Here is a 107,663-nt window from a genome sequence, read left to right as displayed (position 1 = left end):
ATTGGCGCAGCACGGCCGGCGACAGAAAACCATGGGCATCGAACTTGAGAGCGCCGTTGTTCGGCACGCTCAGCGTGAACCCAGGTGGCAAGGCATCGTGTGCACGCAACACCTCCCCACTATCAACCACCCCGTTGGCATTTAAATCGACCCAGACAGACCAACCCGCGCCCCATTCGTTACCTACCACTCCAGACGCGCCTGACAAAACCACGCTCACTGGAATGCCGCGTTTAGCGGCCTCGCTTCGCGCCAAAGCGAGCGAGGACATGACCTCAGTTTGCACAGCAAAAACACGATTGCTACGCAGCATCGGTGCGAAAGAAGGGATCGCGACCACCAAGAGAATGGCGAGAATCGCCAAGACCACCATTAGCTCGGTCAGCGTGAAGCCGCGAGTTGCCAATAATGTCGTGACAATAGGCGAGCCGCCCGATTGGCCTTGTAGTGCGCGCGAATAGCGCAGTCGCGCCGATACCAAGCTCGGGTGAGCCTGAACGACTTTGCGAAACCAAAGGGCGAAAAGAGAACCGCGAACCAATGCGCGCATCTCAACTCTCAGCCGGAATGCCGTTGCCTGATCGCGCACCCACATCGCCCAATGGGCGAGATCCCGTTAAGCATGACTCGAACCCCCGACTATTGTTTTATGCGGCAGTCACGACGCAACCGAGTTCGCGCGCTGCCGATTTGGAACTGATTTGAGTTCTTCTAGGATGGCTCACGTCCGACCCCCGTGAACGTGATCATCTGCGCGACAAAAAAGCCCAGGCAGATGCATCCCCGGAATAGTGGGGAATTAGTCAAAAAGTGTCAACAACCCCCTCCTTCAACCGCGAGATTCGGGAAGGCTAGTGTTGGTGAAAAACCAACGATCCGTCGCTGCATGGGACGCCGTGCCCCCGACTCCCGGAGAGGGTATTGACCAGATATGACAGTTATACGGCCAAATTCACACTAACTTGAGCGACTTTCCAAGTGTCCGTCGACTCATGCCTGCCTGCCATCACGTCAAGCGCCAACACGGCGCCATCCTGCTCGAATCCCTTGTCGCACTCGCCGTATTGTCTCTGTGTGCAGCGGGCACCTTGACCGCACTTGAACGGATGGAGACCACCAGCCAAAGCCTGCGACAGCTATCGACCGACGTCCGAACGCAAAACAACCGGGCCGAATCCGCAAACGTGCACTGACATGTGCCGGCTCTCTCATGCTCGGCGGGGCGCGACGCTTGTGGAGTTGCTGATCGGCACGCTGGTCGGGCTGATCGTGCTTGGCATCGCGCTGCAACTGACACTCCTGGCCCGTGCAAGCTATCAGCGCGTTGCCGACGATGCCCTGATCGAAAGCCGCGGCACGCAGGCGCTGGAACTGCTGACAATGGCACTGCAGCATGCAGGGTGGGCAACCGATACGCCAGCAGCATCGCCAGAGCGCCGATGGCCAGACGCGAAGGCGACGCTATCGATTCAAGGTGCGGACAGTTGCACCCCTCCCGAAGCGGAAGTCCTTGGCTGCAACGGCAGTGGCATCCGAAACAGCGATGCCGTGCTGGTCCGCTTTGCAGGCCGTAGCATGCATACCAACTCGCAGCGACCTGACGACAGCATCATCGATTGCTCCGGCTACGGGGTCGCTGAGCCCGTTCAAAACGGCAGCGACGACCAGCGCGCGGGATACATGCTGCTCTATCTCGCCCGAGCGACGGATCAAGAACCGCAACTCATGTGCCGGTCGCGAAGGCATCAAGCCGGTCAGACTGTGGCGGGCCGTTGGACATCCAATGGCATGGTCCGCGGCGTCGAAACAATGCAGCTTCTGTATGAGGTTCGCACCGCTGGCGGCACCTCAAGCACGACACTGTCCGCGCGCTCGCTGACCACCGAGCAATGGCGCCAGGTTCAAGCCGTGCACATCGCGCTGGTCGTTCGCGGCGACTACCACACGCCCAGGTCAGCCAACAAGGCCACGTCCACACTCGCGCTATTTCCCGACCTCGAGCGAGTTGAAGGCGCCCACGCACAGGACTTGCACTTCACGCCCACCGAAACCCAACGCCGTCGTGCCGTTTTCACTGCAACGGTACGCTTGCGCAATCCGCTCGCCTGCGACGTGGACGTATGTTGAGCGATAGCGCCAAAGCGCGTGGTTTCTCGATGATGGTCGTGATGCCTGCGGTGGTGTTGCTCGGCCTACTGATCATGGCGACCTTCCATCTGGTGTTGGATCAACGGCACCGCACGTCTCTCACGGCCGATCGTGCCTTGGCCAAATACGGCGCGGAAATGGCGCTGAATGCGGCGGAGTGCGAACTGTCCGTCGCCACCGAAACGCCCACGAACCTCCAATGTATGGCGGCCTTGCCACGGGAACGTATCGCCGCACTGGATCCGGTTTTGAGACGCGGCTTCCTGGTGGGAACGTGCGGCAACGACGGCTCGCTTGGGTTATGTCAGCCGCAACCCGACCAATCGCTCTGGACGTTGGCGCGACTGCTTGATGCGACCACCCACGCCGTAGAGATCGACGCACGCCTCCCAGGCACCCAGCGCATTGCCGGCCGCACTGCGCGGTACGTCATTGAGCCGATTCCCGATCGATGGCCCGGCCAAACTCAGCATAGCGATGACACGCCACCGCCATGGTTGTATCGCATCACGGCAGCAGGATTTGGCGCCGACCCCGCGGTCAGTGTCGTGCTGCAAACAGTCTTCCGCCCCCGAGTGCCGCGCCATACATCCACGCCTCAGACCACCACCGAAGCTGCACTGCCCACCATTCGACCCAGTGGCACGGTGACACAACGCGTCTACACCACAAGCGACCAGCACGACGCAACCACCCCCCATTCGCAAACCTTCATGCTCGGCCGCCTGAACTGGCGTGAGCTGATCGAGGAGGGCTTACGATGAAGTATCGCCATGCCGCATTCACGCTTGTCGAGCTTACGATCGCATTGGCCATCGCTGCGTTATTGACCGGCGCCGCCATACAAACCTGGTCGAGACACCATGAGCGCGCGCGGCGGACTGCGGCGCATGCGGCGCTGGTCTCAACCATGGTGGAATTGGAACGCCAGTATGCGCACACAGGCAATAGCTCCTCACCGGCCAACATTCCGGAATACATCTCCGGCTATCACTTGCTTGCTGGCCCGTGCGATGGGCGTGCTGCCGCACATTGCATTGAAGTCGTCGCCCAGCCGGTGCACGCGGGCACCGACTGCGGCGCGCTTATCCTGCGCAACACCGGCGAACGGTTCATGCAGATCGGCAATGCGCGCCAACCGGCATCGCCCGCATGCTGGCCATGAACGCCTCTCGTCTGCGGGCCGGGTTCACGCTGGCTGAGCTCGTCGTCGTCCTGAGCGTGATATCGATCCTTGCGATGTTCGCCGCGCCCGCCGCGTTGAATTGGTGGCAACGCGAGACTGTCGTCGTTCTGGCCGACCGCTTTGTCAGCGCGATCTCGCTGGCGCAGACCATGTCGCGCAATCAGCGTGCGTGGGTTCACCTCGGCCCGTGCAACGCTGAGCAGGGTTGGTCGTCGGGATGGGCGTTGTATATGACGCCCTCGCCGCAAACCCAGGCGACGCCGCTTGAACCCGGCACCGAAGATATCTTGATGCGCGTGTCGCCGCATGTGGTGCCGCCCGTCGAATTTGCGTTCACGGCGTCACAGCGGGATGTCGACACCCTCTCTTTTGCACCTGTGGGATACTCGCGACAGCGCAACGGCAGCCAGCTCTACGGCACGCTGACAATCCGATCTGGAGCACATGAGCGGCGGGTCCGCATCAGCTCCGCAGGCCGCGCCCGCATCTGCGATCCGGCCAAGGACACCAAAACGTGCGGCGCCAGCGCCTCGGCTAACGACGATTAACCCAAACTCCCGCATTTTTTGCTCATGTTCTCCGACTTCGACCACGCCATGATGCAGCGCGCCCTGGCGCTGGCCGAGAAGGGCTTGTTCACCACCACGCCCAACCCGCGCGTCGGATGCGTGATCGTGCGAGACGACACCGTCATCGGCGAGGGCTACACGCAACCCGCCGGACAGGACCACGCTGAAATCCAAGCCATCAAGGATGCTCAGTCGCGCGGCCAGGACGTGCGCGGCGCCACCGCCTATGTGACGCTGGAGCCCTGCAGCCACTTTGGCCGCACCCCGCCCTGCGCGGATCGTCTCGTCGAAGCGGGGATCACCCGCGTGGTGGCGGCCATGGAAGATCCAAACCCCGCTGTCTCCGGACGCGGCTTGCAGAAGCTGCGCGATGCCGGGGTCGACGTGCGCTGCGGGCTGCTGGAGCGGGAGGCGCGTGAGCTGAACATCGGTTTCGTTTCGCGCATGACGCGCGGCACGCCCTGGGTGCGTGTGAAGGTCGGCGCTTCGCTGGACGGCCGCACCGCGCTGGACAACGGCATCAGCCAGTGGATTACCGAAACCGAGGCGCGCAACGACGGCCACCGCTGGCGCGCGCGCGCCTGTGCCATCCTCACCGGTATCGGCACGGTGCGCGAAGACAATCCGCGACTGACCGTGCGCGCCATCAACACGCCGCGCCAGCCTCGCCGCGTGCTGATCGACTCGGCGCTGGACGTGCCACTCGACGCCCACATCCTCACCGCAGATGGGCACCACGAGCCGACGCTCATTTTTGCCGCTCAACCCGAAGCTGGCCGCATGCGTGCGTTGAGCGAGCGCGGCGCGGAGGTCATCCTGCTGCCGAACGCCGCAGGAAAAGTCGATCTGGCCGCAGTCCTGCGCGAACTGGGTCGCCGCGAAATCAACGAGCTGCACGTCGAAGCCGGCTTCAAACTCAACGGCTCGCTGCTGCGCGAAGGGCTGGTTGACGAGATCCTCGTCCATCTGGCACCCAAGGTGCTCGGCTCGGGCCAGGGCATGTTCAATATGGGGCCGCTGCAGACGCTGGAAGGCGCGGCCGAATTCTTCTTTCACGATATCTCGCGCATCGGGGGCGATCTCCGCATCCTGGCGCGCCGCAACCCGACGGATTGATTGCTTATGTTCACCGGAATCGTCGCCGCAGTTGGCCGTATTGAAACCGTCTCGCCGCTTGGCGACAACGCCGATGCCGGCGTGCGCTTGTCCATCGACGCCGGCGGCCTGCCGCTAGCCGACGTGGCCTTGGGCGATTCGATTGCCATCCAGGGCGCATGCATGACGGTCGTCGCCAAAACCGAGACCCGCTTCGACGTGGATGTATCGCGCGAATCGCTGTCCAAGACCGTCGGGCTGGAACGCCCCGGCGAGGTCAATCTGGAGAAGGCTCTGCGCCTGGCTGACCACATCGGCGGGCACCTCGTATCCGGCCATGTGGACGGCCTGGGCACGGTCACATACTTCGCGCCGGTCAACGAATCGCACGAACTGCGCGTGCGGGCTCCGGTAGAGCTGGGCAAGTATCTGGCCTACAAGGGCTCCGTGGTGGTGAACGGCGTGTCGCTTACGGTCAATTCCGTCCGGGACGATGCCGACGGCTGCGAGTTCTCGATCAATCTGATCCCGCACACCGTGGCAGTCACCACGCTCAAGCACCTGAAGGCCGGCAGCCAGGTCAACCTGGAGATCGACCTGATCGCCCGCTACGTGGAGCGCATGCTCACCCACGCCGCTATTGGCCTGCCCGTGGGCACACAACCCCTGGCAGCCGTTTGAACCATAGGCCCCACTGGCTTGGGGCCGCCTTGGCGTACAATAACGGGCTTGCCATCTACGCAGTCGCACGGCCCCCGAAATCACCGATTGACGGGAGTTGACCGGCGGCGCGCACCCCTGCTACGCCATGTCGATCGCCACAGTCGAAGAAATCATTGCCGAAATCCGCGCCGGCCGCATGGTCATCCTGGTCGACGAGGAAGACCGTGAGAACGAAGGCGACCTGATCCTGGCGAGCGACTTTGTCACGCCGGAAGCCATCAACTTCATGGTCACGCACGCGCGTGGCCTGGTGTGCCTGACGCTCACCGAAGAGCACTGCGACCAGCTCGACCTGCCGATGATGGCAAGCCGCAACGGTACGCAGTTCGGCACCAATTTCACCGTATCGATCGAAGCGGCCGAAGGCGTGACCACCGGTATTTCCGCGGCCGACCGCGCACGCACCATTCAGGTGGCGGCAGCCAAGAACGCCAAACCGTCTGACCTGGTGAACCCGGGCCACATCTTCCCGCTGCGGGCCCAGAAGGGCGGCGTGCTGATGCGCGCCGGCCACACCGAAGCCGGTTGCGACCTGACCGCCATGGCGGGCCTGACACCCGCCGCCGTAATCTGCGAGATCCTGAAGGACGACGGCACCATGGCGCGCTTGCCGGACCTCGTGGAATTCGCCAAGAAACACGGCCTGAAGATCGGCACGATTGCCGACATGATCCAATACCGCAGCCGCACCGAGAGCATCGTCGAGCGCGTCGGCGAGCGCACGATGGAGACGCAGTTCGGCACGTTCCACGCCGTCGCCTTCCGCGATCGGGCGGCCGGCCGCGCCCATCTGGCGCTGGTCAAGGGCACGCCGACGCCGGACACCGAAACGCTGGTGCGCGTACATGAACCCCTCTCGGTGCTGGACCTGCTCGAGTGCCAGCGCACGACGCACTCGTGGAGCGTGCCCGCTGCCCTGCGTGCCATCCAGGCTGCCCCGACCGGCGTGGTCGTGCTGCTCAATTGCGGCGATTCGGCGGACCGGCTGTTCACGCAGTTCTCCGCGCTGGACGCGCCGCATGAGCGCCCGCGTACGAAACCCGATCCGCGCATCTACGGCATCGGCGCGCAAATCCTCAAGGACGTGGGTGTGGGCAAAATGCGTGTGCTGGCCTCGCCGCTCAAACTGCCGAGCATGGTCGGCTACGATCTGGAGGTGACGGCGTACCAGTCGATGGCAGATGCACCCGACGTCACTTCCTCTGCATCCACCGCGACACACTGATTTTCCCGCGGCAGCCGAGACTGCCGCGCCGGCTTTCTTCTTCTGACGTTGCCCGACCGGCAACCTTAACTGGAATACACCATGGACCACGGCTTCTACCCGACCAATCTCAACGGCGAAGGCCTGCGCATCGGCATCGTCCAGGCGCGTTTCAACGAGCCCGTGTGCGAAGCACTGCGAGAAGCTTGCGTCGCTGAACTCGAACAACTCGGCGTGGCCGGCGAAGACGTGCTGCTCGTGACTGTGCCGGGTGCGCTGGAAGTCCCACTGGCGCTGCAGAAGATGGCCGAGTCGGGCCAGTTCGACGCGCTGATCGCGCTGGGCGCAGTCATCCGCGGCGAGACGTACCACTTCGAACTGGTGTCCAACGAATCGGGCGCCGGCATCACGCGCGTGGGCCTGGACTTCAACATCGCCATCGCCAACGGCATCCTGACCACCGACACAGACGCACAGGCCCACGCCCGCACCCGCGAAAAAGGTCGCGACTGCGCCCGCACCGCCGTCGAAATGGCCAACCTGACCAACGACCTCGACGGTCTGCAGGATCACGGCCAGGACGACGACGGCGAGAATGAATAAGCGCTTCCTCGCGCAAAGGCTTTTCCCATGACGCAAGACAATTCCCAAGCCAAGGCCAAAGCGCCCGCCAAGAGCGCGCGCCGCCGTGCGCGCGAACTGGCGCTGCAGGGTCTGTATCAATGGCTGCTCAATCGCAACGACCCGGGCGTGGTCGAGGCGCATCTGCAGGACGCGCAAGGCTTCAACAAGGCCGACCGCGCGCACTTCGACGCGCTGCTGCACGGTGCGATCCGCGAAGAAACCACGCTGACCGAGGCGTTCACGCCGTACCTGGATCGCCCGGTTGCCGAGCTGTCGCCGGTCGAGCGTGCCGCCCTGCTGGTCGGCGCGTACGAGTTGGTGCACTGCGTGGACATCCCGTACAAGGTCGTGATCAACGAAGCGGTTGAACTGACCAAGACCTTCGGCGGCGTGGAAGGCTACAAGTACGTCAACGGCGTGCTGGACAAGCTGGCTACGCAAGTGCGCGCTGTCGAGGTCGCTGCCCGCCGGTAATTCGGCGTCTGCTGTTCGCTTTACCTTTTTCGCTTCGCTTCAAGATGGACGCCCACCGCCTGCACACAGCCGCCCGGCTGGCCAATATCCGCGCCTTTCACGTGATGGAACTGGCCAAGCAGGCCCGCGAGCTGGAACTGGCGGGGCGCAGTATCATCCACATGGGCATCGGCGAGCCGGACTTCACCGCCGCCGAGCCCGTCGTGCAAGCGGCCGCCGACGCCATGCGGCGCGGCGTCACGCAGTACACCGGGGCCCTGGGCATCCGCTCGCTGCGCCAGGCCATCGCCCGCTACTACCACACCGTCTACGGCCTAGACATCGCGCCCGAGCGCATCATCGTGACGGCGGGCGCGTCGGCAGCGTTGCTGCTGGCGTGTGCGGTGCTGGTGGAGATTGGCGGCGAAGTCCTGATGCCCGATCCAAGCTATCCGTGCAACCGTCACTTCGTGGCCGCCTTCAATGGCGAGGCGAAGCTGGTGCCGTCGGGGCCGGAAGAACGCTTTCAGTTGACTGCCGCGCAGGTCGAAACCCACTGGGGCGAGCGCACGCAGGGTGTGCTGCTGGCCTCCCCTTCCAACCCGACGGGCACGTCGATCCTGCCGGATGAGCTGCAGCGTATTGTGCAGGCGGTACGTGCACGAGGCGGATTCTCGATCGTCGATGAGATCTACCAAGGTTTGTCATACGATCAGGCCCCGGTCTCCGCACTGTCGTTCGGCGACGATGTCGTCACGATCAACAGCTTTTCCAAGTATTTCAACATGACCGGCTGGCGGCTCGGCTGGCTGGTGGCACCCGCCGAACTGGTGCCGGAGTTCGAGAAGGTCGCGCAGAACCTGTTCATCTGCGCGTCGGCGGTGGCGCAATATGCGGCGCTCGCCTGCTTTGCGCCGGAAGCGTTGGCGATCTACGAAGAGCGCAAGGCCGAATTCCGCCGCCGACGTGATTTCATCGTGCCAGCGCTGGAGTCGCTCGGCTTCAAGGTACCGGTCAAGCCGGACGGGGCGTTCTATGTCTACGCCGATTGCCGCGGCGTAAACCACCCGCACGCCGCCAATGCCGACGCCCTCACCCAGTCGATGCTGCATGACGCTGGCGTGGTGCTGGTGCCGGGGCTCGATTTTGGTCCACACACGGCGCAGCACTACATCCGGCTGTCGTACGCCACGTCGATGGCGCATCTGGAAGAAGCGGTCGCTAGGCTCGGCAAGCTATTCAGCCGGTAAAACACTCTACGCGTCGCCCAAACAGAAAAGGCCGTCCCGAAGGACGGCCTTTCCTATATAGCGCAGCGAATCGGGCCAATCAGGCTTGGCCCTGCGACTTATTGTCCAGACGTGCCTCTTCCTGTTGACCAGCCGCCGGTTGCTTGTCGGACGGCTTGGTGGCTTGCGTCTTCGCATCGGCTTGCGTCACAGGCGTTGCCGTCGCGACCGGCTTCACCGGTTCGCGCTCAGACGCCACCGTCATGGGCGAACGATGCCCAGTGGCCACCATGCGCAGGCGCGACCGCTCTTGCAGCACCTTGCCGCCGTAGCCGCCGTCGCCTTGCGTGACCGCCCCGACATACAGCTTCAGGCCGCCTTCGATCGAACCTGCACGCGCGATGCAATCCTTCAGCACCAGCGCACCGACCTTGATGTTGGCATACGGATTGAGCGCAGCACCAACGCCGCCCATCACTTCGTACTTGTCCTGGTGGACCTTGGTCATGACCTGCATCAGACCCTGCGCACCCATACCGCTTTCGGCGAACGGGTTGAAACTGGACTCGATGGCCATCACGCCCAGGATGAGCAGCGGATCCAGGCCGACTTCCTTGCCGGTCTGATAGGCCGCTTTCACCAACTGGCCAGTGGCAGTGGCCGCCACGCGGTACTTGCGGGCGATGTACTCGGCCACGGCAGCCTGCTCTCGCGGGGTACCGGCGGTTGCCGACTCACGCGCGTCACGGACGACTTGCGTGTTCGGAATCTGCGCAGCCAACTCGGCCACGGACGGCACCTTCGAAAGCGTGTCCCAACCTGCGGCCGCGACCGTGCCACCCTGCGCCGCAGCAGGCGCTACAGCTTGAGCGGCACCCGTACCGGCGGACGGCGCCGTCGGTGCAAAAGCAACCGGCTGCACGCCAGCCGCAATCGCGGGCGACGGATTGGCCGAGGCGACACTGGTGTCGACACCCGGCGTGAAATGCAGCACGCGTTGAGCGACCGTGGCGCGCCACTCGCTGTTGAGCGAGAGGGCAACTGCGGCGGCCACCGCCAGCAAGCCGATGCTATTAAGCACGACATGCCCGCTGCGGAACACCAGCAGTACGCCAGGATGCAACTCATTGCGGGACGCGGCGGCGCCCCCTGCGTTCAACTCCATGCGCAGCTTACGAGGCAGCGCAACTTGACCAGCACGCGCGAGGCGGCGGCCAACCGGGGCTACGAGCCGGCGTTGCAGCGCCGATCCGATCCCGGAAGAATGAAGGGTTTTCCAACCGTTCATACTTACCTCCGTCCGCTGCGCAGATCCGGTAGACGCCTTTCTTTTGCCTGGCGCCGTGCGTTTCGAATCGCAACGGTTTTTAGTAAGGATGCCGCGCTGTTGCAGTCAGCCGGCATCTGTTGGGGGCACTCCCCTAGTGCCCAGAGAAATGCGGGCCGTGTCCTTGGGGAGGTCACGTCCCGCAGCGATGCTGATGTGCTCTGGTGTCGCCCCTCATACGTTTGAGAACGGGGCGTAGGCATTAGCCGAAAACATGTTGCGTTGCAACAATTGCCAGATCGGATTGGATTGTAGGAAGCGCGTTATGCCAAGTCAATCATAAAGAAGTAAGTTTTCATATCCAAAAGTTATGATAAGGCTCCCGTTGTTGGGACTGGCTGACCTGCGATGCGTTCTGTCATCAGGGGGTCATGGGGTTTTGGCCGTACAATCGCGGCCACCCTGCCTACACCAAAAAAATGTCGCCCGGACGACTATTCGGGGGACAGCCCCTCCGCGTGATAGGCGATCTACCTTACCTTTGGTTACAAAATCTCCATGCAATACAGGGACTTACGTGACTTTCTCGCCCAACTCGAACGCACGGGCGAACTGCGCCGCGTGCACCAGCCGGTATCGCCGCGCCTGGAAATGACCGAAGTCTGTGACCGCCTGCTGCGCTCCGAAGGCCCGGCGGTAGTCTTCGAGCAGCCGGTGGACGGCGCACAGAAGTACGACATGCCGGTGCTGGCTAACCTGTTTGGCACCACACGTCGCGTGGCGCTGGGCATGGGCGCGGAGTCGCTCGATGAACTGCGGGACATCGGTCACCTGCTCTCGGCGTTGAAAGAGCCTGAACCGCCGCGCGGCCTGCGTGAAGCCGGCAAGCTGTGGACGATGGCCAAGGCCGTGTGGGATATGGCGCCACGCAAGGTGTCGTCGCCGGCGTGCCAGGAGATCGTGTGGGAAGGGAATGACGTCGACCTCTCGCGCATTCCCGTACAGACGTGCTGGCCCGGCGATGCGGCTCCGCTCGTCACCTGGGGGCTGGTCATCACGCGCGGGCCGCATAAGAAACGGCAGAATCTGGGCATCTACCGGCAGCAGGTCATCAATCGCAACCAGGTCATCATGCGCTGGCTGGCGCACCGCGGCGGCGCGCTGGATTTCCGCGAGCACGCCATCGCCAATCCCGGCCAGCCGTTTCCGATTGCGGTGGCACTGGGCGCGGATCCGGCCACCATTCTCGGCGCGGTGACGCCGGTGCCGGATACGTTATCTGAGTACCAGTTTGCGGGGCTGCTGCGCGGCAGCCGGACTGAGCTTGCGACATGCCTGACGCCTTCGCTGGCGCAGGCGCAACTGCAAGTGCCGGCCGGCGCCGAAATCATCCTCGAAGGCCATATCCAGCCGGATCCGACGCACCCGAGCGGCTATCAACACGCGCTGGAAGGCCCCTTCGGCGATCACACAGGCTATTACAACGAGCAGGACTGGTTTCCCGTGTTCACGGTCGAGCGCATCACGATGCGCCGCGACCCGATCTATCACTCTACGTACACAGGCAAGCCGCCCGATGAGCCGGCCGTGCTCGGCGTGGCGCTCAATGAAGTGTTCGTGCCGCTGCTGCAGAAGCAGTTTCCGGAGATTGCCGATTTCTATCTGCCGCCCGAGGGCTGCAGCTATCGCATGGCGCTGGTCAGCATGAAGAAGCAATACGCCGGCCACGCCAAGCGCGTGATGTTCGGCGTGTGGAGCTTCCTGCGGCAGTTCATGTATACGAAGTTCATCGTCGTGGTGGACGACGACGTGAACCTGCGCGACTGGAAGGAAGTGATCTGGGCGATCACCACGCGCGTGGATCCGGCGCGCGACACGGTCATGGTCGAAAACACGCCGATCGATTACCTCGATTTTGCGTCCCCGGTGTCGGGCCTGGGCTCCAAGATGGGCATCGATGCCACCAACAAATGGCCCGGCGAAACCACGCGCGAATGGGGCCAGCCCATCGTCATGGATACCGCTGTCAAGGCCAAGGTCGACGCCATGTGGGACACGCTCTTCCAATAACCACAAGGCTCGGCGGCCTGGCCTGCGAGCGAACGATCGTTCGGTTATTCTTAGCGAGTTAAGCGACTGCTGCATCTAAAAGGCGGGCCCTCTTTGTCTACTGGGCCCGCCTTCCTTATGGAGAACGCCATGGCCGAAGCACTCGACTCATCCCGCACCGCCGCCAACGCGCTGGAGCGCATCACAGACCGCACCCTTGTCAAAACGCAGTCCTACGTCGACGGCGCCTGGGTGGGCGCGGCAGACGGCGCGACCTTTCCCGTCTACGACCCTGCCACCAACGCACACCTGACTGACGTCGCCAATCTCGGCCACGCAGAAACGCTGCGCGCCATCGACGCCGCCAATGCGGCTTGGCCCGCATGGCGCGAGCTGACCGGCAAAGAGCGCGCCGGCCTGATGCGACGCTGGTTCGACCTGCTGATCGCCAATGCCGACGACCTCGCCACGCTGATGACCGCCGAACAGGGCAAGCCGCTGGCCGAAGCCAAGGGCGAAATCGTCTACGGCGCGTCGTTCATCGAATGGTTTGCCGAAGAGGCCAAGCGCGTCTCCGGCGACGTGATGGCCAGCACCTGGCGCGACAAACGCATGGTCGTGTTGAAGCAGCCGGTGGGCGTGTGCGCCTCCATCACGCCGTGGAACTTCCCGCTGGCGATGATCACTCGGAAGGTTGCGCCGGCCATGGCGGCAGGCTGCACCATCGTCATCAAGCCGGCCGAGCAAACGCCGCTGTCCGCGCTGGCGATGGCCGAACTGGCGCACCGGGCGGGCATTCCCAAGGGCGTGGTCAACGTGGTGACGGGCGATGCGGACCGCTCGATCGCCATCGGCAAAGCCCTGTGCGAATCGCCGATCGTGCGCCATCTGTCGTTCACGGGCTCGACGCCGGTGGGCCGCATCCTGATGCAGCAATGCTCGCCGACGGTGAAGAAGGTGGCGCTTGAACTGGGCGGCCATGCGCCGTTCATCGTGTTCGACGACGCCGACATCGATGCTGCCGTGGAGGGCGCGGTGCAGTCGAAGTACCGCAACGCGGGTCAGACGTGCGTGTGTACGAACCGTTTCTATGTGCATGCGTCGGTGTACGACGCGTTTGTCGAAAAGCTCTCGGCCAAGGTGCGCGGCATCAAGGTCGGCAACGGCTTCGAGTCGGGCGTTGTCCAAGGCCCGCTGATCGACGACCAGGCCGTGGAGAAAGTGCAGCGCCACATCGACGATGCGACGCAGAAAGGCGCACGCCTGACCGCTGGCGGCAAGCTGATGCAGGGCTTTGGCTCGCAGCGTTTTGTCGAGCCCACGGTGCTGGCCGATGCCACGCCCGACATGCTGATCGCGCGCGAAGAAACCTTCGGGCCCGTCTCGGCCATCTTCAAGTTCCAGGACGAAGCGGAAGTCGTGCGCCTGGCCAACGACACGGAATTTGGCCTGGCCTCGTACTTCTACAGCCGCGACATCGGCCGTATCTGGCGGGTGGCCGAGCAGCTCGAATACGGCATGGTCGGCATCAACACCGGGCTGATCTCGAACGAGGTCGCGCCGTTTGGCGGCATCAAGCAGTCGGGCCTCGGCCGTGAAGGTTCGGTCTACGGCATCGACGAGTATCTCGAACTCAAGTATCTGTGCATGGGCGGCATCTGAACCGTCGCCCCCTCTCGGCCGACCTGCCACAACGATAGAGCGGGCGGCCTTTCCCCTTGCCTGACCGGCGGAGGAGACACATGAGCACCATCCAGGAAGGCGCCCTGCTATGGACGCCATCGGCTGACTTCATCGCGCGCTCGCGTTTGACGCATTACCTCGACTGGCTGGCGCGCGAACGCGGGCTGCGCTTTTCGGCGACCACGCCCGAGGGCTACGCACGACTCTGGGAATGGTCGACCACTGAACTCGAGGCGTTCTGGACGTCCGTCTGGGACTACCTTGACCTGCGCGCCTCGACACCCTTCACGCAGATGCTGGGCGACCGCACCATGCCCGGCGCGCAATGGCTGGTCGGCGCGAAGCTCAATTACGTCGATCAGGTCATGCGCCATGTGGAAGAAGGCGGCAGCCCCGACCGCACCGCCATCCGATACGCCAGCGAGACCAAGCCGCTCGCCGACTTGTCATGGCGCGAACTGCGCCAACGCGTTGCCTCGCTGGCGGATGCGCTGCGCAAGATGGGCGTGGTGCCGGGCGACCGCGTCGCCGCATATCTGTCGAACACGCCGGACGCGATCGTGGCGTTTCTCGCCACGGCCAGCGTCGGGGCCATCTGGTCTGTCTGTGCGCCCGACATGGGCCAGGTGGCCGTGACCGACCGCTTCCGGCAGATCGAGCCCAAAGTGCTGATCGCGGTGGACGGCTATCACTACGGCGGCCGCGCGTTCGACCGCACCGACATCGTCGCAGAGATGGTCGCCGCGCTGCCAACTATCGAACACCTCGTGCTCGTGCCGCAGTTGCTTGGCGAGGTCAACCGCGCGCGCTTCCCGGAGGCCCGCGACTGGCGCGACCTGACTGCGAACGACGTACCACTCGTCGTCACACCCGTCGCCGCCGACCACCCGCTGTGGATTCTCTATTCGTCCGGCACCACCGGCATGCCCAAGCCGATCGTGCACGGCCATGGCGGCCTGCTGCTGGTGCAGACGATGATGGGCGCGCTGCATCTCGACCTTGGCCCCGACGACGTCTACCACTGGTACAGCAGCACCGGCTGGGTCATGTGGAATTCGCAAGCGAGCGGCTTACTCGGCGGCGTCACGCTCGCCATCTACGACGGCAACCCCGGCACGCCCGATCTCAATACGCTGTGGCGCTTCGCACAGGATGCGGGCGTGACCTTCTTTGGCGCCGGCGCGGCGTTCTTCGCCAATTGCCTGAAGGCCGGCATCGAGCCCGGGCGCGATTTCGACCTGTCGAGACTGCGTGCGGTCGGCTCGACCGGCTCGCCGCTCTCGGCCGAGGCGTACGACTGGATCTACCGCCACGTCAAAGCCGACGTCTGGCTCAACCCCATTTCCGGCGGCACCGACTTCGCTGGCTGCTTCGTGGGCGGCGTCGCAACACTGCCCGTCTATGCGGGTGAGATGCAATGCCGCAACCTCGGCTCGCGTGTGGAAGCACTGGACGAGGCTGGCCGACCGCTCATCGACGCGGTAGGCGAGCTGGTCTGCACCGCGCCCATTCCGTCGATGCCGCTCTTCTTCTGGGGCGACAGCGACGGCAGCCGCTACCGCGACAGCTACTTCGACATGTACCCCGGCCAATGGCGCCACGGCGACTGGATCAAGATCACGCCACGCGGCGGCGCCATCATCTACGGCCGGTCGGATGCCACGATCAACCGCCACGGTATCCGCATGGGCACAGCCGAGCTGTACCGCGTAGTGGAAGATCTGCCGGAAGTGCTCGACAGCCTTGTCGTCGATCTGGAATTCCTCGGCCGCGAATCGTTCATGCCACTGTTCGTCGTGCTGCGCGAAGGCGCGACGCTCGACGACACGCTGCGCAGCACGATCAATGCACGCATCAAGGCAGGGCTGTCGGCCCGGCATGTGCCCAACGTGGTCGTACAGGCACCCGGCGTGCCGCGCACGCTGTCGGGCAAGAAGATGGAAGTGCCCATCAAGAAACTGCTGCTTGGCGCACCAATCGAGCGCGTCGCCAACCCCGATGCAATGGCAAACCCGGAGGTGCTTGCGTGGTACGCGACCTACGCCGGGTCGCTGGCCCGGCAAAGCAGCGCGCACGGCGAGCCCGCGCCCGCATTGGAATCGTGGCGGAGCTAGACCGATCGTTGGTCTCTGGTTTCACAATCTCCGCCAATCGAACGATGGCAGGGACCGGGTGTGATGACTAACGTACAGCTTGCACCGGCACATCAAGATGCCGGGCGAGTTGCTTAACGGGGAGTCACCATGCTTGCAACGACGAACGTCCTGATCAAGACGGAGGACGGCCGCGAAGCCTTGGCCCAGCGCCGCCACGACATGCAGATGCGCCAGCGCCATCTGCTCATCCTCATCGACGGTGCCCGCACGGTGGGGCAACTGCATCAACTGCTGAGCGACTGGCCGGACTTCGACGAACTGCTGCTAGGGTTGCAACGGGCCGGCATGGTCGACGTGCTGCCTGGTATCTCGCATGACAACGCACCGGCTGCAGAACCGTTCGACCCCATCACGCACTTCAACCGTCCCTTGCTGGACGATGACGGGCACGGCGCACCTGCCGCCCTGTCGCTCATCTACGACAAACTGCCGCCGTTGACCGGCATGACGCTCGGCCTGCAAGCGGTGGCGGCGCCCATCGACGAGCCTGCGGCCAATGACGCAAACAGGCCGCGGGCGGCGCCCGTCCGGGCTTCTTCTACGCCGCAGCCAGCCGTCCCGCCGGAGTTGGCCGACGTGTTGCCCAACGTGGTCAAGGTCGAGTTGATGCGTTTGGCGGTGCAGCACTTCGGCTCGGCCGCGGGCGCCGCCATGCCGCTGCTGCGTGCCTGCAAGGAAGACCCGCAGTCGCTGTGCGACGTGGTTGCCGCGTGCGCCAAGGCTGCCGCCCCGACGGCTGGCGAGCAGGCCGCGGCAAAGTTCGTGGATGCGGCAATGCAGGCGATGGCGCTGCGGCGCTGAAGCCGCCACAGGCGCTGTTTGCGAAGCTCAGGCAAAGCCGGGTAAAATAGCAGTCTACGCGGGCGTCGTATAATGGTAATACCCTAGCTTCCCAAGCTAGAGCCGTGGGTTCGATTCCCATCGCCCGCTCCACTTCGACTTTCCAGGGACTTCCAGAAAAGACCGGGGAACGTCGCAAGTGATTGTCACCATTCAGCTTTTTCGCCATCGCTGAATCCAGTGACTTCCAGCGAAAACCACTGACTGCCGGTACAAAACGGTACATCAAGTGGTACATCGGAAAGCGGGGCTTCCCGCTTCCGCATAGTTGCTGGCGCGGCGCGGGGTCGGACAGGACCATGGCAGCCAACTCGATTTCTAGGAGTTGGGCTCATGCTCTCAGACCTCATGGTTCGCCAGGCCAAAGCCACCGGCAAGACCTACACGCTGGCCGATTCGGACGGCCTCTCCCTCTTCGTTTCCGCCAACGGCACCAAGGCCTGGCACTTCCGCTTCAGTTGGGGCGGCAAGCGCGATCGCGTGTCCTTCGGCAGCTACCCGGCACTTTCTCTGAAGGAGGCGCGCGAACTTCGCGATGAAGCCCGCAACCTGCTCGCCAAGGGCGTCAACCCGCACACCGAACGCAAGCGCAAGCGCCACGCGATCGTGCTGGCGGGCGAGCACACGTTCCAGGCGGTCTATGACCAATGGCTGAAACACCGCAAGCTGTCACTGGAGGAAGGACGGCAGACGAGCCTGGAGCAGATCGCGCGCGTCTTCAAGAAAGACGTGTTCCCGGTGCTGCGTCACCTGACCATCTACGACATCACGCGCGCGCACCTGCTGGACATCATCGGCAAGGTGGAAAAGCGCGGCTCGCTGTCGGTCGCCGAGAAGCTCCGGACGTGGTTCACGCAACTGTTCACCTACGCCACCGTGGCGATCCCGAACATGCACGACAACCCGTCCAAGGACTTGGAGGTTGTCGCGCTGCCGCTGCCACCGGTCGAACACAACCCGTTCCTGCGCATGCCCGAGCTGCCGGTCATGCTGCAGACGTTGCGCAAGTACCGTGGCCGGCTGAACACGCAGTTGGGCATTCGGCTGTTGATGCTCACCGGCGTGCGCACCGGCGAGCTGCGTTTCGCCACGCCCGACCAGTTCGACCTCGAACAAGGCCTGTGGATCATCCCGGTGGCCAGGCTCAAGCAGCGCGCGCTGCTCACCAAGAAGAAGCGCAAGCGCCTGGTGGACATTCCGCCCTACATCGTGCCGCTGTCGGTGCAGGCCCGGGAACTCATTCGCCACCTGCTGGACCAGTGCAAGCCGGCCCAGGTCTACATCATTCCGGGCGACTGGTGCCTGAAGCATCCCGTCAGCGAAAACACGTTCAACGCCGCGCTCAAGCGCATGGGCTACGAAGACCAGCTCACGGGCCACGGCATCCGCGCGACGATCTCGACCGCGCTCAACGAACTCGGCTACCCCAAGAAATGGGTGGACGCCCAGCTCTCGCACGCCGACCCGGACAAGATCAGCGCGACCTACAACCATGCCGAGTACGTCGAGCAGCGCCGGGTGATGATGCAGGATTGGGCCGACCGCCTGGATCTGTTCGAGCAGAACCAGGTCGAGGTCGCCAGCCGCCACCTGACCATCACGTTGCAAGGCCTGCCGACCATCGCCGGGCAAGCGGTCGTGCAGCCGCCGGTGGTCGGCCTCGCCGCACCGAAGTTGATCGTGACGGCGCCGACGCCGGACTTGCCCGAGGCGCCAGCATCGGTGCAGCGGCTGTCAGCCGTGCGCATGCCCGAGTACGCGCGGCCGCGACTGTCGGAGGTGCAGCGCGAACGCCTGCAGGTGCTGGAAACCTACGAGGCGCCCCACAACCTCTCGGTGGCGGACTACGCCAAGCTCGCGGGCAAGTCGCGGCGCTGGATCACCTACGAGATCCAGGCCGGCAACCTGCTGTCGATCCACATGGGCAACCGTGGGCAGCGGGTGCCCGACTGGCAGCTCGACCCGCTCAAGCGCAGGCTCGTGCAGTCAGTGCTGAAACAGGTGCCGCGGGGTCTCGATACTTGGGCAATCTACCACGCGCTCCTGCATCCCTATGACGCGCTGGGTGGACGCGCCGCCATCGAGGCTGTCAGCCCGAAGAACCTGCACCTGGCCGCGCGCCTGGTCGCGGCGCAGAGCATCGCGGCCGACGATCCCGAGGAGGAGATCCCGGTTCAAGTGCGGCGCAGCGTGCAACGGCTGGTGCAGGACACCATCACGGCCGATGCGGCAAAAGACCTGATGGAGCCTTGATGCAGCCTGCCTTCAGGACACGGAGCGGACGCGACGCACAAACCGCTCCTGCGGTTCGGTCAAGGCCGCACAGGTGTGCAGCAGATAGGCCATCACGATCGACGGTGCGCCCGCCAGCGGACGCACCGCGATCCCTCGACACTGGTAGCCCGCCAGCCTCGCGGCGGGCGCAATGGCGATGCCATACCCGGCGGCGACCAGCGTCATCGCCATGTCGAAGGTGCTCACCGTTTGCTCGCGAGCCGTCGGTTCACCCTCGATCAGCCGATTCACGATCGCCGGCCACGGTTCGCCGGCAGAAGACCTTGCATAGATGATCTGCTGCCTCAGCAATTCATGGCAGGGGACTTCGCGATAGACCAAAAGGTGGGAACGCTTGGCGACGGCAACTGCGAGCGTGTCATGCCAGAGCGGCTCACATACCCAGCCTGGCCACTTCAAGTCCGCGGTTGACACGGCGAAGTCGAAGCCATCGCGCACCGGATCGTTCGTTGATTCAGCGGTGTCCGATTCAACCAATGTAGCGGCAATCTCGGGTTCTTCGGCGCGCTGCAGCGCCAGCACGTCGGCAAGCTGTGAAGGCACCCACTCGCCAAGCACGGCGACCCGGATTGCGGCGGAGGCATCGTTTGATGTCACGTCCAGCTCCTTCCCAGGGCAGAAAACGCATGGCGAAGGCGAAAGCATCAAGTGCGCAATCGCATTCGTGAGTTAAGTTTAACGTGGTTTATATCAAGTCCATCGTCGACGCTTTTGCTAATGCAAAAACGTCCGATTCAAAAAGGCCGACCCACCGGAGCCACCACCTACGAAGCCGAACCCGCTATCGCGTTTGGAGCCGCCGTTCGAGAAGTGAGAACCGATCAGGGCATCGCCCAGGAAACGCTGGCTCACATCGCGGGCATTGAGCGTTCGCACATGGGCAAGATCGAGCGTGGCGAGCACACGCCTACGCTCCCCATGATCCTCAGGATTGCCCGCGCTCTGAAATGCAGTTCCGCCCACTTGATGGCCCTGACCGAGGCCAAGCTGGCCGAGTCGGCTCCTCCCAAGCTTGAGGGCTGAAGCCGGCCTGGGCGTGGCCACCTACCTATCCCTGCTCGTCACTATCGTTTTCGCTTTGAACTGCAGAATTTTCGCGCTTTGGGGCTTCATTGGCGAGACGCAGATAAGGATTGTCGGGCGGCACTTCCCCGAATAGCGCATCGGACCGCGCCAGCAGATAACCGTGAAGCCGCCGTGATTTACGCGGCCCGGTGACATCGCAGGTCCAGATATTCAAGCCGCTGGCCTGCTTGCGGTGCACGGCCAGTTTCTCGAAGCGCTTCTGTACCCACTGCCACGCTTCCAGTTTCTCCTGCCGGGCGATCGTCGCGAGCTGAGGGTGCTCCTGTGCGTATCGCTGAAAGACACCGGGACTCACCAGGTAGGCGGTGCCTGCGACGGTATGCACCAGGGCCTTGGCGTCATTGACGCAGAGCTTGCGTGTCCGCACGCTCTGCGTCAGCCAAGCCATGAAATCTTCGCCGGAGGGCTCGGCTTGGGGCTTGGGCGCTGGGACTGGCGGTGTCGGCGGCGTGGGGGCCATCGTTTCGGTGCGAGGATCATCCTCGGCATCGGTGACGGGCGCAGGCGATATCGCGTGTGCCACCGAGGCTGCGGGGGCCATGTCCAGCAGATCGAGCAGCGCGCCGACGCCGTTGTCCGTAGCCTCGGCGGCAATTGGCGACGCACCGCTCAAGGCAGGCTCTGGCGCCGCGCGTGCCGCACCAGGGGCAACCGAAACCTGCTGCGCCAAGTCGTCTGGCTCCTGCTCGACCTGCACCCGGCCGGCAAACGGTGCGGGTCGATCGGCCGCCTCCCAGATCAGCGCGGGCGACAGCTTCAGGAACGTGAAGCTGTGCGACCAACCGGCGTCGCTTGCGACGGTGGCCTTCCAAATTGCCTTGCCATCCGGCGTGGGCAAGGCGATGCCGTGGTCCTGCAGCACGTTGAAGACCGCCGTATTGCTGGCCGGGATGCCGTCGATGCCTTGCTGCAACAGATGAGCGCGCAGCTTGTCCGAGACGGTCTTGCTCACCAGCCACAAGGCATCCTGAGTCAGCCAGCCATCCGAGGCCTGGGGTTGGTTCAGCTTGAATTCCTCGCGCAGCAGGAAGCGCAGGCCATCGAGCAGCTTGCGCTGGAGAGCGTGCTTGGGTGCCGCCAACGCCTTGCTGGGATCGCCGCCGAGTTCCTGGACCACCGAGGCCTGGTCGGCCTGCACCACCAACTCGCCGAGCGTGCCGGCGTGCTCGTACTGGCCGGCCAGCACGTACAGGAGCGCGGCCCAGAGGTCGGGGTAGCCGGCGAGCCAGTCGAAGATGCCCGCATCGAGCAGGCGGCCATAGAGCAGCCCGGTGGCGGCGCTGTGCAGTCGGTACTCCCGCTCCTTCCTGTAGCGGAAGCGATACGGCCGCTGCAACGGCCCATGCCAGGGATGCCAGACGATGCCGTCCGCGTACTCCACGTGAAGGTCGACGGCCACCTTGCCGATGTCGTGCAACAGCGCCGCATAGGCGGTGCCGGCGGTCCAGGCTTCGGCCTGGGCGGCTTGCGCCTCCGGTGTCGCGCCGGCGGGCAGCAGGTGTGACTGCCGCAGCTTCAGCGCGTAGGCGACGATCTCCAGGCCGTGGTCCAGCATGCCACCCGGATAGGCGTGGTGGTGGCTTTCCGAGGCGGGGAACTGCTGGACCAGCTCGGCGTACCGTTCCAGAGGCGCCAGGTACAGCGTGGCGAACTGGCGGCGCGACAGCGAGGTGCGCTGCCAGATGTGTTCCAGCAGCTTCTGCCGGCGCGGCGTCTCCAGCAGCGATGCGGCCGTCTCCGGCTGCATCAGTCCTTTGCCGGGATCGACTAGCGGTGTGGGTGTCGGTGTCGTGCCGGAGGTGGGCGGCGGCCGTTTGCGTTGGAACAGTGAGAGCATGACAAACCCCTGACGGTGAGCCGGTCGGGGGAGCCTTTTGGCCTTTTCGGGTAGGGCCTTTCCCCTTGGCCCCCATTCCCTTGCCCCTTCCCCAACCCTTTGGCCTTTAGGAGCTTTTGGATATAGGGCAACCACGGCGTTCCGGCCACAACCAATGCGGGCCTGGCCCAGGGCGGATTCACGCTGGAAGGCAGGCTGTGCCGTACCTACGATGGAGTCGATTTGATCTGCCCCGACAGGAGCCGTATGCACCCCCATATTGACAAAGTAAGGAAAATTCCTTACCATGCAGGCATCACCATCAGGAGTGCCGCCATGTCCGAAATCCACGAAGTTGCGACGCTGACCTCCAAAGGTCAGATCACGCTGCCCAGGTCCATCCGGCAGGTGCTGGGCGTCGACACCGGCGGCAAGGTGGCGTTCGACCTGCGCGGTGGCGAAGTCGTCGTGACCCGCGCCGATGCCGAGCATGAAGACCCGGCCATTGCCGCATTTTTGACCCTGCTGGCCAGCGACATCGAGGCTGGCCGGAACATCCGCGGTCTGCCGGAGGATCTGGCTCGCACGATGCTGGAGCACGCAGGCCACAAGGTTGTCCTGGGTGATGACTTCGATGAGGACGTGGAAATCTGATGCAGCAGCATGGCTGGACGCTGCTGTTTCACGACAACCTGATCGAGCAGTTGATGAAGCTGCGCGCGGCGGTGGAGCGTGCGCAAGAGAACGACCCGGAGGGCTTCGCGTCCAACGCCAACGTCAAGTTCTTCCGGGCCTTGGTCCAGTTGATACAGGACGTGGTGCCAAGCGATCCGGCACGCGACGAATACTGTCAGGGCAACACCCTGGGGCCAGAGTACCGCCACTGGCGGCGTGCCAAGCTCGGACGACGATATCGGCTGTTCTTCCGGTACGACTCGAAGGCGAAGATCATCGTGTACGCCTGGATCAACGATGAGCAAACCTTGCGGTCGGCGGGCAGCAAGTCCGACCCTTATGCCGTGTTCGAGAAGATGCTGGGACGCGGCAACCCGCCGGACTATTGGGCCGCGCTGGTGGCTGCGAGCAAAGCCGATTGGCAGGACGAGCGCACCGACTGATGCGTGGCATGCCTTCCAGTTCGGCGTGATTAGCTGTGGCACAGAAATTTCACCCTGAGTTGAAAACTCATGCAGGATTCAATCAAACGAGCAGAGCACGGGACGAACATGAGGTAACCGCCATGAAGACCACCGCACACACCACCTTCGCAGAACGTCTCGGCCGAGTGCTGGGTCGAGCGTGGCGCGGTTGTACGCGGCTGGACCAGCGGGCACAGGGTTGGCTGCGTGCGCAGGGTCTGGCGCCTGGCCTCGCCCAAGCGGTGTCATGGGGTGCCAAGCTCACTGCTCTGGGTGTACTGCTTTACAGCGCGTTCTGGCTGGCGCTGCTACTTGTGCTTGCGCTGGCAGGTGCCTGGCTACTCCGCAACGATGATGGTAGCTACGACGAAGAGCAAAAGACTGAGTGGCGCGAAGGCCACGGGGGCTTCGGCCTCTATGACAAGAATGAGTGTCGCCACGATATGGGCGACCCCGACGAGTGAAGGCTACTTCGCCGCTCCCTTGGCAGCCGAGATCGCCGTGCGCGATCCACTTCCACCCGCTGACTTGGCATCGCCGGTTGCGACCGTGAGCGCATTCATGATGTTGCCCGCACGGACTCCAACCCAACCCAATGCAGCGATCCAAAAGCCGGGTAGCACGATGAACATCATCGCCAACACGAAGTTCAGCAGCATGTCCCCAAACGTATTGTTCAGGCCGATCAGCGGATCGAAATTGCTGTGTGGCCGGTTGGCGCCGAATCCCCAGCCATAGAGCGCATCCAGAATCGTGCTGTCCAGCCAGCGTCCGAGCTGGAACCAGAAGTCCACGAAGAACAGTGCGAACTCCACGCAGCTCACCGCGATCACCGCCTTCAACTCGTAGGTGCCAAAGATCAGCACGAGCGGAATGCAGATGACCAGTGCCATCTTGAGCAGCGAGAGCACCATCGGCAGCGCCTGGCGTACCACGTCCATGGCTGGGAAGAAACCCAACGAGCCAACCGTCAAGCCCAAATCACTCGCGCCGCGCGTCACCACGTTGGGCAGTGACTTCTCGATCTGCCCGCCGTAGTCGGTGTAGACGGCTCCCTGGTTCATCTTCTGCTGCTGCGGTGAGACCACCGCACGGATCACCGAATCGTTGACCTCGTTCTGCGACAGAAAACCTGCCCAATGGCCGATGCGCGACAACAGATCGGGATCGACCTGAGCCAGCAGTCGCGCGCGCAGGCCATTGCTGCCATCCGACCACCACTGCCCGCAGGTTGGATAGCCGCCGCCGCTGTCCACCTGAGCCAGCCCCGCATCGCGGGTTGCGTCATAAGGCCAAGCCGTGCGTGGCGTGCTGGAGTGGTAAGCGTCATAGAAGCCGGACGTGCTCTGGAAGTAGCTCGACCCGATCCAGGTCACGTCGTTCATCTGGTCATCGGAAAGCGTCGGCCGGTCCATAAACAGCTTGGCGCGCGACGGGCCGTAGCAATCGTGGACGAAGTCCGCCACCTCCTGGGCGAGTACCGGATCGTTGATGCGCGTCGCATCCACGTCCATTCTGATCTGCCGCAGGTCCGTGCCGCACGGAATCGCCGCCACCGCGGCGCCGGTGATGGCCTTCGAGATCGAGTGCATGAAATACCACCACACCGGCACCAGTGCACTCTGGTTGTTGAGCGTGGTGTAGACGTTGGACCAGCCGGTATCGGCCGGCTGCGGAACGCTGACCTGGCACTGCGCAGAGCGCGTGGTGTCGAACTTGATCGTGGCGAGGTCGACCGGGATGAAAGGAATGCCTGCGAACAGGATGACCACGATCGCCACCCACACCCGGTTCTCGATGCGCATCGAGGACAGCACGCCCTTGTTGCCTTCGTCCGCGCCTTCGGCGCGAGCGCGCAGCCACTCGTGGACCACAATGGCCACAAAGGGCAGCGCAAACATGCCGCTCGCCACCAGGATGTTCCAGATGCCGTTGTTGACGATCCACCCGACCAGCGTCAGGTAATACTCCAGATAGTCGGTTGTGTAGAGTGTCATGGCGTCCTCCGAGCTTTAGCCACGTCAACGGGCTTGCAGCCAATGGCTGCCTTCGAGCAGCACCAGGGTGATCAGTGCCGCGACCTCGACACGCAGGAGGCGCTGCCTCGCTTCGACAGAGGGTTCGCGCTCACGCAGGCGCCGGCGCATCCACCACCAGCCGTAACCGGTGGCCGCATACAACAACAACCGCCAGACGAAGAAGTAGCCACGGTGCGCAGCAAGCCAGTGCTGCCATCCGTCGATGCTGCCGATGATGTGGATGCCGGCGACATTGGCGCCAACGGCGACGCCGATCACCAGCACCACCCACAGCAGGCCGACACCCACGCGGCGGTTGAACAGCCAGGCGGGCAGCAGCCACGTCCAGGCACGCGTGGTCATCAGTTGCTCCTCGGCTTCTGCACTTCCTTGAGCCGGTCGCGCGTGGTGTCCCCCTCGAAGATGCCGCGCGAGCCGCCGGCACGAGCGTTGTGCCGCTGCACGATCGCCATGGCTGAGTTGCTGCCCAGCGTGCGCCGCAGATCCAGCTCGGTCTTGAGGTTGTTGATCTCTTGTTCCAGCGTGCCGTTCTCCTGATCGACCGCCTTCACGGCCAGATCGTTGGCGGCAACGTTGGGCTCCTTCTTGCCGGTCAGCAACGTGCGCTGCAGCAACAGGGCCTTCTCCAGCACGCTTGACAGCGCGGCCTCGGACGCCAGGCGCTTGCCCAGCAGGTCTTGATCGGGTTCGTCGCGCAGCGCCTCGATCACGCCGCGGGTGATCGGCAACGAATTGCTGCCCGCCGCTTCCAGGTTCGCCACCGTCGTCGGCTTGGTGCGCGTCACCAGGTCTTGCAGCGCCTGCAGCTTGGTCTCGTATTCCTCCTGGATCACCGGCGTCAGGCCGACGCCGGGCGTGGTCTGCGTCTTGGTGCAGCTCTCGCAGGTGCGCTGCTCACGCTCGCCCAGCACGCGCGTTGCCCACGTCGCGGCCGCGTCAGGCGAGGACCAGGTTTGGCAGGTCAGCCGGTTGCCGCAGGTGGCTGCGTCGATCGACGAGGTATCGCTGACGCTGCGGCCGTTCAGCAGGTTGTAGCCGGCGCGTGTCACATCACTCACGATCTTGACCGAACCCTGGTTCGCGCCGCCCGCATTGCTGCCGCCGACCCAAGGCACACCGTTGTTACCGCGATTGGACTCGGCCTGTTCGACGGCCGACACTGCATCGTTGCTGCTGACGGCATCACGCAGCGCGAAGCCTTCGGCGAGCTGGTCCCACCCGGCCTGACCACCCGCCATGTCCGCCATCCGGGTGGCCATCGCCTTGCAGGTCATCTTGCTGCGGTCGAAATCGAGCCGCGCCTGCAGCACGCCATTGGTGAGCAGGTTGTAGAGGCCCGGATCGGCACGCTGGATGATCAAGGCCGGCAGCGATGCCACGGCGGCCGTGGCGTTCTGGATCACCGACGACATGATCGACTGGAAGCCATTGGTGAGGCCGTTCAACTGGTTCTGCAGCGTTGTCGTGATGCTCATGTTTCCGCAGATCAGGTTGCTGTTCCAGCCAACCCCGACGCCGAGGCTCTGCATGTTCCCGGCGCCGCCCATGGACACGGCACGGCCACCGCCAACGCTGTAGAGCACGTCGTCCCCGATCACGCTGCCGGTCACGTTGACGCCGGTCGGGTCGATGCGCGTCTGCGCCCAGGCCACGCCCGCCACGGCAACAGCGCAAACGACCGCCATGGGCAGCGTGTAGGGCTTGGCGCGTTGCGCGAGGCGGGACAAGCGAGAAAAAGACGCTTTCATGAGAAACCCCTTATTGGAAATCGGTGCTGCCGAGAAAGACCTGTCCCCGGCGCTGGCAGCACGCATAGGGCCGCCACAACGCCCAGGCGTAGTCGCCCTGCGGGGCCTGCACGCGGGTGTTGCTATGCGGGAAGACGGCGCAGGTCGTGGAAAGGGTCGGTGTCAGCTCTTGCCACTTGCCGGTGGATGCATCGCTTTCCACCAGCGCACCGGCCGGCCAGTAGCCGTCTCGTGCCGTCGCGAGCAGCGGTTGATACACGTGGATTTGGCCGCGCCGCGTCACGACGTCGCCGGCGCGTTGCGCGACAACGGCACCGCTCATGTAGTCGTCGGTCTGATGCAAAAAGCCACCGCGCGGATAGACGTTGCCCCACAGGTTCAGCGTCGAGCGAGCACCGATCTCGCGCATGCCGGGAACCAGCGCTTCGGGATAGACCGCTTCGGGGACGTTATAGCGCCAGGCCAGCGTGTCGAGCGTGCTCAGCAGGTAAGGCATGAAGGCCGTACCCGCGCCTTGGCAGGTGTAGCCGGACGCGCTTGCGAACTGGCTGAACACGGCCCCGCCAGGATGACCGATCACATCGGCGTTCTTGAACTTGGCGAGGTTGTTTTCGTTGTCGTGGTTGGTCGTGCCATCACCGCCGGCCTGCGCCGTGGGATTGGGCGTGCTCATCAGACGCATCTCGACCCAAGGGTTCTGCCCCGTGTTCGAGTAGCTCGATACCACGGCGTCGGGGACGTAGTGGCGCACTTTCACCGAGGTACGCACCGAGCAGCCGAACGTGGTGCAGAACAACCAGTAGCAGACGCCGACGACCTTGTATTCCAGGCAGTCGGGAGAGACGACCGAGGCCGTGATGGCCACGGTGTCCAGCGCGAAGCTGGATGTCGCGCCACCCAGCAGCACCGAAGCGATCGCCAGGCGGGCGCGGCGCGACGATGCCGACAGCAGGCGATTCATGGCTGTGCCTTCCGGTAGGCGTCGATGCGGGCCAAGGCTTGTGCCACATCGGGCTCGCCGTAGACCACGTACCGGTGATCGACCACCACGGCGGGCAGCTTGACCAGCCCCAGGCCCCACGCATCGGCGACACCTTGGTAGGCACTGCCGAGGCGACGTTGCAGGGCTGGGCCGCCATCGCGCAGGCGTTGTTGCATGAGGGCTGCCGCCTGCCCAGGATCGGCGGGCAAGCCCGCCGAGAGTTCGGCCTCGATGCTGGCCGGCAAGTCCAGCTCGATCACGCGTGCGCTGGGCGCAGCACGCACGGGATGCGCGCTGTCGGTCACGACCAGCACGTCGGCGGCAGAGGCGGCCTGGCCGATGAGGCACAGCAACAGCCCTCCCGCTCCGACGATGTGGGGGATTTGCAGGCCAACGATGCCGTTTGAAAAGCGAACCGTCATGACGGGCGTCCTGAGAATGAGAGCAAGGCCCCTAGTCGAACCCGGAAGGCCTGTCCGCCGCGACAGGAAATGCGCACTGCGTGCCTCCCGCTTTGGCCGCAGACAGGAGAGCAAGAAGAAGCGGGAGTCGAAGCTCCCGCGGGGATCAGGCGGTGGCCGCTGCGACCGTTTGCACGGCATGGCGGGCATGGGCCTGCCAGAACGGATCGACCAGCCGGCCGGCGAGTACGCGGGCGCGCAGGCGCAGGCCTTCGGCGGTGCTGTAGTTGTCCCAGCCGGCCTCGTAGGAAGCCTCGCCTTGCAGATCATTGACCTGCCGGGCTACGGAAGCGGCTTCCTCGTCCGACGCGATCGGCTCGGACCAGCGGATGCTGGCACCCCAGACCTGCCCGGTCAGCACCAGGCGGCCCAGCGAATCGCGCACGAGGACCAGTTCCGGCCGGAAGTCAAGCGCGTCGGTGTCCGGGCACAAGTCGAACTCGTCGGCCGACACGCAGGCAAGCGCCAGGGCCATCGCCTCCTCGATCAGGCCGTGTTGGCCAAATTCGAGGGTGGAAGGCGTCCAGTAGGTGCCGTAGATCGGGTCATCTTCGATGTACTCGACGTAGCCCTGGCAGGTCACCGTGAACTGGCGCCAGAACACGTCCTCGCGGATGAAGGTGCCGGCACGGTAAGGCGTGGCCACGAAGGTCACGCCATCGACAACATGGGTCTTGGGTTGCATGGAGGTCTCCAGAAGGGTTTGCGGGAGCGCATGCAGCCCCTGCGGGCGTGGGCGACCCGCGTGGGATGAACAGGGAAAAACGGGCATCCGCCACCGCAGCGCGGCGGCTGTTCGCGTTCGGGGATGCGAGGCGAACGGGTCGATCAACGCGGCCAGGGCCGCGTCGTAGCCTTGAAGATCATGGCTACCTGGGCATGTCGCCGAGGGGCTCGGCAGGCATTTCCTTCGATGCGGGATCGGTGCCGCCAGCCGCCAGCAGGTCGATCGCCGACAGCAGCGCATCGCCTTCGACCGGGCCATGTAACACCAGCGTCTTGCCCGTCTTGTGGTCCAGCAGGCGCAGCGTGGGGGTGACCTGGATGCCGTCTTTCGCCGCTGCGGCCATTTGCGCGCGGATGGCGGCATCCGGCCGCTCGCTCGTCAGGCAGCGCTGTGCGCCAGCCGTCAGCCCGGGGTAGCGCAGCGCTTCGGGCAACCCCTGGCCGTCGCCGCGGGTGTTCTCATACACCCAGGCCACGGCCTTCCAGAACGCCGCCGCCCCGTTCGTCTCGCCGACGCATTCGACCAGGCGGGCATCGGCGGATGCCGCGGGCTCGTGCACCGACAGCGGCAGGTGGTGCCACTGCCAGTTCACCTCGCCGTGGGTGTCGATCCAGTGCTTGAGCACCGCGAAGTACGCCCGGCAGAACGGACATTCGAGGTCGGCGTACTCGACCACCGTGTAGCGCGCATCGGCACGGCCATAGCGCCACGGTGGGCCGGACGTAGCAACGCCGGTGGGGGCAGCAACGCTATCCGTTGTTTGAACGGCTGCCCCCGAGGTATCGGACGTTGTTGGGGCAGCCAGGCGCCAGGCCAGCCACAGCAGCAAGACACAGGTGGCGGCGATGGTGACTGGCTTGGCGAAGCGGCGCAGCGTGCCGCGATCAGGAAGGTTTAGCGGTCGCATCTTGACTCCCAAGGGATGGCGAGAATGAGTTCATCACACCCCGTTCACTCCCTGGTCCAAGAATCCGGCACAGCCGTCGTCCTCTTCTCCGTGTGTGACAAAACCTCTGCCAATGCGAGAGTCGGCAGAGGAATCCTCACGCCCGTTCCAGACATCTCCGCGACCTCGAGAAGGTTCTAGGCACGTCGGCTCCCCGACGGCACGGCAGAGAGGTCGTCCTCTACCTACCTCCAGGTTGCGTTCCGTTGGATTTTTCATTAAAATATCTAACAAACCGGACACTAACCGCCATGAAAACCTCCCAAGCCATCCGTGAACGCATCGCGGCCCAAGCGGTCGGCGAGCCCTTCACCCCAGCACTGTTCGCCGGGCTGGGGACGCGTGCGGCCGTTGACCAGGCACTGATGCGCCTGGTCAAGAGCGGCAATGTCGAGCGTATTGGGCATGGCCTCTATGTCGTACCCAAGGTGAGCCGGTTCGGCATCAAGGCCTTGCCCGCACCGGAGCAGATCGCGCAAACCGTGGCCGGGGCGGAAGGTGCGACGATCGAAGTCCACGGCGCGGAGGCCGCCCGGCGCTTCGGCCTGACGACGCAGGTGCCCGCGCAGGCGGTTTTCTACACGACGGGCTCCTCGCGCGAGATTCGGCTGGGAAAGCTGACCATCCGACTGCAGCATGTGGCTCCTCGCAAGCTCGCGCTGGCTGGACGCCCGGCAGGACTGGCGCTGTCCGCGCTCTGGTACTTGGGCCGTCATCAGGTCACCTCTGGCACGTTCAAGCGCATCGCCGAGAAACTGCCCTCCGGCGAGTTCGAGGTGTTGCGCGGGGCCAAGGCATCGATGCCGGCCTGGATGGTGGAAGCGTTCGGCCGCTACGAACGCGGAGAACTCACGCATGCCTGAATCCCAGGACTACTTCGATCTGCCTCTGGCCGAGCAGGCTGAACTACTGCTCGGCCTGGCGCCCGTATTGGGGCGTCGGGCCGAAATTCTCGAAAAAGACATCTGGCTGTGCCTGGCGCTCGGTGCGCTGTTCACGTTGCCCTGTCGCAAGCCCATGGCCTTCAAGGGAGGCACCTCGCTGTCGAAGGTGTACCAGGCGATCGAGCGGTTCTCCGAGGACATCGATGTCACCATCGACTACCGCAGTCTGATCCAGGACGCTCCCGACCTGGCCACGCTGTCCAACAGCCAGCGCAGGAAGCTGTCCGACGCGCTCAAGGCGGCCTTGGTTGATCACGTGACGAAGGAACTGGTGCCGGCACTGCAAGCGGCGCTGGCTGAAAAGTTGCCTGGACGCGAGATCACCCTGGAAATCAGCGAAGACGCCGAGAAGCTCTGGCTGCTCTACCCCAGCGCCGTAGAGAACACCGATGCCTACCTGCGTCCGAGCGTGCTGATCGAGTTCGGTGGCCGTAATGCCACCTTGCCGCAGGACACCCTGACCATCACACCGGATGTGGCGCCCCATGTGCCCGCCGTGACGTTCCCGAGCGCCCAGGTCACGGTGCTGTCGCCCATGCGCACCTTTTGGGAAAAAGCCACGCTGATCCACGTCGAATGCCACCGTCCGGACCTGCGCGCCGGTGCCGATCGCCTGTCGCGGCACTGGTACGACCTGGCCCGGCTCGCCGATCACGAGGTTGGTCTCAACGCGGTTGCCGATGTCGAGCTGCTAAAGGACGTGCTGCACATCAAAGAGACGTTCTTTCGTAGCGGCTACAGCCAGTACGACCTCTGCCTGTCGGGTGGCTTGAGGCTGATTCCCGATGCTCCCCTGCTGGATGCGCTCAGCCAAGACTACCAAGCCATGCTCAGCGCGCAGATGTTCTACGGCGAGACTCTGCCATTCGAGCGCATCGTCGAGCGCCTGACGGCGTTGGAGAAAGCGATCAACCAGCGTTGATGGGCGCGCCGTCTTCTGCGCGAAGGCTGGGCGAGTCGATGCCACGAGCCCGGTCGATCTTCTCGGCGATCTTGAAAGCCGCATCCAGCTCGCCGATGCCGTACTGCTGCATCAACTGGAAGCGTTCGGCCTTCTCCTCCGGCTCGGTCTGAGCCACTGCCAGGTACAGGCTGGGCGGCACCGCACGGAACAGCACTTCCATGCTTTTGGAGAGGATCACGCCCTCGGTGAACTTGCCCGACTCCTTGCGGGCCGACAGCATCAGCGCCTTCTGAGCCGGATTCAGCTCGCGGAAACGCGCGATCTTCTCCACCTCGTCCGGGGGCATGGAGAGGCAGATCCACCATTCGATCATGTTGAGCATGGCCTCCGCGGCCTTGGGCAGGTCGTCGATGTTCTGCGTCGCCAGCCAGTACCAAGCACCGAGCTTGCGCCACATCTTCGTGATCTTCACGACATAGGGGGCGAGCAGCGGGTTCTTGGTGATGATGTGGCCTTCGTCCGTCACGTTGATGATCGGGCGGCCGAGGAACTGGTCGCGCTCGGCGATGTTGTTGACCGTGTTGATAAGCGAGATGTAGGCAATCGAGAGCTGCGCGTTGTAGCCCTCGCGCGCGAAAGTGGCGAGGTCCACGATGGTGATGTCGGCCTCGGGCCACGGCGTGCCTGGCCGATCGAACATCTCGCCGTCCACACCCTGGCAGAACATGTCCATCGCGTCCGCCATCTCCAGCAGCCGCGCGCGCCGCACCTCCGGTAGCGAGGTGTCGCGGGCACGCTCACGCAGCGCATCACGCACGTCGCGCGTGAGCACCGTGCGCTGATCTGCCACGCAACGCTGGGCCGCGTCGAGGATGCACTGGCGGATCAGGCTGCGGTCAGCGCGGGTCATGCGCGCTTCTTCCTTGTCCTCGCCGCCGGTGATCATCAGCCGTGCGGTGATCTCCAGCTCGCCGAGCACGTCGCGCTGCTCGTCGGCTTCATCACTGCGGTTTGCTGCTTGCGGCTTGGGCTCCCGGTCTTCGTCCAGCGCATCGGCGTCCAGCGTCTGCACCTGACTGGGCGTATCAACCAACCGATGCGCGTCGGCGAACGGCGCGAGGCTGACACCGGCGCTGGGCGCGAGTTTCACGCGGTGCACCTTGAGACCCAGCCGCGTGGCGAAGTCGCCGAATAGGCCAAAGCTGTTTCCTGCCTCCACGATGAACAGGCGTGGTCGATAGATCGCCGTCACCTGGTTCAGGATGTTGTTGAGCGTCGCGCTCTTGCCTGAGCCGGTCGGGCCGAACAGGAACAGATGCGCGTTCATCTGGCGGTCGAGCCGGTTCAGCGGATCGAACGTGATCGGCCCGCCGCCGCGGTTGAAGAACGTGATGCCGGGGTGCCCTGTACCCTGGCTGCGGCCCCACACCGGCGCGAGGTTTGCAGCGTGCTGCGCGAACATCAGTTGTGTGTACCACTGACGCTTGTCCAACGCCGGGTCGAACACGCAGGGCAGCCAGCGCAGGTAGCTGTTGAGCGGCGCCACCTCGTCTTCTTCGCGCACCGGCTGCAGGCCGGCGTTGAGCATGACGTTGACCAGTTGCAGGCCACGGGCATCGAGCTGCGCGAGGTCGCGCCCGCGCAGGTAGAAGGCCAGCGCACCGCGATAAAGCTTGTGCGCGCTGCCGATCAGACCGCGAGCCTCCTGCACGTCGCGGCGTGTCTGCTCCGAGGCCAGCGTCTCGCCCACGGCCTTCCTGCTCAGGTGATTCAGATGGGCTTCGAGCACGTCCTGCGGCGTCGCCACGACCGTCAGGCACATCACCGTGTCCTCGGGCATCTGGTCGAACAGCGCATTGACCGCATCGCCGCCCTTGCGCGTCTCGCCGGTGACGTGGCCGGTGGCAGGAGGCATGCGCAGTCGGTCCGTGACGATGATCCGGTGTGGCATGTTGTCGAACAGCCAGGTGCCATTGACCACATCCGAGCGCGGCGGGGTAAAGAACAAGCGCTGCGCGAAGTCGCCGCTGGCCAGCTCGATCTCGCCTTCCTGCGTCTCCTCGGGGTAGTGCGTCAGTGCGTAGAAGCGTTCACGGTCTTCCGCGCTCGGCCCGAGCAGTGTGGGGTGCGGGTTGAACCAGCGCAGCAGCCATTCATGAATGTCGGCCGCCTGCATGCGCCGGGCCTTCACGCCCGCATTGGCAAGACCGCCCGCCAACCGGTCGCAGATCGTCGTTAGCGCCTGCTCGGGCGATTGCCCGCGCCGAGCCACCGCCGAAGAGGCGCTGGTGCGCCGGTAGACCACCATGCGCACCCGACGCACTTGGCCGCGCCATGGCAGGCGCGTTACGGTCGTGTCCTCGAACAGCCCACCGGGCTTGGCGATGGCGCGCAGGTGATGGCCGAAAAAGCGCAGGTAGAAATCGGTGAAGGCACTGCCCTGGGCGCGCGGCCGCACGTATTCGGCCAGCGCCCGCAGATAGTTGTCCCAGTTCGATTCGTCCTGGGCGTAGAGCTGTACCACCCACGGGTTGTCGTCGAGTTCATCGAACGAGTCCTGCAACGCGTTTTCCAGCGCATCACGCGCTTGCCAGAGCCAGGCCATCTCCCGACCCTCGGTGCCGACCGGCGCCAGCTCGAAGAACGCCGCGACGGACAGGCCATCATCCAGCAGCACACTCTTGGAGCCGGGCAGATACTCCGCCCAAGGCAGCAGGTCGGCGAAGGACGGTGCCACGCCATACAGGGCTTGCAGGTCCGCTTCGGTCGCCGGACGGTGTGGCGGGTCGCCCGCTGCGGCACCCGGCTCCGGGATGCCGTGAACGGCCAGTGTCGCCACATACTGCGACCAAGCATCTTTGCCTTCGGGGGCGGTTTGGGGCAGCGCCGCAGGAAGGCCGGCCTTGCGCACCCAAGGCAAGGTCCAGGCCATCAGTAGTCCTCCAGACGTTCGCCCGGCATGGCGTACTGCACGCGCTGATACAGCGGAAACACGGTGGTGTAGCCAGGCACCGGTACCGGATCACTGCCGGCCAGATGCGGAAAAACGTACATCATGAGGTCGGGGTTCGGCAGGCGGTGAAACTGGCGGTAGACCTCGTTGGCTCCGCTGCGCGTGTAAGCCGCGGCGGCGGCAGGCGCCGCCTGCACGTCAGCGTCGGTGACCGGCCGACGCAGGCCCTGGCGCGCATCGAGCAGCAAACGCGCCGCCTGCGCACCCCCGGTGCCGCCACCCGTTTCCTGATTCCAGACATCAAGCATGGTGTGGTCACCGTGCGGCAACAGTTCGTCCTTATTGGTGGCGCAGCCACCCAGCACCGTGGCCGCGAGCAAGGCTGCGGCCGCTTCAATCCAGATCCGACGCATGGACGCCTCCGATACGATGGTTGACCCGGCGCCCCTTGGCGTCGTAGTCGATGTTGAGGGGGTGCTCCAGGTGGACGGCCACCTTCGCGGCCGGTGGCACGTAGATGGCGGCGAAGGCCTGGCCATAGAGCTTGTTGACCCATTGCGACATGTCCTGCACGCCACCGGCGAGGATGCGGCCCATCGCCTCATTGCCCGAGATGCCGACCGTGCCCAGCGAGCCGTTGTTGTTGGCGACCACGGCCACGCTGCCGTTGTTGGATTTGATCAGCGACGCCGCGCCGGCACCTGCGGCAGTGATCAGCGCCTGCGAGCCCAGGTACTGCTGCGCATTGCTGCGACGCTCGCCCGAGACGCAGGGAACGCCGTAGGGATCGCTGATCCAGCCAAGGCCCCCCTGTGTCGTCCCGTTGCTGCCGGTGCCACCGCTACTGCCCGTCGAACCACCGGTTTGACCGTTGGCCTGGTTGCGGTTGTTGTCCGGCATGGTGCGCACCGTGCCGTCGTTGAAGACGAAGGTCACCGAACGGATCTGGCCGCGCACGCAGGAAAGCGTCCAGTCGCCCGAGGCCGTGCCGCTGACCACGGCCCCGGCCACGTCGGGGATGTCGATGCCGTTGGCCGTCAGGTTATCCGGGCCGATCAGCACCTTGAAGGGGTACGGGTCGTTCACGGTGCCATCAATCGGCACGCGGCCGATCAGCGCCGTCATGGCGATCGAGCCCATCAGCGTCGAATTGGCCGGCACCGTGTAGACCGGTTTGACGGATCTTGCCGCACCGCGCTTGCCCGTGTCGGTCGCTCCCCCCGACGTGTTGTCGGCGGCGTTGTCCGTGTCGGTCGTCGGCGTCTTGGGTGCCTGGCCGAAGCTCGTCGGGAAACTGGGCGTGCTCGCCGCGCTACCGCTGTTCTTGGCCACCGGCTTGGCGTCATCCGGCTCGACCCAGCGGGTTCCCGCGCTGCTGTTTCCGCGTGGGCTACTGCCCTGGCTGCCACCGAAGCTCTTGCCGTCACCTTCTTCCAGGCCCAGACCGACAGGCAGGTCGTCCTGCCCGTGGCCCTTGCCCGTCAGGCCGTCGAGCCGACGCTGCAGGTCTTGCAGCAGGCTTTGTGTCTGCTGCCGATCGTTGGTCACCTGGTCACGGTCTTGCTGCAAGCGACCGCGTTCGCCGTCCAGCGTAGACTGGATGCGCTGATCGACCGTGCTCTCGCGGGCACGCAGGCGATCGTTCTCGGCCTTCTGATTCTTCGAGTCGTTGAGGGAGGTCTGCAGCTCGTTGCGCAGTTGCTTGACCTGGGCCACCAGGGTGGCCACGGTATCGCGCGGCGTGTCGCCTGCGATGCCGAGGGATTTCATCTCCTCGGGCGTGAGCTGGCTCGAACCGGAGGCGGCCGGCTTGACGGTGTGATCGCCGGAGAACAGCTTGATGCCGACGAACAGCAGCACCAAGGCCAGCGGGATCAACAGCCACTTCAGGAGCGGATTACTTTTCATGGTCCATCCCTCCTTCGGCCTGGCCGGCCGCTGCCGCCGGCGGCAGGTTCACCGTCGCGTCGATCGGTGCCAGCTTGGGCAGCAGCGATTCAGCCAGGCCATGCCCTCGGGTGACGAGATAGACCACGGTGGTGTCAGCCGGGCGCCCGGCCGGCCCAAGGGTCGGATGCTGGAACGTCGCGGCCACGAAGTCGCCTTGCAGCGCCCGTGGATCGAGGTCGATCCAGCGCGCCGTGGTGTTGGTAAGTTTGACGGCCGTCACCCACTGGTCTTCGAGCCGCCAGGATGCAAGTGGCTGGGCATGTACCGGCAACGTCGGCAGCAAAGTCGTGAGTGCAAGGTCGCGCCGCAGGTTGACGCGGCCGATGCCGGCCACTGGCTCCACCGTGCGCAGCGGCGCATAGAGGTTCTGCGCCGCGTAGCGCGTCAAGATCACCGGTACAGACGTCGCGCGCTTTGGGGCGGCACTGGTGGGGTCGGTGGACTCGTCTTCGCTTGACGCCTTCGATGGATCAGCGAGGCGTCCAGGAGCGTCCTCGCCTTCGACGATGCGCACGGGCTCCAGCGGCGGCTGGCCCGCCTTGGCCGACTCGGCCGCAATGTCGATGAGGATCAGGGCGCCGCTGTCCGCATCCTGCAGTTGCAGGCGCGACGGTGGAATGGGCTCGCTGGCACGCAGGTAGATCGCGCCGCCCGCGCTCTGCACGCGCAGCCGCGCACCGAGGCCATCGGGCAGGCCGACGCGCACATTGCGGTCGATGAACAGCACGCGTTCCTGGCCGACCACCAGCGGCACGGCCAATGGCAGACGCTGCCAGCGCAGGATTTCCAGGGCCTGGCTGGTGGAAACAAGGCCCAGGCTCAACAGAAGGCCGGCCAGGGCCGGCAGGACACGGTGCTTCATGGGGCATCTCCTTGACGACCGTCCGGGGGAGCGACAGGTGCAGCGGCGGCTGCCGGCGCTACAGGCATACCGGGGGCATTGGGAACATCTGGCGCTGCGGGCGTGGACGGCATGACGTTGGGGACGCCAGCGGCCGGCGCGCGGGTCGAACCTGGCGCCGCAGACGGTGAGGCCACCTCGATGCGCTGCGGGGCACTCGCGTAGCAGTCCAGCGCCAGGCCAAAGGGGTTGCGCTCGGGGTCAACGTCCATGCGCACGACCTTCATCGCGTAGCGCACTAGCGCGCGCTTGACCTGCTCCGAGCCCAGATACTCGTCGGCGCTCACGTCCAGCGTGACGACCCAGTCGTTTGGCGACAAGGCGTGGACACGGCCGGTGGGATCATCGCCATAACCCCGGCCTGGAATTTCGTAGATGCCGCGCACCCGCTGACGCAGTTCGCCATTGCCACGTCGGAACTCGAAGTCCTGTTGCAGGAAGGATCGGCAGCTCGGCGTGAGGTAGGCCGCCAGCGCCTTGAGGTTGCGCGGGTAATCCTCCTCGCCGTTGGTGGGCCAGCGCTGCGCCTGCTGCCAGATGTAGAAGGTGAAGGCGTAGACGCTCTCGGGCGGCACTTCCCACCACTTGCGCGTGCTGCCCGAACGCAGGTCGGGGGGCACATGGATGGTCAGGCTGCGTGGTGCGCTCCACCAGCCCAGGCCCAGCAACAATGCCACGACGAACAATGCGCCCCCGGCGAGGCGCAGGGTCTTGACGTGGGCCTGCAGGTGCTGGACTTCATTCTTGAAGCGGCTCATTGGACAGCCCTCCTGTCACGATGTGACGTCTTCTCTGCGGGAGCCTGGGCCAACGCGGCGCGAATCGCGGGTCGCTGGCGCCGTGTAGTCCAGCAGCCCGAGCGGGTGACGAGCTGGCCACCGCCGAGATGGGCGGCCAGCCTCGGGTAGCGCAGCGCGAGGCGCCATTGAAGCTGGCGGTACAGCCAGGTGTCGGGCCGACCGCGCTTCATGCGGCGCAGCAGCCCGCCACCGACGAAAACGCCGATCCCGATACCGACCACGATCAGCGTGGGCACCATCGCGATGCTGTGGGTCAACCAGGCCAGCGGCACACCGAGTACGAGCCCGGCCGCAGCCGACAGGCCGGCGCAAATCCACAGCTCGTCGGCGGTGAGCCCGCGCACGACCACCGGCTGGCGGTTCAGGCGATGCGGCAGGAAGGTCACCAGCCCGTCGCGGGAAGCCTCCCGCGGGCTCTCGAAAGCGCCGGCCATCGTTGCCGGTCCTTACAGGACGCCGGTGGCCTTGGTCAGCAGCCAGATGCCGACCACGAGCAGGATGGCGCCCACGCCGACAGTGAGGCCGAACTGGCCCCACGTGGCCCGGCCGGTGTGGATTTCCGAATAGCGGGTGTAGGCGTGGTAGCAGACGCCGATGAACATCGAGGCCACGACCAGCAACGCGATCAGGAGCACGATGTCATAGCCGTAGTTCTGCAGCGTTTGCATGATGCCGCTGCCGGTGCCGCGCGAGGGGTCTTCCATGGTGGGCAGCGCGGCCCAGGAAGCGAGTGGCGTGGCTGCAAGGGCCAGCGGAGTGAGCAAGCCGGCGCGACGCACGGCGCGCGGCGTGGTGTGGGGAGTGGTCGAAGCGTTCATGGCGAGATACCTTTCGAGGTGGTGAGGTCAGGACAGGAGAAGAAAACTCAGTACCAGGTACATCGCCAGAAAGCGTGCGACGACCCCGAGGAACTGACGCTGAGACAGGCGCTGGTCGGCCCAGCCGACGTAGGCCGTGCGCATCGCCCACACACCCCACAGCAGCAGGACGGCGAAGACAAAGCCCAGGACGACGGTGGAGGCGTCCGCCGGGGCGAAGCCGCCGTTGGCCTGGAAGGCCGCGACTTGATCGGCGGAAGCCGTCATGGCGATGCCTCCGGCCGCACGGCGCGGGGTGCGTCATCAGGCACGGACTGCTGGTACTCGCCGCTCAGCGGCGCGGGATCGCGTGGCTGGGCTCGCTGCGGAACGAGGTAGTCCTGCAGGCCGGCCCGCACGCGCTGCAGGTCGGCACGCAGCCGTGCATAGTCGAAGTGATAGCGGGCTCGCTTGGCGCTGACCGCGGCCTGATCGGCTAGGTGGTTCGCCAGTCGATCAGCCAGTTCGATCTGGCGGGCCAGTGCGGCGAGTTGCTCGCGCTCGGGGGCGTCATCCGCGGCGCAAGCCGGACGAATCCCGGCAAGGGACAAGGCCAGTGCAAGCAGTGGCACGGCCGTCGCGCGGCGCCAGACGGATGTGCGGCGGCAGGTCGATTCCATCGTGCCATTCCTCGTTGAAGCCTCGGCGAGGCGAATGGCGTTGATGCTCCGACGCACGCACCGCGCGCGCCGCAATCAATCGGCATCGACGGGCTACCGCTTTCCGCGCGCCTGGGCCGCGGTAACGGTCGCTACAGGTACTTCTTGAAAGTGGCCGCCGCGATGTCCACCGCCCCGCCCAGCATCACGGCGCTCGGCAGCAGTACCAGCAGTGGATGCACGCTCACCGGCAACGCGAGGTAGATGACCCAGGGCAGCACGGCCAGCGGCATCAGCGCGGCCCGGGCGCGGTGATAGACGAAGCCCGATTCGCGTCCCGCGCCAAAACTGCGCACATCACGCCGCACCAGGCCATCGACCAGGCCGACGAAGGCGGCCAGCAGAAACAGAGGCAAGGTGAGTGTCAGCACCAGCAGTCGTACCAGGAAGACCAGCACCGTGTAGGCCGCGGCAATCAGGTAGCTCTCCACGTGCACGTAGATCAGGGCCATGTAGTAGCGGAAGTCGTGTGCGTGGTTCTGCGCGCCCGCGCGGGCCTGGTTGGCCGCATCGCGCATCCAGTCGAGCAGCCCGCTTTTGACGAACAGCCAGTCGTAGGCCAGCTCGATAAGGTGCTTGGCGCTGCGGCCCGGCTCCTGCACGATCACGCTGCGCGTGAAGCTCTCCGACACCAGCGCCAGTTCGTGATTGAGCATGGTCTGTGCGTGGTGCCAACCTTCCTCTGGCCAGAAGAAGTGCATGCCCACGCACTCGATGACGATGCACAGGAACAGCGATCCGCACAGCACTCCGAAGAAGCGAAACGGTAGCGTGAGCAAGCCGGCGAGCAGCCCCTGCTGGCGGACTTGCTGGCGTTGGGCGACATCGGCCGGATCGCTCATGCCTCAGCCCTCCCGTCCGCTCCTCTCTGGGCATCGGCCATCTGCTTGAAGTCCGCCAGCAGATCCTCGGGCAACGCCTGCTCCTGCAAGCCAGGCAGACCGTGGCTGTCCCACCAGTCGCCGGCTTCGACATAGTGCTGGCGCATGTAGCCAGCCAGTTCCTGCAGATCCTTGGGCATTACCTCGTCAGGATCGGGCGCAGGCAGTGGCATGCGCACCTTCCACAGGTGCCCGCCCTCGATCAGGGCGAAACACTGGCCCTTGGGCAGACCCACGATATGCGCCGGCTCGATCAAGGGCACGCTGGTGCTGCTGATGCGGTCCTGCGTGTTCGAGGTGAACGCGGTGGTTCCGGTCGGGTCCGAGCTATCGGTGGCACCGCTCATGACGGTGGTCGCGTAGACCTCCACCTTGGGCAGTTGCCGTGTCAGCAGTTCGGCCGTGGCGGTCTCGCGCACGCGCAGCATGAACAGGTTGTTGAAGTTGCCCACCACCTGTCCCGCCTTGGCCCGGTTGCCAATGCGGGCCTCGATGTCCGAGAGCGTCTGCGTGTAGGCCGTGACCTGGACACCGGCCCCGCCACCCTTGTTGACCATCGGAATGAACTCGTCACCCATCAGTTCGTTGAACTCGTCGGCGTGCACGTTGATCGGCACCTTCACACCGGTCGCGGCACCTGGAAGGCCGTCGTCGATGCCGAACTTGTAGATGTGGCCGGCGACCGAGACGAGATCACTGAACATCGAGTTGCCGACCGCCGCCGCCACTTCCGCGTCCGACAGTGCGTCCAGGCCGACGTAGACCACGGCCCGCTTCCTGATGATTTGCATCCAGTCGAAGATCGGCCGCGGATCGGACAAGTCGGAGTAGTTCGGCGCGAGCAGTTGCGCGATCTTGCCGGTGGTGAGCTTCTCCAGCAGCGGCAGCAGCGAAGCGACGATCTTGTCGAAGTACGTCCGGTCGTAACGCACCGCGCTACGCAGGCCGTCGAGCACCGGGTCGTAGATGCGTACCTGCGACAGGTACTGCTCCAGGGCGACGACGCGCTTCTCGCGCCCGACCATGTTGCGCGGGATGTTCTTGTCGTTGAGCCGGGCTTCGAGCTGGACGATGATCTCCCAGGCCTTGGGCTCGTTCTTGGCGAAGTAGTGCTGGGCGTATTCGATGAACAGTGCGTCGATGTTGATGACATGACGCTGGATCAACAGGTAGTCGGGACGCTGCCCCAGCTCGACCAACGCCCGCGCGATGATGTTGACGAATCGCCAGGCGAACTCACGAAACGCCGCGCTGTTGCCTTCACCCGAGAGCTGGCCCGCGATGCGCGTGGCGACTTCGCTGATGCGCCCGAAGCGTCCCACCGCGTTGTAGCGGGCGCTGATGTCCGGCCAGCCCAGGTGGAAAACGTAGAACTCGCCTTCGCGCCCGGCACGCTTGGCCTCGACGTACATGCGCTTCAGGAGATCGGCGTCGCCCTTGGGGTCGAAGACGATCACGACCTCATGCTGGCCCCCTACTTTGCGGCGAATGTCTTGGGTGATGAACAGCTCGGCCAGACGCGTCTTGCCGACGCGCGTGGTGCCCAGTACCAGCGAGTGACCGACGCGCTCGCCGAGGGGCAGCGTGACGTCGACCTCGCGCGGCTCGATGCCGTGCAAGCGTGGTAGCCCTCCCAACGGTGGCAGCGGCCGCACCGGGTTCAGTGGGCTGTCCCAGGCCAATGCCTTTGCGAGTTTGGACAGTGAATGCGGCGCGAATTCCAGCCGCGCCTCAAGATGCCGCGCGACCCTGTAGATCGCCGTGGGTTCAACGTAGCGGCGGAACTCCGGCCGGTAGGTCTGCATCAGCCGGTGTGTGTGGCGTTGATCCCACCGAAACCCCCGGCCAATGAACAACCGCTGTTGACTGACCGGCACATCCCGGCTGGTCATCACGTAGCGCGGCAGTCGGCGGATGTTGCGTCGATAGCGCAGGATGGCCGCGGCCTCGCGCAACCGGATCGCGCCGAAGGTGAGGAAGGCGAGCGCGCTGCCCAGCCCCAGCAAGGGACTCAGCGCGAGCGACCACGGGGCCACCAGGCACAGAAGTGCGGCGCCCGCACAGACCGCGACGGTGTATAGCTCCACGGCTGGCCGCAGTAAGACCTCAACGGCTTGTGGCTGGGCCATGGCGAGCGCTTCACGTCACGGTTCAATGCCGGTGGAGGTGATCAGCACCGGGTAATGCCGTAGGCCCAGGCGCTGGGCCAGGTCGTCGCCCGAGGCAGGCGACAGCATCAGACCCGGCACGAGGTGGCGCAGCGCGGCCAATGCCTCGGGTGAGGCCACGTTGACCACCAAGCCGACAGCGTGCAGTTGCTGCAAAGTCGCGCGCCGCTGTTTGAGCCAGGCGCGCGAGCGGTCGTCGTCGCCGACCAGGAACAGCGGCGTCAGGCCTGGTGCGCGGATCACGCGCCGCGGTTCCTCGCCGGGGGGCAGCCGCATCGAACGCACCGGCAGCATAACTGCTTCGGCATCGGCTGGGCCGCCAATACGCGGCGCTGGCTGGGATGCGGAAGGCTGACCGGGCGGCGCGTCCTGCGGATTCAAAGGCCGGTAGTACGGCAGCGCCGAAGTGCCGCCCTTGTCCTCGACCACGATCAGCGGCGGGGAACCATTCTTGGCTGCGGGGCGGCGCTCCTGCGCGTGGGCCATCGTGGTCAGCAGCGCCGCAGCGGCGGCGGCAACAAGGGTGCGGTTCATGGCATGGAACTCCTGGCAACGGGAAGTGAGGCGCCTGATCCGAGCACGCGAGTCAGGTGCTGGTGGACGCTGCGGCGATAGCGGGCAGCCGGCGCCCCGCCCGCGGGGCGGTGATAGCGGCCGATGGCGACCAGCCAGTCCTCGCCGGGAGTGTGCTGCTCCTGCAGGATTTCCGTGGCGATGGCGAGGTTGCGGTAGGGGTCGAGCAGATCGCAGGGATGCCCGTAGCGGTGTGCGTGATAACCGAGGTTGACCTGACCGAGGCCAGCGTCGATGCGGTTGGCCGGCGCGCGGGCGAGTGCCCGGCGGATGCCAGCGCAGGCCTCAGCCCGTGTCGCATAGCGTTCGGCCCGGCCGGCGACGTTGAGCGTCCACGGCCAAGGGATCAGATGGCCGCGTAGCCGCGCGCCGCTCTCTTGCAGCGCCACCGCGTACAGCACCGGAGACGGCACGCCCGCCTGTCGCGCAGCAAGCTGGTAGGCGGGAGGTGGCACTTCCAGGGCAAAAGCGAAGGCTGAGCAGGCATAGAGCCCCACGACCATGGCCGCGTGGCCCGCGCGGCGAGCCCAAGTCGGTGCCGTTACTGCCGCTGCCATTGGCCGTTGACCTCGCGCACCACGGCGGGTAGGTCGCCGGGCAGGCCGAGCGACAGCCAGCGCCCGGCGTCATGGTTGAGCGTGATGGCGCGCGAGCGGACGCGGCCGGCGTCGATGCCGGCCTGCGTCGCCCACTGGCGGATGCGGGCGTCTTCCTGGCGGCTGCCGACCATGTAGAGGTCGAAGGCGGTTCCGGCCGCCTGCAACTGGCGCACGCGCTGTTCGCACAGCGGGCACTCAGCCTTCACGAAGACGGCCAGTCGGCCCGAACCCTTGTTGCCGACACCCGGCGCCTTCGCGCCCGGCATGTTCACGCGCTGCTGGCCGAGATAGAGCCGCTTCCAGGCCGCGTCGTAGGCCCGCTGGTAGGCCAGCGTCTTGCCCACACGCTTCGATTCCGCCTGCACCTGCAGCTCCGCATAGCGGTTGCGTTCCTCGTCGCTGCGCGCCTCGATGCCAAGCGCCGTGAGCGGATCAAGGTTCGGGGAATAGATGCCCAGCGGCCCCTGCATCAGCTGGCGGTAGCGTGCCCACTCCTCGGGGCGCAGGCCCCAATCGCGGGCCAGGCGCTCGTCCAGCGCGGCGTCGTTGCTGTTCTGCACCTGGGCAGGAACGGTGCGCGAGGACGCGATCGGGGCCGATTGCGCCGAGGCTGTGCCTGCGGTGCCTGCAACGAAAGCAAGGGTGGCGGCGAAGCAGATCACGGGGTGCTTCATGGCCAGCTCCTACGGCAGCGCGATGCGCTGGGTCTGGCCGTCCACGCTGAACACGGCGGCGCGTGCCTCGATCGCCAGCAGACGCCACGCACCCACGGCATCGCCTTCGCGCAGCAGCCGAACGTCCAGCACCGACGATGGCTTGGGTGCCGCCACCGACAGGAAGCGCTCGCCACCGCGCAGTTCCACCCCCACGACGTTGAACGGCGGTTCGGGCACCTTGGGCTTGGCCGGCTCGGCGGTACGACGGGGCGCCGCGGAAGACGCGGCGGTTCTCTTCATGCGGGCTTCGATGTCGGCCACGCGCGCTTGCAGCGCCTGCAGTTCGCCGGCATGGGCGTCGGTGGCCCGGGCCTGCTCCACCAGCGCCAGGCGTTCATCCAGCGCCTTGCGGGCAGCCTCGAAATCGGGCTCGGTGACGGGCTTTGGCTGGCTTTTGGAGACCGCCGCCTGCTGTTCGAGTTCGGCGACGCGCGTGTTGAGCGCCTGCACGTGCGCATCCTGGGCGCTGGCCTGGCTCTGCTCGATCAGGCGCGACAAGCCCACGCTGTTGACTACGGCCAAGATGCTCACGAGCAGCAGCCAGACCGCCGCTGCGATCTTCAACCAGCGCGTGCGGCCAACGTTCTCGTCGGGAAGCTGCGGTAGGGTCATGGCTGGGTCTCCGGGGGCACTTTGGGATTGGCGGGGTCAGCGGCTGGCGCGCTCGATGCCGGCGTTGCGGCAACGGGGCTTGTGCTCGACGCACGGATGGCCGTCACGCGTGTGAAGCACACCGCACGCGCAGCGTCATCGACGGACAGCTCCCAAGCCGGCCCGGCGAGCGCCAGCAAGGCATCGCGCAGCGGCAGCGGCCCGAGCCGCAGATGCGCCGCCGGCAGCGGCAGCGTGAACAGCGATGCGGCGTCCGGCGCGTCGCAAAGGCGGTAGCCGGTGCGCAGCAGCACGTGTCGCAAGGCATCGCCGACGCCCGCGTCCAGGGTCGGCGGAATCGAAATCTCGATCACTTGGCGCAGCAGGTCGCGCTGCGCCGGTTCCGGCACCATCTCGACCAGGGTGTAGCGGCCGTAGCGGGCCACCGGGATGAGGCTCGGCTCGGGCTCTGGAGAGATGGTTCTGACGAACACTGCAGGCTCGGGAGGCGAGTCATCGGCAGTCAGGATGCTCGCCGCGTCTGTCGCGGCGCAGCCGGTGATGAGCACGCAGCCGGCCAACATGGCAGGCACGGCCAGGCGATGAGCGACGCAGATGAGTGGTTGCATGGGGCAAGTCCCTGGAACACGGAGCCCTCACCATCGCCGCCGCGAAGCGTTCGGGCAGCAAACAAAGGGAACTGGCAGGCGCCCGACTTCATGGCCTGCCATCGATGCGCAGGAAAAAGAAGCCGGCGCCCCGAAGGGCAGCCGGCTTGGGTTGGCGGATCAGGCCGCGACGAGCTGCCGGGCCAGTGCCACCTCGACGGAGTCCCCGTCCTGGTTCAGCACATCCAGTCCCGATTCAGGCACGTCTCCCGAGGTGCTCTGCGAGACCATGATCTTCCTGGCCATCAGCCCCAGGCAGGTCATCTGCGAGGAAGCCGCGTAGCCGAGATAGATGACGCGAACCGGCTGCTTCTGGCCAATGCGCCAGGAGCGCCGGGCCGCCTGCTGCAGGCTGTAGACGTTGTAGCCCGACTGCATGAAAACGATCGTCGGAAACTCCAACAGGTCGAGACCCGTCTTGACCAGCTCCGGGTTCGTGATGAGCACGTCGATGCCGCGGTCCAACTGCTCGGCAATCCAGTCCTCGCGACGGCTGGCATCCACGCTTGCGCGCAACACCGCCACCTTGAAGCCTTCCTGCTCCAGCAGCACCTTCAAACGCGACGTGGTGTCGCGCGTGCCGGTGTAGACCGAATAGACCAGCGTCTTGCGACCCGCAGCTTTCTCCTGCTTACAGATCTCGATCAGCTCGCGCTCCTTGGGCATCACCTCCAGCTCGTTGAACTGAGCTGGAACGAAGGCCAAGGTCTGGCGCGTGCGCGGGTGCACCACCGTCTCCGACCGGAAGCAGCAATCCGGCCAGGCCAGCAGCACGTTGAGGACCACGCCAAGCAGCGTCGTGTCGCGCTTGGCCAGCGCCTGTTTCAGCGCCGAGGTCAGACGAAACGACAGGTCGCGATAGGCCGCGGCTTGCGCCGTGTCCATCGCCACCTCGCGGAACTCCTCGTCGTAGGACGGCAGCACATTGCCGCCGATATCCTTCAACTTCAGGAAGACCGTGAACGGCAGGACGCAACGCAGCACGCCCTTCGGACCGAAGCCCGGCGCCTTGACCGTGCGCACCGAGACCTTGGTGCCCTTGGCCGTCTTGTGCGCCGTGCCGGTGCTCTCGGAATAGATGTCCTTGAGGATGCCGTGATCGCGCATGAACGCCATGGCCGCCGAGGTCATGCTGCCGCTCTTGGTCGGGCGGTAGCCGTCTTCGATCATTCGCCCCGGCAGGGCTCTGAACAGCAGGTGGAACAGGTCGTCGCCGTAGCCGCCCATCAGCGTGCCGGTAAGCAGCAAGGTCTTGCGAGCCTTCGCCGCCAGCACGCCCATGGCCTGGCCCTGGGCACTGCCGCCGTTCTTGTACTCGTGCGCCTCGTCGGCGATGAGCAGGTCGAACGTGCCTTGCGGCAGGTGGCGTTTGACGAACTCGGACGGCTGATAGCCGCCCTCACCGAAGCCGAACTCCATGTTCGCCATCGCCCGCTCCATGCGGTGCGCCTGGCGATCCGAGAACACCAGCTCGCCGTTGGCATCCATGAGGTTGATGAACTCGTGGATGTTGTCGCCGAGCATGGACGCCAGGAACGAGTCGCCGAACTTCTTCATCAGCTTCTGCGCCGTGACTTCCCCGATGGTCGGGATGCGCTGCAAGGCTTTGAAGACGGCCGTTGACTGGTCGCTGGCGGACAGGCTCCGTGGTCGCATCAGCGTCCACAGCGGTGCGCCGCAGTGGCTGCACCGGCGGCGGTAGTCCTCGGCTTCGAGTTCGACCGGGTTGATCGGCTCGCCGTCAAGGTTGGTGATGACCTGGCCGCAGTCTGGGCATGCGCCCACTTCGCCGTGCTTCGTGCGCCGCACGTTGAAGACGGGCTTCCAGTGGAAACCCATGCGCATGCGGACGCGCCCGAGCACATAGAACTCCTGGCCGCGCACCGGTACGCCCAACTGCTCGCGCAGCTTGATGAGCTTGAACAGCGTGTCCGGGCCATTGAGCACCCAGACCTTCGCGCCGGCCACCGTCTCCTGGATTTCACGGCGCCACTTGTAGACCAGGTGCGGCGGAGAGAGCACCAGCGTGCGGCGGTAGCCTTCGGCGTGCAGCACGGCCGCCGTGGCGATGCCAACGGTGGTCTTGCCGCAGCCCATCTCGCCATTGACGATCGCAGCGCGTTCGCCGCGGTCGGCCAACAGCTCGGTGACGGCATGCACCACCTCGGCTTGCGCGCCGAACAGCTTGCGCTTGAGACTGGCCAGCACGAGCTGGCGATGCGGCCGGGCCTGGCCGGTGTAGACGGGAGGGTTGGCGCGGTTGAGCGAGTCCAGCAGCTCGTCGCCGAATTCGGCAACGAAATCCTGAAGGCTCATCGCCAGAGGAGAGGCAACCGCTTCGAGCAGGTCGCCCTGAACGGGCGCGCCATCGGTGGCGGGAACAACGTCGGTATCGAGGGACATGGTGATGCTCCAAGGAAATGGGGCATGCACCTCCCCTGCGGGGCGATGGCATGCCCCGAGGTGGGAAGAAAGAACGGCACGAGGCCGCGGTCGATGAAGATCAGTATTCGCTGGGCAGCAGCAGCGTGGTCACGCTGCGATCCCATTCGGTGATGATCCAGAGCTTCAGGTCAGGCGCGACCTGGTAGGACGAGAACAACCGATCCTCGCCAGAACGCAGCGCGGCGTCGTTCTGGCGCCGGTCGCTGTCGTCGAGGTCACCCCAATCGCCATTGAGATGGCGGCACAGGTACGGAGTCGGATTGAGCCGGCCTTGCTGGACCAGCGCATCGATGCCGCAGGTCATGACCAGGTGCCCAGGGGCAAAGCGTGCTTGCGACGCCACGTTGAGAACTGCGAGTGTCATGGTTTTCTCCTTCAGGAAAATGAGAGGGCCACGGCACCCGGCGGGGCAACATGACCCCGGTGGGTGGATGAAAGGGACGGCGAACCGTCTGGGAAGAACGATCAGCGAATGGTCAACACCTCGCCGCAGGTCGACGAGCCCGGCGTCATGTCCCAGGCACGGATGACCGGCACGAACTTGTCGGTCAGGATGCGCGTCTCGGCCACGGAGCCGTCGTCGCGCTCGGTGTATTCCGTCTGCAAGGTCTTCTCCTTGTGGGTGTCGCCCTTGACGACGAGCACACGGCCCGTCTTGGACTTCACCACGCCGGAGATCGCGCCTGCGGCCAAGGCCAGAGCGAGATGCCAGTGAGACAAGGCCCGCGCCGGAGGCCGCAGCGACTGCTGCGCGGCACCCAGGTGCGTGTCGAGCGTCGGCCAGAGCCCTTGCAGCCGGCCGACTTCATCGGCGAATTGCTCGGGCTCCATCGTCACGCGGTAGAAATGCTCCGGCTCGGCCGGGCTGGCAGGCACCGTGTACGGCAGGAACGGCCATTCGCTTGGCAGTTCCTCCGCTTCGGCATCGCCTTGCCCGATCTGCAGCAGCAGCGCGCGCGTGGCCTTCACCGAATCCGATGCCTGGTCGCGCAGGCGAACCTTGCGACCGAAGATCACGACCTGCTTGAACTGCGCTTCCACTGCGCGGTAGATGCGCAGCTCGGCGAAGTGCCGGGTCAGCCAGCCGACCAGCTCGGCGTCGAGCACGTAGTGCGGAACGATGTAGACCAGCACGCCGCCGTACTGCAGCAGCGGGAGCGCCTTCTGATAGAACAGCTTCTCCAACCTGGCACGGCCCTGGCCCTGGTAGCCGACGTTGCCGTTGGCATCCTTGGCCAGGTCTCCATACGGCGGGTTAAGCCACAGTAGGCCGAAGCTCTGCCGGCTGATCAGCGTGTCCATTAGGTCGCCGTGGATGCAGCGATCGACCAGTTGCCGGGCATGGCGCGCGCGCTCGGCGTCGTACTCGACGGCGAAGGCCTGGACCCGTCCGCGCCCGAGGGCGTGGGCGGCTTCGGCGATCGCCACGCCTTCGCCGGCGCAGGGATCGAGGATGCACAGCGGCCCGGCCGAGGAATCGGGGGGCGCCAATGCGGCGAGTGCTCTTTCGAGCGTGGGTTCATCCGTGGGGAAGTACCCGTTCTTCACGAAGTTGCGGGCAAGCCGCGGGAACATGAGGGCCATAGGAGTCTCCTGGCAGTAGATGAATTGAAGGGCTGCGGACACGCGGGGCGCGCGTGTCCGGTGCAAGAACCTCAAGCCACCGCTTCAAGCGGTTGTGCCGAAGGGATGCGGCTGGCGGACGTGTCGGCGACGAGCGCGCCGCTGCGGATCAGGCCACCCAGCACCTGAGTCAGCGTCGGCACGTCGATGGCGAGCCGGTGGCCTTCTAGCGGCCCGAGGGCGAACGGCAGACGCGTCAGCATCGACTTCGCCTGCAGCAGTTCCAGCACGGGTTCGCGCCAGGGATCGAGAAGCGGCAGCGGGCAGGTATCCCGCACCAGCTTCCACAGCCGGTCGAGCCGGTGTGTGGAATCGCGAGGCAGGAGCGCCAGCGCGCTGGCGTTGGCCTTGTCGGGCTTGACGCAGCGCCGATCGAACAGCCAGATGTTGGTCAGCGAGCCGAACAGCGTGCGCCGATAGGCGCGTGCGCTGCGCTTGTCCAGGTTCTCGACGTTACCGACGAAGACCGGGACGCTCGCGCCCTGCTCGGTGATGATGTGGAACTGATCCAGTCCCTGTTCGTCCCGGCCCAGGGTGAGGCGGGCCAGGAATTCCTGGACGGCGGTGTCGCGCGCCCAGAGGGAGATGAAGACCAGGTTGCCGTTCTCGTCACCGACGACGCCATCGGCCATCAGGTCGGGGCACTCGTCGATGCGATAGAGCGTCTTGGGGGAAGAAGGTGCAGGCATGGTGATGTCCTCGAAGTGAGCGGAGACAGCACCACCCGCGAGGGCAATCACTGCCCCTGGGGGATGGAAGAGAACGCGGTAAGCGTCGTGGCGAAGAATCAGACCGTGCGTCGCAACGCACCGTAGCCTTGAAGGTCTGGGCTACCTGGGCATGTTGTCGGCAACGCCGACGGACATGGGCCATAGCCTGCGCCAAGAGGTGCGTGCCGCGTGAGCCGAAAACCGACCTGGCACGCAACCCTGTTTTCCTTGACGCTTGCGCCGCCGGCAAAGAAAAAGCGGATCGTGCCGCGAGGACACGATCCGCTTTTCGGTCAGGCTTTGAGCTGACGCAGGCCATCCGCGAGCAGCCACAGCGCCCGGTTGAGCCGGACGTTCTGGTCGATGCCCTGGACGGGTCGCGTGCGCTGCTGGCGCCCGTTGGCGGCGCGGCCGTTCAGGCCGCCCTTGACCAGGTTTTCCTGGACCCGGTTGAAGACCGACCACAGATCGGCGCGGTTGTCGTCGAAACGGCGGGGCCGCAGGATCTGGGTCTCGGTAATGGGCAAGGCCTTGCCCGAATCGTCGTACTTCAAGGTCAGCGCCGACCTGGCGAAGACTTCGGCCTCGCCGTTGTCCAGCGTAATGCCCCGCATGGCGTCGCGCGAGTCCTGCACGCGCTCGAAGCCGTGCAGCACCTCGTAGGCGCCTTCGATCACGTGATCGGTGACGTTGCCCTTATGGGGCACCCGCACGTCGGCGAAGGTATCGCCGCACACCAGGCCGTTGTGGCAGACGAAGCGGAACATGCCCGCGAGCATCTGGTAGCTGCTGCTGCCGTCGTGCGAGTTGAGCAGGATGATCTCGTTCGCCTCGGCGCCGTTGATCTGGCTGGCGTGGCGAAGGCGCAGCATGTGCTTGGTGTAGTCGCGGCGATCCTCGTGTCGCACGCGGGTCTGGCACACCATGAACGGCTGGAAACCCTCCTTGCGAAGTTCGGTCAGCACAGCCGCCGTGGGGATGTAGCTGTACCGTTCGGATCGGCTTTCGTGCGGGTTGTCCGCGAAGATGGACGGGACCACGGTGCGAATCTGATCGTCCGACAGCGGATGGTCGGCGCGCAGCACCGGGGAACGAGAAGCGAAGCGGGATGCGAGTTGCATGATGATCTCCTTGCGGAATGGAGCAATCGGCATCCAGCGGCCGAGGCCGGATGCGCGCGATTGCGTGGGACGAAGAAAAGCCCTGCTGAACAGGGCCTGGGGAAAGGGATGAAGCAGCGCGCGCTGCGTGAAGGCCGGCCTACGGAGTCGGAGCCGGCTCCCACCCGCGGGTCTGCGGGTTGAAGCACAGTGCTTCCTGGCCTTTGGTGATCGGCGTGAAGCCTTCTAGAAAGACGTGGCGCAGGTACAGCGTGCGGTAGGTCAATGCCTGCCACGCCTGTTCTTCGCTGAGGCCGTTGGCGATGAAGTGCTCGCGCAGCTCGTCGTCGTCGGAAACCTCGTTGTTGGCCAACTGGTCTTCGACGAAGCGCAGCAGCTCGGTCGGCAAGGACGACAGGATGGTGTCCATGTGCGCCTCACTCGGTGACTGCACCGGCGGCCGCGTTGTACGTCGGCCGCTGCTGGTGGAAGGCATGCACCCGTGCGCGCCAGGTGGCGCACCGCTGAGGCGCCATGTCGAGATAGCGCAGCGGGCACGAGTAGTAGTACGGGTGCTCGGCCTCGACCAGGGATTTGTAGCCCCATTCGCGGCCCTCGCTTTCCAGCAGATGGCAGCCGATCAAGGTGGCCGACTCTTCGGGTGCGAGACCCAGGATGCCGGCCTGCTTGGCGGTGACGCGCACCACCGTCCAGAGCACGTTGCCGACCAGCGTGTGGTCGATGACCTCATTGCGCGACCGCTCGGTTTCCTCTGTCGCGGTCAGCTCGCGGATCAACTGATCGCGCGTCATACGAACAAATGTCCAGCCCATGGAATGACTCCTGTGAGAAAGGGCCGGAGTCCTCCCGCCAGGGAAGGAACCCCGGCGGGTGGTGGAAAGCCGCAGGAACGCGGCGTGGAACGGCGGTCGGATCAGACCCTGGCGAGGTGCCAGTCCTGGGACAGCGGAGCGAACTCGTAGCCCAGGTCGCCGAGGCGGTCGCGCTGCTGACGCAGCACGCGCCGATCCACGGTGGCATCGAGCTTGACGACGTCGCCCAGCGGCCAGAGTGCGCCGAACAGCGCCGCGTCGTCGCCGTCTTCCTCATGGGCCGAAGCCTCGGCAGACGCAGCAGCCGGTTCGCTGCCGAACGGCGTGGTGTCGACCAGCGGGTCGCGCGAACTGCGTGCCTTCTTCCGGCCGGCCGCCTTGGGGGCGGTCGTCGGCGTCGGCGTAGCGGTCTGCGCTTCCTCGTCGATCGGATCGACTTCCTGCGGACTCAGCCGGCTGGCATCGTCACGGCTCAGGGCATCGATGGCTGACAAGGTCATCCCGCCCAGCAGGGCGCGAATCTCGATGACCATGCGGCCGTTGGCGGTGTATGTGGACGGGCGAATCTCCGCGATGGCGAAATCGCCCTCGTACTTGCCTTCGGCGTACTGGTCGAGTTCGGCGTTCTTCACGACGAACTCGCCGATGGAGGTCGCGAGGCGGCCGACGTTGAAGTCGCCGTTGCGGCCGTGGATAGTCTTGATGGCCAGTTGGCCGGGAATGGTGATCATGAAGAACTCCTGCGGACGAAGCTGCGATCACGCATGCGGCCGTCACGAAGACGGTCACATACGCACGCGAGTGAGATGAAGACAAGACCCCGGGGGAAATGGGGCCTTGCGGATCAGAACGACTCGGCAACTTCCAATGCGGGAGCATCGGCAGTGGCTTCATCGGCAGCTTCGGCGGCGGGCTCGGACGCTGCGGCTTGCGGTTCAGCGGAAGTCGCGGGGACATCCGTGTCGCGCACGTCGCGTTCGTCGCGGTCATCGGTCGGCTTGGGCTCGGCCTTGTAGACGAGCTTGCCGTCGACCTTGATCCAACTGACGAACAGCAGGCGGGCCTTGAGGCTCACCCCCTGCTCGCCGGCACGCTTGCCCTTGGAGTAGGTGAAGGTGTCGGTCCACAGGTCACCCAGGCGGAAGCCGATCATCACCTTCTTCTCGGCATCGACCGCTTGGATGCAGCGGCGCACTAGGTGCTGCGCTTCTGAGCCAGAGACGCGCGTGTCGAAACGCACGTAGGCAACGTCATCGCTGGGGCCGTTGAGCGCCGCGATGTCGCAGGCCAGGAAGGTATCGCCTTTCTTGGGCTTCACTTCGCGGATGCGATTGAGGTACCCGAGGCCGGTGATGTGCAGGTCGAAGAAGGACTTGTCGGTGGAAGTGGTCATGGTGAATCTCCTGAGAACAAAGAGGCGGAGACACACCCGACCCAAGGCGGGGAAGGTGTGGAACCCCCGCGTGGGTTGAAGGGACAGCTTGGGTGGCATCACCATCGGGAGAACCGATGGCCGTTCGCGCTTGGATGCCGGAGCGAACTGGTTGATCAGCGCGGTCGGAACCGCGTCGCAGCCTTGAAGATCGAGACTGCCTGGGCATGCTGCTGACGGGTGTCAGCGGAACATGGCGACAGCGTGGCGCCGGACGCGCGCCCGCGCGAGCGGCAATCGGCACCGGCGGCTGTCCGCATTGGCGACCTGTGCCAGGCTCGTCGCTACGGCGCCTCCCACAGCAGCTTGGGCATGCGCAGCGCCTCGGGGGTGTCCTGCCGCGGCCGGCGCGCACGGTTCCAGTTCCCACCACCGCGCTGTCCGACCAGGCGCCAGCCGGCCGCCCGCAGGCTGGCGCCGCCCTCGGCTGGCAGCGTGTAGGTGATGAGACGTATGTAGCCCAACGCGCGTGCCGCGCGGTCGGCGGCCGCATAGAGCTTGCTGCAGGCGTTGGGCGTGCCATCGGTGCGCAGCCGCGTGACTTCGAGCATCCAGCCGTCATCGAGGTGCCGGGCCACCGGGCGGCCCACGATCACCACGCCGACGATGCGGCTTGGCACCGCATCGCCGTCGGTCAGCGCGACCGCCAGGCTGAACTTGCCGCCCTGCACAGGCCGGTGATGCCGGTGGTGTTCCAGCACGAAGGCGTTGGCCACACGCAGCGACAGTGGCATCACGTTGAGACGCGACGATACGGCCCGCGCTTCAATCGCCGCAGAAACAAGCGATGGATTCTTCGACGGCATCGAACAGGTCGCGCTGGTCGGCCGCGAAGCGCGCCAGGTCGGCGTAGCTCGGGCCATCGTTGCGGAAACGCGCGCCACTCGGGCGGCTGGCGAGGTTCAGCGATTCCATGCGTACCCACCACACGGCCGCCTCCGGCCTGGCCTTGATGAGCGCCAGGCGCTAGCCGCGGGGTTTGAGAAAACACAGGTCGCAGTTGCCTTCGAGCGTGCGCCCGTTGACCGTCAGCAGGTCCAGATCGAAGGGCTGCGCCTGCCAGAAGGCGGACACGTCGCGCACGGTCACGCCGGCCTCGGCCAGCGGCATGCACATCGTCTCGTGGGTGGATTCGATGGAGTGGCCGCGCGCCCTGATCTTGGCGACCCGGCGCTGTTCGTCGGCGCGGATACCGATGAACTGGTCCCAATCGGTCCAGCCCTGCTGCCGCAGGAAGCGGTGCATCGGCCTGATCTTGAGCAATGTCGTGCACCCTCTCGCCACGCGGTTGGGCAGGTACTGCCGCTTGCGGATCAGCATCTCGAAGGGCCCGCCCGCGCGGCTGGCGGTGTCGAAGTCCACCACCACGAAGCCCGGTTCCGCTGGCCGGTACTCCAACCAATGAATGGGCACCTGTCAGTGTTCGGCGCAGTCGCGTACGAAGCGCAAGGTGGCGTCCACTTCCTTGCCCGTATTGGCGAAGCACACCACGACATCCGCGGGCAGGCCGCCATGGGCGTGCAGCACGCGCCAGAGCATGTACGCGCTGGTGCGACCGCCGCTGAAACTGATGCAGGTCGGTTGCTCGATCTTGAACGGGTCTCGCATGCGTGCGTCTCCAGGCGGTGGCGCCGGCGATGGCCGGCGTGAGTAGCCCGAGTCGGGCTGGAGACGATCGCGTGCATGCGGCCATGAGCCGCGGCACCAGAGAAAGAGAAGCCCCCGCGAGGGGGCTGGGAAGCAGGACGATCAGTGACCGGCTGGCGCAGCGGATACGGGCTGCATCGACAGGTGCGTAGCCGTGGCCGACACTTCGAGGTCGTCCTCGCTATGCAGGATGCGGGCGAACACCCGTTCCTGCAGGTCGAAGAACTCGCCGAAGTCGTCGCCGCCGAACTCGGCGCGCGTCAGCTCCCACCAGTCGTCGAACGCATCGACGTCGGGGTTGCAGCCCACGGCGTAGGCGATGGTCTTGCGCCGCCCATCGGGCCGGCTCTCGCCGCGCTCGGCCATGAAGTACACGCCCTGGTCCTTGACCAGGATGACGCGGCACTGGTTGGCCGCTGCCTCGGCGAGCACGAGCCGAAGCTCGGTACCTTTGAATCGAACAGTCATGGAAGTGATCTCCAACGGAGGTAGGGGAAGAAGGCTTCCCGCCGCGAGGGCGGGAAGCCGCTTGGGGACGTGAGGGGCTCAGTGCTGGACGGGCTTGCGACCGGACAGGCACTGCACGCGGATGAGGCGCCAGCTCCCGTCGTCGATCAGTCGCTCCAGAACCTGGCCCAAGGTGTCGAAGAACACTTCATCGACCCGCTCGACCAGTTCGCCGTCGCGGTGCAGTTCCACCGCGTAGGTGTCGAGGCCGCGTTCGTAGAGCACGGTGACGCGTCCCTGGAACTTCGCCGAGGCGACGGTGAAGCCGATGGCCGGCGGCGTGGCGATGATGTTGCTGGGGCTCGGATCGAACACCGTGAAGTCCCGCGCGCCGGCATCCACCAGCAGGTGCGTGATGCGCCGGAAGCCATCGGGTGCGGGCAACTGCTCCAGTTGGTGGATCAGTTCCTGCAACTCGGGGCACTGCGGCTCGGCGATCGGCAGCTTGGCCGGCGCCGAACCCAGGATGAGTCGCTTCACCGTGTACGGCTGGCCGTCGGCGGTGAACTCGGTGCTCTCCTCGGGCGTGTCCGCGCGCAGGCCGTCGAAGCGGCGCCGCGCATAAGGTTCGACCTGCACCTTGGCGCCCTCGTCGGGCACGTCGGTGACGAGCGCCCTGTCGAGCACCGCGAACTCGGCCCGCCCCGTCTTGACGACGATGGCCTCGTCGGTGGTGGCGATGACCTTGCCCTCGAAGGGCTTGGGGTCGATGTGAAAGCCCAGCGTCGAAACCTTGGGCTGGCCGTCGAAGATGTTGAACTTGAAGCTGCGGACGTTGGAAGGCACGTGGCCGCGAACCAGTGTCGGCATCTGTGCGCGGATGGCTTGGGTATCCATTGGGAGGCTCCTTGTGGCAATCCAAGGAACTTCCGCCCGCAAGGGAGGCATGTCCCTTGGGGGTGAGGTGGATGGACGCGACATGCGCCCCGGAGAAGGAAAAACAACCAGCACGGCGATCCGCGCCGCAGCCTCGAAGGTCTCGACTGCCTGGGCATGCTTGCCGGCAACGCCAGCGAACATGCGAGCAGCGTGCATCAGGCACAGGGCCAACGTCGCGGGGGAATCGGCATTGCACCGCCACCGGCTTCGTCCAGAAATGAAACGAGCCCCGCATGGGGGCTCGAAATGGGTGTCACTCGTCGTAGATTGGCAGTCCGTCCAGCACCGGCGCATCGGCATCGAAAACCAGCATGCGCACGTCCGCGAGCGCGGCCAGATGCAGCACGTGCACCAGCGATTCCGGCATGCCCTTCTTGCGATGCTCTTGCATCAGCCGCTGGGCCGTGATGCCTTCGACCGCGCGCAGGTTCTCGTCGGTCCAGGGCGTTGCGATCACCTTCAACCCGATGGCCGGGCTGTACGGGATGCGGAAGGCGACGAACAGGAACAGCGTCGGCGTGGCGATGTCGGCCATCTCGGCGAGGAAGCGATGCGCCTCGGCGTCGAGGTGCGCGCTGCTGATTTCCCAGCACCGGCTGTAATAGCCGGTCTCGAAGCTCAGGCGCTGCACCACCTCACGGGCCGCTTCCTCGGAGTAAGTATCGCCCACGTGCAGCGGCTTGCCGCCTTCCTCGGCCATCACGGCGTAGACCACGTTGCGGGCGAGCCCGTGGCTGCGGCATTGTGCCTGCAGTTCGTCGGGGACAGCCTGGTCCTCGGTGATCAGCGCGAATTCGTCCGAGAAGGTGCAGCTTCGTCGTTCGACCAGGCTGTCCGGCAGATTCGACTGCGAGGGGTGCAGTGGCAGGTAGGTCAGCGGGCAGTCGTCGTTGTAGGAGATAGCGAGCAGACGCTGGACGGACAGGCCGTCGTAGCCGCGGACAAAGGGATTGTTGTTCGAGTAGGACATGGGATTTCTCCAGCAGAGGATGGCCGAGGCAGTCCCCTGCTGGGGATTGAACCCCAGCGAGTGGATGAAGTGGCAGCCGGTCGGCCGGAAACGCGCATGGCGGCGCGCCCAGCAACCGACAAAGAAATCGAGGGACACGGCCTCGTGCGGAGGCGCATGTCCCTCGTGGGGTCGGAGGAAGAGAAGATCGTCGGTGTGCCGAAGCGGCTCACCAGCCGTTGTAGTTCAGCGTCAGATCGGCGATGACCTTGCGCCGTTCCAGGTCGAGGCCGCCCAGGTCGGACAGCCCCTCGAAGCCGCAACGCTTGAGCATCGCGCCGCCCTCGCGGGCGTTGTAGAAACTCACCATCGCGGACAGGAACATCCGCTGGCCGCTGCTCAGGACGCCGAGGGCGTCGTTGAGCATCAGCAGCTTCGGCCGCAGATCCCACTTGGTGGTGGCACGCTGCAGGCCTTCGCGGGTGCCGTCGCCGAACCATTCGGAACCGGCGATGTGGACGCCGCGTTTCCACGCCTCGAAGAAGGCTTGGGGTGCGGTGGCGAAGTGCTGGTGTTCCAGCTCGATCTGATCAAGTACCTCTTGAGGCAGGGCACGGTTCATGACATGGTCTCCAGGTGGTTGGACATCACGGGTTGAGGCGCTGCTGCCAGCGGCCCGTTTGCAGGGCGTGCTCGGCGGCGTGGTGCGAGCGGAAGTAGCTGACCGACTCGCGCGAGACCGGGCCGTCCGCATCGGCGGTTCCGATGTAGTGGCCGGCCGCGCTGCACAGCACCTGCAGGGGCAGGCGCTTGCCGACGTAGGCCAGGGCCTGGTAGCCGATGGATTCGGCGCGGGCCTGTTCAGCACTCAAAGGTGCCGATGCGAGCGCAAGGAACATGGATTTCTCCTGGTGGTTGAAGACCGGGAGCACCACGCCCTGACGGGAGCGGATACCTCCCGAAGGGTTGAACATCGAAAGCACCCGCGTCGTGGCGACGCGCGTCCGCGGTGGTCGGTGCGAAGCGGACTGGATCGGTCAACGCGGCGAACCGCATTGCAGCCTTGAAGACCGGGGCTGCCAGGGCATGGTGCTGACGACCGTCAGCGACACATGCGGGAAGGATGGAAGCGTGGCAGCGCGCCGTCACCGATCAAACGGAACCGAACGCCCTCCGGTTTGGCCTGGGCGCTGCTGCCCGCGGCGACGCACGATCCGTCTACCCACGACAAAGGAGCCGAAGTCCCGAAGGACTTCGGCTGGAGAGGAATCAATCCACCTGTGGGCTGCAAGCAGGCAAGGCCGTCGTCAAAGCCATTCGCTGCGTCAGCAATCTCACCCGGCCCGTTTCGTGGCTGGGGCCGGCATCCTCTGGCGTGTATCCACACACAAAGGGAGCCCGTTGTTTCGCCGGCGGGCACCGGCACTGAATACCGTCAACCGCAAGCAGTCTCCTGGCACCTCGCAGCCTTGCGGGCCAAGGCGCCAGGAGACCGCTCCCGGATCGACGGAAGCAACTCGATCAACGGAACCGCGACAAGCGCGATTCGATGGAGAAAAGACCTTCTCGCCCTGCCAGCCGTGATCGGCCCGTGCAGGGCGCGCACACCGTTGCAGAAGGGAACGCGCGCTGGGGAGTCCCGCGGGGCGCGGGAGGTTTGCCCCGCCGTCGGCAGCAGCCGGCGTGGCAGAGGGAGACGTGGGGCGTCAGTTCGCCTTGGGGCGCCGGCGCGGTGCGTTGGATGTACGGCTGGATACGCCGCGCTTGCCTGCCACGGCATCTTCGACCGGCTGCGTGCCCTTGCAGTCCGGGTAGCGGCTGCAAGACCAGAACGCGCCGCTCTTGCCGCTGCGCTGGCGCATCGGTGCGCCGCACTGCGGGCAGCTCGGCGCCGGCGGCAGCTTGATGGCAAGGGTGGCACCGCGGTACTGCTGCACGAGCTGGGTGACCCAGCTCGATTGCTTGGCGATGAAGGTGTCCAGCGTCATCTGGCCGCCCTCGATCATGTCCAGCGCCTGCTCCCACACCGCCGTCGTGCCCGGGTCGGCAATGGCCGCCGGCACCGCGTCGATCAACGTGAAGGCCGCATCCGACGCGCGGATGGCGCGGCCCTTCTTCAAGAGATAGCCGCGGGTTAGCAACCCGCTGATGATGTTGGCGCGCGTGGCCTCGGTGCCGATGCCTGTGGTGTCCTTGAGCTTTTGCTGGAGGCGCGGATCGGTCACGCGCTTGGCGACGCCCTTCATGGCCTTGACCAGCTCGCCCTGCGTGTAGGGCTTGGGCGCCAGCGTCTTCAACGCCATGAGTTCGACCTGGCCGACCTGGCAGGCGGCGCCAGCGTGCAACACCGGGAGCACCTGGCCGCGCTGCACATCCTCGCCGTCGGTGTCCTCGGGCACCGGCGCTGCCAGCACCTGGCGCCATCCGGCCACCGCGATCTGCTTGCCGACCGCCACCAGCGACTGGCCGCCGCACGTGAGCTGCGCCGCCGTCCGGTCGAACTCGTGATGCGGCAGGAACTGCGCCAGGTAGTGGGCGCGGATCAGCCGGTAGACGGCCAACTCCTTGTCGCTCATCGCCGAGAGGTTCGCCGGCTCCAGCGTCGGGATGATGCCGTGGTGCGCCGTAACCTTGGAGTCGTTCCAGGCCCGCGAACGCTGCTGACGATCCAGGCGGTCGACCAGCGGTCGCAGGCTGGGATCGGTCTTGACCAGGCTGTCGAGCACGGCCGGCACCTCGGCCAGCATGCTCTCGGGCAGGTAGCCCGAGTCCGAGCGCGGATACGTCGTTGCCTTGTGCGTCTCGTACAGCGCCTGGGCGATGTCCAGCGTCTCCTGCACGTCGAGGCCCAATTGCTTGGAACACACTTCCTGCAAGGTGCCGAGGTCGAACGGCAGCGGCGGCCCTTCGCGCACGCGCTCGGTCTCCACCGACAGCACCTGGGCGGCGCCGCCCGCGCGCAGGCGCTCGGCGGCCTGCTGCGCCACGGGTTGCTGCAGACAGCGGCCGGCGTCGTCGGTGCTGCCCTGCGGAGGCATCCAGCTTGAGACGAAGGACTGGCCCGCATGCGAAAGCGCCACCTCGATGGCCCAGAACGGCACCGAGACGAAACGCGCGATCTCGCGATCACGGTCCACCACCAGCTTGAGCGTCGGCGTCTGCACCCGCCCCACCGACAGCACGCCGTTGTAGCCGGCCTGGCGGCCCAGCAGCGTGAACAAGCGGCTCAGGTTCATCCCGATCAGCCAGTCGGCACGCGATCGGGCGAGCGCGGAGAAGTACAGCGGCAGCGTTTCGGCGGATGGCTTGAGCGCTCCCAGCGCCTTGCGGATGGACGCATCGTTGAGCGCCGACAGCCACAGCCGCTGGATCGGGCCGCGGTAGCCGCACAGTTCGATGATCTCGCGGGCGATCATCTCGCCCTCGCGGTCGGCGTCGGTCGCGATCACCAGCTCGCCTGCCTTGGCGACGAGCTGCTGCACGACCTTGAATTGCGCCGCGGTCGCCGCCTTGGGCTCGACACGCCAGCGCTCGGGAAGAATGGGTAGTTGCTCAATGGCCCAGCGCTTGTACTGCTCGCCGTAGCCTTCGGGCGGAACCGCTTCGACCAGATGACCGACGCACCAGGTCACGACGACACCCGCACCGCTGTAACAGCCGTTGCCGCGTTGGCCTGCGCCCAGCACACGGGCGATGTCCTTGCCCTGGGACGGCTTTTCGCACAGGAACACGCGCATGAAGCCTCCTCGGGAAATGTGCGGTTCATCGGATGGCCCCAGCTTGGCCGGGCCAGCGGATGGCAGCAGCAAGGAAGCCGATCGGCGCGGACACCGTTTTGTGATCGGCTGGCGATGCGTTGCCGCAGCAATACGAGCTGACCGCAGCGGCTGGCGCAGCGGGAGCGTCGTTTCGGGAGGGCGGCTGGAACTCGGTGGAACACCATGGAGCTATCCCCTGGGGGTAGCTGGTGCATGGCGGGCGTCTGACGGTTGCTACAGCCGCCCTCGGGGACGCGGTGCTGGACGATGCGCGAGCTACTGCCCGCCGGCCGGCTTGGCGCTGAGCGTCACGGACTCGATGCGGTACGGCAGGATGCCGACACGCCGGGCCTCGATCTTGAACGTCGTTCGCTCGTTGTCGTCGGCGTCCTCCCACTCGTCCTTCACCGTGCGGCCTTCCACCAGCACGCGCATGCCTTTCTGGTACAGGTCTTTCCAGTGGTCGGCGTCGCGGTGCCACAGTTCCACCGGCGCCCAGAAGCCGCCGCGGTCCTCGTACTCGCCGTCCTTCTTCGGGATCGGGTTGTCGAAATAGACGTTCAGGCGCAGCAGCCGGCGCGGCTCGTCGTTGCCGTTGGGGAATTCGCGGTAGTCCGGCGCAGAGCCGATGTTGCCCTCGCCGACGAAGTGCGTGCTCATGGTGACTCCTTGGGGGTGGTGGGTGGAATGGACGCGGCATGCCCGTGGACACGCCTCAGGTAAGCCGCTTCGGCCTGCGCGGCCTTGCTGGCACACTCCTGGGCCTGGCGGCTCAGCGTGTGAAGGAGGCTGATCTGCATGTTCAGCGCGATGCGCTGCAGTTCCATCGCGTACAGGTCATCGATCAGCGAAGCCGGTGTCGCCGGGCGGTCGAGCAGCGATTCCCACAGGGCCACGCCCATCGAGGAACGGTCGTGGTTGCGCCAGCGCAGGAAGGTCGTGCCTGCGCCAGTGCTCTGCTGGGCCAGTTGCACATCGAGCAGCGAGAAGGGATAGGCCCGCGCCTGTTGCAGAACGCGCCGCTGCGCCAGGCCGATCAAGTCGTCGCGCAGCGCCGTGCACTGGTTGGCCCAGGCCTCCAGACTCCCCTTACCCTTAAAAGGCTGTAAAAGGCCTTTTAGGTAGCCCGCGTGTTCCAGGCGCTGGAAGTCCGCCTGTTCCAGCGCCAGGAAGCGCGCCGGTTGGCCGGTGGAAGACGATGCCGTCATGCCTTCGTGCCTTCGCCGTCATGGTCGTGGTTGTCGTCCGCAACATCGGCTGCGTCAGCGACGGGTGCGGCATCAGCGGCTGCGCCAAGCTTGCCCGCCCGCCGCGCGATCGGTGGCGCAAAGCGCGAGCGGCGCGTGCCTTCGAGCACGTCCTGCGGCAGCTCGCCGAACTTCTCCAGGGCCGCCCGCGCCACCGCGTTCTTCGAGGCGAAGTCGTCGCGCGTCGCGCCGGAGTAGCGGTACTGCTGTGCCAGCGAGAACAGGCTGCGCAGTGCATGCGCGCCGTCGTTGAGCCAGCGCTCCAGCGTGCTGCGGTCGATCAGCGCGGTGTGGTGGGCGAGGATCAGCTTGCGCGCCAGGTCGTCGTAGTCGGCCAGCAGGTACACCGCCATGAAGCCGAGCTGCGCATTGACGAACAGCGGCAGCTTCACGGGCTGCACGTTCATGTTCTCACCCAGCGACAGCGCGGGCGGCACGTCGGCGAGCGCCTGGTCCACCTGTTCGCGCAGCGCCTGCAGGCTGGCCTTGGTCTGCGTCAGCTTGTCCTCGATGCGCAGCATCCACCAGTCCGAATAGGGATCGTCCTGCTCGGCGCCGCGCTTCATCTTGTTCATCACACTGATGTAGCCGTTGAGGCCGATGATTCCGGGCCGCCCCTCGGCGGGCGCTCGGCCATGCCAGATGCGTGAAGCGTGGTGGGTATGCAGCGTCAGCGACATCGCGCTGCGCAGCGATCCGAGGTTCAACTGCAGGGGCTGCTGGGGTTCGTTGGCCATGGTGACGACTCGCGGTGAAGGAACGAGCCGCCAGCATCGGCATCGCCCGGAAGGGCGTCAGTCAACAAACCGCAGCGGGGGTGTCCCCGGTTGTCGTCCGTGAAGGCCGCGTGTTCCATCTATCCCCTGGGGATAGGTCTGCGCCGGGCTGCGACGATGTGACGCATGACAAAACCAAAGCCGATGGCTGGAAGGCTTCGTGTCCCAGCTATCCCCTGGGGATAGCCGCTCAGGAATCGCCCAAGGTCGAACGCAGCTTCGCCAGATAGGCCCGCGCCGCCTCGCGGCCGTGGCCATTCGGCGCCGGAGGTTGCGGTGCGGAGGGTGAAGGTGCGGCAAGACGTGGCGACAGTGACGGTGCAGGCGGCGTCGATGGCGAGCCACCTTCACCCGCCCAGGCCTTGAACTCGCCGCGGATCGCCTTCTGGATGATGCCGAACAGGTAGCCAGCCGGGTTGCGCACCGCGCTGTTGCGGCAGCGCGCATCCCATTCGTCCAGCACCGCCTGCCGCAGAGACTCGTCCACCTGCTGCAAGGCCACCATCGCGCCGCTTTGCTGCTCGTCCTTCAAGCGCAGCAGGCGCTCGGGCAAGCGCAGATGCTGCAATGCCTTCACGCGCGGTACTGTACGTACTTGATTTATACGATCCATACGTACTGTACGGTCCTCCTTCGGATTCCGAAGTGAGCCGTCTGGCGAGGGTTTCAGCCCTGCTTCGGAATCCGAAGAGGGGTCATCGAGATTCCGAAGTCGGCCGTCCTGGCCTTCTTCGGATTCGTTATCCACAGGCTCTTGTGGATAACTCGCATCCGCCCATTCGTTGCGGGCCATACGCTGTGCCAGCACTTGCAGGCGCGTTGGCAGCGTGCGGCCGCCCAGCATCGGGTCTTCGGCGATCTCGCGCAGGGTGTTCATGCCGACGATCTGCACCGCCTTGGCCGCATGGGTCAGTGCCTGGCTGACCAGGCCCAGGTAGTCAGGATCGAGCTGCATCGCCTCGAAGGGCGTGAGCGGTTCATCGTGCAGCACGTAGAGGTTGCCGAGCATGCGCCCGGTCTTCGGGTCGCGGCGCCGCCGCACCAGGCTCAGCCAGCGCGTCAGGCGCAGCAGCGTCAAGGCGCGTGCCACGGTCTCGTGCGAGGCCTGCGCCGCGCAGGGCATCGAGGCGAGATAGGGCCGGAGCTGATCGTAGGTGGGGAACGCCGTCACGCCATCGCTTTGAAGCTGCAGGCGGAACACCTGCCAGGCATTGCGCTCCAGCGGCGTCAGGCGCCGGTCGAGGAACAGCGCACGCGGCACGCTCTCGTGCCGGTTGCCACTGTAGAGGAAGCCGTCGCTGACCGGCGCAGTCTGCGCCACAGGGGCAGCGCCGCGCGGGGCTGGCGGCGTCAGTTCCCGCAGCGCGTCGTCGAACAGTGCGGACAGCGCCACGGGGCCATCGCGCCTGGGTGCGCCGCCGGTTGCCATGGCCTACACCAGCCCCTGGTCGATCCAGTTGCGTATCGCCGACCAGATCACCGATATGGGTAGGTTCATGGTCTCGGCCAGGTCCATGGTCAACGCCAGCATCGCCATCTCGTCGTCCAGCGCAATGTCGTGCTCCGAGACGCCGGCCTTCCACTGCTTCCACAGCGCCGTGTCCTGCACCTCGTCCAGCACCGGATGCCGGCCCTTGCGCTTGGGTAGCCCCAAGATGTCGCGGCGTAAGGCCACCTCCTGATGCGTCAGGCCGTAGAAGCGGCTGACCATCTCCGTGCTGGCGCCCAGGCGCAGCATGCGGTCGACCGTGGCGATCTCCCGCTCCACGTCGTGCACCTGGCTCAGCAATCGCTTGAGCACCTCGCGGTTGACCGACACCGAGCACCACGAGACAGTGGCATTCACCAGCATGCTCACGAGTTCGGGATGCTTCAGTGCATCCAGTTCTTCCTCGCCGAAGCCCATGGCCTTGCAGCGTCGCAGTTGCCCGTTGCGCAGGTCGTGCAGCGCCTGCGCGATCACGGCCTGGTTGAGCGGGTGCGGTGCGGACATGGCTGGTCTCCGCTCAGGCGCCGTGGCCGGGGGCGCTGGCGCCTGCGCCAGCTTCCAGATCTAGAAGCCGCCGCGTCAGGCGCAGCAGCCGGAACAGCTTGACCAGCCCGGCATCGCTCAGGCGCGGACAGGTGCCGCCGCCATACAGCAAGGGCGCCAGGTCATCGGCCAGCCGGGAACGATCGAGCCCGGCTGCGGGACGTGCGGCACAAAGCGCCTGCAGCAGCGTCAGCACCGCCCGCGCGAACGGCGACATCGCGCGCGCAGTCGGTGGCACGACGCAGGCGAAGCCGATCCCGCCGTCGCTGGGCTCGACCTGTTCGGCCACGCCGGCCTCCTCGGCGATCTCGCGTGCGAACTGCGCGATGTGCACGCGCAGCCGATCCGGCACGTCCAGGCCGGGCTCGATGTACCAGACGTCCGAGATGGGATAGAGCCCGCCTGCCTGCACGGGAATGGCGCGCAGCGCGTCGGCCTCGAAGTCGGGCAGCTTGTCGCCCAGCTGGTCGGCGACCATACGCTGGATGGATTGCAGGCGCTCGGTGGTCGGTGCGGCGGAGACGATGTGGCCCTGCAGGCGTTCATCGCGCTGGCCGTCGCGCCGCTGCTCGGCTTCGGCGGAAACACCCGGTGCAGCCGCGCCAGCGCCCGTCGGCGCGGACGAACCAGACTCCGACGACGGCATCGAAGGCGCAGCCGGCAACGATGGCGGCGACGAAGACCGCGGCGGCTCGGGCGTAGGTGCGGCCGATGCAGCCGATGGTGCAGGTCTTGCCGCTGGTGGCGCTGGATCGCTGGTCAGCGCACGCTGCCGGCTCTCTGTGTCGTCGATCTCCAGGGCCAGCGTGTCGTAGTCCGCTTCCAGCAACTCGGCCATCTGGCCGATCAGCTCGTCCTGCACACGCTGAGGCGAGAAGTTGTCGGGCTGGGTGTCGAACTGCGCGAGCACGTCCTGGAACAGCGTGGCGAGGTCCACCGACAGGTTGCGGCCCAGCGCACGGCGTTCCCAGGTGCGTTCGCAAGCCTTGCGCAGCACCGCGAGCCGTTCGACCTGATGCCGGCCAAGGCCGCCGTACAGCAGGTTCGGGATCGCCGGCAGCAGGTAGTGCACCGCGTCCTGCATGCGGCTGATGTGCGACTGTGGCAGCGGGAAGCCATCAGCCGTGAGCCGGCGCGCCAGCTCGCTCTGCGACAGCGCTTGGCCGCTGTCCCGCCCCATCTCCTGCTCGTAGAACTCACGCGCCTTCTCCACGCCCAGGGCGCGCTCGATGAAGCTCAAGCCACCGCGCAGTTCGTTCTCGGCCAGGTGGCCGGTGAGCATCACCACCTCGCCACGCTGCGGCCAGGGGCGGAACAGACAGGGGATGCGGAAGAAGCGCTCATCCTTCGTCTCGCTCCACAGCTCGCGCAGGATGGCCAAGCGCGTGTTGCCGCCGTTGCGGATAATATAGTGCGGCTCGCCGGGCCGGCGCGTGATTGCGGGCGGCGCGTCCAGCCCGCGCTCGCGGATAGACGCCTTGATGTCCTCGTAGGCCGGGTTGCGGGTCACGCGCGGGTCGTGGTCATACGGGCGCAACTGGTCCAGCGTCACGACCATCGGCGTGTCGGCGATAGGGTCGGTCAAGGCCGCGGCCGAAGGGCCGCTGCGCTCGAAGCCCGAGGCCAGCAGCTTGGCGGCCATGTCGTCCGGCGTCATGTCAGCCATGGCCGCTCTCCTGCGGCGATGCCATGTCTTCAGCCGCCTGCGCTTGGCGGTCGGCGCGGCGAAGCTGCGCACGGGCATCGCGCTCGGCGCGGTGGTCGCTCGCGGTCGAGCTGGTGTAGATCGGCGCGCAGCCCAGCTTCGTGAACAGCAGGTGCCCGCCGCGGGTGCGCACCACCTTCCAGCCCTCGCCCAGGGCGAACTCGATCAGCGCTCGCAGCTGCTTGTGGCCGCGCGCCAAGTCATGCGCGCTGGCCATGGCCGGCCCCTCCCGCGTGCTCTCGGCCGGTGACGAGCGCGAAGCGCTCCTGCCACGCGGGGAACAGCTCGCCGGCCAGCGCGCGCATGGTGCCTAGCGCCGCGGGTGCCAAGCGGCCCGCAGGCTGGCGGTACTCCACCCGATGCACCGGCAGGCCGCGCGTCGCCGCGCGCGGATACGCCTCGATCGCCGGCACGTCGGTGTCCAGCACGTGCACGCCCGGCTGTCCCTGAAACACTTGCCGCAACGCCTGCTGGATCAGTCGGGCATTCGAGGACACCGGATGCACGCGGTTGATGAGCAGGTGCAGCGGCGGCGGCTCGATGCCGAGGTGACGGTACGGTGCGATGTCCTCGATGAGCTGCAGGGTGCCTCGGCGCAGCTCGCGGGCCGCGAGGATTTCCGGCGTCACGGGCGACAGCGCCAGGTCCGAGGCCAGCACCGCCATTTCGAGCAGTACGCTGCGCGCGCCCTGGGTGTCGATCAGCAGCAGGTCGTAACGCGGCGCCAGCGTGGGCAGCAGATGGCGCAGCCGCAATCTGCCGTCCGGCGCATGCAGCAGCAGCGTGTTCAGCTCGCCGCGGTCGTCGTTCGACAACACCAGGTCCAGCCCGGCGATGGCGGTGTGCGACACCAGTTGCTCGGCACGCTGCTCGTTGTAGGCCAGCATCTCGTAGATGCCAGCTGGCGCGCGCTGTGACAGCGTGAAGTAGCTCGACAGCGTGGGCTGCACGTCCAGGTCCAGCAGCAGCACGCGCAGCCCGGCGTCGGCCGCGAAGCCGCCCAGGTTGGCCGCTGTCGTGGTCTTGCCCACGCCGCCCTTGGTCGAAATGATGGACACCACCTGCATGGGCTTCTCCCGGTTGATTGGCATGTGCCGGAAGAAGCGTCAGGCGCGCTCGTTGAGGCGGTCAGCAATCCACTGCTCGATCTCCACCGAGTCCCAGCCCACGGCGCGCACGCCCAGGCGCAGCGCCTTGGGGAACTTGCCTTCCTTCATGAGGCTGTAGATGTGCGCGCGTTTGAAGCCGGTCTTGGCCTCGACTTCGGCGCGCCGCATGATGCGGTGCTCGGCTGCCACTGCTGCCGGTGCGATGGTCTGCGAAGACATGAGAGACACTCCTTGACGCTCACTGGCGCTGTTCGGAAAGTGCCTCACATTGAATAGACGGCCGCCACCGAAATCACTGCAATTGCAGAAGGCGCGACTGCAATTGCAGGGCGCGGCCGGCCCCAAATTAGCGCGACGCTTGGAGGTGGCGCCGCGCCTGTGCGAGCTTGCTCCACAAGGTGCGTTCGCTCAGGCCTCGTCGGCCCTCGTGGTGCGCGAGCAGCGCGCTCACCACCGCATCCATGCTGTGGAATGACGAATACGCCGTGCCCGAGGGCGACTTGCCCAATAGCAAGGTCAGCAGCCCGCCGATGATGTTCAGATAGGTCGTCTCGCTGCGCAGGCCCGGCTCGCGCGAGGTGTCGTTGGCATCGCCGCGCGCCGCCTGTTCCTTCGCCAGGGCTTCATGCGCGGCGCGCAGCGCCTCGTGCACCTGCGAGAGTTCGGCAAGCTGCACCTTCGCCGCCTCGCGATCGGCAAGCAAGACGTTGAGCGTCTCCACGCTCACCACTGGATGCACCGTGCGTTCGATGTCGTCGAATAAGAAGCCAGGCCGGTCACCAGGGTAGTAATGTGACATCCACGCTTTGAGGTCGACGTGGCGCACCGTTAACTCCGGGTCGTCGAGCGCGGGCCGCTGCGCCTCCAACACGATGCCGGTCCTGCCGCCTGCCAGCTCACCATGCATCAGTGCGTCGAATATGCGTTCCACATACAAGCGCAACAGTGGCCAGCGGGGAAATTCGCTGGGTTCTGGCATGGAGCGTTGCGCCAGCGTTTCCAGGATGCGTTGCTCGAAGCGCAGCAGTCCACACCAGCGAATGGCGGCTTCGATCGGGCGGTAGTAGGTCTTTGCACCAAAAGCAAGGCTGCTCGATTTCGGCATATCGCGCTCTTCCCATCGTCGGATCGACACATGGCAAGCGCGCGCGGCCCAACGAGGGCGCGTCGATTGCCCAGAACCCGATGAAGCGCGGGCCGGCCGGCACATGGTGAACGTCGCGTCGGCGCTGACGCCGAGCGTTGCATAAGGGGCAAACACTCCTTGCGATGCCCAATACGCCACCACCATAATGCCCCTGCGAAAAGTCTTGTTACCGGCGCAACGGTTTGAAAAGTTGCGCACCCAAAGCAGGGATGCCGCGCTTAACCGGAAAACCAGGGCAAAGTCTTCCGTAGGAAAACGGGCAGGGTAAAGCACCAATGCGTCAGCCGGATGAGCCGGTTTGCATCCAGGCGAAGCTCATGCGTTCTGCGTCAGTGCATTGACCTGGATGAGCTTGCGCGCAGGGTCTTTCATGCCATGTAGATCGACCGAGCAATCGCCGCGGCCCCATGACGTAAAAAGGAGGCCAAGCGGCGATGCAAATTGGGTCTGGCGTTAGACCAAAAAAGAATCGCTCGATCCGAATTTCCCGCGTCACATCGGGCGTTGATTATCGTTTTGCACGCGCCCCACACGTTCCACACGGTCGATGAACTGCCGTAGCGGCTCCGTGATTTCGCCTTCGGGTCGCAGGAGAAAGGTCGTCAGCGATGCGGCCTGATCGACCAGTGGACGAACCACGACGTTGGCCTGATGGCAACCCGCCAGATGCGCCGCGCTCGAAAAGCCCACCCCGTAGCCGGCGGCCACGAGGGCCAGCATCAAGGAATGGGTGCTGACGTACTCGGCCACCGTCGGCTGCACATTCACCGTGCGGAACAGCCGTTCGCGTTGCCGGCTGCAACCTTCGAAGACCTCGGGATCGCACAGCACCAGCGGATAGCTCGCCACCTCCTCCAGCGGCACTTCCTTGAAAGCCAGTAGCGGGTGCCTGGCGGACAGAGCCACCACCAGCTGGTCTCGCCACACGGGCATGGCGACGACGCCAGCATCTACCTCACCGGCTAATGCAAGACCCGCGTCATACAAGTCGTTGCGCAGCCCAGTCACCAACTGCGCCAGTGGCGCTTCAAATATCCGAATGCCGACCTGTGGCGCCTCCTCGCGGCAAAGCGCAAGCAATGTCGACAAGCGGGCCTGCCCCATGTCACCCGATAGCGCGATGCGCAGCGTGTTCCGCTGGTTCGCTGCGGCGCGCGCCCTAGTCTGAGCTTGCTCGAAAGCCAGCAGCACGCGTCTGGCATCTTCTAGGAAGGCCTGTCCCGCCAACGTGAGACTAACGCTGCGCGGCGAACGGTCGAGCAGTGACACTCCAAGATGCGCTTCCATTTGGCGGATCGTGCGCGACAGCGGGGACTGTTCGATATGCAGCCGTCGAGCGGCTCGGCCGAAGTGCAACTCTTCGGCCACGGCGATGAAGCACCGAAGATGGCGTAAGTTCATGTTTTCTCCCTACTGATGCGATCAGTCCATATGATCGTAGGGAACCGCACTGGTACGGAAAATTGCATCTGCATCCGATTTGTGGCCATCCAGTAGGGCTAGGGCGGCGCTCTGATACAGATGCAAGTTAAACGAAGCTTCAGGCGCTTTTTCGGTAGTTCCTTACAACACTCATGTCACCAGCCGCCATCTCGCTGCTCAGGCGCAATGCAGCGCGTCGATCAGCGGACACGACACCTGACCGTTCTGCGCGCAGCACTCGGCCACCAGCTTTGACAGCGCCGCCTCCATCCGCGTGAGGTCCGCCAGGCGGGCGCGCACGTCGGCCAACCGCAGGGCGGCGAGGTCAGCCGCCTCGCCGCAATGGGTGCCATCCTCCAGCTTCAGCAGTTCGCCGATCTCGTCCAGACTGAAGCCCAAGCGCTGGGCCGACTTCACGAATTTCACCCGCGCCACGTCCGCCCCGCCGTAACGGCGGATGCTCCCATAAGGCCGGTTCGGTTCCAGCAATAGGCCCTTGCGCTGGTAGAAGCGGATCGTCTCGACATTGACCCCGGCAGCCTTGGCAAAAGCGCCAATGGTCAGATTCTCCAAAATAGTTTGCATATCGCTTGACTCCGTACATGACTACGGAAGTAAGGTTACGCTATCTAATTCAGATTCGAAAGGACAAGCGCATGTCTGAACCACAAAATGAGCGCGGCGCACTCTTCGCCGGCGGGCTGGCCGCCATCCTCGCCTCAACCTGCTGCCTGGGGCCGCTGGTCTTGGTCGCCTTGGGATTCAGTGGGGCATGGATCGGCAATCTGACAGTGCTGGAGCCCTATCGGCCGCTCTTTATCGGTGCGGCGCTGGTCGCCCTGTTCTTCGCCTGGCGGCGCATCTACCGCCCGGCTGCCGCCTGCAAGCCAGGCGAGGTCTGCGCGATTCCACAGGTGCGCACCACCTACAAACTCATTTTTTGGATCGTGGCCGCGCTGGTTCTGGTCGCGCTCGGTTTCCCCTACGTGTTGCCTTTCTTCTACTGATCAGGAGTTAACCATGCAAAAGCTATTCGCCGCCGTCGCCCTTGCCGCCATCGTGACCCCGGTGTGGGCAGCAACCCAAACCGTCACGCTGTCCGTGCCAGGCATGACCTGCGCCGCCTGTCCGATTACCGTCAAGAAAGCGCTCACCAAGGTCGAGGGCGTCAGCCAGGTGCGCGTGACTTTCGAGAAGCGGGAAGCGGTCGTGACCTTCGACGACGCCAAGGCCAGCGTGCAAAAGCTGACCAAGGCGACCGAGGACGCGGGCTATCCATCCAGCGTCAAGCGCTGAGCTGGGAGTGACGCCATGAAGCCGATTGCACGCATCGCCGACAAGGCCGGGGCGCTCGGTGCCGTCGTCTCCGCGATGGGCTGTGCGGCCTGCTTTCCAGCGCTCGCCAGCCTGGGCACGGCCATCGGCCTGGGCTTCCTGCAAGAGTACGAAGGGTTGTTCATCTCCAGGCTGCTGCCGCTGTTCGCGGCAGTGGCCCTGCTGGCAAGTGCGCTGGGCTGGCTGCGTCACCGGCAATGGCACCGCAGCCTGCTCGGAATGATTGGGCCGGCCATCGTGTTTGCCGGAACGGTCTGGCTGCTTGGCAACTGGTGGACGGCCCGCCTGGTGTACACCGGCTTGGCGTTGATGGTCGGTGTCTCGATCTGGGATCTGCTGTCGCCGGCCAGCCGCCGTTGCGGGCCGGACGGCTGCGAGCTGCCTGCGAAACGCGGTTGACGGCATTGACCGCTCACAAAACGAAAAGGAACAAGTATGACCACGCTGAAAATCACCGGTATGACCTGCGACTCGTGCGCGGCGCACGTCAAGGAAGCCTTGGAGAAAGTACCCGGCGTGCAGTCGGCCGTCGTGTCCTACGCCAAGGGGGCGGCCCAGCTCGCCCTTGACCCCGGCACCGCACCGGACGCGCTGACCGCCGCCGTGTCCGGACTCGGCTACAAGGCAACGCTCGCCGATGCCCCACCGACGGACAACCGCACCGGCTTGCTCGACAAGGTGCGCGGCTGGATGGGGGCCACCGACAAGGGCAGCGACGGCGAGCGCCCGTTGCAGGTCGCCGTGATCGGCAGCGGCGGGGCCGCGATGGCGGCGGCGCTGAAGGCCGTCGAGCAAGGCGCGAAGGTCACGCTGATCGAACGCGGCACCATCGGCGGCACTTGCGTCAATGTGGGCTGCGTACCGTCCAAGATCATGATCCGCGCTGCCCATATCGCCCATTTGCGCCGCGAAAGCCCGTTCGACGGCGGCATCCCGGCGACTGCACCTGCAATTGATCGCAGCAAGCTGCTGGCCCAACAGCAAGCACGCGTCGATGAGCTGCGCCACGCCAAGTACGAAGGCATCCTGGACGGCAACCCGGCCATCACCGTGCTGCATGGCGAAGCGCGTTTCAGGGACGCACAGAGCCTTGCCGTCCATTTGAACGATGGCGGCGAGCGCGAGGTGGCATTCGACCGCTGCCTGGTCGCCACGGGTGCCAGCCCGGCCGTCCCGCCGATTCCAGGCTTGAAGGGGGCACCCTACTGGACTTCGACCGAGGCCCTGGTCAGCGACACCATTCCCGAACGCCTGGCCGTGATCGGATCGTCGGTAGTGGCGCTGGAGCTGGCGCAAGCCTTTGCCCGGCTCGGAAGTAAGGTCACGATCCTGGCGCGCAGCACGCTGTTCTTCCGCGAAGACCCGGCCATCGGCGAAGCGCTGACGGCCGCGTTCCGCGCCGAAGGCATCGAGGTGCTGGAGCACACGCAAGCCAGCCAGGTCGCCCATGTGAACGGCGAATTCGTGCTGACCACGGCGCGCGGTGAAATACTCGCCGACAAGCTGCTGGTCGCTACCGGCCGGATACCGAACACGCGCAGCCTGGCGCTGGAAGCGGCGGGTGTCGCCGTCAATGCGCAGGGAGCTATCGTCATCGACAAAGGCATGCGCACCAGCACGCTACACATTTATTCGGCGGGCGACTGCACCGACCAGCCACAGTTTGTCTATGTGGCGGCGGCGGCTGGCACCCGAGCGGCCATCAACATGACCGGCGGCGAAGCGGTGCTGGACCTGACAGCCATGCCGGCGGTGGTGTTCACCGACCCGCAGGTCGCCACCGTGGGCTTGAGCGAGCAGGAAGCGCACCACGCCGGCATCGAGACTGACAGCCGCACGCTCACGCTCGACAACGTACCGCGCGCGCTGGCCAACTTCGACACGCGCGGCTTCATCAAGCTGGTCGTCGAAGAGGGCAGCCACCGGCTGATCGGCGTGCAGGCGGTCGCCCCGGAAGCGGGCGAACTGATCCAGGCGGCGGCGCTCGCCATCCGGGCGCGCATGACCGTGCAGGAACTGGCCGACCAGTTGTTCCCTTACCTGACGATGGTCGAAGGCTTGAAGCTCGCGGCGCAGACCTTCAGCAAGGACGTCAAGCAACTGTCCTGCTGCGCCGGGTAGCGACAGACAAGGAGGATTCGCCGTGGGAGCCTACACGGTATCGAGGCTGGCGCAGGAAGCAGATGTCAGCGTCAACGTGGTGCGCGACTATGTGCTGCGCGGCTTGCTCAGACCGGCGAGCCATACGGAAGGCGGCTATGGCCTCTACGACGCCGGCGCGCTGGAACGGCTGCGCTTCGTGCGTGCGCTGTTCGAGGCCGGCATCGGGTTGGGCGAGTTGGTGCGACTATGCCATGTGCTGGACAGCCAGGCCGGCGATGCCGGCGACTGCCTGGCGCACCTGCGCGCGCTAGTCGCGGCCCGGCGCGAGGCGCTGGCCTTGCTAGACCGACAACTTGCGGGGATGGTCGTGGCGGAACGTCGTCGCACTGCCACGGAGCATCATCATGGATAGTCCCGACCAAACCGAACCCCGAGAAACGCCGCACTGGCGGGGCTATGTCTGGGGCGCGCTGGCCGCGCTGACCTGCCCCTGCCATCTGCCGATTCTGGCAGCCGTGCTCGCCGGCACGACGGCTGGGGCCTTCATTGGCGACCATTGGGGCATCGCCGCCTTGGCGCTGGCCGGACTATTCTTCCTGTCGCTGGCGCGGGCGATCCGGGCGTTTCGGGGCACCGCATGAACACCGCTGAGCCGCCTGCCCTGACCGCAATGCACCTGGCGCAGGCGCTCGAACGGCGGCAGTTCGTCCTGCATTACCAGCCGATGGTCGATCTGGACAGCGGTGGCGTCGCCGGCGCGGAAGCGCTGTTGCGCTGGCAGCACCCGACCCTTGGCCTGCTGCCGCCGGTGCGGTTCCTGCCCCTTGCCGAGTCGTCCGGCCTGATCCGCGACATCGGTGCGTGGGTCCTGCGTGATGCCTGCCGCCAGATGCGCGAATGGCAGGCGCTGGGCTGGGGAACGTTCCGATTGGCCGTGAACGTGTCCGCGCGTCAGGTCGGGCCGGACTTCGACACCTGGGTCAAGGACGTGCTGGCCGACACCGGGCTGGCTGCCGAGTATCTGGAAATCGAGCTGACCGAATCGGCCGCCTTCGGCGATCCGGCGATCTATCCCGCCCTGGAAACCTTGCGCCGGATCGGCGTGCGTTTTGCCGCCGACGACTTCGGCACCGGCTATTCCTGTCTCCAGCATCTGAAATGCTGTCCGATCACGACACTCAAGATCGACCAGTCGTTCGTCGCCGGACTCGCCGACGATGCCCGCGACCAGACTATCGTGCATACCGTGATCCAGCTCGCGCATGGGCTGGGCATGGACGTAGTGGCCGAGGGCGTGGAGACGGCGGCTAGTCTTGAGCTGTTGCGGCAAGCCGGTTGCGACGTGGTGCAGGGCTTCCTGTTCGCCCAGCCGATGCCGGCCGCCAAGTTTGTCCGCTTCGCCAGCCGAAGGAGGAACGCCGTCATGAGCGCCAATGAACCGACCATCGCCTGCTGCGTGTGCTGCAGGGAAATCCCGCTCGACGCCGCTTTCACCCCAGAAGGGGCGGAGTACGTCGAACATTTCTGCGGGCTAGACTGCTATCGGCGCTTCGAGGCGCGCATAGCCGCTGGTGAACACGAAACTGGGCAGCCCCCGATGGCGGGCAATCCGAGAAACAACAGTAGTTAGGTACGGGCGAGCAGCTTCTCGCCATCGGGGCGCAATTCACCCTTCGGGGAAATGTTCCGGTACAGGGTCTGCCGCGTGATACCGAGTTCCTGACACAGATCGCCGACCTTGGTTTCCGGCTGCCCCATCGCCGCCATCGCCAAGCGCAGCTTGGCAGCCATCATCTTGAACGGCCGCCCGCCTTTCCGACGGCGCAACCGCGCTGACGCCAAGCCCGCCACCGTGCGCTCGGCAATCAGCTCGCGCTCGAACTCGGCCAGGGCGGCGAAGATACCGAAAACCAGCTTACCGGCAGCGGCGCTCGCCATCCGGGCGCGTCTGACGGCGCAGGAGCTGGCCGACCAGCTGTTCCCCTACCTGACGATGGTCGAAGGGCTGAAACTCGCGGCGCAGACCTTCAGCAAGGACGTATCACGCCTGTCCTGCTGTGCCGGGTAGGCGCCGAAAAATCGCTTGACTATGGAGTTAACTCCAAGGTTTATCCTGAGATCGTGATGGGGTGGTGTGCGACCGCTCGACCGCGCCCGTCACGCCTATCAAAGGAGCCTGGACATGACTACCCAACGCAAAGTCGAAGTATTCAGCGCCGGCTGCCCAGCCTGCGCCGAAGTCGAATCCCTCGTAAAAAGCCTGGCTTGCCCGTCGTGCGACGTGGCCGTGCTCGACATGCGCGACCTGGCCGTGGCGCAACGCGCCAAGGCGCTGGGCGTGCGCTCGGTGCCGGCGGTGGCGATCAACGGCCAGCTCGCCGGCTGCTGCTCAGGGCGCGGTGTCGATGAGGCCAGTCTGCGCGCCGCCGGGCTCGGTCAGGCATGATGCTGACCATTGGCAGGCTGGCCAAAGCCGGGCATATCAGCGCCGATGCGCTGCGCTATTACGAGCGCGAGGGGCTGCTCGCGCCTGAGCGCAAGACCGACGGCGGCTATCGTCTCTACGGCGAGGATGCAGTGCGTCGAGTGCGCTTCATCCAGCACGCGCAGGCGTGCGGCTTCACGCTGGCGGAAATTCGGGAACTCTTGCACCTGCGCCAGGCCGACAGCGCCTGCTGCAATGACGTGAAGAGCCGCGCCATCGAGAAGAAGCTTCAGCTTGCCGCCAAGATTCGCGTCATGCAGGCAATGTCCGCCGCGCTCGACCGGCTGATCGCCGAATGCGCCGGCGGGGAGCTGCCGCTCGATGACTGCCCGATTCTGGCGGCGCTGGAGGCCGTCGGTGACGAAGCGACCCGTATGCCATGAAGATCGAGTTGTTTTATGTCCCCGGCTGCGCCCAGTGCGGCACCACGACAGCGGCGCTCAAGGCGGCGGCGCAGGCCGTGTCCGGAGTCGAGTGGTGCGAGCTCAACGTGCTCGATGATCTCGACCGCGCGGTCAATCTCGGGGTGCTGACGCTGCCCGCGCTTGCGGTGGATGGCGAGTTGGTGTTCACCGCGCTGCCGACAGCCGAGCAGCTCGTTGCCGAACTGCGTAGGCGCGATGGGGGGGAGCGCGGCCATGGAGCTTGAGACGCTACGGCAGCTCGCCTCTCAGAGCGTGGGGGTCGCCAGCGGCATCAGCCTGCTGGCCGGGCTGCTGTTCAGCGTGAGTCCCTTGGCGATCGCCGCGTTGCCGGTGCCACTTGCCTACGTCACCCGCGCCCGTGCGCCAAGCGAGGCGGCCCGTTACGGCCTAGCCTTCATCGGCGGTCTGATCGCCACACATGCGTTGTTGGGTGCCGTGGCAGGACTCGGCGGTCAAGGGGTGCAAGCGCTGGCAGGGCGCTGGTGGGGCTTGCTGCTCGGCCCCTGGCTGATCGTCTTGGGCCTGCTGTGGACCGGGTGGATCAAGCTGCCGTTGCCGCCGATCGGATTCAGCGCCAAGCGGGTCGGCAGCGGCTGGGGCGCGTTCGCGCTTGGCATTCCGTTCTCGGTCGCCGTCTGCCCATCCTGCGCTCCGGCGCTCGTCGTGCTGGTTGGCGCGGCGGCAGCCAGCGGCTCGCCGCTTTCCGGCGCGGCGATGTTGATCAGTTTCGCCATCGGCCGCGCGATTCCCCTGGCCTTGGCGACGGTCGCTATGGAGTGGATCGAGCAGATGAAACCGCTTACGCGGTTTCGCCGAACCTTTGAGCTGGCCGGCAGCCTGCTGCTGATCGTCACCGGCCTGTATCTGCTCAATGGCTACTTTGTCATTTTTCCTTGGCTGACTTGGTAGGAGAACGACGATGAACTTCGACCCCTCGCAATCAGGGCAACGACGCGTCACTTGGCTGACGCTGTTTGCCTCGACCGGCACGCTGGTCTGTTGCGCACTGCCAATCCTGTTCGTCTCACTCGGTTTGGGCGCAACCGTCGCGGCGATCACCAGTACCGCTCCCTTCCTGGTCTCGCTGGCCATGCACAAAGCCTGGGTGTTCGCAGGCTCGGGGCTGATGCTGCTGGTTTCCGGCTGGCTGCTCTACCGGCCCGGACGCGCTTGCCCGAGTGATCCGGAACTGGGCCGTTTGTGCGAGCGCGCCGACCGCTGGAACCGCCGGATTCATGGCATCTCGGCAGCGGTCTGGAGCATCGGATTCTTCGCCGCCTATCTGGCGCTGCCGATCCGTACCTGGCTCGGGGTCTGAGCCACCTATTCATTCTCGAAGGAAAGCATCATGCACAAGCTTCATCTGAAACACGTCGCAGCGGTCTTGGCGCTCTGCCTGCCGATTCTGACCTTCGGCGCCGAGCGCCAGGTGGTGGACATCGCGGTCAAGGGCATGACCTGCCCGTTCTGCGCCTACGGGCTGGAGAAGAACCTCGTCAAGGCGAGCGAGGTCGAGCAGGCGAGCGCGAGCTTGAAAGAGCAGAAGGTGCACATCGTACTCAAGCCCGGCGCGCAACCCGACATCAGACGCTACAAGCAGCTCATCCATGATGCGGGCTTTACGCCGGGCGAGGCCAAGGTCTCCAAGGAGGAAGTCAAATGAACGCCCCCCCCAACGGCATCCCTGTACTGGCCCTCCTTTGCGCCTGGGCAAGCGTCGCCGGTGCCGCGCCGCTCACCTTCAATACGGCTCTGCCCATTTCCAAGGACGAGTGGATTCTGCGCGAGCAGTTCGTCTACATAAAGAGCACCGACGATCCGATGCCGATGAACCGCCGCATGGAGGTTTCCGGTCTGATGTCCATGTTGGGGTATGGCGTCACCCGCGACTTCGCGGTCTTTGCGGTGCTGCCTTATGCCGACAAGCGGCTGTCGATGAACATGGGCGGCCAGACCGTCAAGCGCAGCCAGACGGGTTTCGGCGATGCGATGTTCATGGGCCGCTACACGGCCTTTGAAGCCAACGCGGCAGGGCATACTTTCCGCGTCGCGCCGTTTCTTGGCGTCAAGGCGCCTACCGGCGACGACCATGCGTCCGATGGCCTAGGACGGCTGCCGCCAATGCTTCAGCCAGGCTCGGGCTCGTGGGACTGGCAAGGCGGCGCGGTGGCGTCCTTTCAATCGTTGGATTGGGGCGCGGATGCCCAGCTTGCCTATCAATCGAATGGCGAAGCCAATGGCTTCCGGGCGGGTACGATTTCCCGATTCGATCTGTCGGTCCAGCGGCGGCTGTGGCCCGGCGTGCTGGGCGAAGGTGTCCCCGGCTTCCTGTATGGCGGGCTGGAGGCCAACCTCATTCATGTCACCAAGAATCGCGTGAACGGAACCGACGATCCAAACTCAGGCGGCACAACGCTGTACCTGACGCCCACCTTGCAATACGTTACCCGAAAATGGGTGCTTGAAGCCGGCATCCAAATTCCGGTGTCGCAGCGCTTGAACGGCACCGCACTCAAGAACGACTACATCCTGAGCACGGGGTTCCGGCGCAATTTTTAGCGGTACATGGAGTCGTCATGAACTGGCATATGCACAAGGACTCTTGGTCATTCATCCTCAAGCGCTACCTGCCGCGCCTGCTTCTTTTGAGTCTGGCCTGGGAAATCCTGCAACTACCGCTTTACACGCTGGCGTCCGAGCCCCGGGCCGCATGGGTTGCATACGCCATCGCGCATTGCACTGTGGGCGATGCAATGATCGGAACGGCAGCGTTGGTCGGTGCGCTAACGATCTGCCAAGCCAACGAACCAGCCCGCTGGCCGCGAGCAAAAATCGTCGTTTGGATGGTTCTGTTGACTGTGTCCTACACGATCTTGAGCGAACGCTACAACGTCGCACACGGCAGTTGGGCCTATTCCTCGTGGATGCCCATCATCCCCTTGATTGGCGTTGGCCTGTCGCCGCTGCTGCAATGGCTACTCATCCCGATTGCCGCGTGGCGATGGGCTCAAGACAAAAAAGACCCGTGTAGTTGAAGCGGATGACCGGTTCCCAAACCGTCATCGTGGTCAGCGCATGCGTTCTTGATCTTCACCCTTCCGATTTTCCGCCTCCCTTCGACGTGCCGAAAAGAACGCTCCTGTCGGCAACGACCCGCTGCCGACAGGGATTGCACGAGCGCAAGATAGTCACATCACGCGCTGGAGTCCTCGCTCGCTTGTTGCGGCATGCGGCGCGGCCGACGCATCAGCCGGTATGCCGCCGGAATCACGAACATTGACAGCAGCGGCGCAGTGATCATCCCGCCAACCATCGGCGCAGCAATGCGGCTCATCACCTCGGAGCCGGTACCGCTGCCCAACAGGATGGGCAGGAGACCGGCGAGGATCACCGCTACCGTCATCGCCTTGGGGCGCACGCGCAGCACCGCGCCCTGACGGATGGCCTGGTCGAGGACGTGCTCGTTCATCGCCATGCCATGCTCTTCACGTTCAGCGATGGCCTGCTTGAGGTACAGCAGCATCACCACGCCGAATTCCGCCGAGACGCCCGCCAAGGCGATGAAGCCCACGCCGGAGGCCACCGACAGGTTGTAGCCGGCCAGGTAGAGGAACCACACGCCGCCCACCAAGGCGAATGGCAAGGTCGCCATGATGAGCAGCGCGTCGTCGAAGCGCCGGAACGTCAGGTACAGCAGCACGAAGATAATCAACAACGTCGCTGGCACCACCAGCTTGAGCCGTGCATTGGCGCGCTCCATGTACTCGAACTGCCCGGAATAGGCCAGGCTCATCCCCGGTTGCAGCTTCACTTTGTCGGTGACGGCGGCGCGCAGATCGGCCACCACCGAAGCCAGGTCGCGCCCACGCACGTCCACGTACACCCAGCCCGAGGGGCGCGCGTTTTCGCTCTTGAGCATCGGCGGGCCATCGCTGACCCGGACATTGGCGACCGTGCCCAAGGTGATCTGCTGCCCCATGTCGGTCAGGATCGGCAGGTTGCGCAGGCCGTCCAACGAATCACGCAGCTCGCGCGGATAGCGCACGCTGATCGGATAGCGCGCCAGTCCATCGACCGTTTCCCCGACGTTCTCGCCGCCGATGGCGGACGAAACGATGGACTGCACGTCGGCGATATTGAGGCCGTAGCGTGCGGCGGTTGCACGATTGATCTCGACATCGACGTAGCGTCCGCCGGTCAAGCGCTCGGCCAGAGCCGAGCTGACGCCGGGCACCGTCTTGGCGACTTGCTCAACCTGTTGCGCCACCTGGTCGATTTCAGCCAGGTTGGTGCCGGACACCTTGACCCCAATCGGGCTCTTGATGCCGGTGGCCAGCATGTCGATGCGGTTGCGGATCGGCGGCACCCAGATGTTGGCCAGGCCCGGCACCTTGACCACGCGGTCCAGCTCATCGACGAGCTTGGAAGGCGTCATACCCGGACGCCATTGCTCACGCGGCTTGAACTGGATCGTGGTCTCGAACATTTCCATCGGTGCGGGGTCGGTGGCGCTCTCGGCACGGCCAGCCTTGCCGAATACGCTCGCCACCTCGGGCACGGTCTTGATGAGCCGGTCTGTCTGCTGCAACAACTCGCCCGCCTTGGCCGCCGACAGCCCCGGCAAAGCGGAAGGCATGTAGAGCAGGTCGCCCTCATCGAGCGGCGGCATGAATTCGCCGCCCAGTCGAGTGATCGGCCAGACAGTGGTCAACAAGGCCAGCGCCGCGAGCGCAAGCGTCGTTTTCGGATGCCTGAGCACCCGGTCAAGCCAGGGGCTGTAGCGGCGGATCAACCAGCGATTGAGCGGGTTCTTGTGCTCGTCCGGGATGCGCCCACGTATCCAGTAGCCCATCAGCACCGGGATCAACGTCACCGACAGGCCCGCCGCCGCCGCCATCGCGTAGGTCTTGGTCAAGGCTAGCGGCCCAAACAGGCGGCCCTCCTGGGCCTGCAAGGTGAACACCGGGATGAAAGACAGGGTGATGATCAGCAGCGAGAAGAACAGCGCTGGGCCGACCTCGGCCGCCGCCTCTCCCATCACGCGCCAATGCGCCTCACCCTGCAGGCGTTCGCTGGGATGGTGGTGCCGCCACGCCTCGATATGCTTGTGGGCGTTCTCGATCATGACCACCGCTGCATCGACCATGGCGCCGATGGCGATGGCAATGCCGCCCAGCGACATGATGTTGGCATTGACGCCCTGGTAGCGCATCACGATGAAGGCCATCATCACGCCCAGCGGCAAGGACACGCTGGCCACCAGCGCCGAACGCAGATGCCATAGGAAGATGCCGCAAACGACCGCGACCACCAGAAACTCTTCGAGCAGCTTGTGTGAAAGGTTGTCGATGGCGCGGTCGATCAGCTGGCTGCGGTCGTAGGTTGGCACGACCTCGACGCCGGCAGGTAGGCTCTTTTGCAATTCGGCGAGCTTGACCTTGACAGCCGCAATGGTTTCGCGAGCGTTTTTGCCCGAGCGCAGGATCACCACACCACCAGCGACTTCGCCTTGACCGTTCAATTCGGCGATGCCGCGTCGCATCTCCGGCCCGAGCTGGATCGTCGCCACGTCGCCCAAAGTCACCGGTACGCCGGCCTGCGCGGTGGCAAGCGGAATGGCCCGGAAATCGTCCAGCGTTTTCAGGTAGCCCGCAGCCCGCACCATGAACTCTGTCTCCGCCAGTTCGAGCACCGAGCCACCGGTCTCTTGGTTGGCTTTCTGGATCGCCTCGATGACCTTGGCCTGCGGGATGCGGTAGGCCGCCAGCTTTACGGGATCGAGCACGACCTGATACTGTTTGACCATGCCGCCGATGGAGGCGACCTCCGAGACATTGGGCAGACTTTTCAGCTCGTACTTCAGGAACCAGTCCTGCAAGCTGCGCAGTTGCGACAGATCGTGCTTACCCGTCTTGTCGATCAATGCGTACTCGTAAATCCAGCCGACGCCCGTGGCGTCCGGCCCGAGCGAAGCGCGCGCCCCGGCCGGCAAGCGACCTTGCACCTGGTTCAGGTATTCCAGTACGCGCGAACGCGCCCAGTACAGGTCGGTGCCATCCTCGAATAGCACATAGACGAAGGAGTCGCCAAAGAACGAGTAACCGCGCACGGTCTTGGCCCCCGGTACCGACAGCATGGTGGTTGCCAGCGGGTAGGTGACCTGGTTCTCGACGATCTGTGGTGCCTGGCCGGGATAGCTGGTGCGGATGATGACCTGCACGTCCGATAGGTCGGGTAGCGCATCGACCGGCGTGGTCGTCACCGCCCAGATACCCCAGGCCGCCAGGAACAGGGTAGTGAGCAGCACCAGGAAGCGGTTGGCAATCGACCAATGGATCAGTTTTTCGATCATGGCGCGCTCCCGGTTTTGCCGATTTGCTCGAGGACATAGCCACCATCGCCCTGCCTGAAACCGAAATGCACGCGGTCACCTGGCTTGACGCCAGCCAAGAGATTCGGCCGGGCGAGCTGGAAAGGCATCGTCATTGCGCCCCAGCCCAGAGACTTGACCGGCCCATGCGATAGGGTGATCTCGTTGCCGGAGATTGACTCGACCTTGCCATCTGCTTCATTGAGGGTACTGGCAGCGGATGCCGCGGGTTGCGCTGCTGGCGAGACCTCGCCTCCCTCGGACAACCGCGCCAACACGCCTTTCAAGCTGGCTTCCGAGTCGATCAGGAACTGCCCGGAAGCAACGACGCTTTGTCCTTCGCGCAAACCGTCGAGCACGGCAATCTTGCCTCCGGCTTCCTGGCCGAGCTTGACCTCGACCGGCTGAAAACGCCCACCATCCAGGGACAGCAACACGACATTTCGGGTGCCAGTGCGAATCACCGCTTCGCTCGGCACCAACAAGGCTTGAGCACCGTTGTCCGCAGTCAGATTGATCTGTGCAAACATGCCAGCGCGCAGACGCCCGTCATGGTTGGCCAGTTCGACGCGTACACGCACGGTCCGACTTTCCAGGTTGGTTTCTGGCAGCACCGCAATGACCTTGCCGGTCAGCCGTTGACCGGGATAGGCCGCCAGCGATGCGCTGACCGGGGTGCCTACCCCGACTTTGCCCGCCAGCGCCTCAGGAACCGCTGCTTCTAGCCAGACCGGATTGAGACCGTTGATCTTCGCCAGCGGCATGCCCGCTGCGAGCGACATACCCGCGCGCACGTCCAGGGTCTGGATGACGCCTGAGACGGGCGAAGTGACCGTGAACAGTGGGTGCACTTGGCCCGTCGATTCGACCTGTGCGATCAACTCGGCCGGCATGCCCAGGAGCTTCAGCCGCTCGCGTGCCGCCTGCGTCAACGCCGCGTCGCCGGAGCTGCGTAACGCCAGAAATTCAGTCTGCGCCCCCGCCCAGTCCGGCACCAGCAGGTCGGCCAGCGGCGCGCCTGTGGCGATCACATCGCCTGGTGCGCGCCCGTAGACGCGCTCGACGAACCCGGCCGTGCGGGCTTGCACCACGGCAACCTGACGTTCGTTCCATTGCACGTTACCGACTGCGGCCACGGGCGCGGCCAGTGTCCCGCGTTCCACCTTGGCAAGCCGCAGGCCCAGGTTCTGAGTCACGCTGGGGTCGATCTTGATGCTGGCCGCGTCACCGCCTTCGTCGGCGTACTTGGCGACCAGTTGCATGTCCATGAAAGGCGACTTCCCCGGCTTGTCGAAATGCTGGTTGGGCACCATCGGGTCATACCAGTACAGCACTTTGCGACCTTGCGCCGCGTTCGCCGCTGGGTTAGCCGCAGCAGCCATTCCCTCCACGCTGGTTCGATGCGAGGCCAGCCAGTAGCCTGTGCCGCCGCCGATGCCAGCAAACAGGACGGCCACCGTCGCCACCGTCACCACGGATCGTTTGTTCCCGTTCATTGCCAGTCCTCCCCATAGGCGTAATGAAGTCGCGCGCCAGCGCGGGCCTGTCCGGCTTCCAGTTCAACGATGCGCAGGCGTTGTTCGATGCGCTCGCGGCGGGCCGCCAATACCGCAGACAGATCGCCTTTGCCAGCTTGGTAACTGGCGGTTTGCAGCGCCACTTTTTGCTCTGCCAGCGGTAGCGCAATCTGCTTGGCGCGTTCGAGCTGGCGGCTGAGTGCGTCGTACTCGGCCAACAGGTTCTCCAGTTCAGTGGCTTGGGTTCGCAACATGCCTTCCCGCTCGGCATCGATACGATCCAATTCGCGCTGCTTGGCGGCGATCAACGGGTCTTGCCGCGTGGCCGGTGACACCGGTAGGTCGAAGGTGAACTGGATCGACACCATGTTGCCGAATTGCGGCGCGCGGCGTTGATAAGCCAGCTCGACACCCCAATCGGACTTCTTCATGGACTGGGCTTCCGTGACTTCGGCCTGCGCCTTGCGCGTCTCGGCCGCGAAGGCCAGCAATTCCGGGTGCTGCTGCAGGTGTCCACGCAGGTGTTGTGCGTTCACCTCGAATGCAGGCGGGGCACCGACCAAGCCATCGTCGGCACCGCCGCCGATGAGCTGACGCAGCTTTGCACTGGCTTGCATCAGGTCGCGCGCCAAGTCGTCGCGGCTGTCAGCCAGTTGGGCGGCTTCTTGTTTGGGAGCCACCGCGTCGGCGGCCTGGGCGCGACCGCTGGCGATCTGCGCTTGGACGATTTGCCCCAACAGGGTGTTTTCGTGGTCTAAGTCGGCAAACAGCGCTTGCTTGCGTTGCAGGTAGTACAGATCAAGCCAGGCCAGGGCGGCGTCGCGTCGCACCGCGAGACGATCCACGCGCCGCTGGGCAGACGCCACATCCACGCTCGCAGCGGCCACCGCCTCGCGGGCGCGTCGCTTGTCCGCATTAGGCACCTCCTGCATCACGCCGATCTTCTGCATTGTCATGAAATCGGCTTGCAAGCGCCCCGCATCGGGGCCAGACACCGGGAAGTTGTCGATGCCGGCGAAGACCTTGGGATCGGGCAAGGCTCCGGCCGGGATGGCCGCCGAACGGGCGGCATCGATTGCGGCGGCATTTGCCGCCAGTTTGGGGGATTGGCGCTCAGCAAGATCGAGCGCCGAGGTGAAACTCAAAGGGGCGGCCTGGGCAAGGCTCGCCAGTCCAGCCAACACGGGCAGGACGGTTCTTCGTATTAGGGAATACATCTCCAACTCCATGACGGATCGGTGCGCACCCGCGCACGAACGCCCTGTCGGCAAGGCCGCAGGGCTACCAAGTCAAGGGATTAGAGCGAGCGGGGAGGTCGCCACAACCCGCGTGGGTCGTGGGAGGGGAGCGTCGAGTCCGGCAAGGCGATAACGACCTGCGACGCATCCGGGAGAAGAGGAGAGGCCGAAGCGGCAGGGACCACCGCGCAGGCACTGCACACCTTGCATTCTTGGCCAGGTTTGCAGGCGTGAGGCTTGGCCTTGTCCAGCATGCCGTGGTCGCAGCAGTCGTGCATGGTCATCGCAGCCATGCTGTCGTTGCTCGGCTGCATCGAGCATTCGGTTGCCTGGGACGTGATGATCCCTGCCGTTGCCACGAAGGGAACGGCAAGCGATATCAGCACAACCAAGATAAACCGAACGAATACCATTACTCGCCTATAAAGCCCGGATCTTGAAAATAGATCTTTGTTGCTGAATTAGGGCATGGCTTATTATCACATGATGCCCCCCAGCGCGATCCAAACAGTTCATAGGGCCAGACTCATTGCCCATGCCACACCGGCAGCCAGCGGCAGGGTCAAAACCCAGGACAACAAGACGTTGCGCAGTGCATGCCAATCCAGCGTGCGCGAGCTGGCCCCCACCCCGGCAATCGCGCCAACCGAGACGTGTGTCGTCGACACCGGCAGCCCGAGCTTGCTGGCGAAAAGTACCAGAGACGCCGTGATCAGGTTGGCGGCGAGACCCGAGGTGTGATCCATTCGGGTGACGCGCTGGCTCATGGTTTGCGCCACCTTTTTTGCGAACAGCACGCCGCCCAATGCCATGGCCAGGGCAATCAAGACCACCGAGCCTTGAGAAGCTCCGAGGCTGTGTGCCAACAGCAGCAAGGCGACCAGCTTCGGCGTGTCGTTCACTCCGCGCGCGAGGCAGATAGCCATAGCCGACCCGACATGCAAGCGGTCAAGATACTTGCTGATCGAAAAACGGACAGGCATCGCCGCCCGCTCACATTCGCTGGCCTGCTCGATGACAATAACGGGCAGCATGGCGGACATCTGCGATGCAGAATCCGCGACCGGCGCGACTATAGGCTCCAGCGCAACGCAGGCGCAATCCTTCTCAGCCGGTCTCTTTTTTAGCAGCCGATAGGCGAGCACGCCCAAAACGGCTGCAAGCAAGGGGCTGACCAGAAGCGGCAGGAGGAAGGTGTCGGCCAGCTTGGCGAAGTGCACACCGCCGGTCTGTGCCGCTCCGGCCCCGACCAGGCCACCGATCAGCGCATGCGTCGTCGAAATGGGAAAACCCAGTCGGGTGGCGAGGAAAACCGTCACCGCCGCGCCCATGGCAACACTGGAGATAAACGGCAGGCTCTGTGTCGCTTCACTGGCCACCAGCCCTTTACCCGAGAACTGCTGCACCAAACCATCTGCCAGCATCCATGACAACAGGCTGCCCGCAACTGTCGCGATGGTTGCAAGGAACAGAGCCCGTCGATAATCAAGCGTGCCCGATCCCCACACGGTAGCGAAGCCCTTGAAATTGTCGTTGGCGCCGTTGGCAAAGGCTAGAAATGTCGCCGCGATAATCAGTACCCATTCCATCATTGTTCTCCTCTTTCTGATAGCGCCCGCAAGGCATCCGCGACTTGGGATTTGCTCAGGCGCTCAAGCGGCAATTCCATCAGCGATGTGATGCGCGTTCGCATCTCAAGAAACGTCGCGGAAAACGCGGCGCGGATCTCCTCCGGATTTCCTGAGACAGCGGCTGGATCGGCAAACTCCCAATGCACCCGCCGTGCTTCACCAGGGAACACCGGGCATGGCTCGTCTGCGGCATTCGAGCAAACAGTCAGAACAACATCAACCGGCCTATCCGAATGCGCTTGGGCAAACTGATCCCAGCTCTTGCTTCGGTAAGCCACTCCATCGTCATTCAAATGTGCGCTGATCTGCTCGATGGCAAACGGATTGACCCGGCCCACTGGGTGACTACCGGCGCTGACCACTCGAATCCATGGTTTGCCCAGATGATCGAACAATGCCTCCGCCATGATGCTGCGCGCCGAGTTGCCGGTGCACAGCACCAGAAGGGTCAACGGCTTCTCCAACTTGGGGCCGACACTTTGGTTAACAGCCTCGCTTAGCAACATGCGCCACCTCCTGACGTGCCATTGGAGCCCTGGTCAAATGGCAGGCCGCCGCCGCAGCCCTCAAACAGTCCAAAGTGCTGATCGAAATTTCCGATGAAGTCGAAATGACGGGCGAAACGGGTTTCGTTCAGCATGCGCCAGGTATTGCCGCAGACAGGGAACACCTTTCCTGTGGCGATATCGTGGTGCTTATCCAGTTGGAAACGATGCGGGTGCTGCGCTACCGTTCCGCGATAGATCACGGCTTGCCCGTAGTCTTCGCAGGCGCTTTCCAGGCCGCCAAGCTTGAACAGGCGGTAGGTGGCGGAGAAAAATCGCAGGTTTCCCACGCGCTCGGCCAAGGTGGGGTCGGTGATGAGCAGCGGTCTATCTTCGACCAAACGCGGATCGGCAAACCCTGCCGCGTTGGCCAACCGCAGGAAATCATTCCAGTACAGCGCACCGCCGAGGCATTCGCCGTAGAGCACGGGGTCGTCGCGCACGGCGGTCGGCACGCGGCGGTCCGCATAGACGTCCGAAAAATAGAACTCGCCCCCCGGCTTGAGCAGCCTATGAACGCCGCGCAAAACAGCGGCCTTGTCGGGCGACAGATTCACCACGCAGTTGGAAACGATGACGTCAAAGCTTTCGGGTTCCAGATCCAGTTCGGCTAGCCGCTCGATGTAGCCGCTCAGAAAACGCACGTTATCGAAGCCGAATGCCTGTACATGGTGTGCTCTATGGCTTTGCGCGACGGCAAGTTGCTCGTCGGTCATGTCGACGCCCACCACCATCCCGTCCGGGCCGGCCAACTGCGCCAGCGCGTAAACGTCGCGTCCGGACCCGCAGCCCAGATCCAGTACCCGGCACCCCGCAAGCTGTTGCGGACAGACGAGCCCGCAACCGTAATAGCGTGACAGCACTTCGGGATGAATGCGCGCGAGCAAGGGCTTGAGCCACTCCGGCATGGCACTGGCATCGCAGCAGGCCGTGGTTTTCAGATCGGCACTGCTTTGCAGCTGCTTGCCGTAATAGTCTTGTACGAGTTCATGCATGATGGGCGGTTTCCAGAATCGTGTTGGCTTGCTACTGAGTCGCACTGCCGGGCCAATTTCTTACACTCGCATGCCGGGTACCGCACGATCTCCCTTCAGCCAGCGCCAACTGTCCAATGCGTCGAAAGCCAGGCTGATCCCATTCACCAACAACACCGCCGTGACATAAATCAGTTCAAGCGGCGGCATGGCATCGGCATCAGAGAACTGCCTGATTTTTGAGAGCAAGAACCATTGCAACGGCCCCCAAATGAACAGATGAGGTACAGCCATCAACTTGGTCATCCCGCGAGCCCACAGCATGATGGGAACGTTCGTCGCCACGACCAGCAGGGCAGCGGCCGCGATGGCGCGGCCAGACCCGGTATCCAGCATCGCAAACGATGCCGCATTGACCGGCACCAGAATGCAGCCCACCCAAAACTGAACCCAACCGGGCAAGGATCGGAAGGAAGCCCAACTGACCATGATTCGACTTTGCCTGTAATGTTGCTGGAGGTTATCCACAAGTGTTTCTCTTTTTTATGGCTGGGGATCGCTTGAGAACTACGTCACGGTCAGCGTGACGGCGCTGAGAATGAACAGGGTTGATCCGGGGGCACAAAGTGAAAATCGGCGAACCCGGCATGTGCAAATTCGCCGGTATTGTCTGTATCGCTTGCGATGGCAAGCTGCGCAGCTTTTATTTGATCCGTACCGAACAGGCGACGCGCATCGGAGAGAACATCTCGTCGCTCCTCAATCCAGCGGCCAGCCCGCTCGGCGCCGGATTCGAGTACCAGCATGCGGGCTTGGTCGGTGTAGGCATTGGGGGCTTCGAAACCGATGGGGTGTCGGTTATCCCAAACGTAGTTGATCGCCGCGTCTGGAACCTGCGCCCCAAACAACTGCCGCGCCAGTCCCAACTTGAGGCGTTGCCCGAGATTCAGCGCACGGTCGGGCAGCGAAAAGGCGACATAGACACGGGCGGCAAAATCATCGCCCGATTTTTTCGATAGATCCGCATGGATCAGGGGCGCATCGATGCGCCAGCGCCAGCACAAAACCGGCGTTGGCTGCAAGTCCATGCTCAGCGGTCGCGCCAGCAGCGCCATGCTGCCCTTGGCCGTGGCTTCGATGGCCGCGACGCCATCCCACTGCCGTAGCTGATAGCGGGTAGGCGGCGCTTTCTCAGACGGTACGACGATTTGCCAGGGCGCGGGAATGGCCGTTGCTCCGGCGTCAATGCGCCCCACATCCAGTGTCTGCGCCTGAATAAGCGCTGGCAGCAGCAAGGCTGAGAAGGCCACACGCTTCACCGCACGCACCAATCCTGCGGCAGAGCCGCCAGATCGGCGGGTTCATCGATGTCGCACAGCATGGGCAACTGCGCGACCGACCACTGCAATACGCCGATGCGGCATAGGGTGTCAAAAGCGACACTGTCAGTGCTCCAGGCGATGCCTCGAAAGACCGAAGGATTGAAAGTCTTTAGGCCGAGCAATACATAGCCACCGTCGGCGCTCGGAATGATCACCGCGTCCTTCGACACCAGCTGTGTAGCAGCCTCACGCAGACGCTCTGCGGCCAGAAAAGGGCAATCGGTACCGATGAGCAGCACCGCGCGCCCATCCAGAACGCCTCTGCGTGTGGCGCGCGCGAGCCGCTCACCCAAATCGCCATCGCCCTGTGCCTGCCAGGCGACAGGCCACTCAGGGTCGCGAAAGGGCCGCCATTGCTGCGCGCCGGGTTCTGGCGTGACGCACAGTTCGATTTCTCCGACATCGGCGGCCAGCGCCTCGGCCACGGTATGGCGCAACATGCGCTGGGCAAGCCGAGCCGAACCTTGCTCGCCCAGTGCCGGAATGAGGCGTGTCTTGGCGAGCCCCGCCAGCGGCGCCTTGGCGAAGATCACGATCCGGATGGAACTCATCGGTAAGCCCTCGCAATGTCCTCCACCGGCGTACCCAGCCAGTAACGCCAACGCAACCACCACATGAGCGCGATGGTGCGCCACACGCCGCGCTGCTCCCAGCGACGGCCCGAGGTGACGACTTGCAGCGCCAAACAGGCGGGCTTCCCTCCGGTTTTGAGTGCTCGGCAGATGTCGATGTCTTCCATCAGCGGTTGATCCGCAAATCCGCCGACTGCTTCAAACGCCTCACGCGTCATGAAAAGACCCTGATCGCCGGTGGCGATCCCGGAGAGGCGTGAACGCCAATTCATCAGGGCCGAGACCATGCGCAAAGCCATCGGTTTCCCGGCGATGCGCACATCGAAGCGTCCCCACTGATGGCTGCGCAGCGCCTGTGCGATGGCGATCATGGCCCCCGGCGGCAGCCGCGTGTCGGCATGCAAAAAAAGTAGGACGTCGCCGCTGCTCGCCGCCGCGCCCGCATTCATTTGGCGTGCCCGACCCGCTGCGCTCGTCAGAACACGAAACCCGGCTGCGCGTGCAATGGCTTCTGATCCATCCTGACTGCCGCCATCAACAAAAATGATTTCCACACCTGATCGGGCGAGTAGCACCAAGTGCTCGCACAAATCGGGCAGGCCTGTCGACTCATTGAGCATGGGGACTACGATGCTGAACTTCATGCTTACCTCCGGCCGTCATTGAGACGCCAGTCGTAATCGCCAAAGCGGATCGCCAGCCTTCCACCGCGCAGATCGTTCGCTTGCCCGGCGTTCAGTCCGGCCACACCGGCATAACGCGCCAGAAAATCCGGCAACGCCTTATCGCCACGGAAGCCTTGCTCGAAATCCTCGCGGTACCACTTGAAGATGGGGGAAACCTCCAGCGCATCGTCCGCGATCCGGTTTCGCGTCCGGTCGCCCAAGAAGCGCTTGGTCTGGTCTTCGAGTTGCTCGTCAAGTTTTTCCGCGCCATAGGCGTCGGGTCGTAGCGCCGGACAGCCGATGCTGGCGCAATTGACCGCAAAATGGATACGCGGATCACGATAGCGCCCCGACCCGCGAATCAATCCGTGTTCAATGTCATCCAGCGAACGGGTTTGCCCGAGCAGGGACACAAACGGCTTCTTCCAGGGGGACTGGATGAAGGAACCCAGATCCTTGATGGACTTCAAATCCGGGTATCGGGTCAGAATCAACTGCACCGTGAAGGCGTTGTAGGCATTGATCAGAAACGCCAACTGTGCCTCCCGCGACCAACCATCGAAGCTCTGGCGCGATACGGCTGACAGGGTTGTCAAATAGCTCTGCAACTTATCCCTGTCGGTCGCCATACCCTGATAGTTCACGGTGCTCGCATGGCCGTCGCCAGTCCAGCGCACATGTCGCTGAAGCAGATGGTTCCATGCGCCGTGATCGAAGCCCTGTGGCGTTTGGGCGTAGGCCGTCGCCGCCCCCAAGGAGAACGTAATGGCGACGGCCAGTCTGCGCAGCCAAACTTTCATCGTTGAAACCATAGTCTTATCCCCTCATCCAGCGGTGATAGGCTTCCACCCATCCCAATACCCGCTGCGGTGCGTGGGCGCGCTTCCATTCCCCAGCCGCATATTTATTGGCCTCAGCCCAGGTGGGATACGGGTGGATCGTGGCCAGGATTTTGTTCAGCCCCAGCCCGTGCTTCATGGCCAGCACGAACTCGGAGAGCAATTCCCCGGCATGCGCGCCGACAATCGTGACGCCCAAAATGCGATCCTTGCCCGGCTCGGTCAGCACCTTGATCCAGCCCTCGGCATGACCTTCGGCAATCGCGCGATCCAAGTCATCCAGACCATAGCGGGTCACTTCAAACGCAATTCCTTTTTCTTTGGCTTCTCGCTCGTTAAGGCCGACCCGCGCAATTTCGGGATCGACAAACGTCACCCAAGGGATCACCGAGTAATCCACCTTGAAGCGCTTGAAACGGCCAAACAGCGCGTTGACCGCCGCATACCACGCCTGATGCGCGGCGGTGTGGGTAAATTGATAGGGCCCCGCCACGTCGCCTGCCGCATAGATGTTCGGGTAGAGCGTTTCCAGATATTCATTGGTCTGGATCGTGCGTTGGGTGGGAATGCCCAATGTTTCCAGACCGTAGCCTTCCAGTCGCGCCTGCCGACCCACGGCGACCACAATCTCGTCAAACTCGATGCGCTGCTCCCCGGCCGTTCCGGCAACGACGAGGTATTTGGAGCCAGCTTCCTGTTCGATACGCAGCGCACGATGTTCGACGAGCACATGGACACCATCGCCCTCAAGGGCGCGCCGTGCGAAGCTGGACACCTCGTCGTCCTCTCGTACCATCAGCCGGGACGCCATTTCGACCTGCCGCACCGTGGAACCCAGACGAGCAAAGCTCTGCGCCAGCTCGCAACCGATGGGGCCGCCGCCGAGCACGATAAGCCGATCCGGCGCGCTGTCCCGATCCTTGAGGCGATCCCAAAGGGTGTCCGAGGTGAGGTAGCTGATCGAATCCAGCCCCGGCAGCGGCGGTACAAAAGGACGCGCGCCGGTCGCCAGAACGATGCTACGGGCGCTTAACTGCTCCACCTTGCCGCTTTGATCGGTGATCTCGACCGTCCACGGATCGATCAAACGGGCATGACCTTGGCGCACCTCCACGCCGAGCTGGGTATAGCGCTCCACACTGTCATGCGGAGCCACGGCGGCGATTACGTCATGAACCCGCGCCATGACACGCTTGAATGAAAACGCAGGCGTTGTGGATTCGAGCCCCAAATCGGCTGCATGACGCATCTGATGTGCGGCTTTGGCGCTGCGGATCAGCGCCTTGCTCGGAACACATCCGTAGTTGAGGCAATCGCCCCCCATCTTGTGCGACTCAATCAACGTGACCTTGGCCTTGACCGCAGCGGCTATGTACGACGTCACCAGCCCGGCCGCGCCAGCGCCAATCACGATCAGATTGCGATCAAATCGGCTCGGCCGTTGCCAGCGCACATAGACACGGCGCTGCTTGATCCATCCGATAGTCGCCTTGGCCAGCCAAGGGAATGCCGCCAGCAGCGCGAATGAGGCCAGCAATGACACGGAGAGAATGTCGGAAGGCGCTTCGATCAGCGCCAGCCGTGTTCCCGCGTTCACGTAAACCAGCGTCCCAGCCAGCATGCCCAACTGGCTGACCCAGTAAAACGTGCGGGCGCGCATGCGGGTCAATCCCAACAAGAGGTTGATCATGAAGAAGGGAATGACCGGCACCAGGCGCAGCGTGAACAAGTAGAAAGCCCCATCCCGGTTCACGCCTTCATTGATCGACGCCAGCCTTGCTGAAAACCGTGCCTCCACGAGGTCGCGCAGCAGGTAACGCGCCACGAGGAAGGCCAGCAGCGCGCCCACGCTGGAGGCAAACGAAGCCAGCAGGGTGCCCCACGCCAAGCCGAACAACGCACCGGCAGCCAGCGTCATGACAGCGGCTCCCGGCAAGGAAAGCGCCGCTACCAGGACGTACAGCCCAAAGAACCCCGCCATCATCCAGAGCGAATGCAATTCACGCCACGCCTGAAGCTGAGTCAGCCCAGACTTCAGGGCGGCAAACGACAGCCACTGCGCCCCGTTGAAGTAAAAAAACAGCCCCAGCAGTGCCGCGATCAGGAGCAGTAGCCAGAATTTCGCTGACCTCATGGGCGCTCCCCTTGCTTCAAAGCCCCACCACAACTGCTGCCGCAACCCGCCGTACAGGCAAAGCAGTGGTCGGCAACGCGGATGGGAGCGCCTTGCAAGTCTTCTTGCAGCAAGTCGCGCAGATGTACGCGACTGCCTTGCAAGGACAAGCCCAATTGCTGGTTGAAGTCGCAGTCGAATAGATGGCCTTGCCAGTCGACGCTGACCAGGCTTCGGCACATCACTTGCGCGAGGTTTTCACTGCGGTGGCTGCTTTTGAGCAGCCCCATGTAGGCATTGAACTGACCCTTGGAAATCAGCCAGGAACCGAAGCGGTTGATCGGCATGTTGGCCAGCGCGAACAATTGATTGAACACGATGCCGAAGTGCTCGAAAAGCTCGCGCTTGTAGGTCGCTTCCAGCGTGGCCTGATCCGGCGGCAGGCTGGGACCTTGCGGGTTGTAGACCAGGTTGAGGGTCAAGCCGCTGCCGGGCTGTCCGTAACCCAGCGCATTGAGTTTCTGCAAGGCGGCGATGCTCTTGTCGAACACGCCGTTGCCCCGCTGTTTGTCGACGTTGTCCGCGCTGTAACACGGCAACGAAGCGACCACCTCGACCCGATTGGCGGCGAGGAACTCGGCGAGATCCTCATGCCCCGGTTCGAACAGAATCGTCAGATTGCAGCGATCAATGACGTGCACCCCTAACTCGCGTGCGGCGCGCACCAGGGAACGGAAGCCGACATGCAGTTCCGGGGCCCCTCCCGTCAAGTCCAGCGTCTGGATGTCTCTCGCACTTAGCACCGCAGGGATCAGCGCCATCGTCGCTTCATCCATCATTTCCTTGCGGTTGGGCCCCGCGTTGACGTGGCAGTGCACACAAGACTGATTGCAGCGATAACCGAGATTGACCTGCAGCGTGGTCAGCACCTGACGGTGGAGTGCGGGAAAGTCACTGACTTCCAGCAAGGGCAGCGTAGCGTGCATCAAAGGACTCCTTGAGGTATGCGCGGGGTTTCGTCCCCCCTTGTGCCCTCTGTCGTCAGCGCTGGTCAATTTCTTACATAGACAGGACGGCGGCCATCTTTGTGTAAGAACCAGGGTTGTTGCAGCGACCAAATGCCATCCATCACTACCCATAACCGCCCAGGAGACTTTTTATGAAGCCCGTCAAGACCGTAATTCTTCTTGCCCTCGCATCCATTGCATCTCTCGCCATGGCTGGCGACATCAAGGCCTTCAACCAAGCGGAGTTCGACAAGCTGGCCCAGGAGGGCAAGCCCGTCGTGCTCGACATCAGCGCAACCTGGTGCCCCACCTGCAAGGAACAAAAACCCATCGTCGAAGGTTTGATGAAGCAGCCCGCTTACAAGGATGTGACATTGATGAACATCGACTTCGACTCGGCCAAGCCCACGCTCAAGAAGTTCAAGGTGACGATGCAAAGCACTCTGGTTGCGTTCAAGGGCGGCAAGGAAACTGGGCGCTCTGTGGGTGACACCTCGCCAGAAGGGATAGAAGGCCTCATCAAGAAGGTGGTCAACTGATGGAGTTCGGGTTCGGCTCCTACGGATTCGGGCTGCTGGCAGGCATCCTCTCGACGCTCTCGCCATGCGTGCTGCCCATCATCCCCATCCTGCTGGGGACGGCAGCGAACGCGCACCCACGCGCGCCGCTCGCCCTGGCAGGCGGCCTGGCCATCTCCTACGCCATCATCGGGACTGGATTGGCCTGGGCCGGCACCGCCTTAGATCTGGACTCCGCCATCTTTCGCAGCGTGGGCGCAGCGATTCTCGGGGTCTTGGGCCTGGTGCTGATGTCGGGCAGCCTGCAACAACGCTTCGCCTCGGCCACTTTCGGCATCGGGGATGCCGGCAACAACCTGATCTCCCGCATGAATCTCTCAGGCCTTTGGGGCCAGTTCGCCATCGGTCTGGTGCTGGGCGTGGTCTGGAGCCCATGCGTGGGGCCGACCCTCGGCGCTGCCGTGGTGCTGGCCAGTCAGGGATCACATCTGCCGCAAGTTGCCCTGTTGATGGGCGTCTTCGGTGCAGGGGCAGCTTTCCCCGTGGTGGCCCTTGCTTACGTCGGGCGCAGCGCCATGGTGAAGATGCGCGGCAAGCTCATGCAGGCGGGCAAAACCGGCAAGATGATTCTCGGAGCGGTCATGATCGCCTTGGCCGCCATGATCCTGTCGGGGGCCGACAAGCCCGTTGAAGCCTGGCTGGTGGACGCATCACCTGCCTGGCTGACGAAGTTGACCACCCGGTTTTAGGCACGTTCTAAGGAGAAAATTCCATGCAAATCAAAGCAGTGGCGTTCGACACTGGAGGCACCGTCCTGGATTGGCACTCAGGAGTCAGGGATGCATTTGCCGCCATTGGGCGATCGCATGGCGTGGAAAGGGATTGGGGCGCAATTGCCAATCAATACCGGCGCCTTGCAATGAAATCCATTGTCGGGCAATGCCAACCCTCATTCAATATGGACGATGTCCACTTCCGTGTGTTGAATGAGATTTTCGAGTCCTATGGATTGCAGGCGTTCTCCAATGAGGATCAACGACGAATCGCCCAAGCTTGGCACAAGCTGTCAGCATGGGGTGATTTTGCGGATCCTTTGCGCGAAATCAGATCGCTCTACCCAGTCGTCTCCTTCACCATGCTCCCGCTTTCGCTGGTGGTGGATGTGTCGCGGTTGAACGGCATTTCCTGGGATGCGGTCATCTCCTGCGAGGCCATCGGCTACTACAAACCCGATCCGCGCGCCTATCTGCAGGCATCGAAATGGCTGGGCATAGAGCCATCGGAGATCCTCATGGTCGCCTGCCACAACTTCGACCTCAATGCCGCCCGTGCCTGCGGCTTCCAGACGGCATTTGTTCGCAGGCCCAATGAGTGGGGCTGCGAGCCGCCGCCCGATCCGATCCCGAATCCGGATTGCGATTTTGCTCTCGACAACTTCGAAGGGCTTTTCACTGCCGTTCGTTCTCAGGTTGAGCCAACATCTCTATGACAAGTCCGTTGGATCGGCTTCTCAATCATTTTTCCCTGCGTGCAGGTGTTTTTTACACGGGCAACATTTGCGGTCTCCACGACTTTGATCGCGACGAACAGCGTGGTCATCTTCATCTAATAAAAAGGGGCCCGGTCAAATTCATTAATCCTGGAAGGCCCGATACCCTGATCGTGCTGCCGACGTTGCTCTATCTGCCGCGACCAGAACGTCACCGGCTCATCGCCGACGACCGCGATGGTGCTGACGTCGTCTGCGCCACGGTTCTTACAGGTAGTGGCGGTCGCAATCCGATTTCCGACTCTCTTCCCGAGGTGGTTCTCCTTGAATTGCGCGATTTTGCGGAAATTGAACCCATCCTGGACATCATGTTCGCTGAGGCGTTTGAAGATCGCAGCGGTCGCCAGGGGGTGCTAGATCGCCTCTGCGAAGTATTGATGATTCGTATGCTGCGCCACTGTCTGGAGCAAGGACAAATATCTGGTGGCGCATTAGCAGGCTTATCCGACCCTAAGCTGGCCAAGGCGCTGGACTCCATCCATCAGAATCCATCTGACAAATGGGATTTATCCGCTATGGCTGCATTAGCAGGAATGTCCAGAGCCCGTTTCGCCCAGCACTTTCACCTGGTCACGGGCGGCACGCCTGTAGATTACTTGGCCTCCTGGCGCCTCATGCTTGCACAACGCCTGTTGGCGAAAGGCATTCCGAGTAAGACGGTGGCATTGAAGGTTGGTTACGGGAGTTCCAGCGCGTTGCATAGAGCCTTCGTCCGCAAGTTTGGCCAATCGCCTTCCGACTGGCTGCGCAGGTAGTCTGCACAGCACTATCGGTCATTTCATTGAGACGAATGATCAACTTTCTTGATCATTGCGGATCTACGATGAATAGGCTGGATCGTTGCAATCGTGCGTGATCTTGCAAGCAGCCAACCCATTGAAGGAGAAACTCATGGCTTACATCAAAACCCTTTCCGCTGTCGACCACACTCAAGCGCAATGTGACCAAAAAGCACTGCTCGACACCGCCCTCAAACAAGTCGGCTTCATTCCAAACATGTATGCCAACATGGTGAATGTGCCTGGCGTTCTGTCGACTTATCTGCATGGCTACGCCGCTTTTCGCCAAAAGTCTGGCTTCAGTCCGACCGAACAAGAGGTCGTATTTCTGGCGATCAGTCGAGTCAACGGCTGTAACTACTGCACCGCTGCTCACAGCATGATTGCAGACAAAATGTCCGGCGTGCCGGGTGATGTTCTGCAGGCGATCCGTACCGGACAGCCAATCCCGGATGCACGTTTGGCGGCGCTATTCGCAATGACGCAGGAATTGGTGAAGAACCTGGGCCAGCCCACAGCGGCCAGGGTTCAGGAGTTTCTGGATGTCGGATTTGACGAAAGCCACTTGCTCAACATCATTCTGGCCATTTCCGTCAAGGTGCTGAGTAACTACTCGAATCACGCTTTCGGCACAGAGGTGGATGAACGTTTCGCGGCTTACAGGGTGGGTTGAACCATGAAACCCGTCACACTCTATGGCACTGACTTGTGCCCATATTGCGTTCGCGCCGAACATCTGCTCACGCGCAAGGGCATAGTGTTCGAAAAAATCAATATCGGCACTGCCCCTGGAAAGCGCGAGGAGATGCTGCTCAAAAGCGGCGGTCAGCGAAGCGTGCCGCAGATATTCGTCGGCGAAACCCATGTCGGAGGGTTTGACGATCTAGCTGAATTGGATCGTCAAGGGCGGCTGGACCCCCTCCTTTCTGCTCACTGATCGAGATCACTGTAAGAACCCGGTGGTCGATAACGACTACTGCTTACCCACGGTGAACGGCACACGTCATGCGCGCCTTTGCTCCGGGGGCTTCAGTGGTTCGCCGCATTCTTCACTTAAATAGGAGTTCACCATGAGCAAAAGCACCACCGTTACTGCACTCACCCTCGCGCTTGGCGCAGCACTCATTACTGCCGCGCTGCCCGCTTCTGCCGCTGACGACATGATGGCCGGCAAGGAGAAGTGCTTCGGCGTCGCCCTCAAGGGCAAAAATGACTGCAAGGCCGGAGCGGGTACCACCTGCGCAGGCACGGCGAAGAAGGACTATCAGGGCAATTCGTTCAAGCTGGTTCCCGCCGGCACTTGCGAGAAAACCGCTTCACCGACCTCGTCCACGGGCATGGGTCAGCTCAAGGAATTCAAGGAAAAGGCCTAAGGCGCTCGGGAGCCGTGCGATGACGAACTATCTTCAAGTTGATCCCTCGCCTCGCACGGCACTCCCGCTGCGCGCCGGTCTCGGGCTCAAGCCCGAGCATTTCCGTGACATTCTCGAAGTCCCGCCCTCCTTGGGTTTCTTCGAGGTTCACGCAGAGAACTACATGATCGCGGGCGGCCCCTTTCACCACTACCTGACGAAAATCCGCGAGCGCTTCGCGCTCTCGATCCACGGTGTCGGACTCTCCATCGGCGGCGAAGCGCCCCTGGATCGCGCCCACCTCGAACGGCTCAAGACGCTACTCGACCGCTATCAGCCGGAGTCTTTTTCCGAACACCTGGCCTGGTCTAGCCATGGCGAGAATTTCTATAACGACCTGCTGCCGGCCCCGTATACCGATGAAACGCTGCGTCGTGTCTGTGAGCACATCGACGAAACCCAGTCCACGCTCAAGCGCACGATGCTGCTAGAGAACCCGGCTACCTATGTCGAGTTCGAGGCATCCACTTGGCCGGAGGCCGACTTCATCGCCGAGATCGTGCGACGTACCGGCTGCGGTCTGCTGCTCGATGTCAACAACGCCTACGTCAGCGCCGTCAACCACCAGCGCGACGCCGTTGCCTACATCGACAGTTTGCCGTTAGCAGCTGTGGGCGAGATCCATCTGGCTGGGTTTGCCGAAGACATCGACGCCGCTGGCGCGAGGCTGCTCATCGACAGTCACGGCGCTCCGGTAGCCGAGGCCGTCTGGGCTTTGTACCGGCACACGATCGCTCGGCTCGGGCCGACTCCCACCTTGATCGAGCGCGATCAGAACATCCCGTCGTTTGCAGTGTTGCTCGCCGAGGCGCAGGCCGCCGAACGGATCATATTGGATTCGACCGAACAAAGCCGGGCTGCGTTGATGGAGCAAGCGTGATGGAATCCTTCGCCAAGCCGCTGCTCGACCCGAAACTGCCGCCCCCAGCGGGCCTTACGGCTTGGAACGGCTCCGACCCGGCGGCGCGCTATGCGGTGTATCGCAACAACGTCGTGATCTCGCTGATCGACGCTCTGGCCGATACTTTCCCGGTCGTGCAGCAACTCGTCGGCGAGGACTTCTTTCATGCCATGGCGCGTGAGCACGCCCGCAAGCATCCACCCACCTCGCCGGTGCTGGCATTCTACGGGCAGGATTTCCCCGATTTCATTGCCAACTTCGAGGCCGCTGCCAGCCTGCCTTATTTGGCCGATGTCGCTCGGCTGGAGTGGGCCTATGTGTGTGCCTTTCATGCCGCCGACGTAGACAGCCTGCCAACACCCGTCTTGGCTGAACGATTGGCCCAGCCCGAGCGTCTGGCCGTCACCCGTTTGCGGTTTGCCCCGGCGGTACGCCTGATCCGCTCAAGCCATGCCGTGGTTTCAATCTGGCAGGCGCACCAAGTGGAGGGCGAGGGCTGCGCCATCGACCCGGCCACCGCAGAGGCCGCGTTGGTGGTGCGCCCGGAACTTACGGTTCAGATTGTTCCGCTGAGCGCGGCGGCGGCTGACTTTCTGAGTGAGTTGATGGCTGGCCAAAGTCTAGAAACGGTTTATGAGAAGTGCGCTGCCAGCGGTGATTTGGACATGGCCGGAATCTTTTCCTTGCTGCTGCAAACGCGCGCGCTCACCGCGGTGGAACCCACTGAGATTTGAGGAGACCGACCATGACTATGCTTTGTTCATCTGTTCCGGCACAGGCTGTTCGATCGGCCATCACCATGCTGTCCCGCATTCCACACTCGCTGATTGCCTTTGTCGGACGGTTTTCCATCGCGGCGGTGTTCTGGAAATCGGGCCAGACCAAGATCGAAGGCTTGGCCATCGACCTCGTCAGCGGCCAAGTCCAACTCGGCTGGCCGCACCTGTCGGACAGCGCGCTGGAGTTGTTCCGCACCGAATATCGCCTGCCGCTGCTACCGCCGGAACTCGCGGCGCCGATGGCCGCGTTTGCCGAGCACCTGTTTCCGCTGCTGCTGCTCATCGGCCTGGCCACGCGATTCTCGGCGCTCGGCTTGCTGGGCATGACGGCGGTGATTGAGATCTTCGTCTACCCGGATGCCTATCCGATCCATGGCACTTGGGCTGCCGTCCTGTTGTATCTGATCGCCAAGGGCCCGGGGGCACTGTCACTGGATCACCTGATCGCGCGGCGCTGCGCGCTGCAGCCCAAGGTGAGGTGAGCGTGCCATGAATGCGCTGCTCGGCCGGATCGGGGCGGCTCTCGCCGCCTACTTGTCCCGTCCGGTTCATGTTCACAGTAGCGCACCGGCAGTGGCCAACGAACGCCTACTGGCCTGCCTTCGACCCGGCGATGTATTGCTTGTTGAAGGCAACAGTCGCATCAGCACGGCGATCAAGTACCTGACCCAATCAACCTGGTCGCACGCCGCCTTGTTTGTTGGATTCGAGGCCCTGCGCATGGCGGGCAAAGACGGTTCGCATTGCTTTGTCGAGGCCGATACCATCGAGGGAGTGCGCAGTGTCGGTATCGAGGAATTTTCCGGACTGCACACCCGAATTTGTCGCCCGGTGGGATTGCAGGAGCACGACAGACGGCAACTGATTTTGCATGCCATCCAACGTTTGGGGCACCAGTACGATTTGCGCAATGTCTTTGATTTGGCGCGCTACCTGTTGCCCACCCCGCCAGTTCCGCTACGCTGGCGCCGCAGGCTCATTCACCTCGGCAGCGGCGACCCAACGCGCGCCATCTGCTCGACCCTGATCGCGCAGTCCTTCCAATCCATTCGCTACCCGATTCTGCCCATCGTCGAGCAACGCTCCGCAGATCGACCGGATTGCCCAGCCTGTGTCGAGGAAATTTTGCGAGTCCGCCACCACAGCCTGTTCGCGCCGCGAGACTTTGATGTCTCTCCGTATTTCGCGGTCGTGAAACCCACGCTCGAAAACGGGTTCGACTACACGCGCTTGCACTGGCAGCACGCTAGTGTCCTGTCCCGCTGATACGTGAGCAAAGTCGATGCAGGTTTTCGAGGATCGAGTCTGCGGTGGCGGTCCACTTGAACGGCTGGCAGTTCGAGTTGTAGGCCGCGACGAAGTGATCGATGCGCTGCACGAGCTGTTTGACGCTGGTGAACGAGCCGCGGCGGATGGCCTTGTCGGTGATCAGCGAGAAGAAGCGTTCGACCTGGTTGAGCCAAGAGCTGTAGGTCGGGATGAAGTGCATGTGCCAGCGAGGCCGAGCCGCCAGCCACGCCTTGATCTTCGGGTGGCTGTGGGTGGCGTAGTTGTCGGCGATGCAGTGGATGTCCAGTTCGACGGGTACGGCCTTGTCGATTTCGCGCAGGAAGGACAGGAACTCCTGGTGCCGGTGGCGCGGCTTGCAGGCGGCCAGCACCGCACCATTGAGCACGTTCAGCGCCGCGAACAACGTGGTCGTGCCGTGGCGCTTGTAGTCGTGGGTGACGCCCTCGACGTAGCCGAAGCCCATGGGCAGCATCGGCTGCGTGCGCTCCAGGGCCTGGCACTGGCTCTTCTCGTCCACGCAGATGACCAGGGCGTTGTCGGGCGGGCTCAGGTACAGGCCGACCACGTCGCGCAGCTTCTCGATGAAGAACGGGTCGTTGGACAGCTTGAAGCTTTCGGTGCGATGCGGCTGCAATCCGAAGAGCTGGAAGTAGCGCTGCACGCTGGTCTTGGAGATGCCGGTCTCGGCAGCCACCGTGCGCACGCTCCAGTGCGTCGAGCCGTTGGCCGGCTTGGTGTGCAGCGTGGTCTTGATCAGGCGGGCCACGCGTTCGTCGTCGATCGTGCGAGGCTTGCCAGGACGCACGTCGTCGTACAGGCCGGCAATGCGCCGTTCGATGAATCGCGCGCGCCATTTGCCGACCGTGGCATTGGTCATCTTCAGCCGCTCGGCGATCGCGTTGTTGGGCTCGCCATCGGCGCTGCTCAGAACAATGCGGGCTCGATTGCTCAACGCGGCGGGCAAGGACCGGCTGCGCGCGAACGACTGCAACTGCGCTCGCTCGTCCTCGCTCAACACCAATTCCGCCTTCGGCCTGCCCGTTCTCATCGCGGTATCTCCGTTGCCAAGATACCGCACTGGCATGCACGATTAATGCCAGAAACTAACGGGACAGGACACTAGGTCAGATCAAAATTAAGGCGCTCCCTTATCGTCTCGATGAGGCGGCGGTGGCACCGACTCATCAGCACCTTCGGTATAGGCACGCGTGATCTGCCGCAGCGTGTGCATCTGCTCGCCAAAGTTGCGACATCCGCTGCACATCATGACGTGCATTTTGAGTGAGAGCTTGTCACCCAACTTGAGAGGGTGTTCCTGTGCCTCCGACATCAGGCGGGTGGCCTCACGGCAATTCAGCATGATTCACCCTCCAGAAACCAGCGATTTTCCAAACACTCTCGCAAGCGCAATCGCGCGCGGTGCAACATGACATTTAAATTACTAACACTCAGGTTGAGTGCCGTGCAAATTTCATCCGAGTCCAGTTCTATGAATTCACGCATCATGAAAGCGCGACCTTGCTGTCCCGGCAAATGATCGAGGCAGGTTTCAAATATTCGCCAGAATTCTGAATTTTTGATCGCGATCTCGGGGTTTGCCCATTCCTGCGGACGCTCATCCATCTGCCAGAAGCCTTTACGATCAAATAGCTCCTGAAAATCTTCATCTTCCTCGTCAGTGTGAAGAAGTTGACTAACCTCAACCAAGCGATGGCGCTGGCGCAATGTGTCTGCAATCTTGTTCTTGAGAATGGCAAAGACCCAAGTCTTGAATGCCGACCGCCCGGCGAATTTCTGCGAGTTTTTCATTGCACCAATCAGCGCCTCTTGAACCGCATCTTCCGCCAAATGAGCGTCGGATAATTGCTGCGAGGCGAATTTCACCATTTGGCGGCGCAGGTCTTCCAGAAACACCGCATCATTCATCCAGCCGCGAGGGTTCGGATGACGTGACTGACCATCATCGGCGAGTATTATTATGTTTGTGTCAGCCATTCCCTCTCCTGCTGAGTTCATTACGAACCGCTGAATAACTTGAAACCAAGTACGGTACCACGTAATTGAGCCCAAGTCGCCACCAGTCCAATCCCTGTCCTCCGATTAACGCAGGCCCCTGATTAATGACATTCAGCACCGTACCAACGAACAAGGCAATCCTGACCGCACCCGCGATAATGCGCGACGAAAACCACAGTTTGATCCCGAGTTTCATCGTTTACCTGATACTGGCAGTGCGCATGCCTTGAGCAACTCTTGCGCGGGCAACGCCGAAACGGCGTCCTGCACCGTCCGGGCGATCAGTGCGGCATCGATGTCGGGCGTCAGATCGGCAGCTTGCCCCTTGCAGCCGGTGGGGACGGCGCACAACAGGCCGTGCTCGTCACGGAGTTCAAATTCTCCCGTGCAGTTGCGGCAATAGACGTGATCGCCTGCATGGTGTTCACGTCTGATCACCAGAGTCGGACCGCACATGGGGCACTCGCGCAATGGAATTCCGTCATCGCTGTGACTGATCACATGATCCAGCACGCCGCGCCCACCCATCGCCAGAACAACCTCGGCAATCACAGAATCAAACTGCGCACCTTGTGCTTCTCCAATGATGGACAAGGCCCGGTCTCGCGGCATGCCCGGCCGGTATGGGCGGTGGCTGGTCATCGCGTCGAACGCATCACAAACCCCGACGATGCGCGCCATTGGAGGAACCGCGTCACCAGCCAAACCTCTTGGGTAACCGCGACCGTCCGGACGCTCGTGATGCAGCAGTACCGCATCCTGCACCAGCTCGACCAACGGATGCCCGGCCAATAGCTTGAGTCCGACGTCTGGATGGGTCTTGATGACGGCGTACTCCTCGTCAGTCAAGGCTCCGGTCTTACGCAAGATGACGTCTGGAACGGCGATCTTGCCCAAGTCGTGCAGGAATCCCCCAAGGCTGATGCGGGTAGCATCGGCTTCGCCGTAGCCCAACTGCTCCGCAACCAGCCTGGCGTAGCGCGACACGCGCCACAGGTGTCCACCGGTATAGGGGTCACGCGCCTCGACCGCCCACGCCATGGTCATCAAGCTGGCCAGCAGATGCGAGGCATGCGTGGTCGCATCTTGCGGATCGAGACAATCCTCATTGGATAACCATCGACTCAGCGAAGTTAGCAAGGGCATGATGGCGTTCCTCCATTCTTGTGCGTTCAGGGGTAATACCCCCTGAAATCCACCGCTGGGAGAAGTAGAATTTTCTCGTTAAGAGGGAGTTCTGCAGATGAAGAAGTCGAGATTCACAGATA

Annotated in this window: 125 protein-coding genes, 1 tRNA gene and 1 pseudogene (1 of these 127 running past the window's edge); 50 read left to right on the top strand and 77 right to left on the bottom strand. The window is 64.3% G+C overall.

What is annotated here, in order from left to right:
- Positions 1-550: the 5' portion of a GspH/FimT family pseudopilin gene (locus tag ACUXH0_RS17295; protein WP_012435065.1), read on the bottom strand. The gene continues 95 nt to the left of window position 1, outside the view; the window shows 550 of its 645 coding nt (coding positions 1-550); the start codon lies at positions 548-550; its stop codon lies beyond the left edge, outside the window.
- 442 nt (positions 551-992) lie between these two features.
- On the opposite strand from ACUXH0_RS17295, the gene ACUXH0_RS17290 reads away from it, so the two are divergent.
- The 11 genes from ACUXH0_RS17290 to ACUXH0_RS17240 all read left to right on the top strand — a co-directional run bounded on the left by ACUXH0_RS17290 (position 993) and on the right by ACUXH0_RS17240 (position 9,252).
- A complete protein-coding gene (locus ACUXH0_RS17290) occupies positions 993-1,193 on the top strand; it encodes a type IV pilus modification PilV family protein (protein WP_259393718.1) in 201 nt (66 codons plus the stop codon).
- A gap of 1 nt (position 1,194) precedes the next feature.
- Positions 1,195-2,127, top strand: a complete 933-nt coding sequence (locus tag ACUXH0_RS17285; RefSeq protein WP_182594397.1) for a PilW family protein — start codon at positions 1,195-1,197, stop codon at positions 2,125-2,127.
- A 29-nt stretch (positions 2,128-2,156) separates the two neighbouring features.
- On the top strand, positions 2,157-2,912 hold the full coding sequence (locus ACUXH0_RS17280) for a pilus assembly PilX family protein (RefSeq protein WP_259393714.1): 756 nt from the start codon (positions 2,157-2,159) through the stop codon (positions 2,910-2,912).
- Positions 2,909-3,313 carry a type IV pilin protein gene (locus tag ACUXH0_RS17275; protein ID WP_182594395.1) on the top strand — a complete coding sequence of 135 codons (405 nt, stop codon included), beginning with the start codon at positions 2,909-2,911 and terminating at the stop codon, positions 3,311-3,313. Before ACUXH0_RS17280 ends, ACUXH0_RS17275 begins: the two co-directional genes overlap by 4 nt.
- Positions 3,301-3,882 carry a GspH/FimT family pseudopilin gene (locus tag ACUXH0_RS17270; protein WP_182594394.1) on the top strand — a complete coding sequence of 194 codons (582 nt, stop codon included), beginning with the start codon at positions 3,301-3,303 and terminating at the stop codon, positions 3,880-3,882. The genes ACUXH0_RS17275 and ACUXH0_RS17270 overlap by 13 nt, the downstream gene beginning before the upstream one ends.
- Before the next feature lie 24 nt (positions 3,883-3,906).
- A complete protein-coding gene (gene ribD / locus ACUXH0_RS17265) occupies positions 3,907-5,019 on the top strand; it encodes a bifunctional diaminohydroxyphosphoribosylaminopyrimidine deaminase/5-amino-6-(5-phosphoribosylamino)uracil reductase RibD (protein WP_182594393.1) in 1,113 nt (370 codons plus the stop codon).
- Between the two features lie 6 nt (positions 5,020-5,025).
- Complete coding sequence (locus ACUXH0_RS17260; RefSeq protein ID WP_004629548.1) at positions 5,026-5,679, top strand: riboflavin synthase; 654 nt, start codon at positions 5,026-5,028, stop codon at positions 5,677-5,679.
- Positions 5,680-5,806: 127 nt separating this feature from the next.
- On the top strand, positions 5,807-6,946 hold the full coding sequence (gene ribBA, locus ACUXH0_RS17255) for a bifunctional 3,4-dihydroxy-2-butanone-4-phosphate synthase/GTP cyclohydrolase II (RefSeq protein ID WP_012435059.1): 1,140 nt from the start codon (positions 5,807-5,809) through the stop codon (positions 6,944-6,946).
- Between the two features lie 81 nt (positions 6,947-7,027).
- Entirely contained in the window at positions 7,028-7,528 is a 501-nt protein-coding gene (gene ribH / locus ACUXH0_RS17250; protein ID WP_004629552.1) for a 6,7-dimethyl-8-ribityllumazine synthase, read from the top strand.
- A gap of 27 nt (positions 7,529-7,555) precedes the next feature.
- Entirely contained in the window at positions 7,556-8,023 is a 468-nt protein-coding gene (gene nusB / locus ACUXH0_RS17245) for a transcription antitermination factor NusB (protein WP_004629553.1), read from the top strand.
- Between the two features lie 44 nt (positions 8,024-8,067).
- Entirely contained in the window at positions 8,068-9,252 is a 1,185-nt protein-coding gene (locus tag ACUXH0_RS17240) for a pyridoxal phosphate-dependent aminotransferase (protein ID WP_004629555.1), read from the top strand.
- Between the two features lie 79 nt (positions 9,253-9,331).
- Here the strand turns inward: ACUXH0_RS17240 and ACUXH0_RS17235 are convergent, their stop codons facing one another.
- Positions 9,332-10,519 (bottom strand): lytic transglycosylase domain-containing protein, encoded by a 1,188-nt coding sequence (locus tag ACUXH0_RS17235; RefSeq protein ID WP_004629556.1) that lies wholly within the window; start codon positions 10,517-10,519, stop codon positions 9,332-9,334.
- Between the two features lie 537 nt (positions 10,520-11,056).
- Here ACUXH0_RS17235 and ubiD point away from each other — a divergent pair.
- From ubiD to ACUXH0_RS17205, 6 genes are all read left to right on the top strand, one after another.
- A complete protein-coding gene (gene ubiD / locus ACUXH0_RS17230) occupies positions 11,057-12,568 on the top strand; it encodes a 4-hydroxy-3-polyprenylbenzoate decarboxylase (protein WP_182594392.1) in 1,512 nt (503 codons plus the stop codon).
- A 129-nt stretch (positions 12,569-12,697) separates the two neighbouring features.
- On the top strand, positions 12,698-14,209 hold the full coding sequence (locus tag ACUXH0_RS17225) for an NAD-dependent succinate-semialdehyde dehydrogenase (protein WP_012435056.1): 1,512 nt from the start codon (positions 12,698-12,700) through the stop codon (positions 14,207-14,209).
- Between the two features lie 80 nt (positions 14,210-14,289).
- Positions 14,290-16,344: an acetoacetate--CoA ligase gene (locus ACUXH0_RS17220; protein WP_182594391.1), complete on the top strand. Its 2,055-nt coding sequence runs from the start codon at positions 14,290-14,292 to the stop codon at positions 16,342-16,344.
- A gap of 129 nt (positions 16,345-16,473) precedes the next feature.
- Positions 16,474-17,187, top strand: a complete 714-nt coding sequence (locus tag ACUXH0_RS17215; protein ID WP_182594390.1) for a hypothetical protein — start codon at positions 16,474-16,476, stop codon at positions 17,185-17,187.
- A 58-nt stretch (positions 17,188-17,245) separates the two neighbouring features.
- Positions 17,246-17,319, top strand: a tRNA-Gly gene (locus tag ACUXH0_RS17210).
- A 240-nt stretch (positions 17,320-17,559) separates the two neighbouring features.
- Positions 17,560-19,479: a tyrosine-type recombinase/integrase gene (locus ACUXH0_RS17205; RefSeq protein WP_182594389.1), complete on the top strand. Its 1,920-nt coding sequence runs from the start codon at positions 17,560-17,562 to the stop codon at positions 19,477-19,479.
- Positions 19,480-19,491: 12 nt separating this feature from the next.
- Here ACUXH0_RS17205 and ACUXH0_RS17200 read toward each other — a convergent pair whose 3' ends face one another.
- A complete protein-coding gene (locus tag ACUXH0_RS17200) occupies positions 19,492-20,118 on the bottom strand; it encodes a substrate-binding domain-containing protein (RefSeq protein ID WP_182594388.1) in 627 nt (208 codons plus the stop codon).
- Positions 20,119-20,238: 120 nt separating this feature from the next.
- Here ACUXH0_RS17200 and ACUXH0_RS17195 point away from each other — a divergent pair, with 120 nt between their 5' ends.
- The gene (locus tag ACUXH0_RS17195; protein WP_182594387.1) at positions 20,239-20,544 is read left to right on the top strand and encodes a helix-turn-helix domain-containing protein; all 306 of its coding nucleotides are present in this window, start codon (positions 20,239-20,241) and stop codon (positions 20,542-20,544) included.
- 25 nt (positions 20,545-20,569) lie between these two features.
- Here the strand turns inward: ACUXH0_RS17195 and mobH are convergent, their stop codons facing one another.
- Positions 20,570-22,444, bottom strand: coding sequence for a MobH family relaxase (gene mobH / locus ACUXH0_RS17190; RefSeq protein WP_182594386.1), 1,875 nt, complete (start codon positions 22,442-22,444; stop codon positions 20,570-20,572).
- Between the two features lie 315 nt (positions 22,445-22,759).
- Between mobH and ACUXH0_RS17185 the strand changes: the two genes are divergently transcribed.
- The 3 genes from ACUXH0_RS17185 (at position 22,760) to ACUXH0_RS17175 (ending at position 24,026) form a co-directional block, all read left to right on the top strand.
- Complete coding sequence (locus tag ACUXH0_RS17185) at positions 22,760-23,077, top strand: type II toxin-antitoxin system PrlF family antitoxin (RefSeq protein ID WP_182594385.1); 318 nt, start codon at positions 22,760-22,762, stop codon at positions 23,075-23,077.
- On the top strand, positions 23,077-23,541 hold the full coding sequence (locus tag ACUXH0_RS17180) for a type II toxin-antitoxin system YhaV family toxin (protein WP_182594384.1): 465 nt from the start codon (positions 23,077-23,079) through the stop codon (positions 23,539-23,541). The genes ACUXH0_RS17185 and ACUXH0_RS17180 overlap by 1 nt, the downstream gene beginning before the upstream one ends.
- Before the next feature lie 122 nt (positions 23,542-23,663).
- Positions 23,664-24,026, top strand: coding sequence for a DUF3742 family protein (locus tag ACUXH0_RS17175; RefSeq protein ID WP_182594383.1), 363 nt, complete (start codon positions 23,664-23,666; stop codon positions 24,024-24,026).
- A gap of 3 nt (positions 24,027-24,029) precedes the next feature.
- On the opposite strand, the gene ACUXH0_RS17170 is transcribed toward ACUXH0_RS17175, so the two are convergent.
- From ACUXH0_RS17170 to ACUXH0_RS17140, 7 genes are all read right to left on the bottom strand, one after another.
- Positions 24,030-25,559, bottom strand: a complete 1,530-nt coding sequence (locus ACUXH0_RS17170) for a conjugal transfer protein TraG N-terminal domain-containing protein (protein ID WP_182594382.1) — start codon at positions 25,557-25,559, stop codon at positions 24,030-24,032.
- Between the two features lie 24 nt (positions 25,560-25,583).
- On the bottom strand, positions 25,584-25,943 hold the full coding sequence (locus ACUXH0_RS17165; protein ID WP_182594381.1) for a hypothetical protein: 360 nt from the start codon (positions 25,941-25,943) through the stop codon (positions 25,584-25,586).
- Entirely contained in the window at positions 25,943-27,349 is a 1,407-nt protein-coding gene (locus ACUXH0_RS17160) for an integrating conjugative element protein (protein WP_182594380.1), read from the bottom strand. Before ACUXH0_RS17160 ends, ACUXH0_RS17165 begins: the two co-directional genes overlap by 1 nt.
- A 10-nt stretch (positions 27,350-27,359) precedes the next feature.
- Positions 27,360-28,310: a TIGR03756 family integrating conjugative element protein gene (locus tag ACUXH0_RS17155; RefSeq protein WP_182594379.1), complete on the bottom strand. Its 951-nt coding sequence runs from the start codon at positions 28,308-28,310 to the stop codon at positions 27,360-27,362.
- A complete protein-coding gene (locus ACUXH0_RS17150; RefSeq protein ID WP_182594378.1) occupies positions 28,307-28,753 on the bottom strand; it encodes a TIGR03757 family integrating conjugative element protein in 447 nt (148 codons plus the stop codon). Before ACUXH0_RS17150 ends, ACUXH0_RS17155 begins: the two co-directional genes overlap by 4 nt.
- Positions 28,754-28,898: 145 nt before the next feature.
- On the bottom strand, positions 28,899-29,477 hold the full coding sequence (locus tag ACUXH0_RS17145; RefSeq protein WP_182594377.1) for a hypothetical protein: 579 nt from the start codon (positions 29,475-29,477) through the stop codon (positions 28,899-28,901).
- Positions 29,478-29,661: 184 nt separating this feature from the next.
- Positions 29,662-30,426: a DsbA family protein gene (locus ACUXH0_RS17140; protein ID WP_182594376.1), complete on the bottom strand. Its 765-nt coding sequence runs from the start codon at positions 30,424-30,426 to the stop codon at positions 29,662-29,664.
- Between the two features lie 290 nt (positions 30,427-30,716).
- Here ACUXH0_RS17140 and ACUXH0_RS17135 point away from each other — a divergent pair, with 290 nt between their 5' ends.
- On the top strand, positions 30,717-31,328 hold the full coding sequence (locus ACUXH0_RS17135) for a DUF6088 family protein (protein ID WP_182594375.1): 612 nt from the start codon (positions 30,717-30,719) through the stop codon (positions 31,326-31,328).
- On the top strand, positions 31,321-32,331 hold the full coding sequence (locus ACUXH0_RS17130) for a nucleotidyl transferase AbiEii/AbiGii toxin family protein (RefSeq protein WP_182594374.1): 1,011 nt from the start codon (positions 31,321-31,323) through the stop codon (positions 32,329-32,331). Before ACUXH0_RS17135 ends, ACUXH0_RS17130 begins: the two co-directional genes overlap by 8 nt.
- Here the strand turns inward: ACUXH0_RS17130 and ACUXH0_RS17125 are convergent.
- The 47 genes and pseudogenes from ACUXH0_RS17125 to merR form a co-directional block, all read right to left on the bottom strand.
- Positions 32,318-35,245, bottom strand: a complete 2,928-nt coding sequence (locus tag ACUXH0_RS17125; protein ID WP_182594373.1) for a conjugative transfer ATPase — start codon at positions 35,243-35,245, stop codon at positions 32,318-32,320. The two genes, ACUXH0_RS17130 and ACUXH0_RS17125, sit on opposite strands and share 14 nt — an antisense overlap.
- On the bottom strand, positions 35,245-35,679 hold the full coding sequence (locus ACUXH0_RS17120; RefSeq protein WP_182594372.1) for a TIGR03751 family conjugal transfer lipoprotein: 435 nt from the start codon (positions 35,677-35,679) through the stop codon (positions 35,245-35,247). The genes ACUXH0_RS17125 and ACUXH0_RS17120 overlap by 1 nt, the downstream gene beginning before the upstream one ends.
- The gene (locus ACUXH0_RS17115; RefSeq protein WP_182594371.1) at positions 35,660-37,174 is read right to left on the bottom strand and encodes a TIGR03752 family integrating conjugative element protein; all 1,515 of its coding nucleotides are present in this window, start codon (positions 37,172-37,174) and stop codon (positions 35,660-35,662) included. The genes ACUXH0_RS17120 and ACUXH0_RS17115 overlap by 20 nt, the downstream gene beginning before the upstream one ends.
- The gene (locus ACUXH0_RS17110) at positions 37,164-38,078 is read right to left on the bottom strand and encodes a TIGR03749 family integrating conjugative element protein (RefSeq protein WP_182594370.1); all 915 of its coding nucleotides are present in this window, start codon (positions 38,076-38,078) and stop codon (positions 37,164-37,166) included. Before ACUXH0_RS17110 ends, ACUXH0_RS17115 begins: the two co-directional genes overlap by 11 nt.
- 98 nt (positions 38,079-38,176) lie before the next feature.
- Positions 38,177-38,875: pseudogene (locus ACUXH0_RS17105) on the bottom strand (PFL_4703 family integrating conjugative element protein); the annotation flags it as partial.
- Entirely contained in the window at positions 38,872-39,351 is a 480-nt protein-coding gene (locus tag ACUXH0_RS17100) for a TIGR03750 family conjugal transfer protein (RefSeq protein ID WP_182594368.1), read from the bottom strand. The gene ACUXH0_RS17100 and the pseudogene ACUXH0_RS17105, both read right to left, overlap by 4 nt.
- A 12-nt stretch (positions 39,352-39,363) precedes the next feature.
- On the bottom strand, positions 39,364-39,735 hold the full coding sequence (locus ACUXH0_RS17095) for a TIGR03745 family integrating conjugative element membrane protein (RefSeq protein ID WP_182594367.1): 372 nt from the start codon (positions 39,733-39,735) through the stop codon (positions 39,364-39,366).
- A gap of 27 nt (positions 39,736-39,762) precedes the next feature.
- Complete coding sequence (locus ACUXH0_RS17090) at positions 39,763-40,002, bottom strand: TIGR03758 family integrating conjugative element protein (RefSeq protein WP_182594366.1); 240 nt, start codon at positions 40,000-40,002, stop codon at positions 39,763-39,765.
- Positions 39,999-40,394 (bottom strand): integrative conjugative element protein, RAQPRD family, encoded by a 396-nt coding sequence (locus ACUXH0_RS17085; protein WP_182594365.1) that lies wholly within the window; start codon positions 40,392-40,394, stop codon positions 39,999-40,001. The genes ACUXH0_RS17090 and ACUXH0_RS17085 overlap by 4 nt, the downstream gene beginning before the upstream one ends.
- Before the next feature lie 131 nt (positions 40,395-40,525).
- Positions 40,526-41,275 (bottom strand): TIGR03747 family integrating conjugative element membrane protein, encoded by a 750-nt coding sequence (locus ACUXH0_RS17080; RefSeq protein WP_182594364.1) that lies wholly within the window; start codon positions 41,273-41,275, stop codon positions 40,526-40,528.
- Positions 41,272-43,443: a type IV conjugative transfer system coupling protein TraD gene (gene traD, locus ACUXH0_RS17075; RefSeq protein ID WP_182594363.1), complete on the bottom strand. Its 2,172-nt coding sequence runs from the start codon at positions 43,441-43,443 to the stop codon at positions 41,272-41,274. The genes ACUXH0_RS17080 and traD overlap by 4 nt, the downstream gene beginning before the upstream one ends.
- 15 nt (positions 43,444-43,458) lie before the next feature.
- The gene (locus ACUXH0_RS17070) at positions 43,459-44,016 is read right to left on the bottom strand and encodes an integrating conjugative element protein (protein WP_182594362.1); all 558 of its coding nucleotides are present in this window, start codon (positions 44,014-44,016) and stop codon (positions 43,459-43,461) included.
- Positions 44,013-44,558 carry a lysozyme family protein gene (locus tag ACUXH0_RS17065; protein WP_232357179.1) on the bottom strand — a complete coding sequence of 182 codons (546 nt, stop codon included), beginning with the start codon at positions 44,556-44,558 and terminating at the stop codon, positions 44,013-44,015. The genes ACUXH0_RS17070 and ACUXH0_RS17065 overlap by 4 nt, the downstream gene beginning before the upstream one ends.
- A gap of 38 nt (positions 44,559-44,596) precedes the next feature.
- Positions 44,597-45,328: a TIGR03759 family integrating conjugative element protein gene (locus tag ACUXH0_RS17060; protein ID WP_220485465.1), complete on the bottom strand. Its 732-nt coding sequence runs from the start codon at positions 45,326-45,328 to the stop codon at positions 44,597-44,599.
- 9 nt (positions 45,329-45,337) lie between these two features.
- Positions 45,338-45,982, bottom strand: coding sequence for a hypothetical protein (locus ACUXH0_RS17055; RefSeq protein ID WP_182594360.1), 645 nt, complete (start codon positions 45,980-45,982; stop codon positions 45,338-45,340).
- Positions 45,979-46,590 carry a PFGI-1 class ICE element type IV pilus protein PilL2 gene (gene pilL2, locus ACUXH0_RS17050; RefSeq protein ID WP_182594359.1) on the bottom strand — a complete coding sequence of 204 codons (612 nt, stop codon included), beginning with the start codon at positions 46,588-46,590 and terminating at the stop codon, positions 45,979-45,981. Before pilL2 ends, ACUXH0_RS17055 begins: the two co-directional genes overlap by 4 nt.
- Before the next feature lie 159 nt (positions 46,591-46,749).
- Entirely contained in the window at positions 46,750-49,032 is a 2,283-nt protein-coding gene (locus ACUXH0_RS17045; RefSeq protein WP_182594358.1) for a helicase-related protein, read from the bottom strand.
- A gap of 100 nt (positions 49,033-49,132) precedes the next feature.
- On the bottom strand, positions 49,133-49,438 hold the full coding sequence (locus tag ACUXH0_RS17040; protein WP_182594357.1) for a hypothetical protein: 306 nt from the start codon (positions 49,436-49,438) through the stop codon (positions 49,133-49,135).
- A 101-nt stretch (positions 49,439-49,539) separates the two neighbouring features.
- Positions 49,540-50,658 carry a DUF6094 domain-containing protein gene (locus tag ACUXH0_RS17035; RefSeq protein WP_182594356.1) on the bottom strand — a complete coding sequence of 373 codons (1,119 nt, stop codon included), beginning with the start codon at positions 50,656-50,658 and terminating at the stop codon, positions 49,540-49,542.
- Between the two features lie 71 nt (positions 50,659-50,729).
- Entirely contained in the window at positions 50,730-51,386 is a 657-nt protein-coding gene (locus ACUXH0_RS17030; protein WP_182594355.1) for a hypothetical protein, read from the bottom strand.
- 314 nt (positions 51,387-51,700) lie between these two features.
- Positions 51,701-52,528, bottom strand: coding sequence for a DUF932 domain-containing protein (locus tag ACUXH0_RS17025; protein ID WP_182594354.1), 828 nt, complete (start codon positions 52,526-52,528; stop codon positions 51,701-51,703).
- Positions 52,529-52,667: 139 nt separating this feature from the next.
- On the bottom strand, positions 52,668-52,937 hold the full coding sequence (locus ACUXH0_RS17020) for a hypothetical protein (protein ID WP_182594353.1): 270 nt from the start codon (positions 52,935-52,937) through the stop codon (positions 52,668-52,670).
- 7 nt (positions 52,938-52,944) lie between these two features.
- Positions 52,945-53,340, bottom strand: coding sequence for a hypothetical protein (locus tag ACUXH0_RS17015; RefSeq protein ID WP_182594352.1), 396 nt, complete (start codon positions 53,338-53,340; stop codon positions 52,945-52,947).
- Between the two features lie 101 nt (positions 53,341-53,441).
- Positions 53,442-54,071, bottom strand: coding sequence for a DUF3275 family protein (locus tag ACUXH0_RS17010; RefSeq protein WP_182594351.1), 630 nt, complete (start codon positions 54,069-54,071; stop codon positions 53,442-53,444).
- 113 nt (positions 54,072-54,184) lie between these two features.
- Positions 54,185-54,733 carry an STY4534 family ICE replication protein gene (locus tag ACUXH0_RS17005; RefSeq protein ID WP_182594350.1) on the bottom strand — a complete coding sequence of 183 codons (549 nt, stop codon included), beginning with the start codon at positions 54,731-54,733 and terminating at the stop codon, positions 54,185-54,187.
- A gap of 323 nt (positions 54,734-55,056) precedes the next feature.
- A complete protein-coding gene (locus ACUXH0_RS17000) occupies positions 55,057-55,506 on the bottom strand; it encodes an XF1762 family protein (protein ID WP_182594445.1) in 450 nt (149 codons plus the stop codon).
- Positions 55,507-55,537: 31 nt separating this feature from the next.
- On the bottom strand, positions 55,538-55,687 hold the full coding sequence (locus tag ACUXH0_RS16995) for a hypothetical protein (RefSeq protein ID WP_232357181.1): 150 nt from the start codon (positions 55,685-55,687) through the stop codon (positions 55,538-55,540).
- Positions 55,688-55,738: 51 nt separating this feature from the next.
- On the bottom strand, positions 55,739-56,140 hold the full coding sequence (locus ACUXH0_RS16990) for a hypothetical protein (RefSeq protein ID WP_232357182.1): 402 nt from the start codon (positions 56,138-56,140) through the stop codon (positions 55,739-55,741).
- Positions 56,141-56,188: 48 nt separating this feature from the next.
- On the bottom strand, positions 56,189-56,380 hold the full coding sequence (locus ACUXH0_RS16985; protein ID WP_232357183.1) for a hypothetical protein: 192 nt from the start codon (positions 56,378-56,380) through the stop codon (positions 56,189-56,191).
- A 141-nt stretch (positions 56,381-56,521) separates the two neighbouring features.
- A complete protein-coding gene (locus ACUXH0_RS16980; RefSeq protein ID WP_182594349.1) occupies positions 56,522-56,887 on the bottom strand; it encodes a DUF3085 domain-containing protein in 366 nt (121 codons plus the stop codon).
- A gap of 78 nt (positions 56,888-56,965) precedes the next feature.
- Positions 56,966-57,763 (bottom strand): GTPase, encoded by a 798-nt coding sequence (locus tag ACUXH0_RS16975; RefSeq protein WP_182594348.1) that lies wholly within the window; start codon positions 57,761-57,763, stop codon positions 56,966-56,968.
- Between the two features lie 295 nt (positions 57,764-58,058).
- Positions 58,059-58,775 carry a DUF5983 family protein gene (locus ACUXH0_RS16970; protein WP_182594347.1) on the bottom strand — a complete coding sequence of 239 codons (717 nt, stop codon included), beginning with the start codon at positions 58,773-58,775 and terminating at the stop codon, positions 58,059-58,061.
- 208 nt (positions 58,776-58,983) lie between these two features.
- Positions 58,984-59,376: a hypothetical protein gene (locus ACUXH0_RS16965; protein ID WP_182594346.1), complete on the bottom strand. Its 393-nt coding sequence runs from the start codon at positions 59,374-59,376 to the stop codon at positions 58,984-58,986.
- A 25-nt stretch (positions 59,377-59,401) separates the two neighbouring features.
- Positions 59,402-59,653, bottom strand: a complete 252-nt coding sequence (locus ACUXH0_RS16960) for a hypothetical protein (RefSeq protein ID WP_182594345.1) — start codon at positions 59,651-59,653, stop codon at positions 59,402-59,404.
- 807 nt (positions 59,654-60,460) lie between these two features.
- Entirely contained in the window at positions 60,461-62,491 is a 2,031-nt protein-coding gene (locus ACUXH0_RS16955; RefSeq protein ID WP_182594344.1) for a DNA topoisomerase III, read from the bottom strand.
- 297 nt (positions 62,492-62,788) lie between these two features.
- Complete coding sequence (locus ACUXH0_RS16950; RefSeq protein WP_182594343.1) at positions 62,789-63,172, bottom strand: single-stranded DNA-binding protein; 384 nt, start codon at positions 63,170-63,172, stop codon at positions 62,789-62,791.
- On the bottom strand, positions 63,169-63,720 hold the full coding sequence (locus ACUXH0_RS16945; RefSeq protein WP_182594342.1) for a DUF3158 family protein: 552 nt from the start codon (positions 63,718-63,720) through the stop codon (positions 63,169-63,171). Before ACUXH0_RS16945 ends, ACUXH0_RS16950 begins: the two co-directional genes overlap by 4 nt.
- A complete protein-coding gene (locus ACUXH0_RS16940; protein ID WP_182594341.1) occupies positions 63,717-64,496 on the bottom strand; it encodes a PFL_4669 family integrating conjugative element protein in 780 nt (259 codons plus the stop codon). Before ACUXH0_RS16940 ends, ACUXH0_RS16945 begins: the two co-directional genes overlap by 4 nt.
- Before the next feature lie 229 nt (positions 64,497-64,725).
- Positions 64,726-65,964 carry an STY4528 family pathogenicity island replication protein gene (locus ACUXH0_RS16935; RefSeq protein ID WP_182594340.1) on the bottom strand — a complete coding sequence of 413 codons (1,239 nt, stop codon included), beginning with the start codon at positions 65,962-65,964 and terminating at the stop codon, positions 64,726-64,728.
- A 3-nt stretch (positions 65,965-65,967) separates the two neighbouring features.
- Entirely contained in the window at positions 65,968-66,528 is a 561-nt protein-coding gene (locus tag ACUXH0_RS16930; RefSeq protein ID WP_182594339.1) for a DUF2857 domain-containing protein, read from the bottom strand.
- Between the two features lie 13 nt (positions 66,529-66,541).
- Positions 66,542-68,233 carry a ParB family protein gene (locus ACUXH0_RS16925; protein ID WP_182594338.1) on the bottom strand — a complete coding sequence of 564 codons (1,692 nt, stop codon included), beginning with the start codon at positions 68,231-68,233 and terminating at the stop codon, positions 66,542-66,544.
- Positions 68,226-68,489 carry a type II toxin-antitoxin system HicA family toxin gene (locus tag ACUXH0_RS16920; protein ID WP_182594337.1) on the bottom strand — a complete coding sequence of 88 codons (264 nt, stop codon included), beginning with the start codon at positions 68,487-68,489 and terminating at the stop codon, positions 68,226-68,228. The genes ACUXH0_RS16925 and ACUXH0_RS16920 overlap by 8 nt, the downstream gene beginning before the upstream one ends.
- Positions 68,473-69,339, bottom strand: coding sequence for a ParA family protein (locus ACUXH0_RS16915; RefSeq protein WP_182594444.1), 867 nt, complete (start codon positions 69,337-69,339; stop codon positions 68,473-68,475). The genes ACUXH0_RS16920 and ACUXH0_RS16915 overlap by 17 nt, the downstream gene beginning before the upstream one ends.
- A gap of 39 nt (positions 69,340-69,378) precedes the next feature.
- Positions 69,379-69,600, bottom strand: a complete 222-nt coding sequence (locus ACUXH0_RS16910) for an AlpA family transcriptional regulator (RefSeq protein WP_182594336.1) — start codon at positions 69,598-69,600, stop codon at positions 69,379-69,381.
- A 127-nt stretch (positions 69,601-69,727) separates the two neighbouring features.
- The gene (locus tag ACUXH0_RS16905; protein ID WP_473241714.1) at positions 69,728-70,801 is read right to left on the bottom strand and encodes an ATP-binding protein; all 1,074 of its coding nucleotides are present in this window, start codon (positions 70,799-70,801) and stop codon (positions 69,728-69,730) included.
- 219 nt (positions 70,802-71,020) lie between these two features.
- The gene (locus ACUXH0_RS16900; RefSeq protein ID WP_182594335.1) at positions 71,021-71,929 is read right to left on the bottom strand and encodes a LysR family transcriptional regulator; all 909 of its coding nucleotides are present in this window, start codon (positions 71,927-71,929) and stop codon (positions 71,021-71,023) included.
- A gap of 198 nt (positions 71,930-72,127) precedes the next feature.
- Positions 72,128-72,535: an Hg(II)-responsive transcriptional regulator gene (merR, locus tag ACUXH0_RS16895; RefSeq protein WP_182594334.1), complete on the bottom strand. Its 408-nt coding sequence runs from the start codon at positions 72,533-72,535 to the stop codon at positions 72,128-72,130.
- 71 nt (positions 72,536-72,606) lie between these two features.
- On the opposite strand from merR, the gene merT reads away from it, so the two are divergent.
- From merT to ACUXH0_RS16860, 7 genes are read left to right on the top strand one after another with little or no spacing between them, the layout of a single operon-like run.
- Positions 72,607-72,957 carry a mercuric ion transporter MerT gene (merT, locus tag ACUXH0_RS16890; protein ID WP_182594333.1) on the top strand — a complete coding sequence of 117 codons (351 nt, stop codon included), beginning with the start codon at positions 72,607-72,609 and terminating at the stop codon, positions 72,955-72,957.
- Between the two features lie 13 nt (positions 72,958-72,970).
- Entirely contained in the window at positions 72,971-73,246 is a 276-nt protein-coding gene (gene merP, locus ACUXH0_RS16885; protein ID WP_182594332.1) for a mercury resistance system periplasmic binding protein MerP, read from the top strand.
- A gap of 15 nt (positions 73,247-73,261) precedes the next feature.
- On the top strand, positions 73,262-73,684 hold the full coding sequence (merC, locus tag ACUXH0_RS16880; protein WP_182594331.1) for an organomercurial transporter MerC: 423 nt from the start codon (positions 73,262-73,264) through the stop codon (positions 73,682-73,684).
- Between the two features lie 36 nt (positions 73,685-73,720).
- Positions 73,721-75,406, top strand: a complete 1,686-nt coding sequence (gene merA, locus ACUXH0_RS16875; protein WP_182594330.1) for a mercury(II) reductase — start codon at positions 73,721-73,723, stop codon at positions 75,404-75,406.
- Between the two features lie 22 nt (positions 75,407-75,428).
- Positions 75,429-75,800 (top strand): mercuric resistance transcriptional repressor MerD, encoded by a 372-nt coding sequence (merD, locus tag ACUXH0_RS16870; RefSeq protein WP_182594329.1) that lies wholly within the window; start codon positions 75,429-75,431, stop codon positions 75,798-75,800.
- Positions 75,793-76,029 carry a broad-spectrum mercury transporter MerE gene (merE, locus tag ACUXH0_RS16865; RefSeq protein WP_182594328.1) on the top strand — a complete coding sequence of 79 codons (237 nt, stop codon included), beginning with the start codon at positions 75,793-75,795 and terminating at the stop codon, positions 76,027-76,029. Before merD ends, merE begins: the two co-directional genes overlap by 8 nt.
- The gene (locus ACUXH0_RS16860) at positions 76,026-77,018 is read left to right on the top strand and encodes a DUF3330 domain-containing protein (protein WP_182594327.1); all 993 of its coding nucleotides are present in this window, start codon (positions 76,026-76,028) and stop codon (positions 77,016-77,018) included. Before merE ends, ACUXH0_RS16860 begins: the two co-directional genes overlap by 4 nt.
- Here the strand turns inward: ACUXH0_RS16860 and ACUXH0_RS16855 are convergent.
- Positions 77,015-77,326, bottom strand: a complete 312-nt coding sequence (locus tag ACUXH0_RS16855; protein WP_462344987.1) for a recombinase family protein — start codon at positions 77,324-77,326, stop codon at positions 77,015-77,017. The two genes, ACUXH0_RS16860 and ACUXH0_RS16855, sit on opposite strands and share 4 nt — an antisense overlap.
- 244 nt (positions 77,327-77,570) lie before the next feature.
- On the opposite strand from ACUXH0_RS16855, the gene ACUXH0_RS16850 reads away from it, so the two are divergent.
- The 8 genes from ACUXH0_RS16850 to ACUXH0_RS16815 are packed head-to-tail and all read left to right on the top strand — an operon-like array spanning position 77,571 to position 81,333.
- Positions 77,571-77,834, top strand: coding sequence for a thioredoxin family protein (locus ACUXH0_RS16850; protein WP_182594326.1), 264 nt, complete (start codon positions 77,571-77,573; stop codon positions 77,832-77,834).
- On the top strand, positions 77,831-78,256 hold the full coding sequence (locus tag ACUXH0_RS16845) for a heavy metal-responsive transcriptional regulator (RefSeq protein WP_232357184.1): 426 nt from the start codon (positions 77,831-77,833) through the stop codon (positions 78,254-78,256). Before ACUXH0_RS16850 ends, ACUXH0_RS16845 begins: the two co-directional genes overlap by 4 nt.
- Positions 78,253-78,522: a thioredoxin family protein gene (locus tag ACUXH0_RS16840; RefSeq protein WP_182594325.1), complete on the top strand. Its 270-nt coding sequence runs from the start codon at positions 78,253-78,255 to the stop codon at positions 78,520-78,522. The genes ACUXH0_RS16845 and ACUXH0_RS16840 overlap by 4 nt, the downstream gene beginning before the upstream one ends.
- Entirely contained in the window at positions 78,512-79,207 is a 696-nt protein-coding gene (locus ACUXH0_RS16835) for a cytochrome c biogenesis CcdA family protein (protein WP_182594324.1), read from the top strand. Before ACUXH0_RS16840 ends, ACUXH0_RS16835 begins: the two co-directional genes overlap by 11 nt.
- A gap of 10 nt (positions 79,208-79,217) precedes the next feature.
- Positions 79,218-79,616 (top strand): hypothetical protein, encoded by a 399-nt coding sequence (locus tag ACUXH0_RS16830; RefSeq protein ID WP_182594323.1) that lies wholly within the window; start codon positions 79,218-79,220, stop codon positions 79,614-79,616.
- A 30-nt stretch (positions 79,617-79,646) separates the two neighbouring features.
- Positions 79,647-79,961: a heavy-metal-associated domain-containing protein gene (locus tag ACUXH0_RS16825; protein WP_182594322.1), complete on the top strand. Its 315-nt coding sequence runs from the start codon at positions 79,647-79,649 to the stop codon at positions 79,959-79,961.
- Positions 79,958-80,857 carry a transporter gene (locus ACUXH0_RS16820; RefSeq protein WP_182594321.1) on the top strand — a complete coding sequence of 300 codons (900 nt, stop codon included), beginning with the start codon at positions 79,958-79,960 and terminating at the stop codon, positions 80,855-80,857. The genes ACUXH0_RS16825 and ACUXH0_RS16820 overlap by 4 nt, the downstream gene beginning before the upstream one ends.
- Before the next feature lie 17 nt (positions 80,858-80,874).
- Positions 80,875-81,333: a hypothetical protein gene (locus tag ACUXH0_RS16815; protein ID WP_182594320.1), complete on the top strand. Its 459-nt coding sequence runs from the start codon at positions 80,875-80,877 to the stop codon at positions 81,331-81,333.
- A gap of 158 nt (positions 81,334-81,491) precedes the next feature.
- Here the strand turns inward: ACUXH0_RS16815 and ACUXH0_RS16810 are convergent, their stop codons facing one another.
- Genes ACUXH0_RS16810 through ACUXH0_RS16800 form a run of 3 tightly spaced genes read right to left on the bottom strand, consistent with a single transcriptional unit; the run spans position 81,492 to position 87,414 of the window.
- Positions 81,492-84,650, bottom strand: coding sequence for an efflux RND transporter permease subunit (locus ACUXH0_RS16810; protein WP_182594319.1), 3,159 nt, complete (start codon positions 84,648-84,650; stop codon positions 81,492-81,494).
- The gene (locus ACUXH0_RS16805; RefSeq protein ID WP_198110536.1) at positions 84,647-86,164 is read right to left on the bottom strand and encodes an efflux RND transporter periplasmic adaptor subunit; all 1,518 of its coding nucleotides are present in this window, start codon (positions 86,162-86,164) and stop codon (positions 84,647-84,649) included. Before ACUXH0_RS16805 ends, ACUXH0_RS16810 begins: the two co-directional genes overlap by 4 nt.
- Positions 86,161-87,414, bottom strand: coding sequence for a TolC family protein (locus tag ACUXH0_RS16800; RefSeq protein ID WP_232357185.1), 1,254 nt, complete (start codon positions 87,412-87,414; stop codon positions 86,161-86,163). Before ACUXH0_RS16800 ends, ACUXH0_RS16805 begins: the two co-directional genes overlap by 4 nt.
- Positions 87,415-87,699: 285 nt before the next feature.
- On the opposite strand from ACUXH0_RS16800, the gene ACUXH0_RS16795 reads away from it, so the two are divergent.
- Positions 87,700-87,849 (top strand): hypothetical protein, encoded by a 150-nt coding sequence (locus ACUXH0_RS16795; protein ID WP_182594318.1) that lies wholly within the window; start codon positions 87,700-87,702, stop codon positions 87,847-87,849.
- An 86-nt stretch (positions 87,850-87,935) separates the two neighbouring features.
- On the opposite strand, the gene ACUXH0_RS16790 is transcribed toward ACUXH0_RS16795, so the two are convergent.
- The 10 genes from ACUXH0_RS16790 to arsS are packed head-to-tail and all read right to left on the bottom strand — an operon-like array spanning position 87,936 to position 97,130.
- Entirely contained in the window at positions 87,936-89,015 is a 1,080-nt protein-coding gene (locus ACUXH0_RS16790) for an inorganic phosphate transporter (protein ID WP_182594317.1), read from the bottom strand.
- On the bottom strand, positions 89,012-89,560 hold the full coding sequence (locus tag ACUXH0_RS16785; RefSeq protein ID WP_182594316.1) for an arsenate reductase ArsC: 549 nt from the start codon (positions 89,558-89,560) through the stop codon (positions 89,012-89,014). Before ACUXH0_RS16785 ends, ACUXH0_RS16790 begins: the two co-directional genes overlap by 4 nt.
- Positions 89,551-90,594, bottom strand: a complete 1,044-nt coding sequence (locus tag ACUXH0_RS16780) for a methyltransferase domain-containing protein (protein ID WP_182594315.1) — start codon at positions 90,592-90,594, stop codon at positions 89,551-89,553. The genes ACUXH0_RS16785 and ACUXH0_RS16780 overlap by 10 nt, the downstream gene beginning before the upstream one ends.
- A gap of 60 nt (positions 90,595-90,654) precedes the next feature.
- Positions 90,655-91,101 carry a hypothetical protein gene (locus ACUXH0_RS16775; protein WP_182594314.1) on the bottom strand — a complete coding sequence of 149 codons (447 nt, stop codon included), beginning with the start codon at positions 91,099-91,101 and terminating at the stop codon, positions 90,655-90,657.
- 50 nt (positions 91,102-91,151) lie between these two features.
- A complete protein-coding gene (locus ACUXH0_RS16770; RefSeq protein WP_198110535.1) occupies positions 91,152-91,892 on the bottom strand; it encodes a DUF3047 domain-containing protein in 741 nt (246 codons plus the stop codon).
- Positions 91,889-92,488, bottom strand: coding sequence for a TIGR04282 family arsenosugar biosynthesis glycosyltransferase (locus ACUXH0_RS16765; RefSeq protein ID WP_310735971.1), 600 nt, complete (start codon positions 92,486-92,488; stop codon positions 91,889-91,891). Before ACUXH0_RS16765 ends, ACUXH0_RS16770 begins: the two co-directional genes overlap by 4 nt.
- A 14-nt stretch (positions 92,489-92,502) precedes the next feature.
- Positions 92,503-93,171, bottom strand: a complete 669-nt coding sequence (locus tag ACUXH0_RS16760) for a TIGR04283 family arsenosugar biosynthesis glycosyltransferase (protein WP_182594312.1) — start codon at positions 93,169-93,171, stop codon at positions 92,503-92,505.
- Positions 93,172-93,173: 2 nt separating this feature from the next.
- The gene (locus ACUXH0_RS16755) at positions 93,174-93,992 is read right to left on the bottom strand and encodes a DUF547 domain-containing protein (RefSeq protein ID WP_182594311.1); all 819 of its coding nucleotides are present in this window, start codon (positions 93,990-93,992) and stop codon (positions 93,174-93,176) included.
- 16 nt (positions 93,993-94,008) lie between these two features.
- Positions 94,009-96,165 (bottom strand): FAD-dependent oxidoreductase, encoded by a 2,157-nt coding sequence (locus ACUXH0_RS16750; RefSeq protein WP_182594310.1) that lies wholly within the window; start codon positions 96,163-96,165, stop codon positions 94,009-94,011.
- A complete protein-coding gene (arsS, locus tag ACUXH0_RS16745; RefSeq protein ID WP_182594309.1) occupies positions 96,162-97,130 on the bottom strand; it encodes an arsenosugar biosynthesis radical SAM (seleno)protein ArsS in 969 nt (322 codons plus the stop codon). The genes ACUXH0_RS16750 and arsS overlap by 4 nt, the downstream gene beginning before the upstream one ends.
- 173 nt (positions 97,131-97,303) lie before the next feature.
- Between arsS and ACUXH0_RS16740 the strand changes: the two genes are divergently transcribed.
- The 11 genes from ACUXH0_RS16740 to ACUXH0_RS16690 all read left to right on the top strand — a co-directional run bounded on the left by ACUXH0_RS16740 (position 97,304) and on the right by ACUXH0_RS16690 (position 104,355).
- A complete protein-coding gene (locus ACUXH0_RS16740) occupies positions 97,304-97,690 on the top strand; it encodes a thioredoxin family protein (protein ID WP_182594308.1) in 387 nt (128 codons plus the stop codon).
- Positions 97,690-98,418 carry a cytochrome c biogenesis CcdA family protein gene (locus ACUXH0_RS16735; RefSeq protein WP_182594307.1) on the top strand — a complete coding sequence of 243 codons (729 nt, stop codon included), beginning with the start codon at positions 97,690-97,692 and terminating at the stop codon, positions 98,416-98,418. The genes ACUXH0_RS16740 and ACUXH0_RS16735 overlap by 1 nt, the downstream gene beginning before the upstream one ends.
- 23 nt (positions 98,419-98,441) lie before the next feature.
- Positions 98,442-99,158: a haloacid dehalogenase type II gene (locus ACUXH0_RS16730; RefSeq protein WP_182594306.1), complete on the top strand. Its 717-nt coding sequence runs from the start codon at positions 98,442-98,444 to the stop codon at positions 99,156-99,158.
- Positions 99,155-99,973: an AraC family transcriptional regulator gene (locus ACUXH0_RS16725; RefSeq protein WP_182594305.1), complete on the top strand. Its 819-nt coding sequence runs from the start codon at positions 99,155-99,157 to the stop codon at positions 99,971-99,973. Before ACUXH0_RS16730 ends, ACUXH0_RS16725 begins: the two co-directional genes overlap by 4 nt.
- Before the next feature lie 136 nt (positions 99,974-100,109).
- Entirely contained in the window at positions 100,110-100,670 is a 561-nt protein-coding gene (locus ACUXH0_RS16720) for a carboxymuconolactone decarboxylase family protein (RefSeq protein WP_182594304.1), read from the top strand.
- A gap of 3 nt (positions 100,671-100,673) precedes the next feature.
- Positions 100,674-100,934 (top strand): glutaredoxin 3, encoded by a 261-nt coding sequence (grxC, locus tag ACUXH0_RS16715; RefSeq protein ID WP_182594303.1) that lies wholly within the window; start codon positions 100,674-100,676, stop codon positions 100,932-100,934.
- A 133-nt stretch (positions 100,935-101,067) separates the two neighbouring features.
- Positions 101,068-101,370: a BufA1 family periplasmic bufferin-type metallophore gene (locus ACUXH0_RS16710; protein WP_182594302.1), complete on the top strand. Its 303-nt coding sequence runs from the start codon at positions 101,068-101,070 to the stop codon at positions 101,368-101,370.
- 19 nt (positions 101,371-101,389) lie between these two features.
- On the top strand, positions 101,390-102,289 hold the full coding sequence (bufB, locus tag ACUXH0_RS16705; RefSeq protein WP_182594301.1) for an MNIO family bufferin maturase: 900 nt from the start codon (positions 101,390-101,392) through the stop codon (positions 102,287-102,289).
- Positions 102,289-103,044 (top strand): HvfC/BufC N-terminal domain-containing protein, encoded by a 756-nt coding sequence (locus ACUXH0_RS16700; protein ID WP_182594300.1) that lies wholly within the window; start codon positions 102,289-102,291, stop codon positions 103,042-103,044. The genes bufB and ACUXH0_RS16700 overlap by 1 nt, the downstream gene beginning before the upstream one ends.
- A 17-nt stretch (positions 103,045-103,061) precedes the next feature.
- The gene (locus ACUXH0_RS16695) at positions 103,062-103,571 is read left to right on the top strand and encodes a DoxX family protein (RefSeq protein WP_182594438.1); all 510 of its coding nucleotides are present in this window, start codon (positions 103,062-103,064) and stop codon (positions 103,569-103,571) included.
- A gap of 7 nt (positions 103,572-103,578) precedes the next feature.
- Positions 103,579-104,355 (top strand): YiiX/YebB-like N1pC/P60 family cysteine hydrolase, encoded by a 777-nt coding sequence (locus ACUXH0_RS16690; protein WP_182594299.1) that lies wholly within the window; start codon positions 103,579-103,581, stop codon positions 104,353-104,355.
- On the opposite strand, the gene ACUXH0_RS16685 is transcribed toward ACUXH0_RS16690, so the two are convergent.
- The 5 genes from ACUXH0_RS16685 to ACUXH0_RS16665 all read right to left on the bottom strand — a co-directional run bounded on the left by ACUXH0_RS16685 (position 104,336) and on the right by ACUXH0_RS16665 (position 107,541).
- Entirely contained in the window at positions 104,336-105,427 is a 1,092-nt protein-coding gene (locus ACUXH0_RS16685) for an IS630 family transposase (protein ID WP_182594298.1), read from the bottom strand. The genes ACUXH0_RS16690 and ACUXH0_RS16685 overlap by 20 nt on opposite strands.
- An 87-nt stretch (positions 105,428-105,514) precedes the next feature.
- Positions 105,515-105,739, bottom strand: a complete 225-nt coding sequence (locus ACUXH0_RS16680; protein ID WP_182594297.1) for a zf-HC2 domain-containing protein — start codon at positions 105,737-105,739, stop codon at positions 105,515-105,517.
- Complete coding sequence (locus tag ACUXH0_RS16675; protein ID WP_198110534.1) at positions 105,733-106,374, bottom strand: RNA polymerase factor sigma-70; 642 nt, start codon at positions 106,372-106,374, stop codon at positions 105,733-105,735. Before ACUXH0_RS16675 ends, ACUXH0_RS16680 begins: the two co-directional genes overlap by 7 nt.
- Complete coding sequence (gene nrtS / locus ACUXH0_RS16670; protein ID WP_182594296.1) at positions 106,367-106,591, bottom strand: nitrate/nitrite transporter NrtS; 225 nt, start codon at positions 106,589-106,591, stop codon at positions 106,367-106,369. The genes ACUXH0_RS16675 and nrtS overlap by 8 nt, the downstream gene beginning before the upstream one ends.
- A complete protein-coding gene (locus tag ACUXH0_RS16665) occupies positions 106,588-107,541 on the bottom strand; it encodes an HD-GYP domain-containing protein (RefSeq protein WP_182594295.1) in 954 nt (317 codons plus the stop codon). Before ACUXH0_RS16665 ends, nrtS begins: the two co-directional genes overlap by 4 nt.
- Between the last annotated feature and the right edge of the window lie 122 nt (positions 107,542-107,663).

It is taken from the genome of Ralstonia sp. 110700041-2 (assembly GCF_056280165.1).
The sequence above is the reverse complement of the archived record's forward strand: the minus strand, read 5'-3'. Positions and strand labels throughout refer to the sequence as shown.

Excerpts from the sequence above, each read along its gene's own strand:
- ACUXH0_RS17290 (WP_259393718.1), top strand. The coding sequence starts at position 993 with ATGCCTGCCTGCCATCACGTCAAGCGCCAACACGGCGCCATCCTGCTC.
- ACUXH0_RS17285 (WP_182594397.1), top strand. The coding sequence starts at position 1,195 with ATGTGCCGGCTCTCTCATGCTCGGCGGGGCGCGACGCTTGTGGAGTTG.
- ACUXH0_RS17280 (WP_259393714.1), top strand. The coding sequence starts at position 2,157 with ATGATGGTCGTGATGCCTGCGGTGGTGTTGCTCGGCCTACTGATCATG.
- ACUXH0_RS17275 (WP_182594395.1), top strand. The coding sequence starts at position 2,909 with ATGAAGTATCGCCATGCCGCATTCACGCTTGTCGAGCTTACGATCGCA.
- ACUXH0_RS17270 (WP_182594394.1), top strand. The coding sequence starts at position 3,301 with ATGCTGGCCATGAACGCCTCTCGTCTGCGGGCCGGGTTCACGCTGGCT.
- ribD (WP_182594393.1), top strand. The coding sequence starts at position 3,907 with ATGTTCTCCGACTTCGACCACGCCATGATGCAGCGCGCCCTGGCGCTG.
- ACUXH0_RS17260 (WP_004629548.1), top strand. The coding sequence starts at position 5,026 with ATGTTCACCGGAATCGTCGCCGCAGTTGGCCGTATTGAAACCGTCTCG.
- ribBA (WP_012435059.1), top strand. The coding sequence starts at position 5,807 with ATGTCGATCGCCACAGTCGAAGAAATCATTGCCGAAATCCGCGCCGGC.
- ribH (WP_004629552.1), top strand. The coding sequence starts at position 7,028 with ATGGACCACGGCTTCTACCCGACCAATCTCAACGGCGAAGGCCTGCGC.
- nusB (WP_004629553.1), top strand. The coding sequence starts at position 7,556 with ATGACGCAAGACAATTCCCAAGCCAAGGCCAAAGCGCCCGCCAAGAGC.
- ACUXH0_RS17240 (WP_004629555.1), top strand. The coding sequence starts at position 8,068 with ATGGACGCCCACCGCCTGCACACAGCCGCCCGGCTGGCCAATATCCGC.
- ACUXH0_RS17235 (WP_004629556.1), bottom strand. The coding sequence starts at position 10,519 with ATGAACGGTTGGAAAACCCTTCATTCTTCCGGGATCGGATCGGCGCTG.
- ubiD (WP_182594392.1), top strand. The coding sequence starts at position 11,057 with ATGCAATACAGGGACTTACGTGACTTTCTCGCCCAACTCGAACGCACG.
- ACUXH0_RS17225 (WP_012435056.1), top strand. The coding sequence starts at position 12,698 with ATGGCCGAAGCACTCGACTCATCCCGCACCGCCGCCAACGCGCTGGAG.
- ACUXH0_RS17220 (WP_182594391.1), top strand. The coding sequence starts at position 14,290 with ATGAGCACCATCCAGGAAGGCGCCCTGCTATGGACGCCATCGGCTGAC.
- ACUXH0_RS17215 (WP_182594390.1), top strand. The coding sequence starts at position 16,474 with ATGCTTGCAACGACGAACGTCCTGATCAAGACGGAGGACGGCCGCGAA.
- ACUXH0_RS17205 (WP_182594389.1), top strand. The coding sequence starts at position 17,560 with ATGCTCTCAGACCTCATGGTTCGCCAGGCCAAAGCCACCGGCAAGACC.
- ACUXH0_RS17195 (WP_182594387.1), top strand. The coding sequence starts at position 20,239 with ATGCAAAAACGTCCGATTCAAAAAGGCCGACCCACCGGAGCCACCACC.
- mobH (WP_182594386.1), bottom strand. The coding sequence starts at position 22,444 with ATGCTCTCACTGTTCCAACGCAAACGGCCGCCGCCCACCTCCGGCACG.
- ACUXH0_RS17185 (WP_182594385.1), top strand. The coding sequence starts at position 22,760 with ATGTCCGAAATCCACGAAGTTGCGACGCTGACCTCCAAAGGTCAGATC.
- ACUXH0_RS17180 (WP_182594384.1), top strand. The coding sequence starts at position 23,077 with ATGCAGCAGCATGGCTGGACGCTGCTGTTTCACGACAACCTGATCGAG.
- ACUXH0_RS17175 (WP_182594383.1), top strand. The coding sequence starts at position 23,664 with ATGAAGACCACCGCACACACCACCTTCGCAGAACGTCTCGGCCGAGTG.
- ACUXH0_RS17170 (WP_182594382.1), bottom strand. The coding sequence starts at position 25,559 with ATGACACTCTACACAACCGACTATCTGGAGTATTACCTGACGCTGGTC.
- ACUXH0_RS17165 (WP_182594381.1), bottom strand. The coding sequence starts at position 25,943 with ATGACCACGCGTGCCTGGACGTGGCTGCTGCCCGCCTGGCTGTTCAAC.
- ACUXH0_RS17160 (WP_182594380.1), bottom strand. The coding sequence starts at position 27,349 with ATGAAAGCGTCTTTTTCTCGCTTGTCCCGCCTCGCGCAACGCGCCAAG.
- ACUXH0_RS17155 (WP_182594379.1), bottom strand. The coding sequence starts at position 28,310 with ATGAATCGCCTGCTGTCGGCATCGTCGCGCCGCGCCCGCCTGGCGATC.
- ACUXH0_RS17150 (WP_182594378.1), bottom strand. The coding sequence starts at position 28,753 with ATGACGGTTCGCTTTTCAAACGGCATCGTTGGCCTGCAAATCCCCCAC.
- ACUXH0_RS17145 (WP_182594377.1), bottom strand. The coding sequence starts at position 29,477 with ATGCAACCCAAGACCCATGTTGTCGATGGCGTGACCTTCGTGGCCACG.
- ACUXH0_RS17140 (WP_182594376.1), bottom strand. The coding sequence starts at position 30,426 with ATGCGACCGCTAAACCTTCCTGATCGCGGCACGCTGCGCCGCTTCGCC.
- ACUXH0_RS17135 (WP_182594375.1), top strand. The coding sequence starts at position 30,717 with ATGAAAACCTCCCAAGCCATCCGTGAACGCATCGCGGCCCAAGCGGTC.
- ACUXH0_RS17130 (WP_182594374.1), top strand. The coding sequence starts at position 31,321 with ATGCCTGAATCCCAGGACTACTTCGATCTGCCTCTGGCCGAGCAGGCT.
- ACUXH0_RS17125 (WP_182594373.1), bottom strand. The coding sequence starts at position 35,245 with ATGGCCTGGACCTTGCCTTGGGTGCGCAAGGCCGGCCTTCCTGCGGCG.
- ACUXH0_RS17120 (WP_182594372.1), bottom strand. The coding sequence starts at position 35,679 with ATGCGTCGGATCTGGATTGAAGCGGCCGCAGCCTTGCTCGCGGCCACG.
- ACUXH0_RS17115 (WP_182594371.1), bottom strand. The coding sequence starts at position 37,174 with ATGAAAAGTAATCCGCTCCTGAAGTGGCTGTTGATCCCGCTGGCCTTG.
- ACUXH0_RS17110 (WP_182594370.1), bottom strand. The coding sequence starts at position 38,078 with ATGAAGCACCGTGTCCTGCCGGCCCTGGCCGGCCTTCTGTTGAGCCTG.
- ACUXH0_RS17100 (WP_182594368.1), bottom strand. The coding sequence starts at position 39,351 with ATGGCCGGCGCTTTCGAGAGCCCGCGGGAGGCTTCCCGCGACGGGCTG.
- ACUXH0_RS17095 (WP_182594367.1), bottom strand. The coding sequence starts at position 39,735 with ATGAACGCTTCGACCACTCCCCACACCACGCCGCGCGCCGTGCGTCGC.
- ACUXH0_RS17090 (WP_182594366.1), bottom strand. The coding sequence starts at position 40,002 with ATGACGGCTTCCGCCGATCAAGTCGCGGCCTTCCAGGCCAACGGCGGC.
- ACUXH0_RS17085 (WP_182594365.1), bottom strand. The coding sequence starts at position 40,394 with ATGGAATCGACCTGCCGCCGCACATCCGTCTGGCGCCGCGCGACGGCC.
- ACUXH0_RS17080 (WP_182594364.1), bottom strand. The coding sequence starts at position 41,275 with ATGAGCGATCCGGCCGATGTCGCCCAACGCCAGCAAGTCCGCCAGCAG.
- traD (WP_182594363.1), bottom strand. The coding sequence starts at position 43,443 with ATGGCCCAGCCACAAGCCGTTGAGGTCTTACTGCGGCCAGCCGTGGAG.
- ACUXH0_RS17070 (WP_182594362.1), bottom strand. The coding sequence starts at position 44,016 with ATGAACCGCACCCTTGTTGCCGCCGCCGCTGCGGCGCTGCTGACCACG.
- ACUXH0_RS17065 (WP_232357179.1), bottom strand. The coding sequence starts at position 44,558 with ATGGTCGTGGGGCTCTATGCCTGCTCAGCCTTCGCTTTTGCCCTGGAA.
- ACUXH0_RS17060 (WP_220485465.1), bottom strand. The coding sequence starts at position 45,328 with ATGAAGCACCCCGTGATCTGCTTCGCCGCCACCCTTGCTTTCGTTGCA.
- ACUXH0_RS17055 (WP_182594360.1), bottom strand. The coding sequence starts at position 45,982 with ATGACCCTACCGCAGCTTCCCGACGAGAACGTTGGCCGCACGCGCTGG.
- pilL2 (WP_182594359.1), bottom strand. The coding sequence starts at position 46,590 with ATGCAACCACTCATCTGCGTCGCTCATCGCCTGGCCGTGCCTGCCATG.
- ACUXH0_RS17045 (WP_182594358.1), bottom strand. The coding sequence starts at position 49,032 with ATGTCCCTCGATACCGACGTTGTTCCCGCCACCGATGGCGCGCCCGTT.
- ACUXH0_RS17040 (WP_182594357.1), bottom strand. The coding sequence starts at position 49,438 with ATGACACTCGCAGTTCTCAACGTGGCGTCGCAAGCACGCTTTGCCCCT.
- ACUXH0_RS17035 (WP_182594356.1), bottom strand. The coding sequence starts at position 50,658 with ATGGCCCTCATGTTCCCGCGGCTTGCCCGCAACTTCGTGAAGAACGGG.
- ACUXH0_RS17030 (WP_182594355.1), bottom strand. The coding sequence starts at position 51,386 with ATGCCTGCACCTTCTTCCCCCAAGACGCTCTATCGCATCGACGAGTGC.
- ACUXH0_RS17025 (WP_182594354.1), bottom strand. The coding sequence starts at position 52,528 with ATGCAACTCGCATCCCGCTTCGCTTCTCGTTCCCCGGTGCTGCGCGCC.
- ACUXH0_RS17020 (WP_182594353.1), bottom strand. The coding sequence starts at position 52,937 with ATGGACACCATCCTGTCGTCCTTGCCGACCGAGCTGCTGCGCTTCGTC.
- ACUXH0_RS17015 (WP_182594352.1), bottom strand. The coding sequence starts at position 53,340 with ATGGGCTGGACATTTGTTCGTATGACGCGCGATCAGTTGATCCGCGAG.
- ACUXH0_RS17010 (WP_182594351.1), bottom strand. The coding sequence starts at position 54,071 with ATGATCACCATTCCCGGCCAACTGGCCATCAAGACTATCCACGGCCGC.
- ACUXH0_RS17005 (WP_182594350.1), bottom strand. The coding sequence starts at position 54,733 with ATGACCACTTCCACCGACAAGTCCTTCTTCGACCTGCACATCACCGGC.
- ACUXH0_RS17000 (WP_182594445.1), bottom strand. The coding sequence starts at position 55,506 with ATGCCACTGTCGCTGCGTGTGGCCAACGCCTTCGTGCTGGAACACCAC.
- ACUXH0_RS16995 (WP_232357181.1), bottom strand. The coding sequence starts at position 55,687 with ATGGAATCGCTGAACCTCGCCAGCCGCCCGAGTGGCGCGCGTTTCCGC.
- ACUXH0_RS16985 (WP_232357183.1), bottom strand. The coding sequence starts at position 56,380 with ATGCGAGACCCGTTCAAGATCGAGCAACCGACCTGCATCAGTTTCAGC.
- ACUXH0_RS16980 (WP_182594349.1), bottom strand. The coding sequence starts at position 56,887 with ATGACTGTTCGATTCAAAGGTACCGAGCTTCGGCTCGTGCTCGCCGAG.
- ACUXH0_RS16975 (WP_182594348.1), bottom strand. The coding sequence starts at position 57,763 with ATGGATACCCAAGCCATCCGCGCACAGATGCCGACACTGGTTCGCGGC.
- ACUXH0_RS16970 (WP_182594347.1), bottom strand. The coding sequence starts at position 58,775 with ATGTCCTACTCGAACAACAATCCCTTTGTCCGCGGCTACGACGGCCTG.
- ACUXH0_RS16965 (WP_182594346.1), bottom strand. The coding sequence starts at position 59,376 with ATGAACCGTGCCCTGCCTCAAGAGGTACTTGATCAGATCGAGCTGGAA.
- ACUXH0_RS16960 (WP_182594345.1), bottom strand. The coding sequence starts at position 59,653 with ATGTTCCTTGCGCTCGCATCGGCACCTTTGAGTGCTGAACAGGCCCGC.
- ACUXH0_RS16955 (WP_182594344.1), bottom strand. The coding sequence starts at position 62,491 with ATGCGCGTGTTCCTGTGCGAAAAGCCGTCCCAGGGCAAGGACATCGCC.
- ACUXH0_RS16950 (WP_182594343.1), bottom strand. The coding sequence starts at position 63,172 with ATGAGCACGCACTTCGTCGGCGAGGGCAACATCGGCTCTGCGCCGGAC.
- ACUXH0_RS16945 (WP_182594342.1), bottom strand. The coding sequence starts at position 63,720 with ATGACGGCATCGTCTTCCACCGGCCAACCGGCGCGCTTCCTGGCGCTG.
- ACUXH0_RS16940 (WP_182594341.1), bottom strand. The coding sequence starts at position 64,496 with ATGGCCAACGAACCCCAGCAGCCCCTGCAGTTGAACCTCGGATCGCTG.
- ACUXH0_RS16935 (WP_182594340.1), bottom strand. The coding sequence starts at position 65,964 with ATGGCAACCGGCGGCGCACCCAGGCGCGATGGCCCCGTGGCGCTGTCC.
- ACUXH0_RS16930 (WP_182594339.1), bottom strand. The coding sequence starts at position 66,528 with ATGTCCGCACCGCACCCGCTCAACCAGGCCGTGATCGCGCAGGCGCTG.
- ACUXH0_RS16925 (WP_182594338.1), bottom strand. The coding sequence starts at position 68,233 with ATGGCTGACATGACGCCGGACGACATGGCCGCCAAGCTGCTGGCCTCG.
- ACUXH0_RS16920 (WP_182594337.1), bottom strand. The coding sequence starts at position 68,489 with ATGGCCAGCGCGCATGACTTGGCGCGCGGCCACAAGCAGCTGCGAGCG.
- ACUXH0_RS16915 (WP_182594444.1), bottom strand. The coding sequence starts at position 69,339 with ATGCAGGTGGTGTCCATCATTTCGACCAAGGGCGGCGTGGGCAAGACC.
- ACUXH0_RS16910 (WP_182594336.1), bottom strand. The coding sequence starts at position 69,600 with ATGTCTTCGCAGACCATCGCACCGGCAGCAGTGGCAGCCGAGCACCGC.
- ACUXH0_RS16900 (WP_182594335.1), bottom strand. The coding sequence starts at position 71,929 with ATGAACTTACGCCATCTTCGGTGCTTCATCGCCGTGGCCGAAGAGTTG.
- merR (WP_182594334.1), bottom strand. The coding sequence starts at position 72,535 with ATGCAAACTATTTTGGAGAATCTGACCATTGGCGCTTTTGCCAAGGCT.
- merT (WP_182594333.1), top strand. The coding sequence starts at position 72,607 with ATGTCTGAACCACAAAATGAGCGCGGCGCACTCTTCGCCGGCGGGCTG.
- merP (WP_182594332.1), top strand. The coding sequence starts at position 72,971 with ATGCAAAAGCTATTCGCCGCCGTCGCCCTTGCCGCCATCGTGACCCCG.
- merC (WP_182594331.1), top strand. The coding sequence starts at position 73,262 with ATGAAGCCGATTGCACGCATCGCCGACAAGGCCGGGGCGCTCGGTGCC.
- merA (WP_182594330.1), top strand. The coding sequence starts at position 73,721 with ATGACCACGCTGAAAATCACCGGTATGACCTGCGACTCGTGCGCGGCG.
- merE (WP_182594328.1), top strand. The coding sequence starts at position 75,793 with ATGGATAGTCCCGACCAAACCGAACCCCGAGAAACGCCGCACTGGCGG.
- ACUXH0_RS16860 (WP_182594327.1), top strand. The coding sequence starts at position 76,026 with ATGAACACCGCTGAGCCGCCTGCCCTGACCGCAATGCACCTGGCGCAG.
- ACUXH0_RS16855 (WP_462344987.1), bottom strand. The coding sequence starts at position 77,326 with ATGGCGAGCGCCGCTGCCGGTAAGCTGGTTTTCGGTATCTTCGCCGCC.
- ACUXH0_RS16850 (WP_182594326.1), top strand. The coding sequence starts at position 77,571 with ATGACTACCCAACGCAAAGTCGAAGTATTCAGCGCCGGCTGCCCAGCC.
- ACUXH0_RS16845 (WP_232357184.1), top strand. The coding sequence starts at position 77,831 with ATGATGCTGACCATTGGCAGGCTGGCCAAAGCCGGGCATATCAGCGCC.
- ACUXH0_RS16840 (WP_182594325.1), top strand. The coding sequence starts at position 78,253 with ATGAAGATCGAGTTGTTTTATGTCCCCGGCTGCGCCCAGTGCGGCACC.
- ACUXH0_RS16835 (WP_182594324.1), top strand. The coding sequence starts at position 78,512 with ATGGAGCTTGAGACGCTACGGCAGCTCGCCTCTCAGAGCGTGGGGGTC.
- ACUXH0_RS16830 (WP_182594323.1), top strand. The coding sequence starts at position 79,218 with ATGAACTTCGACCCCTCGCAATCAGGGCAACGACGCGTCACTTGGCTG.
- ACUXH0_RS16825 (WP_182594322.1), top strand. The coding sequence starts at position 79,647 with ATGCACAAGCTTCATCTGAAACACGTCGCAGCGGTCTTGGCGCTCTGC.
- ACUXH0_RS16820 (WP_182594321.1), top strand. The coding sequence starts at position 79,958 with ATGAACGCCCCCCCCAACGGCATCCCTGTACTGGCCCTCCTTTGCGCC.
- ACUXH0_RS16815 (WP_182594320.1), top strand. The coding sequence starts at position 80,875 with ATGAACTGGCATATGCACAAGGACTCTTGGTCATTCATCCTCAAGCGC.
- ACUXH0_RS16810 (WP_182594319.1), bottom strand. The coding sequence starts at position 84,650 with ATGATCGAAAAACTGATCCATTGGTCGATTGCCAACCGCTTCCTGGTG.
- ACUXH0_RS16805 (WP_198110536.1), bottom strand. The coding sequence starts at position 86,164 with ATGAACGGGAACAAACGATCCGTGGTGACGGTGGCGACGGTGGCCGTC.
- ACUXH0_RS16800 (WP_232357185.1), bottom strand. The coding sequence starts at position 87,414 with ATGGAGTTGGAGATGTATTCCCTAATACGAAGAACCGTCCTGCCCGTG.
- ACUXH0_RS16795 (WP_182594318.1), top strand. The coding sequence starts at position 87,700 with ATGGTCATCGCAGCCATGCTGTCGTTGCTCGGCTGCATCGAGCATTCG.
- ACUXH0_RS16790 (WP_182594317.1), bottom strand. The coding sequence starts at position 89,015 with ATGATGGAATGGGTACTGATTATCGCGGCGACATTTCTAGCCTTTGCC.
- ACUXH0_RS16785 (WP_182594316.1), bottom strand. The coding sequence starts at position 89,560 with ATGTTGCTAAGCGAGGCTGTTAACCAAAGTGTCGGCCCCAAGTTGGAG.
- ACUXH0_RS16780 (WP_182594315.1), bottom strand. The coding sequence starts at position 90,594 with ATGCATGAACTCGTACAAGACTATTACGGCAAGCAGCTGCAAAGCAGT.
- ACUXH0_RS16760 (WP_182594312.1), bottom strand. The coding sequence starts at position 93,171 with ATGAAGTTCAGCATCGTAGTCCCCATGCTCAATGAGTCGACAGGCCTG.
- ACUXH0_RS16755 (WP_182594311.1), bottom strand. The coding sequence starts at position 93,992 with ATGAAAGTTTGGCTGCGCAGACTGGCCGTCGCCATTACGTTCTCCTTG.
- ACUXH0_RS16750 (WP_182594310.1), bottom strand. The coding sequence starts at position 96,165 with ATGAGGTCAGCGAAATTCTGGCTACTGCTCCTGATCGCGGCACTGCTG.
- arsS (WP_182594309.1), bottom strand. The coding sequence starts at position 97,130 with ATGCACGCTACGCTGCCCTTGCTGGAAGTCAGTGACTTTCCCGCACTC.
- ACUXH0_RS16740 (WP_182594308.1), top strand. The coding sequence starts at position 97,304 with ATGAAGCCCGTCAAGACCGTAATTCTTCTTGCCCTCGCATCCATTGCA.
- ACUXH0_RS16735 (WP_182594307.1), top strand. The coding sequence starts at position 97,690 with ATGGAGTTCGGGTTCGGCTCCTACGGATTCGGGCTGCTGGCAGGCATC.
- ACUXH0_RS16730 (WP_182594306.1), top strand. The coding sequence starts at position 98,442 with ATGCAAATCAAAGCAGTGGCGTTCGACACTGGAGGCACCGTCCTGGAT.
- ACUXH0_RS16725 (WP_182594305.1), top strand. The coding sequence starts at position 99,155 with ATGACAAGTCCGTTGGATCGGCTTCTCAATCATTTTTCCCTGCGTGCA.
- ACUXH0_RS16720 (WP_182594304.1), top strand. The coding sequence starts at position 100,110 with ATGGCTTACATCAAAACCCTTTCCGCTGTCGACCACACTCAAGCGCAA.
- grxC (WP_182594303.1), top strand. The coding sequence starts at position 100,674 with ATGAAACCCGTCACACTCTATGGCACTGACTTGTGCCCATATTGCGTT.
- ACUXH0_RS16710 (WP_182594302.1), top strand. The coding sequence starts at position 101,068 with ATGAGCAAAAGCACCACCGTTACTGCACTCACCCTCGCGCTTGGCGCA.
- bufB (WP_182594301.1), top strand. The coding sequence starts at position 101,390 with ATGACGAACTATCTTCAAGTTGATCCCTCGCCTCGCACGGCACTCCCG.
- ACUXH0_RS16700 (WP_182594300.1), top strand. The coding sequence starts at position 102,289 with ATGGAATCCTTCGCCAAGCCGCTGCTCGACCCGAAACTGCCGCCCCCA.
- ACUXH0_RS16695 (WP_182594438.1), top strand. The coding sequence starts at position 103,062 with ATGCTTTGTTCATCTGTTCCGGCACAGGCTGTTCGATCGGCCATCACC.
- ACUXH0_RS16690 (WP_182594299.1), top strand. The coding sequence starts at position 103,579 with ATGAATGCGCTGCTCGGCCGGATCGGGGCGGCTCTCGCCGCCTACTTG.
- ACUXH0_RS16685 (WP_182594298.1), bottom strand. The coding sequence starts at position 105,427 with ATGAGAACGGGCAGGCCGAAGGCGGAATTGGTGTTGAGCGAGGACGAG.
- ACUXH0_RS16680 (WP_182594297.1), bottom strand. The coding sequence starts at position 105,739 with ATGCTGAATTGCCGTGAGGCCACCCGCCTGATGTCGGAGGCACAGGAA.
- ACUXH0_RS16675 (WP_198110534.1), bottom strand. The coding sequence starts at position 106,374 with ATGGCTGACACAAACATAATAATACTCGCCGATGATGGTCAGTCACGT.
- nrtS (WP_182594296.1), bottom strand. The coding sequence starts at position 106,591 with ATGAAACTCGGGATCAAACTGTGGTTTTCGTCGCGCATTATCGCGGGT.
- ACUXH0_RS16665 (WP_182594295.1), bottom strand. The coding sequence starts at position 107,541 with ATGCCCTTGCTAACTTCGCTGAGTCGATGGTTATCCAATGAGGATTGT.